We start from the raw sequence: 115,343 nt of genomic DNA, 5'->3' as shown, positions 1-115,343 counted from the left end.
ATGTGCCAAGGATACAGTCAACATTATTATGAGCACAGTGTAAGCAGCGGAAATGTACGTTTGTAAGGGAGATAAGGCTATGAACAAAGTGTTTGTTGCGATTGATTTCCCGCCTGATAAGGGAGGGATACATGATTATGCCTACGGGCTTATTTCACAGATGCCGGCAGAAGAGACAACGGTGCTGACGAATATATCAAGCCATGCTGCGGAGTCAGAGCGATTTGATCAGAGCAATCATTTTGAGATTATTCGCAAACGAATTTTCTGGAACTCGAGCAAAGGGCTGCTGCTGCTCTCGCAGCTTATTCTTGTGATGCAGCTGGTGCGGCTCCGATTGCGCAAAAAGACAGATGAAATTCATTTTTTAAACATATTCCCGGTAGGGCTCGCGGGTCCGCTCATGAAATTGCTTTTTAAGGTAAAATACTTCCCTTATGTTCATGGGCTGGATGTGATGGGTATGGTCAACAGCAGGTTGTTTCCACTTCTGTTGTTTATTCTGAAGCGGGCAGACAAGGTCATTGCCAATAGTCAGTATACGAGGTCAAGGCTGGTGGAGCTGGGTGTTTCGGAGAGCAGAATCGTCATTATTCCACCGGGGCTGAATGTTAGCAAGCTGGGCGGGAATATGGAGACCCATGAGGATATTCGGGATACGTATGATCTGCATGGGAAAAAAGTGATGATCACTGTCTCGCGGCTTGTGGAGCGCAAAGGACATGATGTCACCCTGAAAGCCGTGAGCCAGCTCATTACACAAATCCCTGATCTCAAATACGTAATATGCGGGGATGGGCCGTACAAGCAAGAGCTCGAACGGCTGGTCCAAGCGTATGGACTGGAGTCTGTCGTTGTTTTTACAGGGCGTACAACAGACCATGAGCTGCATCAGTTATATGAATGCTCCGACCTCTTCATCATGCCGAGCCGCGACATCAAAGAGAAGGGGGATGTGGAAGGGTTCGGTATTGTGTTTCTGGAGGCGAACTATTATCGCTTGCCAGTTATTGCAGGCAATAGCGGCGGTATTCCCGATGCGGTCAAGGATCAAATTACCGGCTACCTTGTGGACCCTTTGAATGATCAGGAGATTGCAGCACGGATCGAGGAATTAATGACAGATGAGGGGCTTGCCAGAACGATGGGGAATAACGGATATGACTGGGTGACCAATCATTGTCTGTGGTCGCATCGCGGTCAGCTGCTCAAGCAGCTGGTCTGATGAAGATGGATGATATTCACCATTTTCATGTCCTAATTTGGGAGGATTCGGGATGAAAATATGTATTGTTACCCACAGAGTTGTCAAAGGAGAGGGTCAAGGCAGAGTAAACTATGAGATTGCAATCGAAGCGTTAAGGCAGGGGCATGAAGTGGTGATGATATCCAATGAAGTGGAGCCGGAGCTGCTGGAGTACACGGGAGCCAGCTGGATCAAGGTGTTTCCTTCGCTCAAGCTGCCTCGGCTGCTTCGATATCAGATATTTGCCTTTCAAAGTGCAGCTCACATTCGCAAGCTAAGAAAAACGAAGCAGGTTGATCTTGTCATGGTCAACGGGTTTATCACCTGGGCTAGAGGTGACATCAATGCGGTTCACTTTGTGCACAGTACATGGATAAAATCCCCCGTACATAGCTTCCGTGTACACCGCTCCTGGAAACGCTGGTATTTTGGTCTGTACACGCTGGTGAATGCGTATCTGGAACGTTTCGCCTTTCACAGAAGCGGTAAAATCATTGCAGTTTCCGAGAAAGTGAAGAAGGAATTGATTCAACTAGGCATTGAACCGGCTAAGGTGCAGGTCATTCATAACGGAGTGGATGTACACGAGTTTCATCCCGAGGATGCCGCTCTGAAGACTCGAATGGGAGTTACCTCAGGCCGGGTCGTAGGTTTATTTGCAGGTGATATCAGCAGTCCGAGGAAAAATCTGGATACAGTGCTGAAGTCCATGTGTTCTGTTCCTGAGGTAGAACTGGTTGTGGCAGGTGCTACGGATCGAAGCGCTTATCCTCAGATGGCTAAAGACTTGAACATCGAGGATCGGGTACATTTTCTAGGTTACCGAAAAGGTATGGGCGAGCTGATGCGTAATGTGGATCTCTTTATATTCCCTTCCCGTTATGAAGCTTGCAGCCTGGTTGTTCTGGAGGCACTTGCCTCAGGAATACCTGTTGTTATAACGGAACAATCTGGCGTGACTGAAATGATAGCGGCTGTTCAAGGGGAACATCAGGCTGGATACATTATGCAAAATTCGGATGACGCTGTGGAACTTTCAAATATACTGGCTCGGTTTGTTCAAGCTCCAGATGAATTGAAAAGGATGGGGGAAATAGCCCGTGAAGTAGCTCTGAATAATACTTGGACGACGATGTCTCAGAAGTATCTGCTCTTTTATGAAGAGGTGATTCGTCATGACGGTCGATTAGGAAGAGGGAGGAAGGTAAGCAGTAGTGTTGAAGTGCAGTAATGAGAGGCGGAGTATCAGATGAGCATTGCTATCTCTAAAGGACACAGACCTCAAAGTATGATTAAGACAATCCTCATGACCAGCATCATCAATATTCTGATTATGGGCATTACCACCATTACCTCGATCCTGACAGCTAGGGCATTTGGAGCAGAAGGCAAGGGGGAATTGGCTGCCATATTATTTTGGCCAGGATTTCTTACCAATCTCGCAACACTGGGATTGCCAACGTCATTGATCTATCATATCAAAAAAAATAAAGATCTGACTCCAACGTATACCGGTATTGGTTTTATGATTCAAATTCCAGTCAGCATCATCATTGGTATTATAACCTGGTTCGGGATATCCTCCTGGTTATCCAATTATTCAGCAGATGTGATCTATATTGCGAAAGTGTACATTCTTTCTCTGACACCTGTTTTTCTTTTGGCTGGTGTGCTGGCAGCCACTGCACAAGGAACGGAAAAATTCCATATTTTCAATCTGGCAAGACTGTTTGCTACATTAATTAATTTATGTGGACTGCTTTTGTTATGGCTCAGTGGAACCCTTTCTTTGGAACGGGCGATCCTCGTGAGTTTCATGTCTCATGCTATCGTATTGGTATTTTATTGTTATACGTTACGAATGCACATTTCTACACGCATGAAGCAATTTCAGATCAGATCCAAATTATACTTGTTTTCCTTTGCAGGAAGAGTAAGTGGTGTTGAGCTGTTCAATACGTTATATAACCAATTTGACAAGATCATCATTTTGGCTTTGCTCACGCCGCGTGATTTTGGTTTGTATTCAGTCGTTTATGCCCTATCCCGCATGTTTAACGTTATTCAGACGGCCATTGCCAATGTGATTTTCCCCAAAGCCGCTGGTCTCGAGAAGGAAAAGGTCTTTAGTCTTGTCGGCAGATCATTCCGAAGCAGTATGGTTCTGATGATCATTATTGTTATACCTAGCCTGTTTATTGGTCGGTATTTAATGGGGCTTTTATATGGAAAAGAGTTTTTGGAAGCAAGTCTTGTCTTTTATTTGCTTTCTCTGGAATGCATCGTTGCTGGAGGTGCCGGTATTCTGGCCTCTTCATTTAATGCACTAGGTCGACCGGAAGTAATTCTTGTCGGGCAAGTTACTTCAGTGTCAGTTATGATTTTTTTGTTTTTCTATATTACTCCGACTTTAGGTTTAAACGGGGTAGGGATCACACTGCTCGTTGGTTCCATTATACGTATGTTTGTGTCCATGCTGGCTTTAAAAATGATTTGTAAAATCCCTCTGAAACAGATTATGTATGACAAGGGTGATTTTGAGTTTTTACGAGAGCGTTTGTATGAGAAAAACATATTAAAGAGAAACAGAAACATCAAAAAGGTCATGAAATAGAAAAAGAATGGAGTGAACACATGAGAATCGTACTTCTCTCCGGCGGATCAGGCAAAAGGTTATGGCCGTTGTCCAATGACACGAGGTCCAAACAATTTTTGAAAGTGCTGGATGGTGAGCAAGGACAGACTGAATCGATGGTACAGCGCGTATGGAGGCAGCTGAAGCATACCGGGCTGAGTGAACAAGCAACGATTGCAACGAGTAAACCGCAGGTGGAGATTCTGCGAAGTCAGCTCGGTTATGAAGTTGATCTGGTTGTTGAGCCAGAACGCAGAGATACGTTCCCGGCGATTGCTCTTGCAGCAGTCTATCTGTACTCCGTGCAGGAAGTCAGCCTGAATGAAACCGTGGCGGTGCTGCCTGTAGACCCTTACGTAGAGGAATCCTTTTTTCATAAAGTTACAGAGCTGGAGGACGTGCTGCATGAATCCGGTGCTGAGCTAGCCTTGATTGGTGTGAAGCCAACTTATCCTTCTGAGAAGTATGGATACATCATTCCACAGCAGTCTGAACCGCAACCGAATATACGTTACGCCAAAGTATCCCGTTTTCAAGAGAAACCCCGTGAAGCTGAAGCGGCAGAGATGATTGAACAATCTGCCCTTTGGAATTGCGGGGTTTTTGCCTTCAAGCTGAATTATCTGATCAACCTGCTGATCTCACTGGAGCTGCCCATTCAGTATGAGGAAATGCTGAAGCAGTATGGAAGATTACAGAAGATCAGCTTTGATTATCAGGTGGTAGAGAAGGCGAGACATATCGTGGTTACGCCTTATGAAGGATACTGGAAAGACCTTGGGACATGGAATACGTTGACGGATGAGATGAGCACGACGATTGTCGGTAAAGGGGTCATGACAAACAGTACGGTAAACACACATCTGATCAATGAATTGAACATCCCGGTATGTGTGCTGGGCGTATCCAATCTGATTGTAGCGACAAGCCCCGACGGCATCCTGGTCAGTGAGAAAGAGGCAAGCCCGCAGATCAAAGAGGTGCTGAAGGACAGTACAGAGCGCCCGATGTATGAGGAACGCCGCTGGGGCTGCTACAGGGTGCTTGATTATACACGCAATGATAAAGGCGAAGAGGTGTTGACCAAACGCATCATCATTGAGCCGAATAAAAACTTTTCGTACCAGTATCATCTGAAAAGGAACGAAGTATGGACCGTTGTTTCTGGCCAGGGTGAACTCATTATCAACGGCGAGCTGAGATCGCTGCATCAAGGGGATGTTATCTCCATCCCGGCAGGTGGGAAGCACAGCGTAAAAGCATTGACAGAGCTCGAGATTATCGAGGTGCAGATGGGTAGTGAGCTGGTCGAAGAGGACATCGTGCGCATTGAGATGGCGTGGGAAGATATTTTACAAAACTGCGTGAATTGGGGGAAAACAAGATGAATATTGCGGTGATTGGAACAGGGTACGTTGGTCTTGTCTCAGGAGTATGCTTCTCGGAAATTGGTAATCAGGTCATCTGTGTGGATAATAACGAGTCCAAAGTCGAGATGCTGAATGAGGGCATTGTTCCCATCTATGAGCCTGGTCTTAAAGAGCTGATGTCTTCCAATATGCAAGCAGGTAAATTATCGTTCACATCCAACATCGGCGAGGCGATACACCAGTCGGACATTATCTTCATTGCCGTAGGTACCCCTTCTCTGCCAAACGGCGAGGCCAATCTGAGTTATGTAGAGCAGGTAGCGGTCGAGATCGGAACCCACCTGGAAAGCTACAAAATTATCGTGACCAAAAGCACGGTTCCTGTGGGCACCAATGACCGTATTCGCGATCTGATTCGCAGCATTTCCTCCCAGCCCTTTGATGTGGCCTCGGTTCCCGAATTTCTGCGTGAAGGGTCAGCGATCAAGGATACACTGAACCCCGATCGGATTGTTATCGGCACGAGCAGTGAACGGGCCATCCAAACGTTGAAGAAGCTGCATCGACCGTTAACCAACAATCTGGTTATTACAGACATTCGCTCAGCCGAAATGATCAAGTACGCATCCAACGCATTTCTGGCGACCAAAATATCGTTTATTAATGAAATTTCGAATATTTGTGAAAAGGTTGGAGCAGATGTTACCCGTGTAGCCGAAGGCATGGGGTATGACAAGCGTATCGGTTCTTCCTTCTTGAAGGCAGGCATCGGTTATGGGGGTTCCTGTTTTCCCAAAGATACGCAGGCGTTAATCCAGATAGCAGGTATGGTGGACTATGATTTCAGGCTGTTGAAATCGGTTGTAGAGGTAAATCAGGACCAGCGAATGCAAGTGATCCACAAGCTGGAGGAAGCCGTCGGATCATTGACAGGCAAAACGATTGCGGTCTGGGGACTGGCATTCAAACCGGATACGGATGATGTTCGTGACGCACCGGCCATTGATATTGTGCAGCACCTGGTTGATTCAGGTGCGTATGTCAAGGCATATGATCCGATTGCAACGGAAAATTTCCGTAAGGAGATCGATATGGCTTCCATTTCGTGGCAGGATACCCCGCTTCATGCTGCTCAGGGTGCAGATGCACTCTGCGTGCTGACAGAATGGAAGGAGTTTGCTCAGGTGGATCTCCATGTGTTAGCCCAAATGATGAAGGAGCCTGTGATGATTGACGGTCGTAATGTGTACAGTGCAGAACAGATTCAAATGTCTGCCTTCCAATATTATTCGGTGGGACGTCCGGGGCTGACCAAGCTGGAGGGGAAAGCACAAGCAATCATCTGAGCTGACAGTGAATATAACAAATACGAGCGAGGAAAATCTCATGAAAAAGTGGATGAAATGGACAGTGTGGATCGTATCCCTGTTTATCATCGTGGTATTTGGTTATGCGATGTATCTTTACCAATCGGTCAAATCGACGGCAGATCAGATCTATGAGCCGCGTAATCCGGTGAAACCGGTGTCGGTAACGGATATCACAGGCGGTCAGCAGGTTGATTTTAATCGCAAAGAGCCCTTCAACGCACTGATTCTTGGCGTGGATGAGCGTGCACATGACCGGGGACGTTCGGATACGATGATTGTATTAAGTGTGAATCCGGCGAAAAAGAAAGTGCTTATGTTTAATATTCCGCGAGATACCCGGACAGAAATTGTCGGGCGCAGCACCGAGGACAAAATCAATCACGCTTACGCGTTTGGCGGTGTGGATATGTCGCTGGCAACCGTGGAGCAATTTCTGGGCATACCTATTCATTATTATGTGAAGGCGGATATGGAGGGTTTCTCCAAAATCATCGATCTGGTTGGCGGGGTAAATGTGAATAATCCCTTTGCTTTTGACTATGAAGGGAAGCGATATGAGCAGGGGAATATTCACCTCGACGGTGCAGCCGCGCTCGGATTCTCCAGGATGCGTTACGATGATCCCAAGGGTGACCTGGGAAGGAATGATCGTCAACGTGAGGTATTAAAGCAGATTATGAAAAATACAATGCAGTTCTCGAGCATGATGCAGATTCAGAATATGCTGGATGAATTAGGGACACATGTCAGAACCGACCTGACATTTGACGAGATGAAAGAGCTGATTCTGGATTACCGGAGTGATCTGGAGGAGATTGATACAGTAGAGATTAAAGGCACGGGTAAGAAGATCAACGGGATTTATTATTTTATCGTAGATCAGCAGGAAAAGGAGCGCATCCACGGGATATTGAAGCAGCATATGGAACAGTGAGGATCTAACGTGGTGTCATCCCGGCAGGGGAAGTGATGAAAGTGATGCTGAAGGTGAAGGAGTGGGAAACGAGGAAACAAAAGCATCAACGAAAACGAGGCTTATATAGAAGTGCTTTGCAACTGCTGCTGGTGTTCATCTGGATTGCGATAATCTGGTCTATGTCTGCGCAATCCTATCAGCAGCAGGATATCCAGCCTTGGCTTCAGAAGCTGTCGCAGAAGATGCACATCGGGCTTATACTGCCTGATGTGCAATTTGCATACAGTGGGCATGAGTATTCGTTAAAGCAGAATCCCTATGCTTTTGTGGAGTTTTTCTTTCGCAAAACGGCACATGTATTTGTTTATGCTGTGCTTGCCGCGCTTGTATATGGTGGACTGCGATACAAACGTGTGACTATCAGAACAGGCATCCTGCTGGCATTAATTGTGGTTGCACTTATCGCCTCCATGGATGAGTATATTCAACAGTTCAGTCCCGAGCGGACAAGCTCGATCAGGGATGTCGGTGTAGACTTGATCGGTGGCTGCCTCGGCATTGCGGTCTATGGAGCAATCAGGGCTTTGTTTAGGAGAAAATAAAAAGGATTTCCCAGGAAATGCAGTTTCCAGCTCCGTAATGCTTCTACTTGCTTGTAAACCATCATACATATGGGTTAGCAGGAAGCAGGACAAGGGGGCTGGAACATGCTGCGAAGAAGAAATCGAAATGCGCTGCTTCAAAAAATAGGCTTTTTTCTGTTTGTGCTGCTTTTGTTATGGCTGATTGGCAGAAGCCTGCCGGCATTGTTCCGTGCGGACGCACCAGCAGAGGCCGCAGCGGCAGCAGAGCAGTTTTACAAATACGAGCAAACGGGTGATTTCGGAAGCTCATGGGAGCTGTTTCATCCTTTGATGAAGGAACGATTCCCGAAAAGTGCTTATGTGCAGAACAGAGCACATATCTTTATGCAGCATTTTGGAGTGCAGACGTTCGAATTAGAGATGGAGCCGCCTGAGCGGGAATTTGATGTCGAGATCATTCAGGGCGTAAAGCCGTTTCCTGAAGCCTATCGAATAAAAGTGACCCAGACGTATTCGGGAACATTCGGTCAATTCGATCTGGTGCAAACTTGTTATCTCGTACAGGACGGCAAGGAATGGACACTTCTATGGTATTATCCTGAACAGCAGGGGAAGCAAGATAAAGCTTCGTCTGCATGAGAGAACGTTGTACATATATGAGTTTGTAGGTAATATAACATTTGATGTGATGTATTTAGAGATTTAACGCACCAAATCGTATCATAAGTCCCGAATCAGACGCTATAAATGCGAGACTTTTGTCGCATTTATAGCGTTTTTTTTGAATTTCATCCTGTTTTGGTGCTTAAAAAGCTTGACAATAGTCCCGGTGTCAAGTAAATTACGAATTAGGATACAAAATGTATCAATTTTCAGCGCCTAACGACAAATAACAGGGACCAAAGGCTCTCTGTGAGGGGAAGGTATTCCATTGAATGAAACGGGCCGCTTTTACTGTGTCAGTTGTGGGATGATTGTGCCGATCACCAGTGACTTTACTGGAAAGGAAGAGGGAGATGGAGGCAATCACGTGTTTCGGACCGGATTTTACCGGAGTGAAATGCCGCTTGGATGCTGTGAAGCGTGTGTAGTTGAGTCAAAACGTGAAGGGAAATCCCAGTTTGCAGGACAATATACTAAAGATTATGATACACTATGTTCATATGAGAAACGGGCATAAATCATGTCCGTCCATGAAGGAGAGGATGGAATGCAGCAGGAGCCGGTTGTCCGACTTCAGGGCGTCAGCAAGATCATTTCCTCCCGATCATTGGTCAGCGACCTGACCCTGGATATTTCTCCGGGGCAGGTTTTTGGTTTTTTAGGGCCTAATGGCGCGGGGAAAACAACAACGATTCGCATGATGGTAGGTTTGATGTCCATTAGTAAAGGAGATATTTTCATCTCTGGACACAGTGTGAAGAACGAGTTTGAAAAAGCGATATCTCAGGTAGGGGCAATTGTAGAAAATCCCGAGATGTACAAGTTTCTGACAGGATATCAGAACCTGGTACACTTTGCGCGCATGTCACCAGGGGTAACCAAGGAACGTATTGCAGAGACTATTGAGCGTGTGGGACTCAGTGCTCGGATTCATGATAAGGTGAAAACCTACTCTCTGGGTATGCGTCAGCGCCTTGGTGTTGCTCAGGCTATATTACATAGACCCAAGCTGCTTGTTCTGGACGAGCCTACGAACGGTCTGGACCCTCAAGGGATCAGGGAGCTCAGGGACTATCTGCGGCTTCTCACCCGTGAGGAGGGAATTACTGTTTTTGTCTCAAGCCATCTGTTGTCCGAGATGGAATTGATGTGTGACACGGTTGCTATTATTCAGAACGGTAAACTGATTGATGTCCGTAATCTGCGGGATGAAAAGGCTTCAGATGCTCTAATTGATGTTGCCTTTGAAGTTGATGATGCGGAACGTGCCGCTCAGCTTCTCGGTGGTGAGGCAGCGATCCAGAGCAACGTTATCGTTTTGCCGCTATCGCGTGAACAGATTCCTGCAATGAATGCCAAGCTGGTTCAGGCGGGGGTACAGGTGTTCAGCATCCGCAGTGTGACGCGTACGCTTGAAGATCAATTTTTGCAGGTAACCGGAGGTGGCAGCATTGGGTAATCATTTTGGCAAGCTGTTACTGAATGAAAACATGAAGGTATTTCGTCGGGTACGTACCTGGGTCATGCTGGCTATTCTGGCACTGATCTCGATACTGATGCCTGTGTTAATGCGGGAAGGCTTTGGATCGAGTGAGGTCATATACTGGCAAGCAGCGGTTACAGCGGTTCAGGTTACATTTTTCCTCAACACGATCTTCTGTGTCGTGATCGCAGCGGAGTCGGTTGCAGGGGAATTCACTTGGGGAACGATCAAGCTGTTGCTGATTCGTCCGTGGTCACGCAGCAAAATTCTGGCTTCCAAATATTTGACTGTAGTGGGGTTCAGTATTTTGAGTACACTGCTGGTCATTGGTATGGCCATGCTCACCTCGTATATTCTGTTCTCTCATGATGCGCCGGCGGGAAGTGGTGTAACAGCAGCTAATGCGCTAACGATGTGGGGATATCTGTATATTGATCTGTTCATTACACTTGCGATTGCTTTTATGGTATCTTCGGTATTTCGTTCGGGCGCTCTTGCCATCGGTCTGTCACTGTTTATTATGTTTACGCAAAACATATTCTCATTGATCTTTAATCCCGACCGTTATGCATGGGCCAAATATGTTTTGTTCAACAATATGGATCTGAGCAAATATATGAATTCTTCATCGGATATAGGTTTGCTGAACGGTCCGAGCGACGGCATGACGCTAGGGTTCTCCTTGGCAGTGCTCGCCGTATATTATGTCATCTTTATGGTTATTTCCTGGGTGGTATTCAGCAAGAGAGACGTGGCAGGTTAACACCTGCCTCTTTTTTTTGTTTGCCTGAGGCATAGCTGTTCATTCCGGGTACATACTGGTATTGTAAAGTTAGATAACTTGAACTAAAGATTTTACATAATCCACTCCGATGACAGAATAACCTTCCAATCGCTGTTATCCCCAGATTTTTTCGATTCCCCTTTCCAAAGGGGAAAATCTGGTGATAAAGGCGACCGCTCCGCTTTTTCGGGTTTTTTCTGTCCTCTCCGTTCATATGTAAATGAATAGTTCAACTTATAGATATATATTAAGCTTTCATATGGTAGCGCACGGAGGGATCACACCGCTTGATAAACAATAAATTTTACCGCGTATGCACAGCCATTATTTTGATTCTGCTGATCGTTTATCTGGGAGATAAAGTGAATTTTATTTTCCGCCCGCTGACTTCCCTGATCCATATCATTATTATTCCATTGCTCATTGCAGGATTTTTCTATTACCTGCTGCGCCCGCTTGTGGATTTCATGGAACGGCACAAGATCAAGCGTGCTCTGTCGGTACTGATTATTTATGTAGCCATAGGACTTTTGATTGCGGGTTTCAGTGTTCTGGTGTGGCCATCCCTGCGGGAGCAGCTGTGGAATTTTATTGAAAATACACCCGCACTGATCTCTTCTCTGGTGGAGCAGATTAAGGCGCTGGAGAACAACCGCTTCCTGGCCCGGTACATGCCTGAGAATTCGGATATATTTACGAGATTCTCCCAGTATCTAAGCCAGGGCATTACGCAGGTCACCGATTATGTTTCGGGCTTATTTTCGGTGGTGTCCAATCTGGTCGTTATTTTGGCGACGTTCCCGATCATGCTCTATTACATGCTGAAGGAAGGCAGCAAATTCGGTACGAATCTGACACTGCTGCTGCCAAGACATTACCGAAAAGACGGGGAAGAAACGGTTCATGAGATCGATGAGGCGTTAAGCAATTATATTGTGGGCCGCGTGATTGTTAATGTGGCGCTTGGTATTCTAATGTTTATCGGCTTTGTTATTATTGGCCTGCCCTATGCGCTGTTATTGACGGTGGTTTCAATTATTCTGAACTTTATCCCTTATGTGGGAGCGTTGCTGGCAGCAATTCCTGTTGTGATCGTGGCTTTTATCGATTCCCCTTCGATGGCGTTGTGGTCTCTGATTATTATCGTCATCGCACAGCAGATTCAGGATAATCTGATCTCACCCTATGTATATGGCAAACAGCTCGATATCCATCCGTTGACTACAGTTATTCTGCTGCTTGTGGGGGCTGATCTGGGTAACATTCTCGGCATGATTATCATTATTCCGCTGTATATGATTCTGAAGATCATATTCCGTAAAATACAGAATCGCATCGTTGAGGATAAAGCAGTGGACAAATAAGCTTTAAGCCGAGTGGGTGTGGAGAGGAATGGATGGCGCGGCTGCTTCATGCATCACAATAAAAAGGTCTGTCCTCTTGTCATTGTGACGATAGGACAGACCTTTTCCAATATAAATTATACGTGAGCTTCCTTTTCGTCCTCGTCCGTGTAGTCTGACATGTTCAGCGGTTCTTTAGGCACAATTGCGACCTTGTAGAAACGATTTTTATCTTTTTCCAGCAGGACAAAGGTCAGGTTTTCGTATTCGTACTCTTCCTGTTCATTCATCTCCGGACGGTGGCTGTAAAGCCATCCACCAATCGTATCCCACTCGTACGCATCGAGAGAAGACATAAACATATCATTAACCTTCGACAGCGAGACCTTGCCATCCATAATGACATAGTGCTCATTCACGATCTGGATTTCTTCTTCTTCATCAGCGTCAAACTCGTCCCGAATCTCGCCGACAATCTGCTCCAGCACGTCCTCGATGGTAACAATACCGGAGGTGCCTCCGTATTCATCCACAAGCACAGCGATGTGAACGCCGTCCTTCTGCATTTTTTTGAGCAAGTCCTTGACCGGGGTGGTCTCATGAACAGCCGACACGGGCTGAATCAGGGAAGACAGGTCCACGGGTTCTGTATTGCCATACAGCTCGAGGAAAAATTGCTTCGTATTGATAATGCCGATAATGTCGTCCTTGCTCTCGTTAACTACCGGGAAGCGGGTATACTGTTCCTCTCGAATAATTTCAAGATTTTCCTCATTCGTTTTATTCAGATAAAGGCAGACCATATCGGTCCGGGGAACCATAATCTCTTTGGCCAGCATCTCGTCAAAAGCAAAGATTCGGCTTACATAACCAAATTCAGCCTGATTGATCTTGCCGCTCTCGAAGCTTTCATTGATAATGATCTGAAGCTCTTCTTCGGAGTGAGCATCTTCATGCTCGGAAGCAGGCTTGATGCCGAACAATTTGACCAGTTGGTTCGCAGAGCCGTTTAACAGCCAGATAAAAGGATACATCACTCGGTTGAACAAGATGATAGGTCCAGACGTCAACAGTGCTACAGTTTCGGCCTTGCGGATCGCAATGGTTTTTGGCGCCAGTTCACCTACAACTACATGCAGATAAGTGATCGCTACAAAGGCAATAACAAATGACAAGAAGGAAGCAAGGGCATCCGGGATATTCAAGCTTTCAAATACGGGATGAAGCAGCTTCTCAACCGTTGGCTCACCCAGCCAGCCTAGTCCCAGAGACGTAATGGTAATGCCGAGCTGACAAGCGGACAGATATCCGTCCAGATTAGCCACGGCCTGCTTTACCGCTAGTGCACGTTTGTTCCCTTCTGCAATCATTTGATCGATCCGGCTGGGACGAACCCGCACCAGAGCGAACTCCACTGCCACAAAAAATGCTGATAAACCTATCAAAAATGCAACTAAAACCAAATTTAACGCATACCTCTCACTGTCCATTCACTACTCTTCTCCTTTTAAGTAATAAGTTTTAACGAGTATTATATCTAATTTTACGTAAGAAGACCACCTCTCCCGAAGAAAAGAGGAAGAGTCTGGAAAGGTGAAACAGATAAAACAGCGCATTCACAAGGTTTTATTGCTAATTCACGGAATGAGAAGGGTGGGTATGTAAAATTTTATCTAATCATCCGTTACGAATATGACCTTCATTGGGTATCTATGATTAGCTGTGTGAAATATCGTCAAAGCTGGTTAAGTGAGAGCGCGGCATGATTATAACGAAGTGTATAGCTATGCGGGCTGAAATATTACGTTTTATGGTGAAAAGGCACAGTTTCACAGAGTATGACATAGAGGGGGAGCCGCATGTTTTGGCTGGTCATTATTTTACTTGTGTTTATTTTTCAGGCTGCCACCATTCTTTTGCTGGAATTTCGCAACCCGGCTAAAGCCGTGGCCTGGTTGTTTATATTGTTTTGCGTACCTTTGATTGGATTCGTCGTGTATTATTTTGTAGCTCAGGATTACAGCAAACGAAAAAAGCTTCGCAAGGGCGGCTCGCGGATCTTTCGGGAGATGCGTGAAACCATCTGGAAGCAAGCACGCATTGTCGATGATATTGCCCATATGCCTGGAGACCGTTACAACCACCAGCAGCGGCTGTTTAATTTGCTGTCCCATCTGTCCGAGAGTCCCATTACGGGCTGTAATCGGAGTAAAGTGCTTACGAATGGCGAAGAGGCATTCGCAGCCATGTTAAGGGAGATGGAGAAGGCTAAGCATCATCTGCATGTCGAGTTTTACATTTTTCGCGATGATGTCATTGGTACCCGGTTTCAAGAGTTGATGATCCGCAAAGCGAAGGAGGGAGTTAAGGTACGGTTCATCTGCGACGGGCTAGGGAGTCACAAGATGAGCTGGAGTTTTATCCGCAAGCTCCATGACGCAGGCGTGGAGTTTCATTTTTTCCTGCCGCCGCTGATTGCAACGATTGATCGCCGGGTCAATTACCGCAACCACCGTAAAATTGTCGTAGTGGATGGCAAGGTGGGTTTTGTTGGCGGGATTAACGTGGGGGATGACTATCTGGGACAATACCCGGAGGTGGGCTTCTGGCGGGATACCCATGTGCAGATCGAGGGGGATGCGGTTTATTTTCTGCAGAGTACGTTTCTGAATGACTGGAAGCTGGCCTCGGGCAAACGTATTATGGAGCCGCAGCTCGGGGAATTATTCCCGCCGCATATATGCAGTGGAGATGAACGTATCCAGATTCTCGGGAGCGGACCTGACCAGGATTGGGATGCAATTCAGGAGATGTGTTTTGGAGCGATATCGGTTGCTTGTGAACGAATCTACATTACTACGCCGTACTTTATCCCTGATCCGGCTCTGTACGAGGCTCTCAAAACCGCTGCGGTCAGCGGAGTTGATGTGCGAATTATCATTCCATACCAATCGGATTCAAAGCTGGTGCACCTGGCATCACTTTCCTATCTTGAAGAGCTGCTGCGAGCCGGAGTGAAGTTCTATCAGTACAGGAAAGGCTTTGTTCATGCCAAAGTGATGATTGTGGATGAGCTGCTGGCAACGGTAGGCACAGCGAACATGGATATGCGCAGCTTTTTCTATAACTTTGAACTAACGGCTGTATTGTTCGAACGTTCTTCCATCCATCGTCTGCTTGCGGATTTTGAACGTGATCTCGAGGTGTGCAGTCAGATTGATACACAGCAATTTCAACATCGCTCACGCTGGCAAAAAGGGGCTGAAATGCTTTCTCGCATGCTTTCTCCGCTTCTTTAGCCGATTTAGGGCAAATTTCTGAAGATAAATTCACTTTTTGCGAATTTATCTTCTTTTTGCTAACTATTTTGCTCTAGTTTGATCTTTTATGATATAATAGTTATATAAATCATGTCTTGGCGAAGGAGGGGAGTCTGCGGGAAACAGGCTCCCTTTTGCTCTCTTTTGGAAGTGTGATCCGGCAAGAAGTACATCTTGAATCTATTTTATATCGCCTTTAGATGCCCAGTTTGGCTGTTGGGTCAGAGTACATGCAGAATGAATTCATGCTCGTTTTCTACATGGAGCTTCCCCGTGGAGTCATTTAATGGATATATAAAATGGATTCACATTCTGATTTTACGGGGGGATACCATGTCCAATGTAACGGTGAAAGAATTAACGGCCAAGCAAGCTGACCGCGGCGTCAAAAGCTCGGTGTTCACGCTGAAGTTTCTGCAGCGTATTGTTATGATCCTGATTGGTGCTGTGCTCATGGCTGTATCGCTTGAAGTGTTCCTCGTGCCAAACGGCGTTATCGATGGCGGCATCACGGGCATCTCGATTATGGTGTCAGAGCTTACGCATCTGCCGCTGGGGATATTTCTGACTTTACTCAATCTGCCGTTCCTGATTCTGGGTTACAAGCAGATTGGCAAGACCTTTGCCTTATCCACATTACTCGGGATCGTTGTAATGTCCATCGGAACCTCTTTACTCCATAGTGTACCGGCGCTTACACCGGGCGAACCGCTTCTTGGGGCTGTATTTGGCGGATTGATTCTGGGTGTAGGGGTAGGTCTTGTGATTCGTTCCGGAGGTTCACTTGACGGTACGGAGATTGTGGCGATTCTGTTCAGTGAGAAGTCACCGCTGTCCGTCGGACAGATTGTGCTGATCATTAACGTATTTATCTTTGCCGGGGCCGGATTTGTATTCGGCTGGCCAAATGCCTTGTATTCCATGATAGCCTATTACATCGCGATGAAGATGATTGATATCGTGAATGAGGGTCTGGATCAATCGAAGTCTGTCTGGATTATCAGTGAGAAGTATCGTGATATTGGTTCGGCATTGACGGATCGTCTGGGACGGGGGGTAACGTACCTGGACGGAGAGGGTGGTTTCAGCGGAGATGAGAAGAAAATTATTTTTGTTGTCATTACTCGTCTGGAAGAGGCGAAGCTGAAGTCCATCGTTGAGGATTGGGACCCGCAGGCCTTTGTCGCTATTGGTAACATTCACGATGTGAAGGGCGGACGTTTCAAGAAAAAAGGTATTCACTAGCGATTCTTGCGTAGTCATCATTATTCATGTGGCATACAAATAGCCGATATCCTGAATGACAGGGTATCGGCTATTTTTTCTTCAGATGTTTCAGGATCAGCTCAACCCGCTGCGGAGGAACGGCTGCAACCAGATCGCCAACTTGGTTCAGACGTTCGATGATATTCATCAGATGATAATCCTGAATGGATACATCACGACGTACCTCATCCCAGGTCAGGGGTGTGGAGACGGTTCCGCCTGGCTTGGCGCGAGGTGTGTAGGGTGCCGCGAGCGTTTTGCCGCCATAATGCTGGAGATAATCAAAATAGATGCGATCCCCCCGGTCCTTTTTCAGCCGTTCCAGTGTAAACAATTTCGGATGCTTCTGCGTAACATATTGACCGACAAAATAACCGATCTGCCTCAATTCATCAAATGTCACACCTGGGGTTATAGGCACAATGATCTGAACGCCTGTGGCGCCGGACGTTTTCGGGACAGATTGCAGTCCGAGCGAGGATAATGTTTCGCCTACAATTAACGCGGCCTGCATGATTCGTGGCTCATGCTCCATGGATGGGTCCAGATCAATCATCCATTCACACGGAAGCGTGCTGTTGATGGCATGCAGTGAAGGGTGGAATTCAAGGGCTGCCAGATTTCCTAGCCAGAGCAACGAAGGGAGTTCATTCATGATGATGTAGCGGATGCCTTCATGCTCATGTGTGTGTACAAAATCGGGAATGGGCTCCGGTGCGTTCTTCTGATAAAAGAACGTTCCTCCGGCGCCATGAGGATAGCGGATGGTTGTTAGCAAACGATCTCGCGTATATGTCAGCAGATACGGAGCCAGTGCAGCCAGCTTTTGCAGATAGATGGCTTTGGTGACACCTGCTTCCGGCCATAACAGCTTGTCCGGATTGGTGACGGTGAGCTCCACTCCCTCAATAACAATGGAGCCAGTAACTTTCTGTGGCATAGAAACACCTCCAGTTTATCGAACGATGATGATTGTACAAAGTGAACGTGCAAAGGACAGATATGATGGGGGAACTCCACCCGATAGCTCAATGTTCGAGCTGGCTGATCGGACAATCTTCAGGCGTTACCTCGGCGAAGGTCTGAATGCTGGGATGACGCAGTGTATGATGATGAGTCAGCTCCATGTACTGCACCTTGAGGCCAAGCCGAGGTCTGATCCAGGTTGTCTCTGCACTGCGTTCAGGCGTGTTATAGAACGGCTTGTCATTCGTAATGAGCGGCTGAATCTGTGCTGTAAGCTCGCGCCAACTGGCGGCGCTCAGCTTGCCTGTTCCAACATGACCAATATAGATAAAATGAGGGCCGTCATATACACCAACAGCCACGGCATTGACAATTCCGCTGCGATAAGTGACGCCTCCAATCATGGCATAGAGATCATGCATAATTTTGACCTTCTGCCAGCGTGTATCTTTTCCATGAATTCCATAGGTGCTGGTGAGGTCCTTGCATACGATGCCCTCCATCTGATGTTGTCTCATGACCGTGAGCAGGGCGGCTGCATCCGGTGAGTTCGTCACTTCCTGCACGTGTTGGCCTGTGCAAAGCACTTCATGCAGTAACTTCTGACGTGCCGCCAGTGTTTGATCCGTAATCCATTTCCCTTCATAAAAGAGAATATCAAACACCATATAGGTGATTGGAATCTGATGTACGGCCTGTGCAATTGCATCCGGCTTGCTCATGCGATCCCGGCGAAGCACGTGATAAAAGGAGGGCTTCCCTGTATTCGGATCTAGTGCAATGATCTCGCCGTCAAGAATATAAGATGAGGCAGAGCACAGTTTACGCGGTTGCACCAATTCGGGATATTGAGCGGTACGGTCGTGCAGCCTGCGATTCACCAGACGCAGTTCCTGTCCATCCTCGTAGGCCAGCATACGCACACCATCCCATTTGATCTGGGCAACCCACTGTGAACCTGAAGGCAGTGTGTCTCGGGATACAGGTTCGAACGGAATGACTGGCTTCAACATGGAATACTCCTTTCCTACCCTTTCCTATTCTGTTCTTTCCTCATCTTATCGAATCATAATTTAATACGTGTGAGCGGAGGGGTTACTGTTTTTGCAGACGAAGTTTCATATAATGGAGCAGCAGCAGCAACAGCGGAAGGAAAATTCCGCAGGTCAAATCCCAGTCAATCCAGTACGGAATGACAACTTTCAGATAAAAGGTTTCATTCGGCGCGACCAGCAAAGAGAAGGTTAATATAAGCAGTGAACTTGGCAGAATCAAAATCCGATAGCTGGACAATCGAAATAGATGAGCCAGGCCAAGTGCAAAGCTATAGAAGAAAAGTACCGTTTTGAAAAAAACAGCGATGACCCAGACAGAAGCCATGAAGGCTTCAATCCGCTGCAGGAAATTTCCGATGTTAATCATTCGGGACAGATTAAAGGATGTAAACCAATGATGCTGTGTCAGAAAGGGTCCCAGAACAAGCAAACATATACTTAGTGTTAGCGTTAGCATTAAACCGCCAATCATACCCATGAGTAGAAAATCTCTTTTTAAATGCGTTCTGCGCTCTGTGTAGGGTAAAAGCATCATGAAAATGCACAATTCACAGTACGGATATGTAAGCACGGCAATAAAACCTTGGAAGGGGCTAAGAAGCCCTTGTCCAAGAATGGGCTTTATGTTCTCAAGTTCAGCTTTCGGCAGCAGGCAGAGTGTTAGAATGATCAGAAATAAAATGACCAGAGGCAAAAACATCTCTGCAGTTCTGCCGATATTAGGCAGTCCTGAACGCAGCCCCCATGCAAGTGCAATGATGAAAGTCAGATGTATTGCCCATAACGGCGAATTTTTCAATATTTCTGTGCCCATAAAATCGCCCATCTCACGGATAAAGGTTGATGAGCTGATTAGAAAATAAAAAATATAAAACACACTAACGATTGCACCAATCCATGGTCCCAGAATTCGAAACACATGTTCGATCAGATTCAGACGCGGGTTCATATTATAGACAGCCAGCATAATCAGGAGCACGCCCATTCCTCCTGCTACGCCTACTAAGGAGGAGATCCAGGCATCCTGCTTGGCATAGGATGTAATCATGGAAGGGAAGAAAAGAATCTGCTCCCCGATTGTGCAAAGGAACATAAGCGAAGCAAGCTGCCTGACGGTCAAACGTCCCTTTTCAATCATTCGTTAAATCTCCTTCATCTGTCATGGTCTGGATTAAGTTAGGATGTGCCAATACTTCTGTTTTTATCAACCATATAGAAATAAGCCTGAACCGCTCATTCTCGGCATTAAAGCTTGTGAGAGATGAGGGTCAGGCTTTTTTGGATGTAACCTGTATGGACAGGAAATATTCCAAGAGTAAGAGGAGAAGCAGTGTGAGTAACGAGCAGGCGATTGCGTATACGGCTGTTACGTGCCTGCTGACTATGCTTTTCATGAGAAAAACGTGTACTCGGCACTGTATATAGTGTGAAGTGGCAGGTTAAAGCTTATGCTTCAGCAATCAGGCGGATGCCGATGTTCTGCGGGTCGGTTGCGTACCATACCCCACCATCGTGAGTAACCGTAATGCCGGATTGACTTAAACGCTGTGCCGCCTGTTCTGCTTCATGGGCATGGGTGTATACGATTGTAAAATAGTCGATGCCGGTAGCGTTCGCCGGGTTAACTGGAGCATTAACACCTGCCCAGATGTTCAGCCCGAGGTGGTGATGGTACCCGCCAGCGGATACGAATAATGCAGACATATTGGCGAAGTTGCCTACAATGTCAAATCCCAGAATACCGGAGTAAAAGCTGCGTGCTTCTTCCAGACTGCGAACGTGAAAGTGAACATGACCAATCACCGTGCCAGCAGGCAGACCGCTCCAGACTGCATCGGCAGAAAGGTCAAACAGACTCTGCACATCCACCGGATCGGTAGCCATGATGTAATTATTATCGGCATCACGTCTCCATGTGTCACGTGGTCGGTCAGCGTAGATTTCAATTCCGTTCAGATCAGGGTCGGAAATATAAAAGGCTTCACTCACCAGATGATCGCCTTGACCAATGTCTATTCCGGATGCTACGAGATTACGAACGGCAAGTCCAAGCGACTTGCGGTCAGGCAGGAGAATAGCAAAATGGTACAGTCCGGCATGAGTGCGTTCAGGCAAAGTGATGCTGTTGCTTACTTCTTCAAGGCGTAAAAGAGAATGGAGGCCGTCTGCGGTCAGCGTAGCGACCTGATCTTGCCTTGTCAGCAATTTTAAACCGACAACCTTGGTATAAAACAGGATGGAACGATCCAGATTGCTGATTTTCAGACTGACTTCACCCAAATGGGTCGTTGCTGGAATTTGGTAAGTGGTGCTCATGATAATTTCCTCCTTAAATGTGAGTTGGATTGATACAATCCGAGGTTGAGCTGCTAAGGGAAAAGGTCGAAACACCAATACTGGTGAACCACACTGATTCGAAAATAAAGTTATGGAACCTATGGAGTCTAAGAAATGGAGCCTAAAAGCAGATAAGAAATAGCCGGACCTAGCTATCTAAATATAAATAAGTTACTTTTCATAAGTTAATATAAAATATAAACTTTTGTTCGTCAACGTAATTTTTCAAGGTAACTTAGAATTAACGACTTTATGATGACTATCGGGTGCAGATCATAAACTTAAAAAAGCTTATCAGCTAGAAGGCCGATAAACGTATGGTGTGTCTGAAAACACTGAGGGATGTAAATTTTGCAGAATATTGCTCTAAGCCAGTAACCTCCCGGCGGTGTGCCGGGCATGTCAAAGGAAAGTGACGCAGGATAGGGGCCGAAAGGGGCCAAAGATGAACTTCAGAGCTTGAAGGCACACCCCATGTTGCAGACCACCTTGTCATGAGACAGGGCACCGCGTATTGAGAGCTCTTCCAAGTTGCGAAACATGCAAGCGAATATAAGTATTTCAAGCAGGTACAAGTTGGTGTAAACGCTAACGAATCGAGAATACGCTATTTGGCCTGAGTTAATCCAATTATAAACGTAACGATTCTGAGGAACGCTATATTTACCTTTTGCGCTAATTTTGCATGATTTTTCTTGTTATTGCAGCGAATAGCGTCTATAGGAATCGTTACATTCCTATATCCTCTAAAAAGGGCGGATTAGGGCTTGTGCGATTCGTTAGCGTGTAGATGAGCGTGCAGTGACATTAATAAGATGTTTCTGCAGAGTGTTGTAGCATAAGCAAGATGCTTCGCAAGGTGTTCAAGGTGTTAATGTAATGCAAGCTTCTAAATACCAAAGTCACAGTAAACCCCAAAGCAAAAACTCAAGCGAGTACCGAGGTTCGTATTGAAGCAAATACTATAGCTGGGGGCATGACAAAGTTACATACTAAACCCAAGTAATTGCCGAAGTCAGTACCAAAATCCGTATACTAAGCTGGCTCTCCAAGAGAGGTTATGTTTTTGGCTTGGCGGATGCTTTTTTGCGTTTGGGTGCAGCTGATGCATCGTTTTCTCCTCCGGCAGCCGCTTGAGTGGCTGTTTTGCGCGGAGCACGTTTTTTGGGCTTGGCGGTCGCTGTGCCAGGGTCTGCAGGAATTGGCTTAACCGCTTCGATACTGGCTTGAAGGGCAGCCATCAGATCCATGACGTTTGCTTCAGGTTTTGCAGGTGCAATCTTGATCTCCTCACCAGCGACCTTATGCTGAATGAGATCAAACAGCTTTGCCCGGTAATCATCGGTGTATTTGCCAGGCTCGAAAGGCGTAGATAACTGATCAATTAACAGCTTGGCCATGGTCAGCTCTTTTTCGTTAACATTCTGAACTTCAGGAAGGTTAGGAACCTGGGATACCGGGCGAATCTCGTCCGGGTAGAAAATGGTTTCCATCGACAAACAGTTCTCCAGTACACGAATGGCCGCAAGGCTGCTTTTGGAACGAATCGAGACTTTGGCAATGCCGATTTTTCCTGTATCCCGCATGGCGTTCATCAGCAGTTGATAGGCATTACCGCCCGCCTGATCGGGAGAGAGATAATAGGTTTTCTGAAAATAGATGGGATCAATATCCGTTAAATCTACAAAATCCAGAATGGTTATGGTTTTGCCGCTGGATTCGTTTAATGCTTCCAGTTCTTCTTTTTCGAACAGAACAAATTTCCCCTTTTCATATTCGTAACCTTTGGTAATCTCTTCCCATTGGACATCAACCTCGCAGGAGGGGCACTGGCGAACGTAAGCGAGCGGGCTGCCGCAGACCTTGTGGATATATCGCATGGAGATATCTTTGTCTTCGGTGGCTGAGAACATTTTGACCGGGACATGAACGAGACCGAAACTGATTGCACCTTTCCAGACCGTGTGCATAAAGACGCTCCTTTCTAATTTCTTTTTAATCATAGTATGGTCAGTTGAGATAAGGGATAGTCCTGTGTTTGCGGATTGTACCGAGTTATTCGTTAGAGAAGAAGATTCAGTTCAGAATGACAATGATGTGTGATGTGGGGACTTCTCGTTGCCTGTATGGTTCTGCAAGAGTCGGGGATGATAACAGTAACCAATCTGGGGAGGTGCCATGATGAAGCACAAGCGAGATGAGGAAGAGGCCCACAAGCATGCATTTACTCCTTATCCTCTGGAGGATGCCGAAAGTGCGGAGGAATTTTATACCCCTGCAACGTCTGTGAACTGGGAAGCGGTCACATCGGAGAAGCTGCCGCTGGACCGGGAATCGTTTATGCTCGATATTGATCGAATGGTCAATGAGGGTTTAGGCGGAGGTCAGGTCACGGAGGATAACGGCTATATTGGCGATAGTACGACAGACACGATGGTTCAGGAAACTCATGATGAAGACCCGGAAGGAGACTATGAATAATATGATGGATGCCAAGCGAGCTAAAGCAATTTATGATTCAAAGGACACGATTGCGGTGACCCTTGAGGGAGAGCCTGTCTGGATCGAAAATGTAGATGAAGCCAACGGTATGGCCACCGTGCAGGTAGGCAGCAGACCGGGGAATACGCAAACGGTACGGGTGGATCGTCTGGAGGAATAGGTGACCCTTGGGGCGAAGTTGCTTGATACCAATGTACTTGCTAACTGGAGAGAGGTCTAGTAAAGGGTATCACTATGCCCGTACATCGGGTTGATCCAACTCAGCCTTACTTGAACAACCGGTACCGACGTGGTGCCGGTTCTTTTGTTTCGATTTTTTGATGATAAAGCTAAAGAGATGGTTATGATGTCTAGGGTTTCCAGCAGTTCCCTTTGATGTTGCGGGCGAGGAAAGGGACCGATATAATAAGGGTCAAAGTGAACTCAGGCGGGAAGCCGTCAAAGGTGGGGCATATATTGAATCAGACGCATGAGCAGTGGGTATACCACTCGCATAACCTTGCAGATACAGAAGCGCTTGCGTCCGCACTTGCATTGCAGGCTCACCCTGGAATGGTGATTGCACTGGACGGAGATTTGGGCGCGGGTAAAACAGCATTTTCACAGAAGTTTGCCCGGCATTTGGGCATCAGGGATGTCGTCAGCAGTCCAACGTTCACGCTAATTAAGGAATACGAGGGGCGATTACCGCTGTATCACATGGATGTGTATCGCATTTCCCTGGAAGAAGCGGACGAGCTTGGGCTTGAAGAATATTTTTATGGGGCAGGCGTTAGTCTGGTAGAGTGGTCCAGCATTATTCCCGAGCTGCTGCCACAGGAGCACCTTCATGTGCAGATTGAGACAACGGGGCTGGAGGATCGAACGATTACACTGGATGGGTATGGCGAGGTATATGCCGCGCTGTGTCGACAGTTCAGACAGAATGGAGTTATAGGATGAACGAGGGTGTGGGAAAGAAGAGCGTGAATGAGGGTTTAGGAAAGAAGAGCGTGAATGAGGATGTAGAAAAGAAGATTGTGAATGAAGATGTTGAGAAAAAAAGTGTGACTGAAGATTTGCAAAATAAGCCGCGGCAGCGGTTTTTGGTGCTGGATACATCCACCGCGGTGATGGCCGCAGCGGTGATGGAGGAACGCTCGCTGCTGGAGGAGCGCAATGAACGTGCCGAGCGCAATCACTCGGTACACGTTGTACCCGTGATGGAGCAGCTGCTTGCTGCGAGCAGCACGGAGCCAGGCCAGCTGAGCGGCGTCGCCGTCGGCATTGGCCCGGGCTCGTACACGGGCATCCGCATTGCGGTGACCGCGGCGAAGACGCTGGCCTGGGCATGGGACATCCCCGTCGCCGGGGTGTCCAGCCTGCAGGCCCTCGCCTGGGGCGGCTGGCACAGCGGCCTCGCCGCCAAGGCGCAAGCTGCGGCAGAGCCTGCCGCAGCAGCCGGGGCTGGCGGAACGCCATCCGCGGACCAGGGCGGCACCAGTGCCGCCCCTGTCCACTGGATCGTTCCGCTCGTAGATGCGCGGCGCGGTCAAGCCTATACCGCGCTATTCGCCTCCGCCGGCGGCGATGCACCCCGCCGGCTGGCGCCGGATGCCATCCGCCGAATGGACGGATGGCTGGAGGAGCTCGCCGCCCGCCTGGCGGAGGCGGCGCCGGAAGAGCGGCCCGCTGCCGTCTGGATCGTCGGCGAGACGGGCCCGCATGCAGCAGCGGCAGAGCTGCGCTGCCCTGCTGGAACGGCGCTCCAGCTCGTCCCGTATGAGCTGGAGGGCCGCTGGATTGGGCGCCTTGGCGCCGAAGCGCTGCTTGCAGGTCAGCGTGACGACGTACATGCCTTGGTGCCGAACTACACCCAGCTGTCCGAAGCGGAAGCGAACCTGCTGCGCAAAGGCTGAAGGGAGAGGGAAAACGGATGGGCAACACAGCGATGGAAGGACAGGACGATCTGTTTCAGTTCAGACTCATGACGGTGGAAGACATACCCGATGTGATGGAGATTGAACATGAGGCATTTACCCTCCCTTGGACGGAAGAGGCTTTTCACAATGAACTGAAGCATAATCATTTTGCTAAATATATGGTCATGGAGCACGGCGGCACAGCGATCGGTTATGCAGGCATGTGGACGATTATGGACGAGGCCCACATTACCAATATCGCGGTGAGAAAAGCATATCAGGGTCGCAAGCTGGGCGAGAAGCTGCTGGACGAGTTGATGAAAACAGCAGCGTACCTCGGCATGGAACGAATGACGCTGGAGGTCAGAGTATCCAATATTGTGGCCCAGAACTTGTATCAGAAAAAAGGGTTTGAATCGGCAGGTCTGCGCAAAGGATACTACTCCGATAATGGAGAGGATGCAATGATCATGTGGGCGGCACTGCCGCCTGTCAGCCGGAGCGGCGAAGAGGAAGGAAGCGTACTGGATTCATGAACGATCTTATAGATAAGCAAGGCTCCGCCTCATCCTATATTTTGGCGGTGGAAACCAGCTGTGATGAAACATCGGTAGCGGTGGTCAAGGATGGACATGAAGTGCTGTCCAACCTGATCTCCAGTCAGGTGGAAACACATAAAGCGTTTGGCGGAGTTGTTCCCGAGGTGGCTTCGCGTAAGCACGTTGAAGTCATCACACTGATGCTGGAGCAGGCAATTGAACAGTCCGGCATTCGTGCTCGTGACCTGAGCGCGATAGCAGTTACACAAGGCCCCGGCTTGGTCGGCGCACTGCTTGTGGGAATTGTAGCAGCAAAAACGCTCGCTATGGCCTTGGGCAAACCGCTCATCGGCACACATCACATAGCCGGTCATATTTATGCCAATCGCCTTGTACGTGAACTGCAATATCCGACAATGGCTCTTGTGGTGTCGGGCGGGCATACGGAGCTTGTGCATCTGGAGTCTGAAGGCAAGTTCAAGCTGATTGGCCGTACACGTGACGATGCTGTGGGTGAAGCGTATGACAAAGTGGCTCGTGCCCTCGGCTGTCCTTATCCGGGTGGACCGCACGTGGACCGCATGGCGTCCGAAGCGGATCACGCTGTGCCTTTGCCCAGGGTGTGGCTTGAAGCAGGGTCATATGACTTCAGTCTCAGCGGATTGAAATCGGCGGTGCTCAATGCACTGAATCAGGCCAAAATGCGCGGTGAAACGTTGGAGCCCTCTGCAGTAGCACGCGGGTTTCAGGAAGCGGTCGTTGAGGTTCTGGTGGAAAAAGCGGTGCGTGCCGTGCGTGAATACGGCTCGCGTCAGCTGCTCCTCTGCGGTGGGGTCGCAGCCAATCGAGGCTTGCGCACAGCGCTGCAGGAACGCTGTGTGAAGGAAGGGCTCGAGCTGGTCATTCCGCCAATGGAGTATTGTACGGATAATGCAGCCATGATTGGAGCGGCTGCTCATCTGAAATGGATTCGCGGTGAGGGTACTGATTTTGATGCAAAGGCAGACCCTGGACTTTCGCTGGAAGCATGGTCGGTACAATCCTGAGCGCAAAATAAATAGTTGACAGCGGTTTGAGAAGAATGTATATTAGTTACAAATTTAAGGAGATGTTCTCCTGAACCGTAAACAGATAAACGCAATGAACAGGAACAGTAGGGTTATTCCCGGTCATTAGAGAGCTGCGGGTTGGTGCAACGCAGACGAAGGACACCTGAAACTCACCTGGAAGCGGAACGATGGAACGCAGCTGTGCAGGAAAAGGCCTAAGGCCAAAGCTGGCAGTTGCAGTATATCGTTACGGTTTGCCCCCGTGAACGGGCCATTGAGATTGGTTTTTTTTTACAAACCGGGCTGGAGTTGCTCCATGGTCTGCGTTCAGTTGAAGAAATCAATACACAATACGAGGGGATTTTCAGCCTTTCAATGAACTGTGTATCTTTTATCACATCATGTGCAAGAGATAGCGGAATTGAACAGGGGGAAGTCAACAAGAGTGGTACCGCGAAGGTGAACAGCCTGTCGTCTCTTGCATTATGCAGGAGACGGCAGGCTTTTTTGATTTAGATTACATAAAACAATATCAGCAAAGGTAATGAACGGGAGCAGTAGAACGGTCAAGGCGCTCAGAGAGCTGCGGGTTGGTGCGACGCAGTGGCTGGAATCGTTTGAATCTCGCCCGGGAACAGAGCTTTGGAAATCTGGAATATGCTGAATGCCCTGCCTTACAAGGGAGCGGTATTAGACAGTAGTCCATGAGTACAAAGCAACGGCTAACCCCCGTTACAGGGTGTTTCTCTTGAATTCAATGGACTGGATTCGCAGCCAGTTGCGTAGTCCGCAGTACAATGAATTTGGGAGAACACGAGGTGGATGGTGTCAGCACAAGCTGGGCCATCAAGCGAGAGTGGTACCGCGGAGGGGAGAATAACCCGCCGTCTCTTTGATGAGATGGCGGGTTATTTGTATTTTTTGCTGCCGGCAGCAGGGTGGGCAAAGGTAACAACCATATGGTGCGAGTTGGAGCAGGAGCGAGCAAGACTGATCAGAACATCTGAAGCAGATCAGAGTGTAAGTCGACGTACACTTTGAATCCACATTTAGGACATAAGCTTTGACAGCAAACATATAACGACAGCAGGACGTATTGATCACAACGAAGGAGTGCTTCGTGGATTTCACTTGATGCAGGTCCATTACTGGTCTTGCACAGACAAACAATTTGATGGAGGATGATAAACATGACAACCAATCCGAACAAACGTATGATTGACATTTTTGATACAACGCTGCGCGATGGGGAGCAAGCACCGGGAGCGAGTCTTCAGCCTGAGCAAAAAATTGAACTGGCACACCAGCTGGCTTCGCTTGGCATTGACGTCATTGAGCCTGGATTCCCGATCTCCAGTCCAGGGGAGTTCGCGGCAGTTCAGGCGATTTCGAGACAATTGCAGCAGGTGGAAATTTGCGGGTTTGCGCGCGCAGTCAAAGGAGACATCGATGCTGCAGTGAAAGCTACGGCAGATGCTGCCCGGCGCCGGATTCATCTGTTTATTTCCTCGTCCGACATTCATATCGAGCATCAGCTGCGCCGTCCGCGCAGCGAGGTGGTTGCCACCGCAAGGGAAATGGTCTCGTATGCACGCCAGTTTACCGATATCGTTGAATTCACAGCGATGGATGCTGCGCGTACCAAAATGGATGATCTGATCGAGATGGTTGAAGTAGCCATTGAGGCGGGGGCGAGCATTATCAATCTGCCGGATACCGTTGGTTATGCACTTCCTCATGAGTACGGCGAGATGTTCCGCCGAGTGCGCGAGGGGGCAAGAGGCGGCGATCAGGTTCGATATAGCGCTCACTGTCATAACGATCTGGGGCTTGCTGTAGCGAACAGTCTGGCGGCTATTGCTAACGGGGCATCACAGATCGAAGTAACGATTAACGGAATCGGGGAGCGAACAGGCAACTGTGCATTGGAGGAACTGATTATGGCACTGGAGACCCGTGGAGATGTGATCGGCGCAGCGACCAATATCAAGCTCAATCAGCTGTATGAAACCTCACGTCAGATCAGCCGTGCCATGCATTTTCCGATTGCCTATAACAAGCCGGTTGTTGGACGTAATGCCTTCCAGCATGAATCAGGCATCCATCAGGACGGTTTGCTGAAAAACCGTAATACGTATGAAATTATGGACCCCGAAGCGCTGGGTATTCCGCGCAGCATGATTATTTTGGGCAAACATTCCGGTCGTCATGCCTTGAAGGATCGGGTACGCAAATACGGTTTCGAACCGGATGAGCAGCAGATGGAACAGCTGTACGAGGTGTTTAAAGAAACTGCGGATCAACAGAAGGTGGTAAGTGATGACCAACTGCTGCAAATGGTCAGCCAAACGATGAACATCCCGGCACAGGACTATGAACTGGTTGAATTGCAGGTTACGGCGGGCAGCATGACAGACCGGATGGCGGCGGTACGCATTCGCACAAGTGCAGGTGAACATTCGTATTCGGCGGTTGGCAGCGGTCCGGTTGATGCGACAATTCAGGCGATTGCTCAGTGTATTTCAGATGACATTACGTTTGTAGACATGGAGATGCATGCGCTCAGCGGTGGAGAGGGAGCCAGTGCCGAAGCCGTGATTACGGTCGAACGTGCGGGGCGTGAATTCCGCGGTACTGCTACACATCATGATATCGTGATGGCGGCAGGACTGGCGTATGTTGCGGCATGTAATGCAGCCGGGCTGAAGGCCGAGTCGGCAGAGAGTGAAGAAGTATCTGTTCATTAAAAGTATAAAAGTGTCATTTGATTAAGAAGTGCAAGAGTTTCCGTTTCATTAAAAGTGTAGAAAGTATCCGTTAATTAAGAGGAAAACGCTATAGCTATACGAAGTGCTCCTGTTGTCATGGCTTGACGACAGGAGCCCTTTTGCATCAAGCAATCTGCAATTTGCTTGTGTGTAATTTATTTTTTTCAGAGCTTACTAAGACAGATAAGATGGATGATTATTCCAGATCCAGGCAGGTTAACACACGTGAGAAGTCTCCACGCATCGTATCCCAGATGTTTGCCATAAATACAAACTCCCCGGAATGAAGAAAAGGGGCTTGAACAACAATGGTAAATTCGGGAGTGGTGACTGTGTGCATAAGTTTCCTGTTCTGCCCAGCATATGATAGAGTGTCCATGCGATAATTGAATCTGTCAAGGTGTGATTATAGTTATCCACATATCCAGTGTGATTTGTTGATAACTGAGGTGAAGTCCTGCACTCCATGTTTTCGAAACAAGTCTTGTGTAGGGGATAGAATGCAGCTGTTTTACCCACAAGACTGTGGATAATGTGGATAAAATAGTGGATAAATATGGTTTTTTCATGAAAAGCTTATTCTACCAATGTTTAATTACATGAAAACAAGGCATTGGTTTCTCGCTGGCATGTGGATAAAAGAGGGGCATAGCCCCAGAAATTTATTTTACGAAAATCGAGAGGGTTTGACAAATGTAAAAACATGAGGGGAACTGTTTATTAAAAAAGGCTCAACGTTACTAATGTAACGCTCAGCCTAGTTCGGTTGTTTTTTGTTGGATTCACATCAATCCTGTTATAGATATCAGATTATGACCTGAACTTCTAACTAACCCATAGCGAGCGTTTCCCACTCTTCATATGCTTGTGCAAGCTGGGTTTTGTGCTCCTCGGTGGACTGCTGAAGCTCCTGCAGCTTCATGTAATCCTGATAAACTTCCGGCAGGGCCATCTGTTCTTCCAGGGCAGTAATTTTCGATTCGAGCTCTGCAATCTGCTGCTCCAGTGCTTCCTGTCTGCGTTGTCTGTTTCGCTCCTCGCGTTTGGCTTGCTTGTCCGCTTCGAAGGAGGCTGCGCCAGATTTCTCGGATGCTGCTGAATTGGCATTTGCTGCTGGAGCAGGCGACTTTGAAGCTGCTTGACGAGCCTCCGCTGCTTCGCGTGCAATCTCCTCCAGCTCCTGTTTTTTCTCGACATAATCATCATAGTTGCCCAGATAATGCTCTGTGCCGCCCGGATGAAGTTCAACGATTCTTTCCGCCATTTTGTTCAGGAAGTAACGGTCATGAGAGATAAACAGCAGTGTGCCTTCGTAATCCATCAACGCGGCCTCAAGCACTTCCTTGGCGAAGAGGTCCAGATGGTTCGTCGGCTCATCGAGAATAAGCACATTGGCTTCCTTCAGCATGAGCTTGGAGAGAGAGACACGTGCCTTCTCCCCTCCGCTGAGCGAGGATATTTTTTTGAGTACATCGTCACCGCTGAACAAAAAGTTGCCGAGTACCGTCCGAATGCGGGCTTCCTCCATACCCGGATAAGCACTCCACAGTTCTTCCAGAACGGTGTTGGAAGGATTAAGTCCCGTCTGCTCCTGGTCATAATAACCGATCTGCACTTTGGTACCCCATTGAATCTCACCCTTTACGGGACGAAGACTTCCTGTCAGACACTTCAGCATGGTTGATTTTCCGATTCCGTTTGGTCCGATTAACGCTACCGTTTCCCCGCGGCGCAGATCAAAGGACACATTGCGGAACAGCGGTGATCCCTCGTCATATGCAACGGACAGCTGATCTACACGCAGCACTTCTTTGCCTGACATAACGGCAGTCTGGAACGAAAAGTGGGCTTTTTTGAGATCACCAAGCGGCTTGTCGAGCCGATCCATTTTCTCCAGCGCTTTGCGGCGACTCTGGGCACGCTTCGTGGTTGAAGCGCGTACGATGTTTTTTTGCACAAAGTCTTCCATCTTTGCGATTTCGTCCTGCTGCTTCTCATACTGCTTCATTTGACTTTCGTATTCAGCGGCCTTCAGCTCCATGTAACGGCTGTAATTGCCTGTGTATCGCTTGGAGCGATGACGCTCAATTTCAACGATTGTGGTCACGAGTCTGTCCAGAAAGTACCGGTCATGGGATACAACTAACAGTGCGCCAGAATATCCTCTGAGATAGTCCTCCAGCCACGTAAGTGTAGCAATGTCCAGATAGTTCGTAGGCTCGTCCAGCATAAGCAAATCGGGAGCCTGCAGCAGAATGCGGGCCAGAGCGAGCCGGGTCTTCTGACCACCGCTGAGCGTACCAATCGGGGTATCAGGAGAGAATTCACCAAAGCCCATCCCGTGCAGCACGCTGCGAATGCGCGTTTCCATCTCGTACCCGCCGTGATCCTTGAACCAGTCCGAGCGTCTTGCGTAACGCTCCAGCAGGTCGGCATATTGCTTCTCATCCTGCATCATGGCAGGATCGGCAATATCATGCTCCATCTGTCTGAGCTCTGCTTCGGCCTGGGTCAGATGTGCAAAGACATGCATCATTTCATCCCAGATGCTGCGTTCTGACTGCAAACCGCTGTTTTGCGCGAGGTAACCAAGCGTGGTTTCTTTGGATTTGAAAATTTGTCCCCCATCATAGGACATCTCACCAGCGATAATTTTAAGCAATGTAGATTTGCCTGCACCATTCACACCAACGAGGCCGATACGCTCGCGTTCTAATATTTGTAAGTTTACGCCGTCCAGAATGGGATCGACACCAAAACGTTTAATAATTCCGGATACTTGCAGCAACATAGAATTAAGTTCCTCCATAGGTTGAGTTCTTGATTAGGGCGTGTCTCAAGACACGTCCTGGACACTTACCTCCCAGTTTACATGAAATACAGAGCAAATGCACCGATTGGGAACGAAGCGGGCTTGTAGTCTTTTTGGTCAATCAATGATAAACTGAAAGAAGACATGTTATTACATGAGCATTTTGCAGAAAATGAATCATTTCAAGCTGGTCATCCAGATGACATCTTGTCATAACATATAAACGCAATGAACCGAATGATTTTATTTACCTTCCAGATCAACAGGAGGTTAGTCAGCATTATGCAGGAGCATGCGGAACAGAAGAAGCAGCTCAGGGCCAGGCTGAGACAGCTGCGTGAACGATTGGACGAGCAGATGCGTCAGCAAGCGATCACCCGGATAAATGACGGGTTGAAGCGAAAGCTGGACTGTCTGCGGCTGAACCCGGACAGACAGGTGTCCGGGTCTCTGATGATTTTCAGCTATCTTTCGTATGGAAGTGAGGCATCTACCGCTTTTCTTTTTGAAGAGGCATGGAAAAAGGGGGATGTCATGCTTGCGCCCAAGGTGCTTGCTGATCCGCCGCGTATGGAGCTGCGGCGAGTGAGGGGGCCTCAGGATATCGAACCAGGTATTTGGGGCATACCTGAACCTAAAGCATCCTGCGAAGTATTGCCGCCCGAACACTGGCCGGATATCGATCTGGTGCTGGTACCCGGGCTGGGCTACGACCTTAATGGAGGTCGCATCGGATATGGTGGCGGTTATTATGACCGCTTTGCAGAGCGTCTCGACCAGTACTGTGCCAAACAGGGGAAAAGGCCGCTCATGGCAGCTTTGGTCCTGCCGGGCCAGCTGGAGCCGGACATCCCGATGGACCCGCTTGATCTGCGGCTGGATCTGTTGATAACGCCCGAAGGTATAGTACATATCGAATAAAGGGTTGTGATGTGATTGAACTCAGAAATGAATAATAGTCAGGCCTCAAGCGGGAAGCTGACTCATTTTAATGAGCAGGGACGGGCCAGAATGGTAGACATATCCGGCAAGGATGTGACGGTGCGTACCGCTGTTGCGGTTACGAAAGTCACGATGAACCCGGAGACACTTGAGGCCATTCGCCAAGGACGCATCGGCAAAGGGGATGTTCTGGCGGTAGCTCAGATTGCGGGCATTCAGGGGGCGAAGAAAACGTCTGACTGGATTCCGATGTGTCATCCGCTTGCACTGAATGGTGTGGATATCCGCTTTCATGATAATGGAGCAGACGAGCTTCATATTGAAGTAACAGTCAAAACCGAAGGCAAGACGGGTGTAGAGATGGAGGCACTCACGGCAGCATCGGCGGCAGCACTTACTGTCTATGATATGTGTAAGGCGATGCAAAAGGACATGATTATTGGTCCAACGATGCTGCAATCCAAAAGTGGCGGTAAAAACGGTGATTACAACCGATAAAGAGTATTTATTTTCGTAGAGGAGAAGGGTGATCTTTATGGTGTGGAGAACAGCTATCCTGACAGCCAGTGACAAAGGGGCCCGCGGAGAACGTGAGGATACAAGTGCGCAAGTCATTCGGGAGCTTGTGGAGGAGGAACTCGGCGGTCAGATCGTGGAATATCGGATTGTTCCTGACGAGCCGGATGAGATTATTGCGGCTTTGATTGAGATGACAGATTATTTTCACGCCGATCTCGTACTGACAACGGGTGGCACGGAGCTGGCTATCCGTGATATTACACCGGAGGCGACCAGACGTGTCATTGAGCGCGAGGTTCCCGGAATGGCTGAGGCGATGAGAGCCAGTGTGATGGGCAAAAACCGATCAGCCATGCTGTTCCGCGGTGTATGCGGAATTCGCGGTCGTACATTAATTGTGAATCTGCCAGGGACGCCAAAAGGTGTGCATGAGCATCTGGCGGCCATTATGGATCAGCTTCCTGAAGCGCTGCTGATGGTGACGGGCCAATTTAAACAGTAAACTGTGCCTGAAGGTATCTCTTTTGAAAGAAAAGTTGTGCGGGTTGATCATTTTACGGGTTATGTAAGTGGTTACATCTGTGGTATGATGGGCATAAATTCAAATACAGTTCAGACATCTGATGGACGTGACTTCGAAAGTATGAGCATTTTGAAAGCTTGAAACGAGGAGGAAAATCAATGTTTAGTTCCATTGGACCAACAGGTTTTATTTTGCTGGCCGTGATTGCATTGCTGTTGTTTGGGCCTAACAAGCTGCCGGAGCTGGGACGGGCTGTCGGACGTACATTCCGCGAGTTCAAGGAAGGTGCACGTGATATCATTTCGGATGATGATGCTTCCAGCCGCAAAGAGCAGGAAAAAGCAAAACCACTCGCTGCGGAGACTACAACTGCTGAGAAACCTGTGGATAAACGTCTGCCGGAATGACGTCCTAGGCAATGAAAGAGAGATCCCTTCCTGCCGGAAGGGTTTTGTATTTTAAAGCTGGATTCCAGGGGAGGCAGGCATGACGCAGCAAAATGAAGAAATGACGCTTTCAGACCATCTGAGTGAGCTGCGCAAGCGGCTGATCTATGTCCTGAGCATTTTTATTCTCGGCCTGATCGCAGGCTTTTTCGTGGCAGACCCGGTGTATCGTTATCTCACCAAGGCGGAGACGGCTCAGGGCTTTGTATTACATGCCTTTTCCTTCTGGGACGGGATTGGCATCTACATGAAGATTGCCGGGTTATTTTCCCTTGTCATCACGCTGCCGTTTACGGTTTATCAGATTTGGCGGTTTGTTAGCCCCGGTCTGCGGCCGCAGGAGCGCAAGGCATCTCTGAAGTACGTGCCTTATGTATTCCTGTTGTTTCTGGTCGGTGTTGCTTTCTCATATTATGTTGTTTTTCCGATGGCGCTGGCGTTTACCTCCACCATTACGGAAAAAATGGGACTTGTTGAAACCTATGGCATGAAGCAGTATTTCAGTTTTCTGTTTGGCATTGTGCTGCCGGTGTCTCTGCTGTTTGAGCTGCCGCTGCTTATCATGTTCCTGACAGGACTGCGGATTCTGAATCCGATTCGCCTTCGCAAAATGCGCAGAGTTGCCTATTTTGTACTGATATTTATCGCAGTGGTCGTTACACCGCCGGATTTCATATCCGACCTGCTGGTGATGATTCCGCTGTTGCTGCTTTATGAAATCAGTGTATTTCTATCGGCTGTTGTGTATCGTAAGCAGCTTGCTGCCGATCAGGAGATTGAATCCCGGTATGAGCGTGCAGATGATAAGCAGCATGTGGGGTAGTAAGGGAAGCGACTCCGTCTGCGCCGATAAAAAATATATAGATGCGAGTGAACGTTTGATTCGCTCGTTAAGAGGCCCGGAGCAAAAGGTTGTGCTTGCTGCGGGTCTTTTGTTTCGGTTACATAACGGAAAGCTGAACTGGACATGCAGGCATATTATGGCGGTGAGTGGATACAATGGAGAAGGGGGTTAAGGGACAAGTTTGCATGTGGGCTTGTGAATCTCGTAAAATAGAGAGCGTGAGCATATAACATTCCTCCAGTTGTGCCAGGCTGCAGGTAAAACTCGCAAAAATTCATCAAAAAGACTTGAAATCATGCTTCAAGTTGAGTATCATAAAGTTGGTTGTTAGCACTAAACACTGTCGAGTGCTAATACATATGGCTGCAACCTACAAATGCAAGGCTATATAATTTCAAAAGGAGGCTATTTTTCATGATCAGACCTTTAGGTGAACGCGTATTGGTAGAACCACTGGAGCAAGAGCAAACGACTTCTTTCGGGATCGTACTTCCGGACTCCGCCAAAGAAAAACCGCAAGAGGGTAAAATCATTGCAGTTGGTGCGGGTGTATTGAAAGACGGCGTACGTGTAGCTCTGGAAGTGAAAGAAGGAGACCGCGTTATTTTCTCCAAATATGCCGGTACAGAAATCAAATACGAAGGTAAAGAATATTTGATTATGAAAGAGAGCGACATTCACGCGATTCTCGACTAATTTCAAATTTAAATCGGTTAACCGAACGATATAGCAGTACCATTTTATACAATATACCAGGGAGGTTTTCTTAAATGGCTAAAGACATTAAATTCAGTGAAGACGCTCGTCGCTCCATGCTTCGTGGTGTGGATGCATTGGCTAACGCAGTGAAAGTAACGCTCGGACCAAAAGGCCGCAACGTGGTTCTGGAGAAAAAATTCGGAAGCCCGCTCATCACAAATGACGGTGTAACGATTGCAAAAGAAATCGAACTGGAAGATGCATTCGAAAACATGGGTGCTCAGCTGGTTAAAGAAGTTGCTACCAAAACGAACGATGTTGCCGGTGACGGTACCACAACTGCAACCGTACTTGCTCAAGCCTTGATCACAGAAGGTTTGAAAAACGTAACTGCAGGCGCAAGCCCAATCGGTATCCGTAAAGGGATCGACAAAGCGGTTAAAGCTGCGGTTGCTGAATTGCAATCCATCTCCAAACCGGTTGAAGGCAAACAATCCATCGCACAAGTTGCAGCAATCTCTGCTGCTGACGAAGAAGTAGGCGAACTGATTGCTGAAGCTATGGAAAAAGTAGGTAAAGACGGCGTTATTACTGTTGAAGAATCCAAAGGATTCGCGACTGAGCTTGAAGTGGTTGAAGGTATGCAATTCGACCGTGGATACATCTCTCCATACATGATCACAGATACAGACAAAATGGAAGCTGTTCTGGACAATCCATATATCCTGATCACTGACAAAAAAATCTCCAGCACACAGGACATCCTGCCATTGCTTGAGAAAATCGTTCAACAAGGCAAACCGCTTGTATTGATCGCTGAAGATATCGAAGGCGAAGCACTGGCGATGCTGGTTGTGAACAAACTGCGTGGTACATTCAATGCTGTAGCGGTTAAAGCTCCAGGATTCGGTGACCGTCGTAAAGCAATGCTGCAAGATATCGCTGCCCTGACTGGTGGTCAAGTGATCACAGAAGAACTGGGTCTGGATCTGAAATCCGCAGTTGTAGAACAACTGGGTACAGCTCGTCAAATCCGTGTAACAAAAGAAAACACAATCATCGTTGACGGAGCTGGTAACAAATCCGATATCGATGCACGTGTTAGCCAAATCCGTACGCAATTGGAAGAAACAACTTCCGAGTTCGACAAAGAGAAGCTGCAAGAGCGTCTGGCTAAATTGTCCGGCGGCGTAGCCGTAATCAAAGTCGGTGCGGCAACTGAAACTGAATTGAAAGAACGTAAACTGCGTATCGAAGATGCCCTGAACGCAACTCGCGCTGCGGTTGAAGAAGGTATCGTATCCGGTGGTGGTACTGCGCTTCTGAACGTATATCAAGCTGTTGCTGGTGTAGCATTGTCCGGTGACGAGCAAACAGGCGTGAACATCGTTCTGAAAGCTCTGGAAGCGCCAATCCGCACAATCGCGGCTAACGCTGGTGAAGAAGGTTCCGTTATCGTGGAACGTCTGAAAAAAGAGCAAGTAGGCGTGGGTTACAACGCTGCAACTGGCGAGTGGGTTAACATGATCGAAGCAGGTATCGTTGACCCTGCGAAAGTAACTCGTTCCGCACTGCAAAACGCGGCTTCCGTAGCAGCAATGTTCCTGACTACTGAAGCGGTTATCGCTGACAAGCCAGAACCTGCAGGCGCTGCTGGCGCTCCTGACATGGGCGGCATGGGTGGTATGGGCGGCATGATGTAATTGAGGTCTAAAGCCTCGGTTATGCCGACAGAGGAAAGGCTCCCGATAGGGAGTCTTTTTCTTTTTCTGCGAAACCATTGCGTTTTCTTGTACGTATGTTTGAGGATACATATAGAGTACGATAGAGTGAAATAATTACAATCCAGTGAGGAGGATAATGGTGAGAAAAAGTACAAAATGGGTACTGTGGATTCTGGGTTTGATACTGGCCGCGATCTTTGTGAATTTCTATATGAATCTATTTAGTTTTGCATATGCTTTGATTGCTGTGCTGCTCATGTTCTTTACAGGTTGGGGCTTCTTGGCCAAGCTGAAAAATGACGTGCGCCAGCATGAAGATCACCACAAACGAATGCATGATTCAGCGATGGATGATATAGATCGTTATACTAGATGAGGGAAGCTGCACTCACTGCGAACAAGAGGATCTTCGATTCGAGTACATGCACAGCGCTAACGATTCCTAGAGACGCTATTTGCTGTTTTTTGAGCTGTTTAGAAATGTAACGATTCACAGAAACGCTATTAGCTTCGAATCGGCTAATTTTTGGGCTGAAGGGATGATTTTTCAAGAAATAAGGTTCCTGGAAATCGTTAGAATTTGAAAAGCATGTTTTTGCCCCAAATAAGGCTTCTCAGAATCGTTAGCGTTTGGCCCGTCACGCGGGCTGAAAAAATCCCTGCCAGCATAATGCCAGCAGGGATTTTTACGATGGCTATGGGAGGGCAAACCGCCCCCTTAACCACCCTATAGTATTACATCTCAATGCTCTAAACAGGCTTCACCGTAAACGTGAAGTGATACGGACGATTCGCTTGCAGTGTATACTCTGGATGTGTACGTGCACTCCAACTGTCGTCGCCGCCAACACCCATCTGCATGTAGTTGATACGGGCAATGGTGTGCGAGCTTACCGGCAATTTGTAGACGTGGTCATTCGCTTCCAGCTCTTCTGGTGACCATGGCAGCGCATTGATTTCAAACGGTGCGGTAGCTTCAAAATACAGACCGCTGCTGCCGTGTGCAGCATTCCCGTCATTCCCGTCATGTGCAGCATAACCATTAACTCCAGTATTCCCGTCAAGTGAAGCATTTGCAACATTCTCGCCAATTAGAGCATTCCCGGCAGCTCCATCATTGTCACCAGTACCCCCTACAGCAGAAGTAATCGCAGCAAAACGTACATCCGTTTTGTTGCCGCATTCCTGCGGTTTCAGATATGGCACGAACTGATCTCGAACGGCTCCGGTATAATAGCCGAGACGTGCGCTGGTCAGGCGGTCAATATAGTTGTCATGGGGGCCGCGACCGTACCAGGAGATCGTATCCAGACGATCCTTCAATTCAAACAGCATGCCGAACTCAGGCAGCTCAGGCAGACCTGCACCCGGAACGAGGGTTTGGCTGATTTCCAGCTCGCTATTCGGTTTGATGTGATACGTGATGGACAGTGTAGTTCCGGGGCTGGCATCCCATGTATAATCCGTTGTCACATGACAGCCCTGCTCATCTGTATGATGTTCGAAACGAATAAGCTTGTTTGTCGCATGAGCATCCCGCCAGAAGGCAGCACGTTCATTCAGTTTGTTACCCAGATCGTTGTCAGTCATTGCACGCCAGAAGTTTGCACGAGCCGGTGACAGCAGCAGCTCCTGCTGGTTGATCTGATACGAGGTCAGCGCACCGGTGCCTTTGTTGAAGCGTACTGATACATGTCCTGCAACCACGCTGAGCTCATCTTGAGCATGACCTTCTTGTAGCTCGTTGCTTGCAAGCTCCTGCACCTGAAGCATATCACCTTGCCCCGCAACCACCTGCTGGATTGCACGCAGACGTGGAGATACTACAAATTGCTCCCAGCCAATCTCATGCCCTGCCTCCGCCCAATTCTCGGCCTTTTTCGTTACCAGAGAGACAGTGAGTACGGCTTCCGTAAACAGGTCAGAGGATGATGTATAAGGAATGTGAACCTCAATGGATTCGCCAGGCTGTGCTGCAATATCTAGATGCCCTTTTTCCACAGGCACGCCGTTATGGGATAACGTCCAGGAGAGCGCATATTGGTTCAGATCGGTGAACAGGAAATGATTTGTGATGCGGATCAGCCCGGTTTGCAGATTGAGCGCTGACATGCGAACGTTCTGATAGCATTTTTTGACTTCTTCCAGCTTAGGTGTGATCGTTTTATCCGCCAAAATAAGTCCGTTACCGCAGAAGTTGCCATCATGCGGCGACTCGCCGAAATCCCCACCATAAGCGAGATATTCTACGCCGTCTGCTGTTTTGGTACGAATGGATTGATCCACCCAATCCCAGATAAATGCTCCCTGCAAGATTTCATATTTATCGAACATCTCCCAGTACAGGTGCAGACCACCACAGGAGTTGCCCATCGCATGGCTGTATTCACAGATGATATAAGGTTTTTTGTCACCTTTCATGCGTGCATACTGCTCGATATCATTCGGGCTGATGTACATCGTGGATTCGATATCGCTGGCTGAATCCGTCGGGCGATAGTGATAAGTACCTTCATAATGCACGAGCCTTGTCGGATCGGCCTGTTTCAAATAGTCGTACATGGCGATGAAGTTGTCTCCACCAAACGATTCATTACCGAGCGACCAGATGATGATGGACGGATGGTTTTTATCCCGCTGGAACATCGAATTACAGCGATCAATGACATTGTCGCGCCATTCCGGCTTGCTTGCCGGGATGTTGTCGTCGTTCATTTCCTTTTGCCCGTAGTACCAGGTACCATGTGTCTCCAGATTCGTCTCGTCAATGACATACAGCCCGTATTCATCACACAGCTCGTACCAGAGCGTCTGATTCGGATAGTGCGAAGTACGCACAGCGTTAACATTGTAGGCTTTCATCAGCTCGATGTCACGAATCATATCCTCACGACCAATGGCGCGTCCAGCGTCCGGGGAGAATTCATGCCGGTTTACCCCTTTGAACACAATGCGTTTGCCGTTGATTTTCATCAAGCCATCCTTGATCTCGAACTTGCGGAATCCGACGCGGCTGCGAACAGCTTCTACTGTTTCCCCTGACGCATTCTGAATGGACAGCACCAAAGTGTACAAATTAGGCGTTTCGGCGCTCCACAAGAGCGGGCTGATCACAGTCGCAGAGAGAGAGAACGTCAATTCTTCTTCATTGGCAAAAGAAACCTCGGCCGCCAGCGGCTCATCCCAAACCACCTGCTGCTCTGCATTATAGAGCTGTGCTTGAACCTTCAAGCCGTGCACATGTTGTCCGGCATGATGATGATACAGCTTCACATCAAGCTGAAGCTCTGCATCCTGATAGGCCTCATCCAGTTCCGTACGAACAAAGAAATCAGCGATTTGAACCGGGGATGGCGAATGCAGGTAAACCCCGCGGAAAATACCGCTAAGCCGCCAGAAATCCTGATTCTCCAGCCAGCTGGCATCACACCAGCGATAGACTTCGACTGCCAGCTTGTTCTCGCCTTCCGTCAGGTACGCTGTGATATCAAATTCTGCGGGAGTGAACGTATCCTCACTGTAACCGACAAGCTCTCCGTTCACCCATACATAGAAGGCCGATTCAACACCTTCAAAGTGCAGCAGCACAGGGCGATCTTTCCAGTCCGCAGGGACAGTAAACGTACGAATATATGAACCAACCGGGTTATAGGTTGCTGGTGCGAAAGGCGGTTTTAAATCAGGCTCACGCTCCACCCATGGATACGTCATGTTCGTATAGTGAGGGTAATCATAACCCTGCAGCTGCCAGTTCGAGGGAACACTGATCTCGTCCCAGCTGCTGGCATCATAGCCATTTTCATAAAAGGATGCAATACGCTGCTCTGGCGTTTCCGCAAAGCTGAACCTCCACAAGCCATTCAGAGATTGATACCAGGGAGAAGCGGTAAATTCGCTGGATAATGCTTCTTCTATGGATGGGAACGCTACCATATTGGCATGCGCGGGTAGACGATTCACCTGAAACGTCTCGGGATTGTTGTTCCATTCCGGATATCCGTTAGCCGGAGGGGTGTGCACGAGTTTCTTTCGCATAACAGCAGCTCCTTTGATCATGTTATAATATATTCACATTATAGAATTGATCAGGCGCTTAGAGAATAAAGGATATTGCCCATATATATCACAATATGAAACCAAGTATAGAGAGCGTGGTGTGCGGGATGAATACACGGATTTTTTTTGGCAAAACAGATGAAGCGGCTCGTCTGCCGATCTATATGACTACGGTAGGTTATTGGGAGCATCAATATGAAACCGAACGCCCCGAAGGGTTCCCGGATTACCAGATTCATCAGATTATTCAGGGGCAGGGAAGGCTGATTATACAGGATGAGGAAGAATATATCGTGGGCCCGGGCGAGGTGTTTATTACCTATCCTGACATTCCCCACAGATATGAGCCGATTACAGATCGCTGGGAGCTGGCCTGGGTATCCTTTCAAGGACGTGAAGCGAGTCAATTGCTGGCGTATGCAGGCATCACCGGTTCAGGTGTATATAAGCTCAGAAACGCGGAGTTGCTGCATGCATTGCAGCAGATGCTGATGAGGGGCGAAGGGGTGGAGGATACCTTAGATGCAGATGGAGACCGGGACAGTTCCAAACATCTGTATGCACTGCTGCTGGATTTGAAGCCCTTGCTCATCGCGGGAGGTAGCGATAATGACGAAATGGAACGTCTGAAGCCGGTGCTGCGTTACATTACAGAGCATCTGGATCAGCCTTTGTCACTGAAGGAGCTGGCAGATGTGGCTGTGGTATCCCCGCAGTATCTGTGCCGACTATTTCAGAAAGCATTGCATGTCCGGCCGGTGTTCTATGTCAATCAAGAGCGGATTAATCGCAGCAAACAGCTCATGTTCAGTGAACGTGCGCTGCGAATCTATGAAGTTGCCGACCGGGTGGGATATGAAAATGCCAGCTATTTCTGTTCCATGTTTAAACGACATACAGGCATGAGTCCCGAGCGGTTTCGCAAGCTGCATGGTTTAACCTGATCGGAGCGGGAAAGGGCAAATCTATTTTTTTGATCTGTTCTTCATCTGAATTTCAGCTTCTATTAAGGTAGAAGGGATAAGATAACTCTTGTAAACCCCTTCTCGTGTTAAATAGATGTGTGACTGGCCCTGCTCGGATTGTCCTCCGAACAGGGCACTTTTTTTACATGGGCCTGAGCGCTCATGCTATGATGAGAGAGAAGAAGAACATAATAATACATAAAATGTTAGAGCATACATGAGAACATACGAGCTTTAATTTTAAAAGAGAGAAAGGCAGGGATTTGCATTGCATGTGCGTCTGCACTCGTTGTATCGCCCGGTACAAATCAATGGACTTGATCCTCGTACATACTACATCGAACATGCGCCCTCGCCCTCGCTTGCGGCCTATGTGGCCTGTTATTGGGAGTCAGGCACCCGTGACGCTGTAGAGAATGACCAGCGTTTTGAAGAAGCAGGCATTTCGTTTGCTCATCATCCAAAATCTACCGCTTCTGCCCGGGTACTGCCGGATGGCTGTACCGACATGCTCGTTCACTATGATGCCGAGCAGGCCTGCTTTTCGTACAGTTATTGCGGAAATTACACGCAGCCTTTTGCATTTCCGTTATTGCCCGTGTCTCCTCCGGCAGGAGTGTATACGTTTGGCGTTCGATTTTTCCCCGGGGGAGCGCCTTTTTTGCATGGTCAGCCACTTGATCTGTTCACGGACAGGCGAATCCCGCTGGAGGACTGCTGGCCGTTAAAGTGGGATGAACTGCAGATGAAGATGGAGGAAACAATGAACTTTGCAGCACGTGTAAAGGTAATGGATCAGTATCTCAGCCAGATAACGCTGCGTTATAGCTGCACACAAGCCGATCAGGATCTTCTGCAAAATGTACTCTACCGTATTTTCAAAAATAAAGGACGTACAAGTGTACAGGACATCGCAACGGGGGAAGTTATTAGTGAACGACAGTTGCATCGCAAGGTTACGGAGCAGGTAGGTATCAGCCCTAAACGGCTGAGTGAAATTGTTCGTTTTCATGAGGTGATGCATGGCATTCGCGAGTCACGATTTACCGATGGTGTGACGATTGCTCAGCAGTATGGCTTCTATGATCAGGCGCATCTCATTCGGCAGTTCCGCAAGTTTTATGGAGATACCCCGTTGACGGCCATTCGGGAGCAGCAACAGATGTTGTCCGAAAAATACAATCTTTCGTCAGTCTCTTCCGTTATACTCGAAGTATAGATCCATACCACGACAAAGGAGCAATATATGATGAATGGAACATTGCAAATTCGGGAGCACCTGTTAACCGAGCTGGAAACAGGCGTACGCACAGGAGCTTCATTGATCCGGCTGATTCGTGCAGAGGACTGGGCGTATCGTCCGCAGGACAATATGCGCTCCCTTGTTGAGCTGGTGCATCATTTTATCCAGATTACCGCTTCTGATCTCGCCATTATGCAGGAGAAGGGGGAAGCGGAGGTCGGGCAGGTGGAGAACAGCTTGGCTGGCAATCAGGACGTTGAGCAGCTGGAGAAACAGCTGTGGAGCAATATGGAGGCGTACAAAGCGTATATCACAAGCCTGAGCGAAGAGGATTTTCTGAACCGCTCGACCAAAGCATTCTATGCGGAGCATGGCCATTTGCAAGTCCAGTGGCAGATTGAGACGCTGACCCATGTGTTTCACCATCGCTCCCAGCTCTATAATTATCTCAAGCAGCTGGGCCACGAATTGAACTTTTTTATGCTGTATGCCTAGTTAGAAAAAGCAGATGACCAGCAGCCCCGCCGAATTTCGGCGGGGTTTGTTTTGTATGCTGTCCAGCTGTCTATCAAACTTGCATGTCAGCTATAAATGTACGTTCTACCACGGTCAATTCACCGTGGCTTTACTAGATTCTGAACATAGAATACCGTATCAAAGCAAAAAGGAGGTGATTCTGATGGCCATCCTTTTACCATTACAGTTTTACAACCTTACAGCAGGAGTAGGCAAGTCCTTCTATGAAAACCTGACTGGTGGTGTGAATGCCAGCGTGACGGTGAATAATACTGGACCTGCTGCTGTATCGCTTGTCATCACGCGTGTCAATGCACCAGTGCTCACTTATGTCATTCCTGCGAACAACAGTCTTAGTATCTCGGCAGGCGCGGTTCTGGTTTTTGCTCTGTTAGCAAACCAGGGAGGCGATGCAACAGGGACTATTGAAGTTGCTTTGCAATAATTATGAAGGATTGTGATGATAGGTTGTAAGCTCTGAACCTCTGTCCGGCAGTGCCGGCAGAGGTTATGTTTTATTTTAATTACACTCTGGTATGATCTGGATTGTTCGGAAGGAGCAGGTACGGAAATATGCATGTTATGTTTATTCTGCTCAGGCTGCGATTAATTTAATAGTATGGAAGGATATTGAGATTACTTAGGAGCCGGGGAGGGTGATCAAAGGTGAACCTTAAACGAACAATATTGTTTGAGACGGAACGACTTGTATTTACCACATGGGATGAGGCGGACTGCGCTCTTGCTTTTGCCTTGTGGGGCGATCATGAGGTGACCAGGTGGACTAGTAGCAGTGACGTGTTGAGTGAAGAAGAGGTGGAAGCAAGGCTAACCCGTGAGATTCAGCGTGAGAAACAGGAGGGAGTACAGTATTGGCCCCTTTTCCAGAAAGGGTCAGACGTCTTTGTTGGCTGCTGCGGTCTTGGTCCTTATGCTCCGAAGGAACATATCTATGAGCTCGGTTTTCTGCTGACCCGGGACCATTGGGGTCAAGGATATGCGCAGGAGGCGGCACAGGCGGTGGTTCGTTATGCCTTTGATAAGTTAGGGGCGGTTCAGCTGGTGGCTGGACACCACCCTGACGATGAAGCCGCACATCATATTTTGAGTAAACTCGGTTTTGAGCATACAGAAGATCGCCGGGATGAAGCCACGGGCACGATGAGACCTTTCTATATCCTGAACAAAACCCAGCCTGTCCTCTGAGGAACAGGCTGGGTTAGACTGGGCGAGACATCATTTTCATACAGTTCAGTCATTAGATGCTTCTTTATGTTGCCGTTGTTGTGAGTTCATGTAAAACGATGCGATGAGCGGTGACGAGTTGTCCTGAACTGCTTTTGCCCCATATGGAAATTTCGGTTGAAGCGGCAGCGGCTCCACTGGTTGTAAACACAAATTCATAACCATTCAGGTCCGCGAAGTACGTTTGGGAGAAAAACTGACCAGGAATCAGATTGACGGATTGCAGCACGTATAAATTGCGGGTCCCGTCAAGTACATAGCCTTGAATCAGTACAGTGGATGTGTTGGTCGGATCAGAATTCACTATTTGAATGGTGACTTGCTGGGTGGGTCTGCTCCCGCCGGAGATATTATTTTCGATAGGGCCTGTCACGAGTGTAGCCATAGGGCTACACCTCCTTCCAAAGGGATTGGTTTCTAATTTGTGGCAATAAGAAGAGTGCTAGTTAGTATATGTAAGTTCCGCAGCAGGCGTGTGGACATAGTGTGGGAGCGTTAGTCGGCAGTTTTCATACTTTTTTTATTTCGTTTTCAGCTTCTGTTAAGGTAGAAAGGATAAGATAACTCTTGTAAACCCCTTCTCGTGTTAAATAGATGTGTGACTGACCCTGCCGGGCGACGGCAGGGTATTTTTTTGTGTTTTTGTCTATTCATACATCGCTTACGCTCAATTAAATAAAGAAAAACAAAAATAAATAAACAATAAACAATGTATTATGATGGAAAAAGATTGACAAACAAACATAAACAAAGGTATAATTTATGTGAAAAAAGGAACTTACTTTCTTGCTTTGATCGTGACAGCCCTGTTTTTCAGATGAACATAGGAGAGGATAATGATGAACGTGACCCTTCATACCGAAAGAGAGAGAACGCAGCCTGTCGGCTTTGATATTCCATTTGTACGCGAGATGGCAGAGATTACACAGCATATGTGGAAAAATGGTTGGGATGAGCGCAATGGCGGTAACGTCAGCTATCTGCTGAAGGAGGAGGAGGTTGCACCGTACATCGATATTCATCAGGTGATTCGCACCATTACACCTGCCTTTTCCGTGCAGGAGCTGGCGGGACAATATTTTATCGTTACGGCTTCGGGCAAATATTTTAAAAACGTGCTGGCAGACCCGCAAGGCAATCTGGGCGTGCTGCGTGTATCGGCAGATGGACAGGAGCTTGAGGTATTATGGGGCCTGGAGGGCGGAGTGAATCCGACAAGTGAACTGCCAACCCATTTTATGAGTCATATTGAACGTTTGAAAAGAGATCCGAATCACCGGGTTGTCATGCACAACCACGCGACACATGTTCTTGCCATGACCTTCATCCACGAGCTGCATGAAGCCAAGTTTACCAAAACGCTTTGGCAGATGTGCACCGAATGTGTGGTGGTCTTCCCGGATGGCGTTGGTATCATTCCCTGGATGATGCCCGGATCGAACGAGATTGGCCGTGCAACCGCGGAGAAAATGCAAGAATACCACGCGGTCATCTGGCCGCAGCACGGCATATTCGGAACAGGCACAACGATTGACGAAGCATTTGGTCTGATTGAAACCATCGAGAAGGCAGCCCAGGTATACATGCTTGTTGCAGGTCATGATATTCGCCAGCGAATCACGGATGAGCAGCTGCGAGCACTTGCATTGCAATTCGGCGTAACCCCGCGTCCAGGTGTGATAGATAGTTAATTTTTTATTTTGGAGCTGGGCCTGCCACAAGGTTGGCCTACACATTACTCTGGGTTTACCAATTTAAAAAAGGCTAGACCTCAAGAATGTTATCATTTTTATTTATTAAAAACTATAAATTGACAGGTTGTTATATGCATGTGGATCGACTAGAATTTATTTATCTGGGTTTACGTGTGAAAGCGAATAAATTCTATTTTTAGGAGTTGAAGGGCACTAATGATAGTTCTCCCATTAGCGGATCCCCCCATTCGTAGCTATCAAATACATGCATACCGCTTGTCAATTATTTTAAATTATCCAGAATGTTTACCTTGGTTTTACTCAAACTTTATACAAGTTGTTGGCAAAACTAATTGTGAAGAAGACTTTTTTGATTACTCCGTTGATTTTCATTTAGCGACAGAAGAATTCCACACGGCCTTTCCTTGGTTAGATTTTTGTCCGATGTCCCCCAATATTTTTTTTGAAAAATTATCATGTAATGTTCATGACGTTATACAGTATTCACTTGATGAGGGCCATTACCTGTACACAATTGTAGACGAATATTATATTCCATCGCGTCAAGCCTATCAAATTAAACAGCAACATTTTCATGACATATTAATATATGGCTATGATTCAGTTAACAAATTATATTTGGTTAGCGGATTTGATCAGAACATGCAATATAGAAAAACAAATGTCCCTTATGAGCTAATGGAAAAGGCTATTTTCAGTGCAGGAGCACCAATTACTCAAATTTACAAAAAAAGTATTAAGTACGAGCTCAATATGAATCTTATTGAAGGCTTACTGCAAGACTATTTGTACTCTCATAACTCTTCTAAACGTAATATGATGAATTCTTATTCTTTACCAGATAGTAACTATTATGGAGTAAGTGCTTATGATGGATTTATAGAGCATTTGAAGGCAGTTCAACACGATAGAACGCTCTATGATATTCGAATACCACATTTATTTTATGAGCATAAGGAATGTATGCTGCTTAGACTTAAATACTTAACAGATCAAAATAGGTTAAAAGAATCAAATGAAATTATTACAAAATATAAAATAGTTCTTGAGCATTCTCTGATTTTAAGAAATTTGTATTTAAAACTGATGGTAACTAACAACCTTGGTCTAATTGAAAATTTATATTCAATAGTTGTGAACTTAAAAAAGTTGGACATGGAGATCAGTGATAAAATGCTAAGTTGCTTGGTGATTGATTAGGTCGAACAAAATTCTAGCCATACATATGGTGTTTTTTATTTGAAAATTTTGATTAATTCTATTTCCTATAGAAAAAGTGGTCTTTGGTTCTCATAACCGAAGGCCTTTTTCGTTTTTCAGGCAATCAATCGCCGTTTTAGCTCAAAAACGTTCAAATTACCGAATAAGAATGGCTTTGTTATCAAATATTGAATCGTAGAATGTATTATCACGCGCTGGCGATTTTCGGGTGAAATGACATATTGTCAATGGCTCTGCGATTTTGCATAATAACAATGCTTCACAGATGAGCTGAGGCAAGAAACAAAGGATTACAGGTAAACAGAGACAAGGATTTATAGATATGAGATGGAAGGAAGTTATGATCATGCTTGGCAAAATGAAGAGAATCTTAATCGGCAAGCCAATGAAGTCGGCTGAATTGGATGCAGAAAAATTGGGGAAATGGAAGGCGCTCGCCATCCTCTCTTCCGATGCTTTATCATCCGTGGCCTACGGTACGGAACAGATTTTGCTTGTGCTGGTTGCAGCCGGATTCGCGGCGCTGTGGTATTCGGTTCCGATCTCCATCGCCGTGCTGGGATTACTCGTCATTTTAATTTTTTCGTATCGTCAGACGATATTTGCTTATCCTACAGGGGGCGGCGCATACATCGTAGCCAAGGATAATCTGGGCACTACACCGAGTTTGATTGCCGGAGGTTCGCTGCTGGTCGATTATATTCTGACGGTGGCTGTAAGCTCATCCGCAGGTACGGACGCGATCACATCCGCTTTTCCTGTACTGCATGACTATAGTGTCATTATCGCACTGATCATGATTGTATTTCTGACCGTTATGAACTTGCGTGGGGTTACGGAGTCTGCTTCGGTGCTTGCTATCCCCATTTATCTATTTATTTTTTCAATTGCGATTCTCATTATTTCCGGTGGTATCAAGTTTCTGACTGGCGGAATGCATGCTGCTGCACCGGAATTCGGAGCAAGCCTGTCGCACGTTAGCCTCTTCCTGCTGCTCAAGGCATTCAGCTCCGGCTGTTCCGCCTTGACCGGGGTAGAGGCAGTGAGCAACGCGATTCCGAACTTCAAGCAGCCTGCTGAGAAAAATGCTGCCGGGACGCTGCTGCTGATGGGATGTATCCTGGGTGCGATGTTTATCGGGATTACACTCCTGGCGTATGGTTACGGTATTAAACCGGACCCGAAAGCAACGGTGATTTCCCAGATTGCCGAAGCAACGTTTGGCCGAGGGGGCATGTATTTTATCATTCAAGGGGTAACTGCTTTAATCCTGTTCCTGGCAGCCAATACGGCGTACTCGGCGTTCCCGCTCCTGTCCTTTATGATGGCAAAGGATAAATACATGCCGCATATGTTTATGGTCAGAGGAGACCGATTGGGCTTCTCCAACGGTATTATTTTTCTCAGCGTGATGTCCGCACTGCTTGTGGTAGGATTCAAAGGGGATACGGGCAGCCTGATTCCGCTCTACGCGGTAGGGGTATTCATTCCGTTTACACTGTCGCAGCTCGGCATGATGATACGCTGGATCAAAATCAAACCGTCCGGATGGCAGACAAAACTGCTTGTAAACACAATCGGCATGCTGACCACGCTGTCCATTACGCTGATTTTTATTTTCACCAAGTTTACCCAGACATGGGTTATTTTTATCTTTTTGCCGCTCGTGGTCTATGTGTTCATGCGCATTAAACGTCACTATTGCAATATCGCAGATGAGCTGCGGATTGATATTCAGGTGGATAAACCGGCCAAGAAGGGCAACACCATTGTCATTCCGGTGGCGGGCATTACCCGGGTGGTTATGAATACGATCAGTTATGCCCAGACGATGTCGGATCATGTGGTGGCGCTGTACATTGGCTTCGACGATGAGGCGATTCGCAAGATGGAGCAGAAGTGGGAGGAATGGAATCCGGGTGTGCGTCTGGTCGTGATCAAATCCCGCTATCGCAGCATTATGGGGCCGCTTAAAAAGTTCATTGATACGGTGGAATGGAAAACAGCCGAAACGGATCATATTACTATTCTGATTCCACAATTCATTACCAAGCACTGGTGGCAAAATGTACTGCATAACCAGACCAGCTTCATGATCCGGGCTTATCTGATCAATTATAAAGATGTGATTGTTACAACGGTGCCGTATCATCTTAATCGGTAATTGCGGCCTATGCATGATAGCTTCACTGCTGGATAACCATGAGGTACAGATGGATGTACAGAATATTGTAAAATGACCCGATCGCAGAGGAAAGTGTACATTTAATACATGCTTAACACATTGAATCGTGAGTTCTCTTCAGAAATGTAGAGAACTCGCGATTTTTTTTGGATTGTGTATATTGATGGCTCCTCTTTCGTCTGATGCTGCATTGTGTAAATCCCTTAATCAGGATTAACATTAAATTCATCAAGGGCATATCTATGTTTCACATTGGATTTCTACACTATAACCAGAAGGTAAATTATGTAAACGACGGAGTGGAGGAACAATAAAAGTGATAAAACGACAATCTGCCAACGTATGACGAATGATGGTTGAAAAGGAAGACTAAAAGATTTTCAGATGCGGCGATCCAGCAGATCGTCGTCTTGATGTGCGTTAGGACTGATACCTTTCTTTCTGTGAGTATGCATCAGAAGTAGTATTTGGTATTTAGTGCTAATTACACTTTTCTATATTTCTTTATGACGGATTGTCAAGCCAAGTGCGACAGTACCTCCGAAAAGGATTCGTGAGCGGTTCGCCAACTCAAACATTTACGTGGTCTGTTATTGATCGAGTCCAGAGCGTTTTCCAGCGCTTCAGCCGTGATTTGGGCAAAATCCGTCCCCTTGGGGAAAAACTCTCGCAGGAGGCCATTGGCATTTTCATTCGAGCCGCGTTGCCAGGAGGAATACGGATATGCAAAATACACCTGCACGCCATGAACGGCTTCCAGGCTTTTGTAACAGGCGAACTCCTTGCCATGGTCTGCGGTAGCGGTTTGAAACGCTTGAGAAGGATACTGCGAAGCTGCTACTCCAAAGGCAATCTCCATGGACAACGCGGTACGATCAGGCATACGAATGGCTATACAAGCGGGTCTTTCGCTCGATGAACGTCGCTACGCAGCCCTTGCTTTCCCCATGACCTGAAACCACCGTATCCAGTTCCCAGTGGCCGAAGGTCTCCCGGTGACGAACCTCTTTCGGGCGTTGAGAGATGGGCTTGCCCACAGCAAACTTGCCGCGTGTCTCTGCTGGCTTTTGACGCTTCCCTTTGTGCCTGAGGACGGCAAGCATGCCTTTCACCAGACGGCCGGTATAAAGCTAACGATAGATCGTTTTAAAACATATCATCGCTTGACCCTCCTGACGCAAACGCTCTACGATCTGCTCTGGACACCAGGTTGCCTGAAGCTTTTCTTCGATGCGACTCGCCAGTTCTGGATTCCACTTCCCTGCGGAAACGGAGGCTTTACGGCGCTGGACATAGCCCTCTTGAGCGTTCTCCGCGCCGTAGGGGTGTTCTTACTGTATTTCGGCGGAGTTCCCGGCCAATGGTGGCGTGATGTCTGCCTAGTTCTTTCGCAATCGCTCGGGTACTTTTCCCCTGTTCAAAAAATTAATTTTTTGAAAATAATACCGAAAAAAGATATATAATAGGGAGGGGGAAGTAGAGTTCTCAATAAACAAAGGTTGCTTGAAGCAAAGAGACTACATACGAGAAGGAGAAAAAAGAATGAAAAAAATCAGTGTACTGGTCATGTTTTTTATGTTTTTATTCGGTTCCCATGTGTTTGCAGAGGACTTAAAAGTAAAGGATATTGAACTCGATCCTTCAATTATGGCTTCTGTCGGAGATAAGTTTAATTTGAATATTTATGTTATTTATGATGATGAATCCACATTACACGATGCCAATGATCCATATTATCGAAGAAGTGTAGGTCTTACCAAAACAGACTTTACAATTAGTGATCCACACCTGCTTCAGGTATTAAGTAATGGCATGGTCAAAATGATAGGCGTTGGTTCTTCCAAAATTACAGTTAAGGTTGAAAATATAGAAAAGTCAGTCACCATTTCAGGAAGCTTAGACAATGCAATAGATGGGGGTTATCTCAAAAATGGTGTGACATTTGTTCCTATGAAAGAGGTAGTTCAAGCTATGGGAGGCAGTGTCAATTATTTGGGTCAACAGGGTCTCTTTGAAATTAAAGTTGGTTCCAAGCAAGTGAGTTTACCCAAATCGGGTACAAAGGCTAGTTTAAATGGCAATTCTCTCACGTTAAAATCTCCACTTCTTGTACAAAATGGCGTGACTTTAATGCCTGCTTCCGTACTATCGGATGCTTTTGGTGCAGGATTGAAAAACAATGGCGAAATGATGCAGATATCCATTGGTCAAGGAACAATGGATATTAAGATTGAACAGCCAAAAAAACAAAGCAGTGCCGCAGCGACTACTCCGGCTAAGAAAGGAAAACTTTACGCTGTACCAGCTACAGGAGATATGAAAGGTTGGAGTATTCTCAAAGGTCATCCATACGAGAAGAGTGTTATGGTTTACTTCAAAGTTGAGGGAACGATTGTACAGATTCATACGAAGGATATCAGTAAGGTAGATCTGAACAAAAAGGTTAAGTGGACAGATGTGAACGGTAAAAAACATACCAATACCGTAAAGGAGCTATATCTGTTTTTCGGAAAAACGAGTGGGCTGTATTCCAGTGAGTTACTGTATAAAATATTCGGACAGACCTACGCTGACTGGATTGCCATAGGTTCGATTAACGCAGAAAAGTATGTCGATCAGTATTTGCAACAATAAAAGGACAGAGACGAAGAAGGCATGCAAAGCCACTTCGTCTCTTTGGTTTAATTTAGACTCCCTCCCTTCTCCGTATGTTTAGAGAAGGGGGTTCATTTAAAGAAATAACAATATTAGAACAGATATAATGACGGACAAAATAAAGGCTGTAAAATGGTTCGGACTTAATGATCTTTTAAATCTGCAATGGATTTAACATCCATGTAGGCTGGCACGACCAGACCGGTTTTGACACCTGTCATATTGGCACCAAGATCATCTAACTGATCTTTGTATTTCGCCCAATAATCAGCATGGGTGAGTGGAAGCCAGGCTGCCGGAGAGGCATCAACGTCACCTGAAGCAACGCCAGTCCACATTGGTCCGGCTTCCACTTGCAACGCGGTTACTTTATAACCGAGCTTGTTTTCCATTACATATTTTAGCAGATTGGTGCTTGCAATCTCGGAGTCCCAAGCGACATAACCGAGACGGAACGTCTCACCGTTCACAGGAGTCAGACCTTTGGTCCATTCAGCAATCTGATCCTTATGCTTATCGGCATAGTCTTTGGCGGCCTGCTCAGGGGAAGTTCCTCCCTGGATGGCAATCATGATCTCGCCCATCTCATCGGAGGTCCACTTGAAACGGGACAGGAACTCATAAGCAACAGGCTGATCTTCTTTCAAGCCTTTACGAGCAATCGTATGAATCTCTTCAGCGTCACCATAGACTTTATCAGGATCTTCCAGATATTTGAGATCATATTGATTGAACATCCAGTGCGGTGTCCAGCCAGTAATGATAATCGGGTCTTCGTTCTTGTATGCTTTGTCCAGCGTAGCCGTCATGGCTGCGCCGGACCCTTCTACGAGATTCCAGTTCGTCAGACCATATTTCTCAATCGCAGCTGCAGTGGATTTCATAATGCCTGCGCCTGGATCAATCCCGATGATCTGATGATTTACTTCGTTTCCGATATTAGCACTCGCTGCAGGTGCAGCAGATGAATCGGAAGAAGAAGCACCTTTTTCCAAGTCCTCAATGGAGTTGACGTCTGTCATGTATTTCGGAACAACGAGACCTGTGCGAACACCTGTCATGTTGGCTCCAAGATCCTCGACCTGATCCTTGTAACGTGCCCAATAATCAGCATGCGTCAGCGGCAGCCATGCGGCAGGAGAAGCATCAACATCACCTGAAGCGACACCAGTCCACATCGGTCCTGCTTCGACCTGAAGCGCATTGACTTTGTAGCCAAGCTTGGTTTCCATGACATATTTCAGCAGGTTGGTGCTGGCGATCTCTGAATCCCATGCAACGTAGCTCAGTTTAAACGTATCGCCGTTCACAGGAGTCAGACCTTTGGTCCATTCATTGATCTGATCCGCATGTTTCTCGGCATACTCTTTGGCTGCCTGTTCAGGGGAAGTACCGTCCTGAATCGCAATCATCATCTCACCCATCTCATCAGAGGTCCACTTGAAGCGGGAGAGGAACTCGTAAGCAACAGGGTGATCGGCCTTCAAACCTTTGCGGGCAATCGTATGGATCTCTTCGGCATCCCCGAAGGACTTCTTCGGATCTTCCAGATATTTCAGATCGTACTTGTTGAACATCCAGTGAGGCGTCCAGCCTGTAACGATAATCGGTTCTTTGTTCTTGAGCGCTTTGTCTAGTGTAGCAGTCATCGCTGCGCCAGAACCTTCAATCAGATTCCAATCGGACAATTGATAATCTTCTATCGCTTTAGCTGCAGATTTCATAATGCCAGCACCAGGGTCGATACCGATAATTTGATAGTTGACTTCTTCACCTACAGCGTTCGCTGTTCCATTGTTGCCGCCTGCAGATGTTGTGCTGCCAGTGAAATATTGAGAGAAGCCAGCAACGAGAACGAGCAGTGTTGCTGCAGCAGTAATCCAGACCTTTTGTCGGGTTGAGACACGGGAAGTCTTTTTGCGGCCTGGCATAAACAGGTTTTGAGTAAAGCGGTCAAGCACGATAGCAAGCACCACGACAGCAAGACCGGCTTCAAAGCCTTTACCGATCTGCAGCTGTGTTACGGCACGGTAAACTTCCGCACCGATACCCTGTGCACCGATCATGGATGCAATAACAACCATGGAAAGGGACAGCATGATGGTCTGGTTAATACCGGACATCACGGTTGGCAGCGCGAGTGGAAGCTGAACTTTAAATAATTTTTGAGCTGAGGTTGATCCAAAGGCATCCGCGGCCTCCACCAGCTCACTGGATACCTGTTTGATACCCAGGTGTGTCAGACGAATCGTTGGCGGGATCGCGAAGATTACGGAGGCGATGACGCCCGGAACAACGCCGAGACTAAAGAACGTAACCGCTGGCAGCAGATATACGAATGCTGGCATGGTCTGCATAAAGTCGAGCAGCGGTGTGATAATGCGTGCTGCTGTTTTGCTGTATGCCAGCCAGATGCCGACAGGCACGCCCAACAGGATGGAGATTAATCCTGACGTAATAACGAGACCGAGGGTGTCCATGGATTGGGACCAGTAGCCCAGGTTATCTACGAGCAGGAAACCGATCACGGTAAACAAGGTAAGTGGCAATCTGCCTACCAGAAATGCCAGTACACCTAATATAACAATGAACAGGAGCGGGTGAGGCAGCATAAACAGCCCGGAGAAAAATCCGACCACTTCCTGAATAACGACAGAGATGACTTTAAACAATCCGGAGAGCGAGGAGCTCATCCAGTCAACGATGGATTCAATCCACGATGCTAGTGGTATTTTGGGAATCATTCACAGCTTCCTCCTTTTCTGCAACTTCACCGCTTAGAGCACCCAGCAGGGCACCGCGAACGATAACACCTTGCAGACGACCCGTCTCGCTTACAACGGCGAGTGGCACATGGGCTGAACTTACAATTTCAAACAATTCATGAATCAAGGTCTCAGACGACACCGTCGGCCCATCTGTAATCAGAATGTCGTTTAAAACTTTATTTTCGCGCATCGCACGGGTTGCGTCTTCTGCAGTAATGACACCTAACAGCTTTTTCGAACGGTCAATAACAAACAGGTTCGAGATTCCTCGCTCACGCATCAATTCGAGAGCAACACGAGGGCCACGATCAAGTGTAATCGTTTCTGGTCGGCGCATGACGTGTGATGCTGTAAGGACCTTGGACAAATCCACGTCTTCGACGAAGCGGGCCACATATGAGTTGGCCGGTTGAATCATAATTTCCTCCGGTGTACCGATCTGCACAACGGCGCCGTCTTTCATAAGAGCAATTCGATCGCCGATGCGCAGCGCTTCGTCCAAGTCATGGGTAATGAAAATAATGGTCTTTTTCATTTTATCCTGAAGCTCGATCAACTCGTCCTGCATATCCCGGCGAATCAATGGATCAAGCGCACTGAAGGCTTCATCCATCAGCAGAACTTCCGGGTCATTTGCAAGAGCACGGGCTAGTCCGACACGCTGCTGCATTCCGCCGCTCAGCTCATCCGGCATTTTGTCTTCCCAGCCTTTAAGGCCAACCAGCTCAAGAGAAGCCTTGGCCTTTTCCCGGCGTACTTCCTTATCTACTTTTTGAATTTCCAAGCCATATTCCACATTATCAAGAACGGTTCGGTGCGGGAACAACGCAAATTTCTGGAACACCATGCTGATCGTTTTCCGGCGCACTTCACGCAGCTGCTCTTTGTTCATTTTACGCAGATCTTTACCATGGACCAGAATTTCGCCAGATGTAGGTTCAATCAGACGATTGAACATCCGAACCAGCGTAGACTTACCACTCCCTGACAGGCCCATAATGACGAAAATTTCACCTTCATTGATTTCCATGTTGACCCGGTTGACACCAACCGTTATCTGTTTTTCTTTGGCCAACTTTTCTTTGCCCCAACCTTGCTCCAGTAATTGCAGACCTTGCTCGGTTTGGGGGCCAAACAGTTTACTTACGTTTTTCACTTCAAGTATGGTCATGTTTTCACCCCTTCTGATGTGTTTTGCACTTCGAACGGCGTTCAGCAGTCACAAGCCCATACACTTGTGCGCCCAGCCACGAAATCCGGTATTCATGCTTCGCTTCCCGTCTTTCTGGGTAACGGTTTGTATTCTAACAGTACTTAACCAGTATATCAACTGAATAAACAGTACATAATGTTTGTACAGTAAAAACTGTACAAAGTTTTCCTCTCAAATGCTCCATCTATCTCCTTATTCTGGCTGATTCGGTATCTTTACATTTATTATGGCTTTTCCTACAATAGAAAATGAGCTGAATTAAAGCTTATTTTTTTGGTTAAAAGATCATCGTAGGCAAAATAAAGCATGGTAAAGTTCCCAATATTAGTATCTGGGTACAGAAGATTTCCTGGCATATAGGATGTCCGGCCGGAAGCTTTCTCATGTATATAAGCTAGACTTGAACATGCGGGAATTTTTTTGCCAAGACTGGGAATGTTCAGAATGGAGGTTGCAAGCATGAGCTTGGACCATTTGAAAGAGGATCAGCAGGCTACCGTACTGAAGATCCGTAAACGCGTAATCGAGGCCATTGGACGCAATATGGATCTATACGGCGTAACCTTGTCCACGGGACATTTATATGGATTGCTATTTTTCGCAGACAAACCGATGACCCTTGATGATATGGGCCGGGAAATGGAAATGAGCAAAACAAGTATGAGTACCGGAGTGCGCACGCTGCTGGATCTGAAAATGGTAAATAAGGTGTGGAGCAAAGGCTCCAGAAAAGATCTGTATGAAGTAGAGTATGACTGGCATCAGACCTTTACGGATTATTTCGTGATTAAATGGAGAAAAGCAGTGGAAAGCAACCTTCAGATTCTGCGCAAATCCGTTGACGAAATCAATCGCATTGTGAAAGACCTGGATGAGCAGGACGACGCCGAGCTTTTGCATGTACTGTCGGAGGATAAGCGAAAAGTACTCCAAGCGGAAGCATATTACCGCTGGCTGGACAGGCTTATTGATACAATGGAGGATGAGGAAATCTATAAGCTTGTTCCCAAAGAAGAGATCAGGGAAGAAATGAAAGATGAAGTTAAAGAGCAAATGAAAGAACAACTATAATAGTAGTGGCATAATACAAAGAGACCCTTTCTGCCTGAGAGGGTCTCTTTGTATTATTGTCCGATCACACTAAGGCTGGATTTTTTCACATGTGCAGAAGCTCGGGATGCCGCGGGCTCCACTGTGCTGCCTTTTTGCATCCGACGGGAAGGCATCCATGATTTGCTGCCACTAGTTTGCAATGGGCATGATGCCCCGCGAGTGTTTGCTTGCTCTGCCCAAACGGTGTGTTTCCGCTCCTGATGGGAAGCATGAAATGCTCCAGCCTCCAGCTGTTGGAACTCTACCTGCTTCAGGTACAGTTTGGCTTGCGGCTCGCGGCCAGTGAGCTCAGCCAGGCGTAAGCAGGTCTGCTTCCAGTCTCTTGTCACTTCGATCATGACGGTAGGAGCAATATTTTTCAGATGTTCATAATACGGCTCACAGGAAGCGTCCCCGATAATCAGATCAGGCTTGGCGCGGCGCAGCCGATCGAGCTTGCTCGTTAACGAAGGTGTTTGCGCTGCGGGTTTTGCCGAAGTGGCTGCAATGGCTTGATTGGTGTTTGGATGAAAGCTCAAATTCAGTGATTCAACAGGCTGCAATCCTAACAAGCCTAGCTGTTCGTCCAACCCAGTACTGGACACTGTAGCAACTCTTAAACGGTTTTTCTTCATATATATACTTGGTGCAATACCAAGCAGCTGTTTGAACTTGCGGCTAAAATAATATTCATTGCCATAACCGAGCGATTCGGCTACATCTTTGAGCACGCATTGATCCTCAGTTAATTGTTTCTTCGCTTCTTCAATACGCAGCTGGTTCAAATAATCGGTAGGAGACATGCCCTTGGCTTTTTTGAAACTGCGAGAGTATGAGCTCGGGGTGAGACCCGCAATTTTTGCCAGATGATCCATGCTGATGCCTTCACTCATGAACCGTCGCATATAAGTAATGCTGCGTTCTACCGCAGGATCTACCTTTTCAAGATTAGCTTCCAGACGGTGTTCAGTCAGGAAGTGCAGCAGCTCATGCAGCTGGCTATGTATACTTATAAAGTAATCCGCATGCTCGCCACGATAACAGTCGTACAGCTTGCTCATGCGTAATGCGGCCTGGTGTTCGTTTCGAATTCGAAGTTTACCTGTTTGCCAATCCGAAGGCAGAGAGGGGGCGGGAGTCATTTGCCACTGACCACGTACTCGCTTCATACGCATATGCTCCATACTTAACATTAGAAATTCGGTCATATCTGAATGGCATACTGCTTCGATGGTAGTACCCGGTTTAATCATAAACAATTCTCCGGCTTGTGCTTCATGCACGATATCGTCCAGAGCCAGCAGGCCTTTGCCTTGTAAAATAAGACAAAGTATGGGCCGGGTTACCGTCATGCCTTGTACACGAAAATGTCCTCTGCGGCGTACACGGCACATTGAAGAGAGCAGTGGCAGAGAAGAGGTTTCGGTTAATTGGGGAAACGATTCATTCATTCGGACCATCCTTTTGTCTTATTTTCTTAATGATAACAATTATCATTCTCAAATGGAAGGCGTTTTTAAAAAAATATTTTGACGAAACACGAAACACGAAACATGAAACACGAAACACAAAACACAGATCACAAATCACAAAGCATAAATTGCAAAAAGAAATTAAAAAAGGATGACCTTCAGCACTGTGGCTGAAAAAGTCATCCTTATTCTAGCTATACATTGTCATACATGAAACAACGTTCATGCATGTTTTTAATTTGGTGTAATCAACAGAATGTCATCCAGGAAAATGTCACTCAGCACTTTTTGTCCTTTTCCATTGGCCGCTGAATAATATAAACGGTATTCGTCACTGGCATGAATATAGAAGATGCCCGGAACATCATTACGAAAGTGGAAGGCATCCCATTCCTCGCCAGCGATTTTGCTGACCTTAAGCTCAGTACTGACTGCATAGAGCCCGTTTTTACCAGAGATGTAAGCTACCTCAGCCTTGTCATTCATGTACTGATTCAAAATGTAAGTGACATTGCTCAGATTCAGGTTTGTCGTTTTGCTTACCTTGGCAGCAGTAACCGTTTTGGCATAAGCTTTTTTGTCCGCATCAATAATTACGACCTTGTCGCTTCCCACCGAGCTGACCTCACGCACACTTTTGGAGTGAAGCAGGAACGTTTTTCCCGAGGTTGTCAGGGCATACGCTTTACCTTTGGTATAGTTGTACTCCTTGTCGGTGTCCAGACTGATTCCATTATTGTATACGTACAGATTGCTGCTCCAGCCACCGGAATACACGGCGTTGACATCCAGCTTCGCTTTTGCGTTTACTGCAGTGCCTTTGCCTGTATTGTAATTGGCTTTGTACATGACGATGGCATTGGTGGAGTAATAGCGCTCGTCAGGATTAGTGTTGACCATAAGCTGGATTTCATTCTTCGTAAAGTTTACAAAATGAGGACCCTCTACAGCGCCTTTTGCAAGGCTTTGCACTGACCCTGTGCCGTTAGAGGCTTTGGACGCAACCCAGGTCTTGCCGTTAATCAGAGAGTTGTAGTAGACACGTCCTTTGGTCACGACAAGTAGTGGAAAATCCGTATCTGCCTTCTCTGTGATTTTGGTAGCTGAGGAAGCAGCCTGATCACCATTGGCACGGTAAATGTTACCCTTGGAGTCCAGGTAATAGATGAATCCGTTATCTGCATAATAATTGATTACATCGGTAGCAAAGGTCTCGGCTGCATCACTGGAGCCGTCATTTGGAACGCGAAGCAGGGTGGAGGAGGTGGGAGTCTGTGTGTAATATAGATACGATCCAGCAGCAACCATATCCACGCCTTCAAAATCAAGCAGTACCTCCGTTGTCTGGCTGCCATCACCGGATACTTTGTAGAGTACGCCATCCGAATCATAATAAACGGTAGATTGGCTAAGTGAAGCTGCTTGTGTATTGGTTCCTCCACTTAATGCCCCGACTGCCACGAAACTCAGAAGCAGTAAAGTGCAGAGGGCGCGCTGCAAAAATGCAGGCTTTTTCTTCATTTGAACATCGTCACCTTTCATCGTGTTATGTATGTATACTTTTTTTCTATCGTAGCTTATATCGGTAAACAATGGAAGATTTGTTAGAGGGAAAAGGTGAACATGAGAACATCTTTTGCAGCTTAAATCTGACTTTCCGCGAGCTGCTGGCGGCGATTCCAGACGGTCACCAGACGAAGCAGTATGCAGCTTATAATCAGCATGACGGCTCCGATGCCCAGAAGCATCCACGGCCCAATCATTAACATGCCCGTTGCCTGACCAGCAATTAGACCCAGCAAGGGCAGTACGACAAGTCCGCCGAGCTGATAGGCTTCCTGAAATCCCCGTACTTTAGCGGAGATAAGCACATTGAGCAGAATGACAGCGAGACTGCAGGTCGGCACAACCCAGAGGATCAGAATGATCCAGTTCACGTTAGGGAACATCAACTTGTCGAACAGAGGATACATCAGAATATTGGCCATGATGCCATACAGGATAAATGTAATCCAGGATAATAAAATAGAGGGAATGAGAGCTGCGAGCACTTTGCCTGTGAACAAGGTTTCCATGCTCATAGGGGTAAACAAGAGTCCCTCCAGTGTTTTGCGTTCCTTTTCTCCGGCGAAGCTGTTCGCAGTCAGTATGCTGGAGGCCATCACCGGTATGATGAGAAATAATGGTGCGAACATGTATAAGCCCAGATAATAAACGATCCGTTGATTGTCTGTGGTCATGCCAGCGAGAGAAGGCAGCTGTCCGCCCTGCATCACTTTATTCAATGTTTCCAGAATGACGTTGATATTGTTAATCGAATGCAGATTCATGCTGGATGCTGCCCAGATCAAAGCAGAGGGCACAATGATGCCAATAATCAAGGGTACGATCAGCATAGGCAGCCACAGCTGCACACTGGATGTAACCGAACGGATATCTTTACGAATGATTGCACGCAGTGCTTGACGATTATTCATGAGCATTTGCCTCCCTGATTGCAAAATAGATGCTTTCCAGATCATTGCCTTCAATTCGTGCCTGATACACTTGACCACTTTCGGTTAACTGCCGCAGCAGCTGTGGAATCTGTTCACGAGAGGATAACTGAAACGTAGCTGAATGTGAATTTGCAGCAACAGGCGAGAAGGCTCCAGTTATCCAGCCATTCGGCATATCTGCCTCGACCTCCAGCCGTGGTTCAGATTGATACCGCTGAATGATCTCCTGTTCGGTGCCCTTCTCCACAATGCGACCTTTCTCCATAAAAATATAATCATTACACACAGCGGACAATTGGGTCAGCACATGTGATGAGATCAGAATAGTCATGCCTTGCTCCACATTCAGGCGGCGAAGGATACGCAGAACCATCTGAATTCCATCAGGATCAAGACCGTTGGTCGGCTCATCCAGAAAGAGAATAGATGGACGGTGGAGCAGCACCCGGGCAAGGCCCAGCCTTTTTTTCATACCTGTGCTGTATGTGCCGACCTTGCGATGCTGATAATCCTGAATTTCAAGCAATTCAACCAGCTCGTCAATTCGTTCAGCAGGACATTTTAATGCAAAGGCATCCGCGAAAAAAAGCAGGTTGTCCCGACCGCTCATATTTTCATACAAGCCGCTTTGCTCAGTCAAGGTGCCGCAGATGGACAGTACCTTTTCTGTCTCTTGCGATGTATTCATGCCCTGGATCATCACTTGACCAGCGTTTGCCCCGAGTACGCCGTTCATGATGCGGATCAAGGTCGTTTTACCCGAGCCGTTAGGCCCGATCAGACCCGTCACGCTGCCCTGCTGAATAGTGAAGCTGACATTCAGCAGGGCGGGCAGGGTGCCGAAATGTTTGGTTATGTTACGTGCTTCAATCATGTACAATCACCGTCCAATTCCTGAATTTGAAGATTATACGTGCAGCTGGCTCCAATCGTTCAATGCAAGACTAAAGAAGTGTATCTTCACTTCTATAGTCCCGGGTTTCGAGTGCATAATTCCCCGGGAAATTTCAATAAATCGGGTCTAAGGTTTGTTTTTTTGACAAGCTGGACGAGGTATCCTTGAAAAGAAGAACTTATTTTATCGTTTCATTGCTATCGTAAATGGCGTAATAGAGTATAGGCTCGTAATTTGGACTCTGATCTATAGAGTGTATGCCTCTATTACGATGCTTACATAATGAATTCGTCTAACACATCAGTATGTTCAGTGTGGTTGTCTCGCAGCTGCTTGCCTGCTGTGTCGGACTTGGAAGGAAAGGTGAATAGATTCATGAGTACACCCAACGAATATCGTTTTCAGGTAAACCTGAGCGGTATGATCCAGATTTTATCGAATCATCTATACAGCAGTCCAAAAGTATTTCTGCGCGAGCTTATGCAAAATGCAACAGATGCGATTACTGCTCGTAAGGAAGTGGAGCCTGGTTATCAGGGAGAAGCTCGGATCGAGCTGACAGGAACCGGAGATCAATTAACGATGATGGTGGAGGACAACGGGGTAGGTTTGACCGAAGCGGACATCCATGAGTTTCTGGCGATGATCGGACAATCATCGAAGCGCGGGCAGCAGGCGCTGCTGGATGGCGAGACCTCGTTTATCGGGCGTTTTGGCATCGGGCTGCTGAGCTGCTTCATGGTCAGTCATGAGATCGTCATGCTGACGCAATCGGTCAAGGGCGGTCCATCCATGGAATGGCGCGGCAAGCCGGACGGTACATATACAATCAGACAGCTGGACACACAATTGTCCCCGGGAACCAGAGTATATCTGCGATGCACGCCGGATGCAGCACACTATTTCGAAGCGGATTATGTAAAAGAAGCATTATTCTATTACGGTGCTCTGCTGCCTTATCCAGTCACACTGATTCATGACGGAGTCCAGACGATTGTGAACAACGATTCACCCATCTGGCTTACACGTCCTGAACTGGCACGTTCCTGCCGGGCGGAAGTGCTTGCTTTTGGGGAACGTCTGCTGGGCGAGAAGTTTCAGGATTTTATCCCGCTGACCACCGCTTCCGGACGCACAGGAGGTATCGCGTATGTGCTGCCGCATGCAGTGAATTTGAACGCGAAGCGATCTCACCGGGTGTATCTTAAACGCATGCTGATTTCGGAGAAAGCCGAGAACATTTTGCCGGACTGGGCCTTCTTTGTAAAGTGTCTGATCTGGACGGATGAGCTGCAGCCCACAGCTTCGAGAGAGCATTTTTACGAAAATGAAAAGCTGGAAGAAGTGCGCTCCGAGCTCGGAGACGCCCTGCGGATGGGGCTGGCAGAGATGGCCGAGCAGCAGACCGAACGTCTGCAGAAGCTGATTCGTCTGCATGCCCTTTCGATGAAGGCACTGGCTGTCCAAGACCAGGAATTCTACGCGATGATTCACCGCTGGCTGCCCTTTGAGACAACGCGAGGACATCGGGAGCTTGGTGAGCTGATTGATGAAGGTGAGACGCTTTATTATACAGGCTCCATTGACGAATACCGCCAGATTCACCATGTGGCTTCAGCGCAGTCGATGCTGGTCGTTAACGCTGGGTACATCTACGATAAAGAACTCATGGCGATGCTGCCTCTCATACTGAACAATGTACAGACCGAGCGAATCGAGCCGGATGAAGTATCGATGACATTCACGGATGTTGCACCTGCTGAGCGTAACCAATATTATGATGCATTGCGTCTGGCCGATTCGGCGTTACAACGATTCCGCTGCCGGGCAGAGGTGAAGGGCTTCAAGCCAGCTGACCTGCCGGTGTTGTTCACTCTTTCGCAGGAGTCATCCACGTTGCGTGCGCTGGAAAAAGCGAGCGAAGAGAGCACGGACTTGTTCTCCTCTGTTCTCGGTTCGTTGTCAGCAGGCATTAATTCAGCGGGGTACTCGACCCTGTATCTGAATGTGAACAATCCGATCATTAAACGGGTATTGACATCACCAGATAACCAGATGACACCGATTGCTATAGAAATGTTGTATGTCAACGCACTGATGATGGGGCATTATGCCATGAATAAGCAGGAGCTTGAGGTATTGAACCAGGGAATTGTTCGGTTCATTGATTGGGGTTTACGTGCAAATACGAATCACGAGGGAGATGCCTGATGAAGACAGAGATGGATTTTGAAGATTTGATGGAAGAGGCCTATCAGCTGCCAAATGGTTCGGCGAAGCTCGGTCTGCTGGAGGAAGCAGCGCGGGTAGCTGACGTCAATGGTATGGTTGAGGAAGCATATGAAGCACGCTCAGAGATTGTGGATGTAGCTACCTTCTGCGGGTATCCGATGAAAGCTTTGATCGCTTTTTCCTGGCAGCTTGGCAAGTTTGATCAGCAGCCAGACATGTATGATGAAGAGACGTTATTGTGGTCTTATAAATGGATTCTCGGCAAAATGCCCGATTTCCCGGAAATCTCACGTGAGAAGATTATGGAGCTGCTGGAGGACTTCGGAGCAAGGTTTAAGTCCTATGGGTACAGCGAGCGTTCTTACTGGTACTATCGTTTCCGCATCTTTATGGATTTTGGCGAACTGGAGGAAGCGGGACGCAGCTATGACAAGTTCAGAACGTTGGACCGCGACTTCATGAGTGACTGCGAGGCTTGTGAGCAGGATGAGATTATGCGTTATTTTATGTTAAAAGGAGACGACGAGAAGGTGCTGGAAGTGGCCAAGCCGATTCTCAAAGGACGCATGAGCTGTGCGGAGATCCCACATCTGACCTTGTCCGAAGTTCTGATGCCTCTGTATCGTCTGGGACGGAAGGATGAAGCAGATAAACATCAGGTTAAAGGATATCGTTTGATCAAAGGCGAAAATGATTTCGTGCAGAGTTTTTCAGAGCAGATGGAGTATCTCACACTTACGAATCCGGCTAAAGGGATTGATATCCTCGAAGAAACACTGGTGCTTGCAGCCGATCATGAGGATGCGTATGCCAAAATGATGTATTATGCGAAGGCAGCTTCGTTATTGCGGCGCTGGACTGAAGAAAAAGACGCAGAAGGCTATCGCCTGCGTCTGCCAGCTTCCTTCCCGTATGAAGGAGACCCTGGAGATCTGCTCAAGCTTGCAGACTATTTCGAAGAGCATGCCCGGGCTACTGCAGTCAAGTTTGATCAGCGTAACGGGAACACCCATGTATCCTCGTTAATTGCATAATTTAAAAGGCTTGTTCGTGAAGGGTAATCCCTTTCGAGCAAGCCTTTTTGCTGTTTACTTTTATGGCCTATTTATTGAACCGATGCTGCTGAAGGAGCATTCTCTGTTGTTGGAATCGGTGTAGTCTCTGGCTTGCTCTCCGGCGTTTCAGCTTCCGTAACGGCTTCCTCCGTGGATGGCAGCTGTGGTTGCTCTGGCTGCTGTGCAGCCATCAATTCAGCGACGATGCGATCTGTCGGCTGTGTAATTAACGCATACATGATCGCAGCGTGTTCCTGGCGAATGAGAGGTTTGCGTGACAGGAAGTCCGCTGAACCGTCCTCCAGGACTTTAACCTCAGGGCCGTAGATGCCCAGCTTCACCATCATTTGCACCGCAGGTACAGCCCAAGCATCGGTATAGCCTGCAAGCTTAACGTCCTTGAACAGTTCGCTTGCATACTGCAGCTGCCAAGCTCGCCATAACATCACCGCCGCTTCCTGCCGAACGATAGCTTGATCCGGTTTGAACTGTTTCTCATCTGCGCCTGTAATTAGACCCATTTCATAACCAAGCTGGATATAGCCAGCCGCCGTATGATCTGCCCAGTCCGTATCCGAAGGCGGTGTTGTTTTACTTGGTTTGAGCCCGCTTAAATGCAGAATATCCTTGATAAATTCAGCTCGGGTTACTGCTGTTTTGGGCTTGAAAGACTGGTTAGCTTCATTCTCCAGATATCCAAGAGATTGCAAACCATGGATGGCTTGAGCATAAGGACTGTTGTTCGGAACATCCCGGAAGCCAGCAGCGTTTTGTCCTTTTTTAGCATATCCGAATGGGTTGAGATAAGGCTCTCTCATGTAAGTGGTTCCATCTTCGTATGTTTTGAATGCCGTGAACTGTCCGGTTAATTCATCTTTGAACAGATTGTCTTCCAGTTGAATCAGCTTACGTTCGCCAATGAACGGATCACTAATGCTGAGCGCACTGGACGTTTCGCCGCCAGCTTGCAGCTTGCTAATGATTGTGCTGATCCGAAGGTCAGCATATAATCCGTTAAAACGCTGCAGCTCTTCCACAGATTGCGGTGTGTATTCCTTGAATTGTACAGGTTTGGCGTACTGCGGATAGAAATGCTGAATAAAGGCCGTGTAAAGCATACTGCGAAGAGCCCCGTTCTGATTATACGTCAGGAAGACACCTGTGTTCTGCTCGGGGATAAAGAAGAGATAAGAGCTGTAACCTGTCAGGTCGCCTGCTTTGGTAATCACGCTGGAACTGCTTCCTGCCCCTGGAATCTGGAAGGGAGCCTCAAAACCATATGTTGTGTCGGGCATGAGCGGATGAATGGAGGAACGATACTGCTCCATGCTTTTCACAGTAGCAGGTTTCAAAATCTGTTGATTATCCTTCTTGCCGTCATTCAGAAAGGCGATCATAAACTTGCCGATGTCATCCGCGGTAGACAGCATGCCGCCTTGAGGCAGCGGATTTGGATCAAGGAAGTACAGGTCAACCGGCTTGTGTGCTGCATCATAACCGGTTGCGAGTTGCTTTTGAAATTTATCATTTAGCAGAAAGCTGCTATTGTTCATGCCCAGCGGTTTAAAGATATGCTCTTGCATATACGTTTCAAACGGCTCGCCGCTGACATTTTTCACTATCAACCCAAGCAGCAAAAACGAGAAGTTATCATACATGTAGGCGCTACCAGGCTTTCGTACAATAGGAGGCATGTGCTGCTTGGCATAGTCCTCCATCGTTATGTACTTGTCAGGGTCTGTGTGGATGTCTTCCAGCTGTGGATCACGAATCTCAAATCCGGTCGTATGTGTCAGCAGGTGTTCTACGGTTACAGGAGTGTCAAATGGATTCTCGAATTGCAAACCTTTCACATAGGTCTGAAAATCGGCCTTCAGGTCCACCTTGCCTTGCTCCACAAGCTGCATGACCGCAGCGGCTGTAAAGGTTTTGGAGACAGAGGCGACACGAAAAGCGGTATTCTTCGGATCGACAGGTGTTTTTTGCTCCAGATCGGCATAGCCGTATCCTTTTTCGGTCAGCACTTGACCATCCTTTACCACAACAACTGAAGCACCAACATAGTGTGGCTTGGTTTCAGGCGATGCGAAGAATTCGTCCAGAAAAGCTGTGGCAGACTCCGTGTTAAGTGTTACCGGCTTAGCATTGTCAGATGCTGATGAAGAGGTCTCTGCTTGCACTTGGGGGACCAAGAGGCTTAGGGATAGAACTGCTGCCAACATTGCGCTGGTCAGGGCCGTCCAGGTGGAACGGGTAGTACGATTTCGATAAAATAAATTCACGTCATCACTCCTTTAGTTATTTTTACCAAAGCAGGCTGTTCACTGTGTATTACTGGTTCTGAGCGCGATAGGTTTCACGAAAATAAACGCCGATGTTAATCATCCAGATGACAGCCAGCAGAACGATTGGGAAAGCGGTAAAGGAAAAGAGTACAGAATATAACACCAATGCAGCCATTCCAATACCCAGAAGCAGGTTCATCATCTGAAACGAACGATAGGCTGCGCGATAGACAATCCACTTTTCACCTTCATCCAGCTTTTTAAAATGATTTTTTCTCATATTTAATGAATCCAAATCCAGAGCACGATCAGGGAAATACCGATTATATCGCTTGATTGTGAGACTCTGCAGAACAACGACGACAATAATCGAGATACATGCAGCAACAAGATTGCCTAGAATAAATAGATTTGGAGATTCAGCAGCGTGGCTGTTTGCCTCGTATAAAGACAAAGCCAAGGCAACCCATGCAAATGCTGTAATGACCCCGAAGCTGCTAAGCATTAAGGCTCTTCCCAGCGAACGTTCCGCAGGGTAACTCACGGAGGTGATATCATCTGTAAAATCCGCATCCGGTTCCTCGAGGCGGACGGATGGTGTGCGAGCCAGACTAATGCTGTTCCAGATCACCGTTACGAGGAACATCAGAGCAACAAGCAGGAATAGCAAGTCATAGTCATAATAAATGGACGGAGTCCAGTTCAGGTCGGAAGGCAATTTTCTAAACAAAGCTGCGGTCATAAAACCGACAACGGCACCACCGGCCGCGTATAGCGGTAGGCGCATTCGTCGTTTTTTTGAAGATGTGGCATTAGCTGCTTGATTCATTTGTAATTCCACCTTTCAACTCGAATATTTTTTCAACAGATTCACCGAAAACATGAGCTATTTTCAAAGCAAGAACGACCGAGGGAGAATAATCTCCGCGTTCAATCAAAGCAATGGTTTGACGGGATGCACCGATGAGCTTTGCGAGTTCAGCCTGGGACAGACGGTCTCTCGCCCGGAATTCCCGAACATGATTATGTAATTCTTCCACACACTCACCTCCATAGTTACAATGTATATGATTATTTTTAAAATGTAAACTATAATATACAAAATGATAATGATAATTTACGTGATTTCTGGTTTTGTATAGCTGGATTAAGCATAAAAAAGAAGCCTTAAAAAGGCTCCATTAAACGTGTATTTCCTTGTGTTTCTCGTTTGCTGCACTCCTTGGGCATACCTTGAAAATTACGAAATTCTGGTAAATACAATCGGATTGGCATTGGCTTCAGGCACCAACGGAGCGGATACCGAGGCAGCTGGTACGGGCTGATCCTCGCTTACCTCAAATGTAAAATCCATATCCAAGCCAAACAGGACCAGTGAGACAGAGAACGTATGCTTGCCGACATACTGCATAGGCATGTCAATGTTGTTGAATCTCGTTTGCAGCCCCTGATCTGTCTCATGCACAAGCAGTTCCCCATAACCAGGATGTTTGTAAATTCCAGTATAAGTAGAGGCCGGAGCATCCAGGGGAAGCACAGCAGGGTTCTTCTCAGGTTTTGTTTCTTCCTCTCCCTGTCCCATGAGTTTCAAAAGGGTGGAGGTCCAGTCCTTAGGCTCCAATCCGAGCACACAGTCCATAATATAAAAGGCAACCGTATAAGGGATAACACTTCCATTGGTATTGCATAAAACAACGATCCCGATCTGCTCATCCGGCAAAAAGGCAACTTGTGAAGCGAAACCGTCGATAGCTCCGCCATGGTGAATCATGGCGTGTCCTCGGTAAGGCTCTATCATCCACCCGAGGCCGTATGTGCTGACAGGCAGTTCTTTGCTGTGAAACGGAGAATCAGAAACCATCTGAGGTCGGTGAATTTCGGCCATCTGTTCTGTGGAAACGAGAGCTTTGTCCTGCCATTTGCCACGCTGTACCTGGAGCTGAAGCCATGCAGTCATATCCTTCAGGTTGCTGTTGATTGAGCCGGCAGGGCCGATTGCATCAATGACACGAAAAGGTATGCTCACATTCTGCCCTTCCTGCTCCATGTAAGGCAGTGCGTAGTCCGCCTGCTCCTGCATTTCTTGGACCGTAAAAAGACTGGAGTTCATACCCAGCGGGGTTAACAATTGGTCTCGAACAACCTGCTCCCATGAAGTTCCCTTGAGGTGACCGATGAGATAACCAGCAGTCATGTACATCAGGTTTTGATACTGCCATTTACTGCGGAAGTTCTGGTTCGGTTCAAGGTAGCGCAGGCTGTGCACCAGTTCTTCTCTGGAGCGAGGGGAATTGTACCAGACCATTTCATGCCTTGGCAGACCTGAACGGTGACATAACATATCCCTCATAGTTAGGCGGTCTGTTGCAACTGGATCGAACATCTGGAAATCCTGCAAGTAGCTATTGACTGGTTGATCCCAGTCGAGCAGTCCCTCATCGACAAGCTGTGCCGCTGCTGTTGCGGTGAATGCTTTGGTGCTGGAGCCAATGGCAAACAGGGTATCAGACGTAACCTTCAGTTTTTTTTCCAGATCACGGTAACCATATCCTTTGGACCAGATGACTTGATCCTTGTGAATGACAGCAACTGCTGTGCCAACTCCCTTCCATTGTTCAAGTTGCTTGGTGACAAAGTTGTCTAATCCTTCAAGTTTATTTTGAATTGGTGTGGCTGTGGTTTCAGTCGTAGTTTTGATTGTCATTTCCATCCCTCCATTCTGAGAACCTGTGGCATCGATTATGCCTTTGTTCATTATCCCTGTTTTGGATAAAATTCTCATCCTTCCCGAGACGGATTTGCTTCTCAGACCTGAGTTTTTCACCGTTTCGGGCATTGCTTGTCAAACTAGTCCGCATATATCGAACAAGTCCCTCATAACATGTACTAATCAAGTAGGGGTTCTGCTGTATGCACAATCCTGAAGTGAAAACATGTGCTAAAGGGGATGATGTCATGCGCCGAATATCATGGATGCTTGCCATGGTATTGGTCTTATCGGCCTTACTTGCCGCCTGCGGGAAGAAGGATGCGGCAGCTGTGGTCAAAGATCTGAACGAAGTCGTTGGAGAGATGGAAAGTTATCAGGGAGCAGGTGTCATGACACTGCATACTGGAGAAACACCGCAGCAGTATAAGGTCGAGGTGTGGCATCAGAAGCCTTCCTATTATCGTATTGCACTGACAAATGCCAAGAAGGATGTTACTCAGATTGTGCTTCGCAATGATGAAGGCGTGTTTGTACTGACACCGAGTCAGAACAAAAGCTTCCGCTTCCAAAGCGATTGGCCGGACAATCAGGGTCAGGTTTACTTGTATGAAACGTTGATTCGCAGCATTACCGGAGATAAAACTCGTCAGTTTGCCGATGAAAAAGAGAGCTATGTATTTGATGTCGCCGCCAACTACAATACACATGCACTGGTCAGACAGAAAATCTGGCTGAATAAAAGTGATTACGCTCCGAAACAGGTGGAGGTATCCGACTCCAACGCTAATGTCGTTGTGGACGTGAAGTTTGACAGCTTCAAATTTGGAGCTGATTTTGGCAAAGATGCTTTTGACATGCAGCGGAATATGACGGCTGCAACGGAAGAGGGAAATAAAACAGGAAACGGAACTGGAACAGATGCAGGTGCGGGTGCAGCTCCAGCAGAGAAGACCGATGATGCAGGCGCACAACAGCCTGCGAATCCTCAGACGCCGGATGCCGATGGAGCTGTTACTGACGGACAGTCCGGTGTGAGCGATGGAACGAAGCCGCAAGGAACTGAAAATCATGAAGGATCAGCAGGGGCAACCAGTGAGCAGGGAAGCGAAGAGCCTACCTCAGCTGCACCGAAAGAATCAGACAGCTTTGGTGTCATTCAACCGACATATGCACCCGAAGGAGTCAAGCTGAAGGATGATCAGATTTTGGAGGAAGCCGGGGATTATTCCGTCCTGCTTCGCTACGAGGGCACATATAACTACACGATTTTTGAAGCAAGACCTCAGGATCGTGCCGTGTCTCTTGCTCCTTCACGTCTGGTTGATCTCGGATTCACGGCAGGTATGATTAGCGGAGATGCTTTACAGACGCTGACATGGACCGTTGATGGTGTGGAATACCGGATTACCAGCGCGGACTTGCCTGAGAATGAGATGGTGCGTATCGCGACCTCCATGCAGGAAGAGTCAGGCAAATAAAAAGGACACGCATAGCGGTCTTGTCATAAGGAATGCTATAGAGCATCGGAGACGTCGTTTCTCTGGTGCTCTGTTTCGTTTCTGCAATGCTCTGTTCCGTTTCAATTAAGTACAGAAGATGCTGGCAGTTCAGTCCAAAATAAACAAAATACGCTTCTATGCGGACTGAAGCGGGTAATATGTCGATGTAAGCAGAATATATTTGAGGTGCACCCTTCATGCTGGTAGCCATCAGATTATATTGCTTACTGCTCTTCTTCTGTGCTTGATTAGGGTCACAACCAGGCTGCTGTTGCATAACTTCACAGCTGTGAAATTTCTGTTCATTTGACAGTCACATGCTGTAGCATTACGATGGAGTCTGACGTGAGCCGGATTAAGAAGACTAGAGAAGGTGACTTAACGTGCAAGGACAATATCGGCCGACCCAGGTAGAGATTAATTTGGATCATCTGCGAAGCAATGTAACAGCTTTCCGGGAGGCTTTGCCTCAGAGGACAAAATTTCTCGCCTGTGTTAAAGCCAACGCATATGGGCATGGCGCGGTGGAGATGGCCCGAGAACTGGAACGACTGGGTGTGGATTATTTAAGCGTGGCCTTTCTTGACGAAGCGCTTGAACTGCGTCTGCACGGTATTACAAGTCCGATTCTGGTATTGGGTTATACACCGCCTGAAGGTGTTGCTGCAGCATGGCAGCATGATGTGACCATCACATTGTTTAGCAGAGATGTGCTTGAGGCAATCAGACAACAGGATGCCAGCTGCTTTGCCAATAAGCTGAAAGTGCATATCAAAATTGATAGTGGTATGGGCAGACTGGGGCTGCTGCCTGGACATGAGGCCATTGAATTTATTCAAGAAGTGTCCTCCATGGAGCAGGTTATGCTTGAAGGCATGTTCACGCACTATGCCAAAGCAGATGAACAAGACAAGACCTATACGCTGGAGCAGTATCAACGGTTTCAGAGCGTTGCACAGACGCTCAGGGATCAGGGATGTGTCATCCCGATTATACATACGGCGAACAGTGCCGCTGCCATTGATACACCTGAATTATCGTATGATATGGTGCGTGTAGGCATCAGCCTGTATGGGCTGTACCCTTCCACTGAGGTGAATCATCAGGCAGTGAAGCTGCTCCCGGTATTGACACTGAAGACCAAAGCGGTTCTGGTCAAAACATTGCCCCCTCATTGGGGAATCAGTTATGGGACCCGTTATTTTACGCAGGAAAATGAACGAATAGCGACCTTGCCTATCGGTTATGCAGATGGATTCTCAAGAATGCTGACGGGCAAAGCGCAAGTCCTTGTGCGCGGCCGCCGTGTTCCTGTTGTCGGTACAATCTGCATGGACCAGTGTATGGTGTCGCTGCAATCTTTCGCACAGGAAGCGGAAGAAATTCAAGCCGGCGAAGAGGTTGTTCTCATCGGCCACCAGTTGGACGGAGTCATTACCGCCAGCGAGGTGGCAGACCAGCTAGGTACGATTGACTATGAAGTGATCTGCATGATGGCCCATCGCATTCCACGGGTCTATATCCGTGATGGTGAGGTAGTCGCCAGAATGAATCCGCTTTTGACAATCTGATTCGCTAATTGGACACGATTACCAGCAAACTTTTTTTCAGAACAGAAGGAAAACTGTCGCCGCATCGCGAAATATGTACGATATTCGGAATAAAATCCTGAAATGCGATGTTTGGTCTGTACGAATAATGTTTCCCGTGTTTATAATGGAGTACAGCATACTTGATATACGCGGGGCATATATATTCCTTTGTATAAAAGTTCTGGAAAAGCGTAATACTGGTTCACAATGGCGAAAGGTTTGTGGGGGTGGAAGAAAGGTGGCCAACTTGCAGAACACCAAGCGGATTATGATCAGTTTGCCTGATTATCTTTTGCAGGAAGTGGATGGCATCGTAGCGCTGGAGAATTCCAACCGCAGCGAATTGATTAGGCAAGCGATGAAGCTGTACTTGACGGAGCGGAAGAAACGTTTCATCCGTGAATCAATGCAGCGAGGGTACATGGAGATGGCGAAGATTAATCTGACCATGGCATGCGAAGCCTTTCACGCGGAGGAAGATGCGGACAGCACTCTGGACCGCTTAGTTAGCGGGGTGTAGACAGTGATCGTAAAACGTGGTGACGTTTTTTTTGCGGATCTTTCTCCCGTTGTCGGTTCCGAGCAAGGTGGAGTCAGGCCGGTTCTGGTGATCCAGAACGATATCGGCAACCGGTTCAGTCCAACCTGTATCGTGGCGGCTATTACCGCTCAGATTCAGAAGGCAAAGCTGCCGACGCATGTCGAGATTGATGCGGCTGCTCATGGCTTTGACCGGGACTCGGTGATTTTGCTCGAACAGATTCGGACGATTGATAAGCAGAGGCTGACTGACAAAATTACGCATTTGGATGAAGAGACCATGAAACTGGTCAACGAAGCGTTGCAGATCAGCTTGGGCTTAATTGATTTCTAGGTCGATAACATAGCGCTGTAGGCGTTTTGTCGCCTGTTCGATGACAACGGATGTTCCTGTGAAGGAACACACAATTTCAGAATGTAACCAAGAGAGCGTATGATACCTTAGGAGGTGTTATGCGCTCTTTTGGTTAAGCGTGATGAAATACTTGAAAGCGTAGAACATTGAGAAGCTTTTCGCTATAATGAAACCTGAGAAACCGTTTACCCGAAAGACCTATATAGATAGATGGAGGAGACATATGAGCATTTACATCAATCAAGAGAAACTTCAGTTCCATTTACAGACCCGTGAGGCGAGTTACGTACTTCAAGTGCTGCCTTCGGGATATCTGGTGCATTTGTATTATGGCAAAAAATTGCGTGATACCGACCTGAGCTGGCTTCATGTACGGACCGAAAGAGCGTCCTTCAGCCCGAACCCGGTGCCTGAGGATCGCACAATCTCGTTCGACACCCTGCCAGTGGAGCTGCCCGTGTATGGTACGAGTGATTTCCGCAACCCGGCAGTTCAACTGGAGCTGGAGAATGGCTCATCGGTATCCGAATTTACGTATAAAGGCCACCGAGTGATGAAGGGGAAAGAGGCGTTAGCGGGACTGCCTGCAACGTATGTTGAATCCGAGGATGAAGCAGACACGCTGATTATCGAGATGCAGGACAAGGTTTCAGGCGTTAAAATTGAACTGATGTATACTGCCTTTACTGCTTTTAATGCCATTACACGCTCTATGCGTATCGTAAATGAGAGTGCTCACGTCGTGAATGTGCTTCGGGCTCTCAGCTCTTCAGTAGATCTGCCGCATGCGGATTATGAGCTGCTGCAGCTCTCGGGTGCTTGGACCCGTGAACGTGATATCGTTCGCCGTCCGCTTGCTTCCGGTTTGCAGGGCATTGAGAGCCGTCGCGGCGCCAGCAGCCATCAGCAGAATCCGTTCATTGCCCTGATGACACCGGGAACGGACGAAGATCATGGCGAAGTATACGGCTTCAGTCTGGTATACAGCGGAAGCTTTACCGCACAGGCAGAAGTGGACCAGTTCTTTACAACACGTGTATCCGTTGGTATCAATCCGTTTGAGTTCAGCTGGAAGCTTGAGCCGCAGGAATCGTTCCAGACCCCGGAGACGGTGATGGTTTACTCTGCAGCAGGTCTGGATGGCATGTCCCAATCCTACCACGAGCTGTACCGGGAACGTCTGGCACGCGGTAAATTCCGCAATGCAGAGCGTCCGGTGCTGGTAAACAACTGGGAGGCGACGTATTTTAATTTCAATGCGGACAAAATCGAGCAGATTGCACGTGCGGGTCAACAGCTTGGCATTGAATTGTTCGTGCTGGACGATGGCTGGTTTGGTCACCGGGACAGTGATAACTCGTCGTTAGGGGACTGGATTGTAGACAAGAACAAGCTTCCACAAGGGCTGGATGACCTCGCTAACCGTGTAACAGGTCTTGATATGCAGTTTGGTCTGTGGTTCGAGCCAGAGATGATCTCGCCGGACAGTGAGCTGTATCGTGCACATCCCGACTGGTGTCTGCATGTACCGGATCGCCGCCGCACTGAGGGAAGACAGCAGCTTGTGCTGGACTTCTCCCGTCAGGATGTGCGTGACGAAATTGTGCGCATGCTGTCTGATGTTCTGGGGTCTGCACCCATTACTTATGTGAAATGGGACATGAACCGGAGCATGACAGAGGTGGGCTCTGCTTTGCTCCCGGCTGACAGACAGCGTGAAACGGCTCATCGCTACATGCTCGGACTGTATGAGGTGATGGAGCGTATCGTTACAGCCTTCCCGAATATTTTGTTCGAAAGCTGCTCCGGCGGCGGCGGACGTTTTGACCCGGGTATGCTGTATTACATGCCTCAGGCATGGACGAGCGATAACACGGATGCCATTTCCCGTTTGCGGATTCAATATGGGACAAGTCTGGTATACCCTGTAAGCTCGATGGGATCACATATTTCAGCTGTGCCTAACCATCAGGTAAACCGCATCACGTCTTTGGAGATTCGCGGTCATGTCGCTATGTCGGGCAACTTCGGGTATGAGCTGGATCTGACAAAGTTCACAGAAGAAGAAAATGCTATTGTGAAGGCGCAGGTTGAGCTGTACAAGGAAATTCGCAGCACCGTGCAATATGGTAAATTCCGCCGTCTGCTTAGCCCATTTGAAGGCAACGAGACAGCATGGATGTTCATTGCACCTGATGGCAGTGAAGTAATTGTATTCTACTTCCGTGTTCTCTCTGAACCGAATGCACCGCTTCAGCGACTGAAGTTGAAAGGGCTCGATCCAGATGCGGACTATCGTCTGAAAGGCGGATCAGAGACATTTACTGGTGATGCCTTGATGTATGGCGGTATCGCTGTGGGTAGCGAGTCGGGAGATTATTTGAGCGAAATGTTCCGATTTGAGCGTGTGTAAATAACTTGAACTAGAGATTTTACACAGTCCACTCCGATGACAGAATAACCTGGAGAGTAGCGGTTATCCCCATATTTTTGAATTCCCTTTTCAAAAGGGGAGAATCCGGAGATAAGCATATGCTTCCGATGTAGCTTTCTTGCAGAAAGCTTTCAGGCGAACGCACGCTATTCCAGTTTTTTTTCTAATGAAGAAGACCCGAGGATGTCATTATGGCATTCCCGGTCTTTTTTTCGTTCAACAGGGAAGGATGTTGAGGAGTGTAACAACGCAATAGGATGCATGCCTGCGGAAGGATAGAAAATTCAGCGTGATTTTGTGATAATATAGGGTAGAGTGTGAACTAAGCCGCATGAGCTTGGAGATGTAACTAATACTGTTATTACAGCAGCAGAGCTGCCCTGAAATGAGAAGCATGAAGTATTCGGGAAGGAAAGAGGGATTTATTTGTCTGATCAGGAAACGGTTCTGGAACTCAATGAAGAAGCATTAAAGGCGGAACGCCAAGAACGAATTATCAAACAGGTAGCCAAGGAACTGTCACTGTCTTTGAAGCAGGTTCGTACGACATCCGAGCTGCTGGACGAAGGCAATACCATTCCGTTTATCGCGCGTTACCGTAAAGAAATGACAGGAGAACTGGATGAGAACCAGCTGCGCCAGATCGAAGAGAGACTTGTGTATCTTCGTAATCTGGAGGACCGCAAGCTGGAGGTCATTCGTATCATAGACGAGCAGGGCAAGCTGACGAAAGAACTGGCGAAATCCATTACGCAAGCTGTAAAGCTGCAGGAAGTGGAGGACCTGTACCGTCCGTATCGTCAGAAACGGAAAACTCGTGCCAGTGTGGCCAAAGAAAAAGGTCTGGAGCCGCTTGCGGTGTGGATCTGGGGACAGCCTAAGCAGGGAGATATTCTTCAAGAGGCTGCACGTTACATCAATGCAGAACTGGGTGTTGACGATGCGGAGTCTGCCCTGCAAGGCGCCAAGGACATTCTCGCCGAGAACATTGCCGATGATGCAGCTATTCGTGCCTGGATTCGCAGATATACGCTCGATCATGGTCAGCTTACTTCAGAGGCTAAAGATACCGAGCAGGAGTCGGTATACGAGAATTATTACAGCTATCGGGAATTAGCGAAAAAAATGCCGCCGCACCGAATTCTGGCGATTAACCGCGGAGAACGCGAAGGCATTCTCAAGGTTGGGCTTGATGTTCCGGCCGAGCCGGCTCACCGTCATATGGAAGGTCAGATTATCCGCGGAGCTTCTGCGGTACAGGACATTTTGCGAGCTGTGATTGAGGATGCATACAAACGGTTGATTGCACCGTCCATTGAGCGTGAAGTGCGCGCGGAGCTTACGGAAAAAGGGGAGAACCAGGCGATTTCGGTATTCTCCGCCAATCTGCGTAATCTGCTGTTACAGCCTCCAATTCATGGAAAACGTGTACTCGGTGTCGATCCTGCATATCGTACAGGCTGTAAACTGGCGGTTGTAGACGATACAGGCAAACTGCTGGAAGTAGCGGTAACTTATCCGACACCTCCGCATAACAAGAAACGGGAAGCGGCAGAAGTATTCCACCGAATGATCAAGCAGTACGACATTGGATTGATTGTCATCGGTAACGGTACCGGGTCACGTGAGACCGAGCAGTTTGTAGCCGAGATTATTCAGGAGAATGGTGACGAGAGTCTGGTTTACCTGATTGTAAACGAGGCAGGTGCCAGTGTGTACTCCGCCTCCAAGCTGGCCCAGGAGGAGTTCCCTGATCTGGACGTGGCTGAACGCAGTGCCGCATCTATTGCGCGCCGGGTGCAGGACCCGCTGGCTGAGCTGGTGAAAATTGATCCAAAAGCAATCGGTGTAGGGCAGTATCAGCATGACGTATCCCAGAAGGTTCTGGAAGAGAGCCTGAAGGCCGTTGTGGAATCCGCAGTTAACCATGTCGGCGTGGATGTGAACACGGCTTCACCGTCATTGTTGTCTTATGTAGCCGGAGTCAATGCAACCATTGCCAAAAACATCGTTAAATATCGAGAAGAGAATGGACGCTTCACAAACCGTCGCCAGCTGCAGAAGGTTCCTCGTCTTGGTGCCAAAACGTATGAGCAGTGCGTTGGCTTCATGCGCATCTCGGAAGGAGAAAACCCGCTGGATCGCACGCCAATTCACCCTGAGTCGTATAAGGTCGTAGACCAGCTGTTCAAGGAGCTTCAGATCGAGCTGGACAAGCTTGGAAGCAAAGAGTTATCTGTGCTGCTGTCTGAACAGCAGACAGAGCAGCTGGCTGTGAAGCTCAATGTAGGTGTGCCTACACTACGCGACATTCTGGACAGCTTGCAGCGTCCTGGGCGCGATCCGCGTGAGGAAATGCCGCTGCCAATCTTCCGTACGGACGTGTTGAAAATCGAAGATCTGGTGGAAGGTATGGAATTGCAGGGTACTGTGCGCAACGTAATTGACTTCGGTGCCTTCGTAGACATCGGAATCAAGAGCGACGGACTTGTTCATATATCTCAACTGAGTAACGGATATGTAAAACATCCGATGGATGTCGTATCTGTTGGCGATAATGTAACGGTCTGGGTGATGAATGTAGATACGAAAAAAGGCCGTGTCGGCCTGACCATGAAAAAACCTGCATCTGCCAAGTAATTCTTTAGATGGAAAATAAGGCTTATTGCGATGTTCAAGTGTGAATGAGCGAGCACAAAGCCATGATGGAAGAAGGTATCGCGATGTGTGGGCACGGAGTAGGGGGATATAAGGCCCTATGGGGTGTGCGCATGGTGTAAAGTAAAGATTGTAATATGATGCAACGTGCGGGTACGCAGTAGGGGGATATAAGGCCCTATGGGGTGTGCGCATGATGTAGAGTAAAGATTGTAAGATGATGCAATGTGCGGGCACGGAGTAGGGGGAATGTACGGTCCTATGAGGTGTGTGCGTGTGGCGTTAAGTAAAGATATAATATGATGCGATGTGCGGGCGTGGTGCGGTTGATGTAAAGCGTACTGAGCATGTCTAGCATGTTGTATTGTAGCGTATGAAAGGGCACAGCCTTCCCGATTCGGGAAGGCTGTTTGTACTTAAGTATTCGCGTTTGTCATGCTCGGATAGGAAATGGATGATTATATTGGACAATGGCATGGTATGGAGGAGACGCTCAAGTTTGGAGGTGAGGTGCTCAGTAAGATGGCCCAGGGAATAAGACCGAATTGAATTGAAAAGCCAAGTTAAAGCAGAGATCATCAGAAGGTAGCCAGCTTTTTTAGGTCAGCTTAAATTTCATTCTCCACGCTGCGCTGTGAACCGTTCGCAGGTTTGCTGCGATAGAAATACCAACATTCGTTCAGCAGCTTGATCTGGCGACTGTCCTTTTTGTGAAACGCTCGCATAAGCTGGTTGCAGAGCCATTGAGGCAAAGGAATCTCCTCCTTTTGCATAATTCATATGTACGTTAGCATATGTAGCAATAGCCTGGACTGTGCGAGATTAATCAAGGTCAACTGAAAATGAATAGGTCACATAAGATGGATCATTTGGAAGGGACATTACTTTCAAATTCTAACGATCTCCAGAAACGCTATTTGGCTGATATTAGACGCTTTTATTTTCTAACGATCTCAGGGAAGCTTATTTGGGCAAATTGGTGTAAAAATGGGCATTTATCGTGGGTTTTCAGCAAAATAAGGTTTCTGGGGATCGTTACATTTTTAGAGAACCCTATTTAGCCTAAATAAGCTCATCTGAGATCGTTAAAAAAAGAGGTTGGAATTAAAAATGAGTGGAGATGGGATTAATAAACTCCATGCAGAGCCATAATCCTGAAGAAAACTATGAGCATCTGGATGCAAAAAAAGCGCATCACCCTGATCAGAGGCGGCACGCTTTGCACTTTGACGAACATTATTCCATTTCTTCCTCATACCATTGTTCCAGTTGGGCTTGTAACGCCCGAATCTCGGTTAACAGGGAGATCAGCGGATAATTGCTTTCACGCAGAGCGGCGAAACGCTCTTCAAGAGCATTGATATAATCAAGGCCGCCGATAATGGACAGGTTTTCGTTTAGTAGGTCAAGCTGATCACATTCGGCAATAGCCCAGGGCAGGACGGGTACATCTGCTGCAGTGAGTTTATCAATTTCCTTGTGCAGACGCAGATTAAGTGCACTGAGTTGGTAAGCATAGTCCGCAGGCATTTCAACAAACTGCAATTGCTGCCCCTGCTGCAGGATGACATAGCGCATTGTAGGCATAACGAGTATTAATCTCCCCTCATACATTCTACTTGACAGTGTAGCCTACGAAACGGTTAAAATTCAAGTATTGTGCCAGAAAAACAAACGCGCCGAGGGGGTGCAGGAAGGAACAACGATGGAAAACAAGGAACTGCAGCAATGGATTGAGCAGATTTCACTGGAGCACTTCGGGGTTCCGTTCACCCATGAGGCGATTTTCAACCGTCGTCTGACGACAACAGGCGGGCGTTACATGCTCAAGAGCCATCGAATTGAAATTAATCCGCATCAGCTGGAAGTGTACGGAAAAGACGAGGTAGAAAAAATTATTAAACACGAGCTGTGCCACTATCATCTGCATATACGAGGACGGGGGTATCAGCATCGTGACCCTGAATTCAAGGCGCTTTTGCAGAAAGTTGGCGGCTCAAGGTTCTGTCAATCACTCCCTGGAGATAAGGGCAGAAAACCGCTGCCATATCGATACAAGCTGTTGTGCAAGAGCTGTGGCATGGAATATTTGCGTAAACGTAAGATAGACCCAAAGCGTTATCGCTGCGGTCGATGCTCGGGGAAATTGACACTTCAAAACATCTGATCTGGCACTTTTTAAATCGGTTGTAAAAATTGATGGAAGGCATGTTGACTTGAATTATTAATCATGATAAATTAATGTTATTCAAGTTAATTTTCCCTGATAGCTCAGTTGGTAGAGCACTCGACTGTTAATCGAGTTGTCACAGGTTCGAGTCCTGTTCGGGGAGCCATTTCTTGGAGAGATACCCAAGTGGCTATAAGGGGACCCTCTGCTAAGGGGTTAGACTGCGTAAGCGGTGCGAGGGTTCGAATCCCTCTCTCTCCGTTCTGAGAATACTTCAATGTCAGGGATGAGAACCCTAAAGGTTCGTCGGAGCATAGGCTTCGATAGCGATACATCGCAGTCTCGAACGAAGTGAGAGTATGCCTCTCTCTCCGTTCTGAGAATACTTCAATGCCAGGGATGAGAACCGTAAAGGTTCGTCGGAGCATAGGCTTCGATAGCGATACATCGCAGTCTCGAACGAAGTGAGAGTATGCCTCTCTCCGTTTTCATCAAAAAGTTAAGACCTCTTCAAATGGAATGATTTAATCATTCATTTTGAAGAGGTCTTTTTGGTTTTTTAACGTGTAATTCGTCTACAGGGAAATTTCCAACACCTCGTATAATCCTGACTTTCCAGCCTCGGTTACTTCAATAGAGCGGCTTCCTGGTTTTTGACGAATCCAATTCAGTTCAAGTAACCGGTGAAAAAGCTGTTCACCAAGCAAACCGGATAGGTGATGACGGCGTTCGCTCCAGTCCAGGCATTTACGAGCGATGGCCCGGCGTGATCCTGGCTTTGATTGAAGCTTGATTCCAAAGGAGCTCAACCACTGCGATCCTTTCTCCGTGATTAGATAATCCTTACTTTGCGGCTCATTAGGTTCAACCAGATAACCACTCTCAAGCAAAGCTTCACAGAGTGAAGTCCCGAGTTTCCCGGCCAGATGATCGTAACAGGTGCGTGCATGACTTAACTGCTGCAGTTGACTGGATTGCTTTAAGGAGCGAATCTGTGCCGGTGGAGCGATGCTGGCCATTTTCTCAATCAGATCAGCGATTTCCTGGCTAGCAAGACGATAATACCGATGACGACCTTGCTGTTCTACTTGCAGTAATCCTCCGGCTACCAGTTTAGCGAGATGATTACTTGCTGTCTGTGGACTCACACCTGCCATATAGGCGAGTTCTCCTGCAGGCAACGCCCGTCCATCAAGCAAAGCGGCGAGGAATATAGAGCGACTTGTATCAGCAATAAGTGAGGCAATAACAGTGATATTCGGATATGCATTCATACTTCGATGATAGCTGAACTAATGCTGTATTACAATCAGTTTTGAATTCTAATTATCCGAACAGGAGAGGTGTAAGGTGAGGAACAAGATGCAACAGCGCAACACTACAAAACAAACTAGTGAATGGGATCAGACGGATCGTCATGAGACCATTAACCCAAGTATTTTATACTACGGAACACCTGTCATCATTCTGAGCACATTAAATAAAGACGGATCTACCAATCTTTCTCCACTATCGTCATCTTGGGCACTGGGAGACTGTCTTGTGCTGGGTGTTGGCACGCAGGGCAAAGGTTATGAAAACCTCTGCCGTCATCCCGAGTGTGTCATTAATCTGCCGGATGCCTCCATGTGGCAAAACGTTGAAGCGCTGGGGCGCACAACAGGAAGCTTCCCTGTGCCCGAAGTTAAAAGACAGATGGGATACGCGTTTTGTCAGGATAAATTCACTGCAGCGGGATTGACATCTCAGCATTCAATTCAGGTGGCGCCTGATAAAATAGCAGAATGTCCGCTTCAGATAGAAGCGGTTGTACAACATATACGCCTCCCGGAGCATACGCCGTTTATGGCAATAGTAGAAGTGAAAGCGGTGAAGGTACACGCCCATACTCGTCTGATCTCGGAGATCAACAGGGTTGATCCGGAGCAATGGCATCCATTGATTTATAATTTCCGTCATTATTACGGGCTGGGAGAGAGACAGGGAGAGAATTTTCGGGCAGAGAAATAGCTGGAAAATGAGGGCGATTGAGAGCGAGCGAGAGGGCACTACTTAACATGTGGCTGAATAATAAACAAGCACAGGCTCGGTTAACGAGTCTGTGCTTGTTTCCACTATAAGAACCTTTTACTGGCCTTCGGAAACAATGGTTTCCACAGGAGCAATAGGTTTGCCTTCGAGTAAACTATAAATGGCATGAGCGACGCCATGCTCAACATTGGTGCGTGTGATGGCTTTAGCCATGGCACGAATCTCAGGTTCAGCGTTGCCCATCGCAATGCCGAGTCCTGCCATTTGCAGCATGGAAACATCATTGAAGTTATCGCCGATAGCGGCAGTGTCCTTCATGGAGATATTCAGGTGTTCTGCCAGCTTCGTAAGCGCATTGCCCTTGGACACATCCGGGTGCTGCATCTCGAAGTTATGCTCAAAGGATACAACCATGGCAACATCGGATCTGGACGAGAAGTGCTCGCGTCCGGCTTGGACTTTTTCCGGATTCATGGAGAAGGCCATAATGTTGTAGATACATGCCTCTGCCGGAATTTCGAGATGGTTTTTCACACGGTGATAGTCTTTTTTGTTGTAATGTTTTTTGATGGAATGAATCATGCGCTCGATATCTTCGCCTGGTTTTGAGCCTAAAACACGTTCCAGCTCGGCAAGCATTGCTTCGTGAGTGCTGATAGCGGCATAAATCCCCATCTGAGTCGAAGCTTCATAATAAATGTGCTCATCCTCCAGCCATTGCATGACAGACGCGGCTGTGTCCCGTTCCAGCGGAAGGTGGAATAAGCGTTCTCCGTTCTCGTCATGAATGGTTGCGCCGTTGGAGCCGATAATCGGGGTTTTGATTCCGCCCTGGCGGCTGATCGCAACAACATCTGAATATACACGTCCTGTGGCGATGGTAACTTTCATGCCAGCCTGTTGTGCTTTTTGAACAGCCTCTGCGTTTTCACGGCTAATCTGGCTATCTCGATTCAGCAGCGTTCCATCCAGATCGGTAGCGAATAATTTCATATCTTTACAACTCCTTTTCTTGTGTAGGTTCGGGAATAAGTAGATCAACCTGTTGTTCTGTTAAAAAATCAATCCACTCCTGATTCGGCATTTGATCCGTAATGAATACGTCAACCAGAGTCCAGTCTGCAAAACGGTAGCCATAACGTCTGCCCATTTTGGAATGGTCAGCAAGCACAATGACCTTTTTGGCAGATTTCATCATTTGATGTTTAATCTTGCCCTCTTCTTCGGAAGCACTGAAGCCATCCAGTGTGAGACCGCCAATGCCGATAAAAACTTTATCCACATAGTAGTGGGAAAGAGTTTCGATCACAGGTGTTCCATATACATAACGCTGTTCCTTATCGAGTTTGCCGCCAAGCAGGCGGATTTGAACTGCAGTGTGATTGGATAACAGCTCGGCAGAGTGTAACGAGTTGGTAATCACGGTGCAGGATTTGCCGTTCAAATTCTCTGCGCAGGCCTGCACAGTTGTAGAGGAATCCAGAATAATGGTTTCACCTGAACGAACAAGAGCAGCAGCGAGTTTTCCAATCGCTCTTTTTTCCTCGGAAACATACTTGAGTCTTTCCTGATACGATCTGAATTCCTGTGGAGGAGAGGGGAGAATGGCACCGCCACGTGTGCGGATGATGGCTTCTTGTTCTTCAAGCTTAATCAGATCACGGCGCGCAGTATCTCGGGATACATCAAATAATGTTACGATCTCTTCAGCCGAGATACGATTGTGTTTGCGTAAATGCTCAATGATGAGCTGCATGCGTTCTTCCTGAAACAAACGTAAAGCCTCCTTGATTTAGGGATGACCGTGCGTTGTACTATAGTTAAATTATAAGTAATAATAATGAGATGTGCAATGTTGTAAGTGAAAATAAGTTTTTATAAGTTTTTTTACGTTAATTTACAAACTCAGCGTATAGGCATGACAAGTTTATGATTTTTTGTATTAAACGATTAGGTCTATACTAAGCGTGAAAGAAGGAAAGTGTGAGAGAAGGGAAATAGGTCAATTTGTTAGGTGAAATTTTAGTGAATAAGCCGATTAGAGGGCTAAAATAATAGTAAATAAGGATAATTATTTGTCTTCAAAAAAATATAAAAAAAGTGTTGCACTAATCTATTTTCCTGTGATATACTCATTCTTGTCGCCAAGAAAGACAACTTGTTCATAAGGCCCGTTGGTCAAGGGGTTAAGACACCTCCCTTTCACGGAGGTAACAGGGGTTCGAATCCCCTACGGGTCATAGTAATTTATTACTATATCAAGGGATGAGAATCCCAAGGGTTCGTCGGAGGATTACTTCGTTAGCAACTGCTTCGCAGTCTCGAACGGAGTGAGAGTATCCTCTACGGGTCATAGTAATTTTATTACCTCTTTTCTTCACCGTTTAGAGATTCGCATTCTTGATTAGGATTTCTTTAAAGTTCACTGCTCTGTATCATTCAATGAAGCATGGCATAACCTCAGGTGGAGTTACATCAAGAGCCATTAGCTCAGTTGGTAGAGCACCTGACTTTTAATCAGGGTGTCGAAGGTTCGAGTCCTTCATGGCTCACCATTTACAAAACAATTAAATATGCGGTCGTGGTGGAATGGCAGACACGCTATCTTGAGGGGGTAGTGGGTGTATACCCGTGGAGGTTCGAGTCCTCTCGACCGCATCACAGCAACACATGGGAATGGACTTTCATGATTAATTCATGAGGGTCCATTTTTCTTTATCCTTCCCCACTGCTTCTTATTTATAGTAGGTGTGTAACTAAAATAGCTCTTCCGACGTTACTTCTATATAACGGTTATGAACTGGAGGGGTGGGCATGACACGTTCAAGGTCTTTAAATTGGTCAGGTTATGTACTGGTGTTGATGTTAATGTTTATATTTACAGCTGGGTGTGGAGATGTTACCAATGACAGCTTGGATGATTATCGGGATCAAGGGGCTGTCGATGTGTCGAGGGAGGCGGATTTTGAAGCTGTCGTCACAGAAAAAGGGGAAAAAACAATAACGGTTGTTGGCATAGGGTCAGTTTCTCAAACTTATATACTTACGACAGATGGGGTTGCCTATACTGCGGAGGTCGATGATCGGGTACGTATATGGACAACAGGGCGATACCAGGAGAGTTATCCGGTTCAAGCAACTGCGATCAAGATCGAGCGAGTTGAATGAAAGTGTTAGGATCATGTGATCATGTTACGTTGGTGAAAAACATAAAGAGACTAGGTCTTGGGAAGAGAATTGCGATGAGCTCCCGAGTTCCACGTATGGTGTTAGTAACTTGAATGGATTCTGGATATTATAGGCTGAGCCTTCATAAATATTATGCTATAATTCTATCATGTGACTATGCGTTGATTATTACGGTTGGAAGGCGGTTCTTGCATGCAGTCAATCTATGAGCGAATTGAACACCTGATTGCCGAACGAGGCATGACGAAGAAGGCTTTCTGTCAACAGCTGAAGATTAGCACGGGCAATCTGGGTGACTGGAAGCGTGGCAAATCTATCCCGAGCACCAATAAACTGATTGAAATTGCTTCGTTTTTCGATGTGAGCCTGGACTGGCTTATGGTAGGGCGTTTATCGAAAGAAGCCATTGTTCGGGAAAAGCGGGAGGATTATTTTTTTAACGTGTTGCGGCAATTGGATTGCCAGGAGAGTGAATTGTCGACTGCGGAGCAGTCTTTTATCAGTGAATACATTGAGTTTACCCGCTATCGCAAATTTAAGGAAAGTAAAGAAGGTCGCGGTTATCTCTACCAGGCTGAACAGGATGATGACACGGCGTCGGACCAAGAAGAAAAGTGAAGCTTGGGGTAGTACTGCTGCTGGCAAGGCAGGAACGAATTTGTGGTGATGTGTGTTTAAGGATTGTACATAAAAAGCTCTATCTGCAGTACGTTTCTCCGAAGACAATGCGGAGCTTTTTTTAGTTAAGGCTTGGACTGATCGTGGAAATGGAATGCGAAGTGGTCGAGATGTAATCATTGATATTTGGAAAATGAAGATGCTTCAGAAGTTTTATTGGGCTAACGTTGTGCTATAATTCTATCATATGATATGGGTTGATTATTACGGTTGGAAGGCGGTTCTTGCATGCAGTCGATCTATGAGCGAATTGAACACCTGATTGCCGAACGAGGCATGACGAAGAAGGCTTTCTGTCAACAGCTGAAGATTAGCACAGGCAATCTGGGTGACTGGAAGCGTGGCAAATCTATCCCGAGCACCAATAAACTGATTGAAATCGCGTCGTTTTTCGATGTGAGCCTGGACTGGCTTATGATAGGACGTTTATCGAAAGAAGCCATTGTGCGGGAAAAACGGGAGGATTATTTTTTTAACGTGTTGAGGCAACTGGATTGCCAGGAGAGTGAATTATCGGCTGTGGAGCAGTCTTTTATCAGTGAATATATTGAGTTCACCCGTTATCGCAAATTCAAGGAAAGCAAAGAAGGTGACGGTTATCGTTACCAACCGGAACAGGATGGTGACAAGGAGCCGGAGCGAGACGGGAAGTAGGTGACTCCCTTATCGTTTTGTGCAGCAAGGCGGAGAAACGGTGCAGTACACTTTGTAGTACCTGGTGTGGGAATACAGTATCTGGCCGTGCAAAAAGCGCTATTACAGGTGTAATTTGAATACTTAATGAGCATGCGGATGAAAGCCTCGTCTGTTCCGAACATCTTCGGACACAGTACGGAGGTTTTTTTTTGTTATTGGGAGTGGTGCTGTGAAAGACTGGAAAATCCTTATGCTGAACACTACGGCGGCACAGAATGCTGAATTGAGATCAAATTTCTTATTTGTGTTAAATATAATTACATGAAGTTATCCTGATGTCAATTGATTTAAGATTTTATTAGCAGAATGCATGAAATTCTTATACAAAAAATAAAATTATGTAAGATATATTGACATTAAAAGTTCTGGACTCCATAATTTGGTTCAACGAACGTTTGAGTTATGTTTTGCCTTAATGTTCGTAAGTAGACTAAAAAAAGGGAGTGCAGACTATTGAAAAAGAGGTCGTTCCGATTATGGGGTATTCTGCTTGGTGTAATTCTGGTGGTAACAGGGTGTGTGGAAGGGAGCGCTCCCCCTGAGGTCTCTGGTTCTGAAGGAGCCGGGAATGCAGCTACGACCGGTGACACGATAAAAGTTGGTATTCTTCATTCCTTGAGTGGGACGATGGCCATTAGTGAAGTTTCGGTCAAAGATGCAGAGATGCTTGCCATTGAAGAGATTAACGCAGCAGGCGGTGTTCTGGGCAAACAGATTGAACCTGTCATTGAGGACGGTGCCTCAGATTGGCCTACTTTTGCAGAGAAGGCGGGAAAGCTGCTGCAGCAGGATAAGGTAGCGGCTGTATTCGGGGGATGGACTTCTGCCAGCAGAAAAGCGATGCTTCCGGTGTTTGAGCAAAACAATGGTCTGTTATTTTATCCCGTGCAATATGAAGGTCTGGAATCCTCCCCTAACATTTTCTATACGGGTGCAACAACCAATCAGCAGATTGTTCCGTCGGTAACCTGGCTGCTGGAGAACCGGGGCAAGACGTTTTATTTGCTGGGTTCGGATTATGTTTTTCCACGGACAGCCAATCAGGTGATCAAGGCGCAGCTTGCAGCAGAGGGCGGCGAAGTTGTAGGAGAGGAATACACACCGCTTGGACATACCGACTACAGCACAATCATCAGTAAAATCAAAGCGGCGAAACCGGATATCGTCTATAACACGTTAAACGGAGATAGCAATGTCGCTTTCTTCAAACAGCTGAAGGATGCGGGGATCACTCCAGGTCAGATCACGACGTTGTCCGTCAGTGTGGCTGAAGAGGAGATTCGTGGAATCGGTGCAGATGTGCTCAAGGGGCATCTTGCTTCGTGGAATTATTACCAGACAACAGAAACTCCTGAGAATAAAGACTTTGTGGCGAAATACAAAGAGAAATACGGTGCGGACCGAGTCACGGCAGACCCGATTGAGGCAGGTTATGTGGCTGTTTATCTGTGGAAGGCAGCGGTGGAGAAGGCTGGCTCAACAGAGGTTGAAAAAGTGAAGGAGGCTGCCAAAGGTCTGGAGCTGGATGCGCCTGAGGGCAAAGTCACTGTAGACGGAGAGAATCAGCATATTTACAAGACGGTGCGAATTGGTGAAGTGCAGGAAGATGGTCAATTCAAGGAATTGTGGAATTCGGGCTCTCCTGTGAAGCCTGACCCCTATCTGAAAACATACGAGTGGGGAACTGCTTTAAGCAATAAATAGTGGTGGCGGAAGTGTGCGAATACTCGGTTGATTGACAGAAAGAGAGGTGGGGGTGAAACAACACACCCTTGATCATTATTACGGTAAAGCGTTGTTGTGATAAATAAACGTAAAGGAGGGCCTGCAATGGAGATGTTTGTTTTACAGCTATTCAACGGACTGAGCATTAGCTCGATTCTGCTGTTGATTGCCCTGGGACTCGCAGTCACATTTGGCCTGATGAATGTCATCAATATGGCACATGGCGAATTGATCATGATTGGCGCATATGCGACCTATGTGACGCAAAATTTGTTTATGTCTTATGCGCCCGCGTCCTGGTTCGGCCTGTACTTTGTTGTGGCGCTGCCCATTGCGTTCGCGGTGGCTGCTCTGATCGGGTGGTTGCTTGAAGTGATTCTGATCAGGCATCTGTATGGCAGACCGCTGGATAGTTTGCTCGCCACCTGGGGTGTGGGCATGATGCTGCAGCAACTGGCACGCTCGATATTTGGTGCTCCGAATGTCGGTGTGTCCAGCCCCGCCTGGCTGAATGGAGGGTGGATGATCTCGGAAGGTATTGTTTTTCCGTATAAACGAATGTTTATCCTTGGACTTGTGGCTCTAGTCTTGCTATGCATGTACCTCTACATTTATCGTACGGCTTCAGGCAGACGGATGAGAGCGGTGATGCAGAATCGGAATATGGCCGGCTGTCTGGGCATTTCCACACGACGAGTCGATGGCATGACGTTTGCAATCGGTTCAGGGATTGCTGGTATTGCAGGCTGTGCTTTAACGCTGGTTGGCCCGATTGGCCCTTCTCTTGGCACGTATTATATTGTGGATGCCTTCATGGTCGTTGTGCTCGGGGGTGTGGGGAAATTAATCGGAACAGTGTGTGGTGCGCTTGGCATCGGTATGCTCAACACGTTGTTCGAAACGTATACCTCGGCCTCCATTGGCAAGGTGCTCGTGTTTGTATGCATCGTTGCATTTTTGCAATGGAAGCCTCGTGGTTTGGTTGCGATTCGCACGCGAAGCCTGGATTAACAGGGAGAAGGGGGGGGTGAAGCATGCCGGCATTACTTAAAACAGGGAGTTTGAAAACAAGGATCGTCTGGGCGGTTGTGCTTATTCTGATGTGCCTTGCGCCGCTGGTTTCGACGGAATTTCGTTTGAGTTTGTTAGCCAAGTTTCTGGCGCTTGCCATTCTGGCGATTGGACTGGATCTGATCTGGGGATACGGAGGTGTGCTTAGTCTAGGGCATGGGGTGTTTTTTGGTCTTGGCGGCTATGCCATGGCGATGTATCTGAAGCTTCAGGCCAGTGGCGCAGCTATCCCGGATTTTATGGGCTGGAGTGGTCTCAGCGGATTGCCGTGGTTCTGGGAGCCTTTTCGCTTCTTCCCGGCCGCACTATTTCTTGGCATAGCCATTCCTGCGCTGCTGGCCTTTGTGCTGGGGTGGTTCACGTTTCGCAATCGGATTACCGGGGTCTATTTTACAATTCTGACCCAGGCGCTCGTGCTTATTGCGGTAACGTTATTTGTCGGCAAACAGGAGTGGACGGGGGGAACAAATGGCATAACGGGTTATCAAGCAATCTTTGGGTTTACGCTGCATTCAGCAGGCACTACGATTGTGTTGTACTATATAACACTTGCCATTCTGGTGCTCGCTTATCTGCTCTGCCGCCGCATGGTGAACAGCCGTTTTGGGCAGGTGCTCGAGGCTGCACGTGATGGGGAGAATCGGGTTCGGTTTTTGGGGTATGACCCCGCAGGTTACAAAACACTGGCATTTGCTTTGTCGGGCGCCCTTGCGGGTATGGCGGGCATGCTGTTTGTGCTGCAGGTAGGCATTATCTCGCCATCCATGATGGGTATTGTCCCCTCCATTGAGATGGTGCTGTGGGTTGCCTTGGGAGGACGCGGGACGCTGATCGGGGCAATTATCGGCGCTGTCATGTTAAATGCAGCGAAAACGGGGATAAGCGAGGCTTATCCGGAAGGGTGGCTGTTTGTGGTTGGCGGACTCTTCGTCACGGTTGTTCTGTTCATGCCGAACGGAATTGTAGGTGTGTACCAAAGTATTGCCCGCATATTACAACGGAGAGGGGAGAGTTCACATGTCCAGACTGCTTCAGAAAAACAAAAAGTCTTCGGAGCTTCAGGTGATACTGGCCGCTGAGGATATAACGGTGTCCTTTGGAGGTTTTGTTGCAGTCAAAGGCATGAATCTGAAGCTCCTTAATCGTGATTTGCACTTTTTGATCGGACCGAATGGCGCGGGGAAAACCACAATGCTGGATGTGATCTGCGGCAAAACAAAACCGGCATCCGGATCGGTAAAGCTGATGGACGGTACGGAGCTGACAAGACTCAAGGAGCATCAGATTGTTCGCAAAGGAATAGGGCGCAAATTCCAGGCGCCTTCTATCTTTGCCGGTCTGACGGTGGAGGAGAATTTGGCGCTCGCGGCGGAGACACGGCGTCTTCCCTTTCAAGCCATCAGAATTCGCAGACACGGCGCACGGGGAGAAGCGATGGAGCGTGTTATGCTTCAGACGGGATTGCAAGACCGGATCGGCGAGCGTGCCGGTGCGTTGTCGCACGGGGAGAAGCAGTGGCTCGAGATCGGGATGCTGCTGCTGCAAGAGCCGCAGGTGCTGCTGCTTGACGAACCTGCCGCAGGCATGACGGATGAAGAAACATACCAAACAGGGCGTCTTTTGCAAGAGATCGCTACTGAACGCTCGGTCGTTGTTGTAGAGCATGATATGGAGTTTGTACGGGAATTTGCCGCCAAGGTGACGGTAATGCATGAAGGGAAGCTGCTCAAGGAAGGCACGATGGCTGAAGTTCAGGCAGATCCAAGAATAGCGGAAGTGTACTTGGGGACAAGGGGGCAGGCGAATGTTGAGACTGCAGAACGTTGAGTCTGGGTACGGGGAGAGCCGAGTGCTTCGCGGTGTGAATCTGGAAGTGCTGCCCGGGCAAGTGACATGTCTGATGGGTAGAAATGGCGTGGGGAAAACGACATTGATGAAAACCTTGATGGGATTGCTTCGAACACGAGCGGGAAGCGTTCACTGGAATGGCCGGGAACTGGCTTCACTGGAACCGGCTAAACGGGCAAAAGCGGGAATAGGTTATGTGCCGCAAGGGAGGGAAATCTTTCCGCAGCTTACAGTGAAGGAGAACCTGCTGCTCGGACTGGAAATGAGTATGTCTGGTGTGAGAACGTTCCCTGAGGATGTGCTTGAGATGTTCCCCGTGCTTGCTTCCATGTATGGGCGCCAGGGTGGGGATTTGAGCGGCGGGCAGCAGCAACAGCTTGCGTTTGCGCGAGCGCTGGCCTCCCGCCCTGGCTTGCTGCTGCTGGATGAACCGACGGAAGGCATTCAGCCTTCAATCGTTGAGGATATCAGGAGGGTGATCCTTAAGCTGAAAGCGCAGGGGACAATTTCGATTCTGCTGGTGGAGCAAAGCATTGATTTTGTGCGTAGTGCCGCCGACTACATTTATGTGATGGACAAAGGTGTTATGACGCTGCAGGGAACGCCGCATGACCTGGATATGTCGCAGTTTGAATATCATTTGTCTGTATGATGCGATCCGGTTATCTGATGTCATTGTTCCGAGAGGGTTCAGTGTGTACTTGAATTTGCCCGAACATGATAGAGCTGCGCTGCATGCCTTTAATGACGCTTATCCAAAATGTTGGAATACTTCGGGTACAGCCGACGAATGCATTCTGGGCAGATATCATGGGTGAACTCGGCAGAGGTATGTTTCTCCAGATAACGTTCCACGGAGCTCCATTCGTCGGATTCGTCCTTGATGTGTTTGCAAACGGCGCAAATGGGCAGCAGGCCATGCAATGTGCGTGCTTCAGTCAGGGCTTGTCTTAGCTGCTGCTCGGTCCTTTTTTGTTCGGTGATATCAGTATGAGCAATTAAAGCAAGATTATCGCCGAATAAGGGGCCGTCATGTAATGGGGTTAGCTCTACACGAAACCATTTTTCTTCGTTGTACGGAGTGGTCACAGAGATGTCGTATGTATGAGCATGCTTGAAAGGCACAACGTTATGTCTTAGGTGCTGCGCAAACTTGGCTGGTGGGACACCTCTTTGTGCTGTCCACGCCTCCATCAGGTGAAGATAGTGGTTATGACGGCTGCTGCCTGAGTGTGAAAAGGGTTTATAGAATCCACGCTTCCAGGCTCGGTTGCAGCTTCGGATGATCCAATGCTGATCGATGATGATTAGCTGATGATTGGTGGACTGGAACGACAGGCTTTCGAGGTCCGATGTCATGTGTCTCATGAGTGAAGTCCTCCTTGAATAAAAGATGTTATCGCAGTTCCTCTGGTATGTCCAAAACATCAGCGACCTGATGTCTGAATCTCGTAGCTTTACGTGTGCCGTGAATAAGATTGGACAGGCGGTAGGGCGGGATGCCATGCTGTTCGCAAAAGGTTTTTTGGTCAATCTGCAGTTCGGTTAGTCGCCGTTTGATAGCCCATCCGAACGGAGTGACGGGTTTCTTCTTGTTCAAAAGGGTTCACCCCTGAGTGGAATTATAGTATTCAGCAGGCGTTTCTTCGTGTAGACTGAATGAAATGCGAGCTGTAATCTCCATTATATACGTAAATACGTCATCTAACAATTAAAAAAATACGGAAATAAGTGTATTTTTTGAATTAAAATGACGTATATGCGCTTTTTGTGAGCCTTCAAGCCCATGTCCGCAAGCTGTTATAAACCAAAAAAACACGCCAGCAAGGGGGTTGCGGCGTGTTTTTGAATGGAATCAAGAGAGATTTGTTGGGGAGGTGCTCAAGCTCTGTAAGCGTGAAGCCCGGCTCCGAGCATATGGAAGCTGGGGAATAACGTCTTCATAGACAGTGATGCAGGGTGCATGTGTCCATCTGGAGAAGAAGCACTCACGGTCTTCCATTCGTGCTCAAGGTCTGTGGTCAGGCGACCGAGCAGCTCCTTGGTAACATTCTCACTTAGAGGAATAGCTTTGGAGGCTTCGGATATACAGGCATACATGGCTGAATGAAGATAACCGAGGACCGCCTCTTCGACGGGGATGTCGAGGTGGTGGTTAATCCAGGCGTGAACGGTGGGGAGACAGCCGACAGAACTGTATTTGGTGAAAATCTGTTCAAGCGGTTTGAATTCGATCCAGGGATGCAGGGCGTGAGATAGCTTGATTAAACGCTTGCCGATGGTAGCTGCCTTTTCTCTAAGCTCGGCAGGTGTTCGCTGCACGTGAACAAGCTTGTCGATCAGGGCGATGCGCCAAGTGTCTTTGTGATCGATTGCGGTATATATGCCTTTGATGGCCATACCTTCAAGACGAACCAGACTGGGATGCAGCTGGCAGCGCATGAACGATTCAAGATCCTCCACTGTACGGATGGTGCCTTCCTTGATATGTGTATCCATGCCGAAGAAATGGGAGAACCCTCCAACCTGAACAGAAGGATCAAGCAGCTTCACGTAATCTAGCAGCTTATTGCCACGGTTCACGATCTTTCGCCTCCAGTGCTTATTTGCGTTAATTTATCTTACATTAATTAATCTTTTCTAAATCGTATGTGCTTAAATCCGAATTATATGATATATATATTCACATAATTATCCGTGTTTTGTCAATGGTTTGCATTGAAAAAGCTTAAATTTCATTCTTTATTATTATTTATGTTATATAATATAACAATAAACTGATTCTCCTTTAGAAATAATATTTGAAAATACTAGGCTGCAACAAATTCATTCTGGTTCCGCCGCTGCCCTGACATTTTTTCGGAATCAGATTCAGGATATGCGCACATTCAGGAAGTATGACTGATTTTTGGCGTGTTCAAATAAATGCTTTACATTTAGATAAGATTCCGGTATAATCAATTCTGTTGCCGATAATTTACGACATGCGGTCGTGGTGGAATGGCAGACACGCTATCTTGAGGGGGTAGTGGGCGTATGCCCGTGGAGGTTCGAGTCCTCTCGACCGCATCATATGAAATGTTATTGAAAGGAAGCTTCCCTGTCCGGGAGGCTTCTTTTTTGTCTTTTGGCCTACATAAATAACAGCTGGAAGGCGACAGCGGGCGGAGAAAAGTTTCATTAGCCGCGAAAAAAAGCCACCCTGTAAACCAGAACAGAACCGAGGCTCTGTGGTTTGGAGCAGCTTTTTTCAAAATGTAGAAATGTGTGTTATTTATTTCAATAATTTCTGAATATCCTCTACAATTTTATCAGGTGTAGTCTGGGGGGCATAACGCTTCACAACGTTCCCTTCCTGATCGACAAGGAACTTGGTGAAGTTCCATTTGATGGCCTTGGAGCCGAGTAGACCTGGTGCTTCCTTCGTAATATGCTGGAATAGCGGGTGAGCACTGGCACCGTTAACGTCAATTTTTTCAAACATAGGGAAGCTTACGCCATAGTTCATCTGACAGAACTCAGCGATGTCATCAGAGGAGCCCTTCTCCTGGGCAAACTGGTTGCTGGGAAATCCAAGTACCTCGAAAGGAGCATCCTGGAATTGATCCTGCAGCTCCTGCAAGCCCTTGAATTGAGGAGTAAGGCCGCACTGGCTCGCGGTATTTACAATTAACAACACTTTGCCGCGATATTGGGACATTTCAATCTCTTGTCCGCGAAGGGTGTTTACTTTGTAATCATAGACTGACATGAGGATCGCCTCCATCATATTATATTGATATTTTTATTATATTTTATGCAATTAAATAATGCAAAATTAATTTATAGAGAACGCTATTATCCTCATCGGCTTGACCGTATTCATAAAAGGAATGCAAATCGTTTAATCAATTTTTGTGCGGGTGAGAATTAGACAGCTTGGAAGAGTTGGATAGCGTATAAGCTCATTGTAAGCGTTATTATTGAAGTTTATTGCCGGAATTCTGACGATTCGTGATCTGTCCGGACTTTACATGATCATGGCACGGGTGTATGATTCAAAGCGTAATTTGAATTTTAATAATATTGTACCTGAAAAAACGAAACAACGATGATATCGATCGGTCTTACATGCAAGATTCACGAACGATGTTTCAATCGCTGAGTTTCCATTCATCGTGGGTGGAAAACGGGGGAACCAACAGGATGTGCTGTATTACAGCAGCAGACATCCATGGGGTGAATTTTCCGGTGACAGCCGGAAATAGGGCGACTCTCGCGCCCGAATCCGTCAGCTAACCTCGTAAGCGTTAAAGGGAGAGGCAACAAACCGCACGCTGGTTCATGGCGTTTTCGCCATGGATTATTTAAGAAGCGTTTCGGAGGCCTTGGTCCCCACGCTTCTTTTTTGTTGTCTTTTCACGCCAAGGGAGGAACGAATGATGGATACAGAGATGATTTTAGTAACCGCTCCGAATGAAGCTGGACGTAAATTTGTGAAGCTGCTGATGTACAAAAAGATGCCTTTTGCCGTTCTTACAAACAGTGCGGGTGAGGAGCGCAAGCTCCGCCGGATCGGAGTAGAGCATGTGATTCGTATGAACACAGCAGCGGCTCAAAAATGGTTTTTGCCGCAGACGAGCGTGGGCAACGTATTTATTTTTGAAAACAGTCTGAACCTGACTTGCCGTTACCTGCAGATTGTTCGTTCCTGGACATCCAAGCCTCTGTGTGTGATAACGGAGCAAAGTCATCCAAAAGGCATTTATCGGGGCATGGGTGCGGACAAAATTGTGTATTCGTTAAACGGAGAAGTTGGATTCTTGCTTAATAGTTGCAATAAACTCGAAGCCGAAGCAAGCAGCTTATGATTGATCCTGCGTAAGGTGCCTGCTATAATTGCAGGTAAGGACTAACGGAATTTGAGGAGACTCATGCTTGTCGTGGGTCTTCTTTTTTTATGGATACAGCATGCGCGCCCGGGATCTTCATTGAGCGGCGTACAAGGAGGAATTGGCTTGCCGGATATTGCCGGGTTGAAGTGGTTGTTTTTTGATGTAGGGGACACGCTGGTGGACGAATGGGAGCCTGTTGACGATATTATCGGGCAGTTTGTGCGTGAGGCGAATGCTTACGGCTATCCTGTGAAGATTGAGGATGTACGAGAGCTGTTTGAGCAATGTTACCAGAACTACGAACAATGGCCTATGAAGGTAGCTATGCAGACATATATTCAGGATGAAGGTCACCGCAAGCAGATCCAGGACAAGCTGAAATTCCACAAGGAGCTGGAGCGTCCTTTTCCTTCTGCAGCCAAAGTGCTTAAACAGCTTTCGCAGCATTATCTCATTGGCATTATTGCGAATCAGAGCCCGGGAACTGAAATGCGGCTGGAGAGTTATGGACTTCGAAAATATGTTCATGTACTAGCCTGCTCGGCAGAAGAAGGAGTGTCCAAGCCCGACCCGGAATTGTATGCGGTTGCTCTGAAACAGGCTGGTTGTGCACCTGAGGAAGCGGTGATGATTGGAGATCGGATTGACAATGATATCGTTCCGGCTCGCAGTCTGGGCCTGCATACCATCCGTATTCTCCAGGGATATGGAAGGTTTCAGCCGGTGCAGTCAGAGCATGAGCGTGCAGACTGGACGGTTGAATCATTGGATGAACTGTTGCCGTTGCTCATACCTGATAACGATGCATCTTAGTTCACATGAGCCGTATAACAAATGAAAGACTTAAAAAGGCTGATTCGCGTTTGGTCATCACACCAGACAGCGAGTCAGCCTTTTTTTATATTACGGGATTTTGAAAAGTTGAAGTTATCTCTCATCGGAGTACGTGTGAACGTCCTTAGTTCCAATTTATATACAAGTTAGAACAGCATAATGGTCTGGATAATCAGGTACACGTTCAGCACTACGATGATAGCGGCAATAATCCAGGAAACGATCCTTAGCCAGAGTTTATTAACAAATGGCCCCATGCTTTTTTTGTCACTTGTGAACATCACCAGCGGGATAACGGCAAACGGCAGCTGCAGGGACAATATAACCTGACTCAGAATCAGCAGTTCCTCTGTCCCGTGTTCGCCCGCAATGGCGGTCACAATGACGGCCGGAATGATTGCGATCAGCCGTGTGACGAGACGACGCAGCCAGGCCGGAATACGAATATTCAGAAAACCCTCCATGACGATCTGTCCAGCGAGCGTACCTGTAAGAGTGGAGTTCTGACCTGATGCGAGCAAAGCGACGCCAAACAGGATGCTGGCAATGGTCGTGCCGAGCAGCGGAGTCAGCAGATGATATGCGTCTGAAATCTCGGCAACCTGGGTCATGCCTGCGCTGTGGAATACAGCCGCAGATACAATCAGGATGGCTGCATTAATGAACAGTGCCAGCGTCAGTGCGATGGTTGAATCCATCGTGGTATAACGGATCGCTTCTCTTTTCCCCTGAGCTGTCTGCTCGATCTGACGGGTCTGTACGATGGAAGAATGCAGATACAGGTTATGCGGCATGACCGTCGCACCAATGATGCCGATGGCAATGTAGAGCATAGCCGGGTTCTGCAAAAGCTCACTGCTGGGTACGAATCCGTGCAGTACACCGCCCATGTCCGGTTTCGCCAGAAAGAGGTCAATCCCGAAACAGAGCGCAATGGTGGCCATCAGCACGATGACAAGGGTTTCCAATGCGCGGAAGCCTTTATTTTGCAGGACAAGAATGATCAGCACATCAACAGCGGTAATAATAACTCCATACAGCATGGGAATATTAAACAGCAGCTTCAGGGCGATTGCCGAGCCGATGACCTCGGCCAGATCGGTTGCTGCGATAGCGAGCTCGCACAAAATCCATAACATCATAACTACAGGGAAGCTGAAGCGTTCACGGCAAGCCTGAGCCAGATCCCGTCCTGTAACAATCCCGAGCTTGCCTGCAAGAGATTGCAGGACTACAGCCATCATATTGGATATAAGGATAACAGATAACAAGGTATAACCGAACTGGGAGCCGCCCGCGATGTCCGTAGCCCAGTTGCCCGGGTCCATGTAGCCAACAGCGACGAGATAACCCGGACCGACAAAGGCGAGAAATTTTTTCCACCAGACTGCATTTTTGGGAACTTTCATGGAGCTGTGCGCCTCACCTAGTGACGGAGCCACTGCTGCAGCAGCATATTCACCGGATGGGGCATTAAACGGATTTCGTTGACTCATAGATGGATCACCTGACTTTACATTAAGATGGGGGCCGATTACCGGCCGAATAAATCATGGATCTTATATAACTTGCACTGGATCGAATATATAAATAGTTAAGTTGTGATGAGCACGAATGTGGTTATATCTAAAATTTTATGTTCATATTTACATTGTACACACTCAAGAGTTTTTGTCTAGTGCAACTTTTATGTATTGAGACAAATTGAAGAAAAAGATCCTTCGAAGGATGTATAGAAGGGGCTTCAACAGGAATCATGTGAAGAGTTATAAATGGATGCATGAAATGAAGCAAAATGTAAAAGCTGTTAAAGAATATAGTCTAAAAGCTGTTGAGGAATAGATGTAAAAGCTATCAAAGAACAAGGTCAAGGCGTTTCAAAACGAGCCAGAGGTTTAAAATGAATTGTAGGCAGTTCAAATTTTAACAGCGAAGGAGAGATTCTGATGGAAGCTTTATATACAGCAACAGCAACGGTAAAAGGTGGACGCACAGGTTCGGTAGCTTCTTCGGATGGTGTACTGCAGCATGATCTGAAAATGCCGAAAGAGCTGGGGGGGGCCGGCGGTGAAGGGACAAACCCTGAGCAGCTGTTTGCAGCCGGTTACGGAGCCTGTTATGAAAGTGCTCTGGCAAACGTAGCCCGCAAAGCAGGCGTAAAACTGGAAAATGTCGTTGTAACGAGCAACGTATCCATCGGTAAAGACCCGGCAGATGATGGCTTCAAGCTGGCGGTGCGTCTGGATGTAAGCATGCCGGGAGTAGATCACGGTCAGGCGGAGGAGCTTGCTCGCAAGGCGCATGACTTCTGCCCGTACTCCAAAGCTACACGCGGCAACATCGACGTTGTGCTGAATGTAGTATGATTGCACAAATAAGTTGGCTCTTCTTCAAGAGTCATGCGTAAAATAAAGAGCAGGGTATCTTGCGATACCTCATGTTCAAGCACCAAGCCCTGCTGGCAGCTCAGCAGGGCTTGGTGCTTGGTTACCTGAATATGAAACAAAGGGAAGGAAAATTCCCTGGTTAGCGCGTACTCTTTTACATAACAGAACAGTCAGTATAATTTTTCATGCCACATATTGATCACTTCATGCTACACATTTCCATAAGGGGGGACGGTCATGAGTATTGAAGAGATGATTGAGAGAAGATTTGTATGCACCAAATGCCGGGGTACGGATTGCAGCATCAAGGAGGTTTCGATGTCGGGAGCAGGGCTGAGCAAGGTGTTTGATATTCAGCATAATCATTATTTGTTTGTATCCTGTACGTCCTGCGGGTATGTGGAGGTTTTTAATCCGGATGTGCTCAAAGGAAAGAAGCAGGGACAAGTCGGCACCATTCTGGATATTCTGTTTGGCGGATGAGTGTTCTTGAGTTGACATTGACCTGAAATTTCTTTAATATGACTTAGTACGAAAAGTGTCAGTGTCATTAGCATGAACCAAATTTGAATTCACAGGTGATATCCATGTCTTATAGACCAAGTATTGCACAACTGCAAGTAGCCAGCAAAAATGAAAAAGACGGTTTGTACGAATTTACAATGAAACTGGTAGATGGTACACAGTGCCGTGTATTCTACTCCAAAGCACCGGAATGGAAAATGACTGCAATCAGCCGTCTGCAAAAGACACCTTGTCCTGTATGCCGTAAAGATTTCATCTGCAAATGCATGGATCAATGGTCAGGCGATCTGCATCAGCAAATGATCGAAGACGAATGGATGCAAAAAGCATTGGCTGAGTAATTGGCTGACAAATATGAGCGTGGGCACAGTGCCTGCGCTTTTTTTCTTTTTTTGCAGGAGAAAGGTTGTGCTCCAAAGTGGGTAAGTAATGTAACAGCGCCAGATGAGGAGGCTAACATGATGACAGCAGATCCAAGGGATAAACATCAGGGACACCCGATCGTTCTTGTGGATGGCGTGTGTCACTTCTGCCAGGGATTAACGAAATGGATTATCAAGCGGGACCCGAAAGGGAAATATCATTTTGCATCACTTCAATCCGATGTGGCTAAGGGGTTGCTGGAAAAGGGGGGCCTGAGCACAGACAGTATGGATACGTTTGTGTTGATTGAAGATGGAAAATACTATACACGCTCAACTGCTGCATTAAGATTGGCTAAAGGTTTGAAATTTCCCTACCCGCTGTTCTACGGATTGATCATCGTTCCAAAATTCATTCGGAATGCAGTTTACAACTGGGTTGCGCGTAATCGGTACCGCTGGTTTGGGAAGGATGAAGCATGTATGCTGCCTACTCCTGAGACTAAAGAACGATTTCTATAAGTATATAAGTAGCGGTTTTTCAGGATAATCTTCCATAAGTAAGAAATTGCCTGTAAGATGATTAATATCGGCAATTATTGGGTAATAACGCTGGTCACATTATTTTTACATTATTGGGAGGATAACAACTTGAAGAAGTGGACGACAATGATTATTGGGGCTTTACTAGTAATGAGCTTGGCAGCATGCGGAAACGATAAAGACAACTCCGCAGCGCCGGCGACAGGAAGTGGATCAACAACAACGGAGAGCAACAACACAGAAGGACAGAGTGCGGCTGTTCCTACACTGGACGAATTGCTTGCCAAAACAGGTGAGGCAACTAAAGCGCTGAAAAGCTTCACTACGGAAGCGAATATTGATCAGCAAATCAAGGTGGATGCCGGAGAGCAATCTCAGGACCAGCAGGTGAAAACATCACTCAAGATGGATATCATTAAAGATCCGATGATGATCTATCAAGAGATGGAAATGGATATGTCCGGACAGAAGCAAAATGTGAAACAGTACATTACTTCGGAAAATATTTATTCCCAGGTTGGAGACCAGTGGGTAAGCATCCCTGAGGCCCAATCGAAGGAATTGATTGAGCAGATGAAAGCAAGCATGAATCCGGAAAAAGAACTGGATCAATTCAAGAAAGTGAAAGAAGATATCAAAATTACAGAAGAGGGCGACAGCTATGTCCTCAATGCGGATGTTTCGGGTGACAATGTCAAGGAATTGGCTAAATCCGTGATGGAACAAAACGGCTCAGATGCTCAAATGCAGGCTTTGCTGGATCAAATGAACATCAAGAGCATGAAAATGAAATATTGGATTAACAAAGAGACGTCTCTGCTTGAGAAAATGGATGTAGCGATGGTGATGGAGATGGAGCAAAGCGGTCAGAAAATGACAATGGACATGAAAATGGACACATCGTTCTCCAACCATGACAAGGTAGCAGAAATCAAGGTTCCTCAAGAGGCTTTGGACGCTGCAAAATAAGCCGACGCGGAACTGAATAAGGGAAACGTGGAACTAAATAAGGAATAATGGGAATTCCCCTGACTCTGAGTTCGGATTAACCAGTTGGTAGCCGGATGAGGAGCAGGGGTGTTTTTTTTGGGACTTTGGTGGCACTTCAAAATGGTATAGAATAGACGGGGGGCTTTATGTTTTTTGTTGCAGACACCGGAGAGGGGGCAATTCAGAGATGATTAGATATGCACATATTCATCATGTGAGCTTGGCGGTTCGAGATTTGGAGACAGCAAAAAAGTTTTATTCCGGCTTGTTAGGCATGCAGGAAATTGAACGTCCGCCGTTTCGTTCAACGGGTGCGTGGTATGCGATTGGAAGTCAGCAGCTTCATCTGCTTCAGCATCCAGAAGGGCATACGCTTCGTGAAGCAGGAATTGATACGACCGATGGGCATTTTGCACTGTGGGTGGTCAGCTATTCAGAGACGATTGCCTGGCTGGAGCAGCAGGGCATCGAATATGAGGCGAGACCTGATAGCGTGGCTGGATTCGCCCAGATATTTATTCTTGATCCTGATCGAAATATTATTGAATTTGGCGCACCTTACGGCTCTTAGGTAAAAAGGTTAGAATAAATGTGTTGCTCGTCCAGATTTTGTATGATATAGTATCTATAAATTCATAGCACGTGACGGAAGCACCGTCCATATTCTGCATGTTCATGCGGATAATGGGCGGTGTTTTTTTTGTGCTTTTTGCAGGGAGTGAAGCAGTAAGTGATTGTACTCAAAGTGGTGCTGGTATCGAGGGATAAAGATTATCTTCGTGCCTGGCTCGATTATGTGCAGCGCAGCTCATCTGGCTCTCATATGCGATTCATTGCCTTTTCCGAGTGGGAAGCATTCAGCAGTTACATGCTTGAACAGGATGAACGAGAAATGCCCGAACTGCTCGTTGCTGAGCCCGAGTTTTTGAATCCTTGGCTGTTGAACGGGGGGGAGCATTCGGGGGTCTCATGGCTCCTGCTTAGTGAAGGACAGGATGCAGAACCTGAGACGAAGCGGCTTATGAAATATCAGCCATTACCTGTGCTGCTGGAAGCGGTAAGGAATGCATGTCGGCAGCCGCAAAGCCGGAGAAGTCCGCGTTCAGGTCGGAACACGTTAAGTATCGCTGTAGTGTCTGCGTCCGGAGGGAGCGGTAAAACAACAGTCTCCCTGCATCTGGCCAAGCAGCTCGGGCTTGCTGGTTATTCTGTGCTCTATCTCAATCTGGAGACGATGGACAGCTCATTTCCTTTTCTGGAGAAAGGGTTTCGACAGAGCAATAAACCTCTGGCTGATGCTGAAACGGGATTGTCACGGCTGCTGTACGATCTGAAGGCCCGCCGAAGGGAGGTCAGCGGGGGGAGGCTTCAGGTCCAGCGATCAGAGCAAGGACGAGAGTCGGTGCAAGTCGCGGCACAAGGCGTTAAGGAACAGGGCAACAGAAGCACAGGTGCTTGTTCTGGCTTGCCTGACGATGCGATAACTACGGGGAAAATCAAAGCAGTGGAGGCATATGTCATGCGGCATGAGACATTGAAGTCAGATGTGTTTTGGCCGTTAGCCAATCGGAAGGAAATGCTGCAGATGTCGAAAACGGATACAACTGACTTGATCCGGTTTTTGGTCGGCTGTGGACAGTATGAGGTGTTAATTCTGGATGGGGACTCCGGCTGGGATGAACGAAGTGAAGGTGTACTCGAAAACGCGGATATGTTTATCTGGCTGGTGAAGGATGACCTTGCTGCGATGCACCGATGGGGTCAATGGCTGCAGCATGCCGAGCGAACTCGGCCGGAGATGCTTGGGAGTGTATTGGAGCGTACGTATTTTGTCATAAACGAGTATCGGGAGCAGTTGCTTAATTCGCTGCCTAGAGCTGATCTGCATGTGGATGCGGTCCTGCCCTATATCCCTTCATGGAAGCAGCTGAATCAGGAGGAGGTCATGTTAAGCTCGCCGATCTTCCAGCGTGAAGTGAAGTGGCTGTGTGACCTGCTGCTCCAGTCTGAAGAAGAAGAGCGAAGGCGTACGGGGCAAATTCATTCAGAGGAGCATTGGGCATGATGACAGAGCGGTCATGGAACATACTGGATCAGGAGCAGCAGTTTCAGCGGATGCGCAGAGAGGTTCGTTCATCTCTCGATCTCACTTCTTCTGCAGGAGATGAGGAGCTGTGGCTTGGGATTGAAAGGAAGGTTCTCGGTGATCCGAATCTGGAAGACCTGACTTCAGGCGAACGTCATGCATGGGTACAACGATTGTTTGATTCGTTTCGCGGGTTGGATATTTTGCAGCCCCTGGTGGATCACCCGGACATTACGGAGATTATGATTAACAGTCATCAGGAGATCTTTGTGGAGCAGGAGGGGAATGTGAGGCGTATTCCGCTGCAGTTTGAGTCCAGAGAGCGGCTGGAGGATATTATTCAGATGATTGTTTCGGGAGTAAACCGGATTGTGAATGAATCTTCTCCGATTGTAGATGCTCGTCTCAAGGATGGGTCGCGGGTCAACATTGTGCTGCCTCCTATCGCGCTCAAGGGCCCAACGATGACCATTCGGAAGTTCCCGAGTGAACCGATGACGATGTCTGATCTGATTGAGAAGGGGGCCTTGCATCAGGAGGCAGCGATATTGTTACAGCAGTTAGTACGCAGTAAATACAACATTTTTATCGGTGGAGGAACCGGGTCTGGTAAAACAACTTTTCTGAATGCCTTATCACAGTTCATTCCTTCCGATGAGCGGATTATTACGGTTGAGGATTCTGCAGAATTGCAGATTGTGACGGTGCCCAATCTTGTATCTCTGGAGACGCGTAATGCCAATACCGAAGGAAAAGGCCAAATTTCTATCCGGGACCTGATCAAGTCCTCGCTGCGAATGCGTCCAAATCGCATTGTCATTGGGGAGGTAAGGGGGATGGAGGCGCTCGATATGCTGCAGGCGATGAATACAGGACATGATGGTTCGTTATCCACCGGGCATGCCAATACAGTCTCGGACATGATCAGCAGGCTCGAAACGATGGTGCTCAGCGGTGCAGAGCTTCCCATTGCGGTTGTAAGACAGCAGATTAGTTCGGCCATAGATATTTTTGTCCATCTCTCCCGGATGCGGGATCATTCACGACGGGTGACCGAAATAAGTGAAGTCATCGGGATGGAGGAGGGTGAAGTGCTTCTAAACCCGTTATTTCGTTTCCAGGAACAGGAGGAACGGGAAGGCCGCATTATTGGCGGATTGGTGCAAATAGGAAGACTGTTGAAGGTAGATAAAATCCGGATGGCTGGGCTGGGAGAATGGCTGGATCGATACATAGAGCAAATGGAAGGACAACACACGTGCTCAGGAGGAGGTGATCCAAGGTGACTCAGAGCAGCCAGATGTTAACGGATTACACCGTATATATGCTCACTACAAGACAGCGGCTAATGTGCATAATCGTTAGCGGTTCATTATTTTTCTGTGTGGGCCTGCTGTTCTACCATCACTTGCTTGCAGGAGCTGTATTGGCTGCAGGCTGCATATGGGTGCCCGGGTTTTGGAGAAACGTACTGCTGGAACGCAGAAGAACGACGCTAAGTCTGCATTTCAAGCAAGCTCTTTATGCCTTGTCTTCAGCACTCGCGGCTGGGAAATCAGTCGAGAACGGTTTTAAGGAATCTGTGGAGGATCTGCGTATGTTGAATCCTGAGGCAGATACGGATCTGATCCGGGAGTTCACGATATTAAGAACTCGAATGGAGTACGGGCAGCCCATTGAAGAAGCGCTGCTGGATTTCTCGGATCGGGCACAGATCGAGGACATTACAAATTTTGCAGATGTGTTTATTACATGTAAGCGAACAGGCGGTGATCTGGTGGAAGTGGTTCGTCGTACGTCCGCAGTGATCGGAGAAAAGCTGGATATACAACAGGATATTATGGTTGCTGTCGCGCAGAAAAGATTTGAATCGAAGGTGATGTTTGCAGCGCCTTTCATTTTTCTGCTGTTTCTGAACCTGACAGCCAGCCATTTCATGGAGCCGTTATACAGCGGGATGGGATACCTTATTTCCACCGTGGCACTTGCTGTACTGGTCTGCTGTTATTTATGGATACATCGCATTATGGATATCAAAGTGTAGGGAGTTGAAAAAATGCTGCTTCCCTTTGTCATTGCAGGAAGTTTGGGAGTGAGTTGGATCGTGCTTGATCGCACTCGGGGGCCAACCTACAGACATTTACGGCAGTTTGATATGCAAGGTGTACGTTTCAAAAAGATGCATGGCCCGTTTCTGTTTTTGTTGGACAAGGTCGAGGTGGGACGCAGATTGCCCGTGCTTATGTTTCGTATGCAGCATGCCATTCAGAAGATGTACGGCATTCAGCATAGCGGTGAGAAAACGCTGCTCTATTGTGCCGAAATGTTGACATACACTTGGCTGATGCTGCTGGCTGGCTGTATGCTCTCACTTATTGGTGATACAGGCGCTGGCGGAATTGTCGGAGGGCTGGTGATTGGAATTGCTGTACCGTTTGCCATGGTTAAGGATTTATATGCAAAAGTACAGCGGCGAGATCAGGATATGCTTATAGAGCTGCCTGAGCTGCTCAATCGGATTGTGCTGCTGGTAGGAGCGGGGGAGACGGTGCAGCGGGCCATCATGCACTGTGTGGCAAGTCAAGGTGAGCGGCATCATCCGCTCTACAACGAATTAAGAAAGGCGGCGGTGGATTGGAATAACGGCTACTCGTTCCAGCAAGCCTTTGAGCAGTTCAGCCGCCGCTGTGGTGTGCAGGAGGTGACGATATTTACAACGACGGTGCTGCTTAATTTTCGGCGCGGGGGAGGTGACTTTGTATTGGCGCTGCGGGATCTGTCACATGTGCTGTGGGAGAAACGTAAGGCAGTGAGCCGGGCTAAGGGAGAACAGGCATCTTCCAAGCTTGTGTTTCCCATGGTGCTAATCTTCTTTACGATCGTGGTTATGATCGGGGCGCCTGCTTTTATGATGATGAATATGTAGGTGGAACGGGAAGACGATTGACTATATGGGTATGTGCAAGTGGACAAGCTTGAGAGGACAGGTGAATCAGAATGAAAGAGCAGGTGATTGAGATGAATGCATATGTAACGGAGGTCATGAAGAACAAGGCAGCAGCTCTATGGAAGGAAGAAGAGGGGCTGGGCACGCTGGAGCTGATCCTGATTATTGGGGTTATCATTATTATTGCATTGATATTCAAGAAACAAATAACAGCGTTGATCACAAGTTTGCTTTCAAAAGTGGACACCAAAAGTAATGAATTTTTCCCGAATAGTTAGGCTGAGAAAGGAGGAAGGGAGCTTCACCATTGAAGCTTCCCTGGTCTTCCCGGTTATTCTGTTTATTCTGATACTGCTGCTGTTCTTCACGATGTATATGTATCAAAAGGTATTTCTGAACCAGCATGCTTATGCAGCAGCGGAACGTGCCGCCTTCAGCTGGGACAACAGCCACAAACAAGCAATGACAGGTGAATATACTGCTGGAGAACAGGATTCCCTGTACTGGAGGCTGACGGATGACCGTCTCTTGGGAGCTGTGTTCGGATGGGCGGGTGCAGACAATGAGGTCACTGTGACTATAGTTGCTGGTGAGGGGGCCAGTCTCACAGAGAAGAAGCTGGCTCAGGCATCCGGCGGTATGCCTTTTGCTATGAGGGGCACGATGACGTACCGGAATGCGCTGATTCAGCGGAAAGTAACAACGAGGCTGGAGCAGGTGATTTCACTGCCGCTGCCTTCATTTTTGTTGGATTCAGGCAGTGGTGTAATTACACAGGGCTCGTCTGCTGCTGTAGAACCGGTTGAATTTATTCGAACAGTGGACTTGGCCCGTTACTACGGGGCAAAGTTCAAAGGCAAGGGAGGTAAAGCGGCCGTTTCAGCTGCTCAGGCTGGACAGGTTGTGCAGTATTTTGGCAAAAGTAAAACAAAGTAAAGGGGGAGGGAGGCTCTGTTCAGAAAAAAAGACGGTGAAACCGGGGCCGTAACGCTGTTTCTGATTTTAATTCTGGCGGGAGTGTATATGTTTGTCGCGATCTTCATTGATTATGCACGCATCGCCGCTTTTAGAGTGCAGACGGAGCGTATGACACATGCTGCGATGAGATCGGTTATGTCTGCTTACGATACGTCACTGCGGGAGTATGGTTTGTTTGCGTATGGGGATAGCAGCGGGGAGGCTACTATGGCTAAAGTGTTAAATGATAGCGTGAAGCCTTCAGCTGTAAAGGATCGTTTCCCTGTTCTGGATATGCAGTGGGACACGACTTCACTCGGCATGGAGCGTGAGCTGGGCAGATATGATATTTTCAATCGCCAGATACAGGAGGATATGAAGTACAGGGCCCCGGTTGATTTTGTGCTGGAAGTGATTGATCGATTTAAACCGATGTCGGAGGAGATGAAGGAGGCGGCACATACGGTAGATATATTGAAAAAGTTGCAAAAGCTCTATGACAAACGTGAAAAACTGCTCGATGAAGCGATTGACAGTCAGGTTAAATCTGCGGATCAGGTTACAAGTCTCCCTGACTTGATTATGAAGCCGCCTGCGCAGGCAATCTATGATGAAATGCTTGAAGAAACACCGAAGACAGCTGCGGAAGCAGCTTCCCGATATGGCGATTATTTAAGCAAAAAGCAGGCAGATGAAGGTCTGCCTTTTATCGAGCAGCAGTACATAGTTGAATTGGGGCGTTACCGAACAGGCGTTAACAGCATAGTGACAGGCATAAGCATGATTATCCAGCCAGCGCTGCAGACACATCAGACCAGGCTTGTGGAAGCAGAGGCGAAGATTGAAGAGGCACGTCAAATCAACGAAGAGATGAAACGTGTGATTGCGGAAGGGGAGAACCGGGCAGAAAATGTCAGTTATGACGATGTAGGCAATTCTTCCCTGCCAGGGGCCGCTCTTGAGAAGACTGGTTCGGGTAGTGAAGCTAAAAGCACACGTTCTCTCGCTTCGGAGCTTGTACGAGAGGATGCTTTGTTTGATCGGTTAAAGACTCGCGTGACATCACAGAATACGGAGTTCGCCAACGTTCGTAAAGACTGTATGGAGCTGAATACACAGCTCCGCAGTGTGACGGGAGAATGGGGCGTTCCGATCAAGCCTGCGGTCAGACAAGCCAGTCAAACGACGGAACGTTATATGAATTCTTATGAGCGGACGGGGCCTTCCAATCTCATTACGCAAAGCAAAGAAGAGCTTGAAACTGGCCGCGGTTCCGACGCGCAGCGCAAAGCGAATGACAAGCAGTCCAAAGGCAAGCTGCAAGAAATGAAACGGCTATTAACACGCATTGAGAAAGGAAGCTCTGGTGCACAGCAGGCGTTCAAGCAGCTTGAACAATATTATGATGCCAACATCGCATTGAATGAAAAAAGCTCCGAGCAAGCGGAAAAAGCCGAGATATCAAGTGATCCGTATGATTCAGGAGGAAATGCGATGAAAGGAATGGATCAGCTGTTTGGCGGTATGTCAGGCCTACTAGCCAGCCTGGGCGATGAATTGTTCCAGAATGAGTACGCGCTCGCCTATTTTAATTCTATGGATTTTGGTCAATTGTTTTCCTGGACAGAAGGTGATGGTGAGGCCGGTGATATGTTCAAGCTGGAGAATCAGGAACTGGAATATATCATCTACGGATTTCACAATTCTTCTGGTAACATTGCGGCTGCATATGCAGAGATCTTTGGTTTGCGTCTTGCCATTCGAACGGCTGAAGGGCTGGCTGAGAACAGCAAGCTGGGTAATCCGCTGCTTGTTTTGTCTGCGGCCATTTTATACGGCATTACACATGCCATCGAGGACATGATGAAGCTGGCCAAAGAGGGCAGTGTGGAGCTGTCGAAATATATCAAGGTGAAGCTGACCTACAGAGATCATCTTCGTCTCTTCCTGCTTATGCACAGCAATAATGAACGTAAAATGTCTCGAATGCTGGCATTAATCCGAATGAATACGGGGGTAAACCCGGATGAAAAGTTTACATATGCTTCGGGTCAGATGCGCAGCAGCATCAAGCTGTGGTTTTTGCCTGGAGTCGTGCGAAGTATAGGTGCCGCTATGGGCAGCACAGATCAAGTGCAGGACGGACGTTTTTTTATTGAGCATAAGGCGGATTATTCGTATTGAACGGATGGAGAAATTTTGATGAACAGGTGGAGAAGTTTTGACGGAGGGGCGATGGATACAGATGCCTGAAGCCAAGAAAGAGCAGGGCAGTATGGTACTGGAAGCTTCGCTGGTACTGCCTGTATTTCTGTTTTTTATTTTATTTCTGATCTTCATTGTTCAGATGACATTGATCTCTACTGCTCTGCAAAGCACCGCGGGGGAAGCAGTGAAGCAGCTGTCAACAAAGGTGTACCCTGTATCACTCGTTTATAGTCCGTCGGATTCTGCAGGCGGAGAGGGTGTTAAGGGGGAGTGGAAGTGGCCGGAGCTCGCACTGACGGAATGGGCCGATGATTACGCATCTTCATTACCTGCACCGATAAGTGACTGGGTTCGGGCAGCGGCCAAAAACGGTGAAGAACCGCTGCAAAGGATCAAAACAGCAGCATTCGAGGCGGTGCTCGATCCTGTTATCAAACCACTGCTTCAGCCGTTTGTTGAAACGAGTCTGCTGGATCTGGAGCGGATTCATGTTAATGGAATATCTGTTCCCAATCTGAAGAGTAAAACGAATCCATACTTCAGACTTGAGCTGAGTTATGAGCTGCCTGTGAAAGTTCCCTTTTTGAGTAAACCCCTACGAATTCAAGCTGCCGCAGCTGAACGAATATGGATTGGTGACACAGAGGAGGCGGCAGCCAATGGTGAAGGGAATGACAGCAGTACGGGTGCGGCAGCTATTCTGTCGAAGCCGGAACCGGCATATATAGGCAATCATGCAACGATCAAAGTTCAGGTTGAGCCGGGAGCTTCAGCCAATCTTACGATATTTTACAAGTCAGGTGAGAGTTCTGCGAAGCATTTAGGCTGGGCTGCTGCTGACGAAAACGGGATCATCGAGTGGACCTGGTTTGTCGGCACTCGAACGACGGAAGGAACGTGGAGTTTTGTGGTGGAGACAGCGGAAGGTTCGCAGACGGAAACGACATTTACTGTGGCATCCAGAAAATAAGGAGAGGTGATGTAGGTGGAGTGGTTTTATACGTGCTGCTGTGTTTATCTTCTGGCCGCGTTTGTATCGGATATTCGCTCGATGAAAATTCCGAATCGGCTGACCTTGCCAGTAACCTTAGCTGGTGCGACTGCTCATCTGGCATGGGGCGGGTGGGAAGGTATGGTGTTTTCTGCAGCCGGATTTGCAGCCGGTTTCGGTATGCTTTTTCTGATGTATGTTATCGGTGCGGTCGGTGCGGGGGATGTAAAGCTGTTTGGAGGAATCGGAGCGTGGACCGGGTTTTCTTTTGGTGTGCACGTTGTAATTTATTCCATTTTATATGCTGGTGTCATTGGAATCATTATTCTGCTGTTTCGTAGAGACGGTGCGCAGCGCTTCCGTACTGTGATTTTTAATCTATTTGGTTTCTTTAAGCTGGGCTCTCTCACACTGGTAAGTCAGGAGAAAAGTCTAAAGTTCCCATTTATGCTGGCGGTTCTGCCCGGTTTCATCAGCTCGTGGATCTATATGACAACATAATGAGTGTGTGCATGACACAGAAAAA

Annotated in this window: 104 protein-coding genes, 6 tRNA genes, 1 pseudogene, 1 riboswitch and 1 other annotated feature (1 of these 113 cut by a window edge); of the genes and pseudogenes, 81 read left to right on the top strand and 30 right to left on the bottom strand. The window is 47.5% G+C overall.

Annotated features, from left to right (window positions below):
* From IEW26_RS13290 to IEW26_RS13235, 12 genes are all read left to right on the top strand, one after another.
* A protein-coding gene (locus IEW26_RS13290; protein ID WP_186322984.1) for a glycosyltransferase family 4 protein crosses the window boundary here: on the top strand, positions 1-43 show its 3' end. 1,040 nt of this gene lie to the left of the window's left edge; the window shows 43 of its 1,083 coding nt (coding positions 1,041-1,083); its start codon lies off the left edge, out of view; the stop codon is at positions 41-43.
* Positions 44-79: 36 nt separating this feature from the next.
* Positions 80-1,225 (top strand): glycosyltransferase family 4 protein, encoded by a 1,146-nt coding sequence (locus IEW26_RS13285; protein WP_188592746.1) that lies wholly within the window; start codon positions 80-82, stop codon positions 1,223-1,225.
* Positions 1,226-1,277: 52 nt separating this feature from the next.
* Positions 1,278-2,477 carry a glycosyltransferase family 4 protein gene (locus IEW26_RS13280; RefSeq protein WP_145403455.1) on the top strand — a complete coding sequence of 400 codons (1,200 nt, stop codon included), beginning with the start codon at positions 1,278-1,280 and terminating at the stop codon, positions 2,475-2,477.
* Positions 2,478-2,495: 18 nt separating this feature from the next.
* A complete protein-coding gene (locus IEW26_RS13275; RefSeq protein ID WP_188592745.1) occupies positions 2,496-3,860 on the top strand; it encodes an oligosaccharide flippase family protein in 1,365 nt (454 codons plus the stop codon).
* Positions 3,861-3,880: 20 nt separating this feature from the next.
* Positions 3,881-5,269: a sugar phosphate nucleotidyltransferase gene (locus IEW26_RS13270; protein WP_188592744.1), complete on the top strand. Its 1,389-nt coding sequence runs from the start codon at positions 3,881-3,883 to the stop codon at positions 5,267-5,269.
* Complete coding sequence (locus IEW26_RS13265) at positions 5,266-6,597, top strand: UDP-glucose dehydrogenase family protein (RefSeq protein WP_145403452.1); 1,332 nt, start codon at positions 5,266-5,268, stop codon at positions 6,595-6,597. The genes IEW26_RS13270 and IEW26_RS13265 overlap by 4 nt, the downstream gene beginning before the upstream one ends.
* Before the next feature lie 40 nt (positions 6,598-6,637).
* Positions 6,638-7,555, top strand: a complete 918-nt coding sequence (locus IEW26_RS13260) for an LCP family glycopolymer transferase (protein ID WP_145403451.1) — start codon at positions 6,638-6,640, stop codon at positions 7,553-7,555.
* A gap of 35 nt (positions 7,556-7,590) precedes the next feature.
* Positions 7,591-8,139, top strand: coding sequence for a VanZ family protein (locus IEW26_RS13255; RefSeq protein WP_145403450.1), 549 nt, complete (start codon positions 7,591-7,593; stop codon positions 8,137-8,139).
* 105 nt (positions 8,140-8,244) lie between these two features.
* Positions 8,245-8,760 (top strand): hypothetical protein, encoded by a 516-nt coding sequence (locus tag IEW26_RS13250; RefSeq protein ID WP_188592743.1) that lies wholly within the window; start codon positions 8,245-8,247, stop codon positions 8,758-8,760.
* A gap of 571 nt (positions 8,761-9,331) precedes the next feature.
* Positions 9,332-10,243, top strand: coding sequence for an ABC transporter ATP-binding protein (locus IEW26_RS13245; protein ID WP_145403448.1), 912 nt, complete (start codon positions 9,332-9,334; stop codon positions 10,241-10,243).
* 31 nt (positions 10,244-10,274) lie between these two features.
* The gene (locus IEW26_RS13240) at positions 10,275-11,030 is read left to right on the top strand and encodes an ABC transporter permease (RefSeq protein WP_373288474.1); all 756 of its coding nucleotides are present in this window, start codon (positions 10,275-10,277) and stop codon (positions 11,028-11,030) included.
* Positions 11,031-11,338: 308 nt separating this feature from the next.
* Positions 11,339-12,415: an AI-2E family transporter gene (locus tag IEW26_RS13235; protein ID WP_145403447.1), complete on the top strand. Its 1,077-nt coding sequence runs from the start codon at positions 11,339-11,341 to the stop codon at positions 12,413-12,415.
* Positions 12,416-12,531: 116 nt separating this feature from the next.
* Here IEW26_RS13235 and IEW26_RS13230 read toward each other — a convergent pair whose 3' ends face one another.
* A complete protein-coding gene (locus tag IEW26_RS13230) occupies positions 12,532-13,884 on the bottom strand; it encodes a hemolysin family protein (protein ID WP_188592742.1) in 1,353 nt (450 codons plus the stop codon).
* 369 nt (positions 13,885-14,253) lie between these two features.
* Here IEW26_RS13230 and cls point away from each other — a divergent pair, with 369 nt between their 5' ends.
* The gene (gene cls, locus IEW26_RS13225) at positions 14,254-15,693 is read left to right on the top strand and encodes a cardiolipin synthase (RefSeq protein ID WP_188592741.1); all 1,440 of its coding nucleotides are present in this window, start codon (positions 14,254-14,256) and stop codon (positions 15,691-15,693) included.
* A 354-nt stretch (positions 15,694-16,047) separates the two neighbouring features.
* Positions 16,048-16,959, top strand: a complete 912-nt coding sequence (locus IEW26_RS13220; protein ID WP_145403445.1) for a YitT family protein — start codon at positions 16,048-16,050, stop codon at positions 16,957-16,959.
* Between the two features lie 70 nt (positions 16,960-17,029).
* On the opposite strand, the gene ligD is transcribed toward IEW26_RS13220, so the two are convergent.
* The 5 genes from ligD to ku form a co-directional block, all read right to left on the bottom strand.
* Positions 17,030-17,920: a non-homologous end-joining DNA ligase gene (gene ligD, locus IEW26_RS13215; protein WP_188592740.1), complete on the bottom strand. Its 891-nt coding sequence runs from the start codon at positions 17,918-17,920 to the stop codon at positions 17,030-17,032.
* A gap of 88 nt (positions 17,921-18,008) precedes the next feature.
* Complete coding sequence (locus IEW26_RS13210) at positions 18,009-18,959, bottom strand: ATP-dependent DNA ligase (protein ID WP_188592739.1); 951 nt, start codon at positions 18,957-18,959, stop codon at positions 18,009-18,011.
* Positions 18,960-19,041: 82 nt separating this feature from the next.
* A complete protein-coding gene (locus IEW26_RS13205; protein WP_188592738.1) occupies positions 19,042-20,139 on the bottom strand; it encodes a GerAB/ArcD/ProY family transporter in 1,098 nt (365 codons plus the stop codon).
* Between the two features lie 308 nt (positions 20,140-20,447).
* The gene (locus tag IEW26_RS13200) at positions 20,448-21,317 is read right to left on the bottom strand and encodes a VOC family protein (protein WP_188592737.1); all 870 of its coding nucleotides are present in this window, start codon (positions 21,315-21,317) and stop codon (positions 20,448-20,450) included.
* 1,079 nt (positions 21,318-22,396) lie between these two features.
* The gene (gene ku, locus IEW26_RS13195; protein WP_145403440.1) at positions 22,397-23,308 is read right to left on the bottom strand and encodes a non-homologous end joining protein Ku; all 912 of its coding nucleotides are present in this window, start codon (positions 23,306-23,308) and stop codon (positions 22,397-22,399) included.
* A gap of 211 nt (positions 23,309-23,519) precedes the next feature.
* Here ku and IEW26_RS13190 point away from each other — a divergent pair, with 211 nt between their 5' ends.
* The 7 genes from IEW26_RS13190 to IEW26_RS13155 all read left to right on the top strand — a co-directional run bounded on the left by IEW26_RS13190 (position 23,520) and on the right by IEW26_RS13155 (position 30,076).
* Positions 23,520-23,819 (top strand): hypothetical protein, encoded by a 300-nt coding sequence (locus IEW26_RS13190; RefSeq protein WP_229729841.1) that lies wholly within the window; start codon positions 23,520-23,522, stop codon positions 23,817-23,819.
* Positions 23,820-23,823: 4 nt separating this feature from the next.
* Complete coding sequence (locus IEW26_RS13185; RefSeq protein WP_111270532.1) at positions 23,824-24,000, top strand: H-type small acid-soluble spore protein; 177 nt, start codon at positions 23,824-23,826, stop codon at positions 23,998-24,000.
* Between the two features lie 296 nt (positions 24,001-24,296).
* Entirely contained in the window at positions 24,297-24,782 is a 486-nt protein-coding gene (gene tsaE / locus IEW26_RS13180) for a tRNA (adenosine(37)-N6)-threonylcarbamoyltransferase complex ATPase subunit type 1 TsaE (RefSeq protein WP_188592736.1), read from the top strand.
* 104 nt (positions 24,783-24,886) lie between these two features.
* Positions 24,887-25,738 carry a tRNA (adenosine(37)-N6)-threonylcarbamoyltransferase complex dimerization subunit type 1 TsaB gene (tsaB, locus tag IEW26_RS13175; protein ID WP_188592900.1) on the top strand — a complete coding sequence of 284 codons (852 nt, stop codon included), beginning with the start codon at positions 24,887-24,889 and terminating at the stop codon, positions 25,736-25,738.
* 17 nt (positions 25,739-25,755) lie between these two features.
* Positions 25,756-26,277: a ribosomal protein S18-alanine N-acetyltransferase gene (rimI, locus tag IEW26_RS13170; protein WP_229729840.1), complete on the top strand. Its 522-nt coding sequence runs from the start codon at positions 25,756-25,758 to the stop codon at positions 26,275-26,277.
* The gene (gene tsaD, locus IEW26_RS13165) at positions 26,274-27,326 is read left to right on the top strand and encodes a tRNA (adenosine(37)-N6)-threonylcarbamoyltransferase complex transferase subunit TsaD (protein WP_188592735.1); all 1,053 of its coding nucleotides are present in this window, start codon (positions 26,274-26,276) and stop codon (positions 27,324-27,326) included. Before rimI ends, tsaD begins: the two co-directional genes overlap by 4 nt.
* 538 nt (positions 27,327-27,864) lie before the next feature.
* Positions 27,865-28,224 (top strand) — a binding site (T-box leader).
* A 295-nt stretch (positions 28,225-28,519) separates the two neighbouring features.
* On the top strand, positions 28,520-30,076 hold the full coding sequence (locus tag IEW26_RS13155) for a 2-isopropylmalate synthase (RefSeq protein WP_188592733.1): 1,557 nt from the start codon (positions 28,520-28,522) through the stop codon (positions 30,074-30,076).
* A gap of 850 nt (positions 30,077-30,926) precedes the next feature.
* Here IEW26_RS13155 and IEW26_RS13150 read toward each other — a convergent pair.
* Positions 30,927-32,888: an ABC-F family ATP-binding cassette domain-containing protein gene (locus IEW26_RS13150; RefSeq protein ID WP_188592732.1), complete on the bottom strand. Its 1,962-nt coding sequence runs from the start codon at positions 32,886-32,888 to the stop codon at positions 30,927-30,929.
* A 303-nt stretch (positions 32,889-33,191) separates the two neighbouring features.
* Between IEW26_RS13150 and IEW26_RS13145 the strand changes: the two genes are divergently transcribed.
* The 9 genes from IEW26_RS13145 (at position 33,192) to IEW26_RS13105 (ending at position 38,982) form a co-directional block, all read left to right on the top strand.
* On the top strand, positions 33,192-33,830 hold the full coding sequence (locus IEW26_RS13145; RefSeq protein ID WP_188592731.1) for a 5-formyltetrahydrofolate cyclo-ligase: 639 nt from the start codon (positions 33,192-33,194) through the stop codon (positions 33,828-33,830).
* 27 nt (positions 33,831-33,857) lie between these two features.
* Positions 33,858-34,349 carry a cyclic pyranopterin monophosphate synthase MoaC gene (gene moaC / locus IEW26_RS13140; protein ID WP_188592730.1) on the top strand — a complete coding sequence of 164 codons (492 nt, stop codon included), beginning with the start codon at positions 33,858-33,860 and terminating at the stop codon, positions 34,347-34,349.
* 37 nt (positions 34,350-34,386) lie between these two features.
* Positions 34,387-34,872: a MogA/MoaB family molybdenum cofactor biosynthesis protein gene (locus tag IEW26_RS13135; protein ID WP_111270440.1), complete on the top strand. Its 486-nt coding sequence runs from the start codon at positions 34,387-34,389 to the stop codon at positions 34,870-34,872.
* Positions 34,873-35,051: 179 nt separating this feature from the next.
* The gene (locus tag IEW26_RS13130) at positions 35,052-35,300 is read left to right on the top strand and encodes a twin-arginine translocase TatA/TatE family subunit (RefSeq protein ID WP_145403433.1); all 249 of its coding nucleotides are present in this window, start codon (positions 35,052-35,054) and stop codon (positions 35,298-35,300) included.
* Positions 35,301-35,379: 79 nt separating this feature from the next.
* A complete protein-coding gene (gene tatC, locus IEW26_RS13125) occupies positions 35,380-36,162 on the top strand; it encodes a twin-arginine translocase subunit TatC (protein ID WP_188592729.1) in 783 nt (260 codons plus the stop codon).
* A complete protein-coding gene (locus IEW26_RS13120; protein ID WP_229729839.1) occupies positions 36,128-36,355 on the top strand; it encodes a hypothetical protein in 228 nt (75 codons plus the stop codon). Before tatC ends, IEW26_RS13120 begins: the two co-directional genes overlap by 35 nt.
* 242 nt (positions 36,356-36,597) lie before the next feature.
* Positions 36,598-36,879: a co-chaperone GroES gene (groES, locus tag IEW26_RS13115; RefSeq protein WP_110897098.1), complete on the top strand. Its 282-nt coding sequence runs from the start codon at positions 36,598-36,600 to the stop codon at positions 36,877-36,879.
* 74 nt (positions 36,880-36,953) lie between these two features.
* Positions 36,954-38,585 carry a chaperonin GroEL gene (gene groL / locus IEW26_RS13110; protein WP_188592727.1) on the top strand — a complete coding sequence of 544 codons (1,632 nt, stop codon included), beginning with the start codon at positions 36,954-36,956 and terminating at the stop codon, positions 38,583-38,585.
* 160 nt (positions 38,586-38,745) lie between these two features.
* Entirely contained in the window at positions 38,746-38,982 is a 237-nt protein-coding gene (locus IEW26_RS13105; protein WP_111270444.1) for a hypothetical protein, read from the top strand.
* 374 nt (positions 38,983-39,356) lie between these two features.
* On the opposite strand, the gene lacZ is transcribed toward IEW26_RS13105, so the two are convergent.
* Positions 39,357-42,641: a beta-galactosidase, LacZ type gene (gene lacZ, locus IEW26_RS13100; protein WP_188592726.1), complete on the bottom strand. Its 3,285-nt coding sequence runs from the start codon at positions 42,639-42,641 to the stop codon at positions 39,357-39,359.
* Positions 42,642-42,769: 128 nt separating this feature from the next.
* Here lacZ and IEW26_RS13095 point away from each other — a divergent pair, with 128 nt between their 5' ends.
* The 5 genes from IEW26_RS13095 to IEW26_RS13075 all read left to right on the top strand — a co-directional run bounded on the left by IEW26_RS13095 (position 42,770) and on the right by IEW26_RS13075 (position 46,592).
* A complete protein-coding gene (locus IEW26_RS13095; protein WP_188592899.1) occupies positions 42,770-43,606 on the top strand; it encodes an AraC family transcriptional regulator in 837 nt (278 codons plus the stop codon).
* Between the two features lie 295 nt (positions 43,607-43,901).
* Positions 43,902-44,846, top strand: a complete 945-nt coding sequence (locus IEW26_RS13090; RefSeq protein WP_229729860.1) for a helix-turn-helix domain-containing protein — start codon at positions 43,902-43,904, stop codon at positions 44,844-44,846.
* Positions 44,847-44,876: 30 nt separating this feature from the next.
* Complete coding sequence (locus tag IEW26_RS13085; RefSeq protein WP_188592724.1) at positions 44,877-45,365, top strand: DinB family protein; 489 nt, start codon at positions 44,877-44,879, stop codon at positions 45,363-45,365.
* A gap of 184 nt (positions 45,366-45,549) precedes the next feature.
* Positions 45,550-45,831, top strand: a complete 282-nt coding sequence (locus IEW26_RS13080) for a hypothetical protein (protein ID WP_111270449.1) — start codon at positions 45,550-45,552, stop codon at positions 45,829-45,831.
* Between the two features lie 221 nt (positions 45,832-46,052).
* Positions 46,053-46,592: a GNAT family N-acetyltransferase gene (locus IEW26_RS13075; RefSeq protein WP_188592723.1), complete on the top strand. Its 540-nt coding sequence runs from the start codon at positions 46,053-46,055 to the stop codon at positions 46,590-46,592.
* A gap of 64 nt (positions 46,593-46,656) precedes the next feature.
* Here IEW26_RS13075 and IEW26_RS13070 read toward each other — a convergent pair whose 3' ends face one another.
* Positions 46,657-47,016: a hypothetical protein gene (locus tag IEW26_RS13070; RefSeq protein WP_188592722.1), complete on the bottom strand. Its 360-nt coding sequence runs from the start codon at positions 47,014-47,016 to the stop codon at positions 46,657-46,659.
* 454 nt (positions 47,017-47,470) lie between these two features.
* On the opposite strand from IEW26_RS13070, the gene rhaD reads away from it, so the two are divergent.
* From rhaD to kimA, 3 genes are all read left to right on the top strand, one after another.
* Positions 47,471-48,322, top strand: a complete 852-nt coding sequence (gene rhaD / locus IEW26_RS13065; RefSeq protein WP_188592898.1) for a rhamnulose-1-phosphate aldolase — start codon at positions 47,471-47,473, stop codon at positions 48,320-48,322.
* 219 nt (positions 48,323-48,541) lie between these two features.
* A complete protein-coding gene (locus IEW26_RS13060; protein ID WP_188592721.1) occupies positions 48,542-49,546 on the top strand; it encodes a cysteine peptidase family C39 domain-containing protein in 1,005 nt (334 codons plus the stop codon).
* Between the two features lie 367 nt (positions 49,547-49,913).
* Positions 49,914-51,731: a potassium transporter KimA gene (kimA, locus tag IEW26_RS13055; protein WP_145403823.1), complete on the top strand. Its 1,818-nt coding sequence runs from the start codon at positions 49,914-49,916 to the stop codon at positions 51,729-51,731.
* Between the two features lie 538 nt (positions 51,732-52,269).
* On the opposite strand, the pseudogene IEW26_RS13050 reads toward kimA, so the two are convergent.
* Positions 52,270-53,171, bottom strand: a pseudogene (locus IEW26_RS13050) (IS30 family transposase); the annotation flags it as partial.
* 123 nt (positions 53,172-53,294) lie between these two features.
* Between IEW26_RS13050 and IEW26_RS13045 the strand changes: the two are divergent.
* On the top strand, positions 53,295-54,386 hold the full coding sequence (locus IEW26_RS13045; RefSeq protein ID WP_188592720.1) for a copper amine oxidase N-terminal domain-containing protein: 1,092 nt from the start codon (positions 53,295-53,297) through the stop codon (positions 54,384-54,386).
* 164 nt (positions 54,387-54,550) lie between these two features.
* On the opposite strand, the gene IEW26_RS13040 is transcribed toward IEW26_RS13045, so the two are convergent.
* Both IEW26_RS13040 and IEW26_RS13035 read right to left on the bottom strand, forming a co-directional pair.
* A complete protein-coding gene (locus IEW26_RS13040; RefSeq protein WP_188592719.1) occupies positions 54,551-57,151 on the bottom strand; it encodes a glycine betaine ABC transporter substrate-binding protein in 2,601 nt (866 codons plus the stop codon).
* The gene (locus IEW26_RS13035) at positions 57,117-58,346 is read right to left on the bottom strand and encodes a quaternary amine ABC transporter ATP-binding protein (protein ID WP_145403416.1); all 1,230 of its coding nucleotides are present in this window, start codon (positions 58,344-58,346) and stop codon (positions 57,117-57,119) included. The genes IEW26_RS13040 and IEW26_RS13035 overlap by 35 nt, the downstream gene beginning before the upstream one ends.
* A 501-nt stretch (positions 58,347-58,847) precedes the next feature.
* Here IEW26_RS13035 and IEW26_RS13030 point away from each other — a divergent pair.
* On the top strand, positions 58,848-59,459 hold the full coding sequence (locus IEW26_RS13030) for a GbsR/MarR family transcriptional regulator (RefSeq protein ID WP_188592718.1): 612 nt from the start codon (positions 58,848-58,850) through the stop codon (positions 59,457-59,459).
* Positions 59,460-59,512: 53 nt separating this feature from the next.
* Here IEW26_RS13030 and IEW26_RS13025 read toward each other — a convergent pair whose 3' ends face one another.
* From IEW26_RS13025 to IEW26_RS13010, 4 genes are all read right to left on the bottom strand, one after another.
* The gene (locus IEW26_RS13025) at positions 59,513-60,931 is read right to left on the bottom strand and encodes an AraC family transcriptional regulator (protein ID WP_188592717.1); all 1,419 of its coding nucleotides are present in this window, start codon (positions 60,929-60,931) and stop codon (positions 59,513-59,515) included.
* 255 nt (positions 60,932-61,186) lie between these two features.
* Positions 61,187-62,473 carry a DUF5050 domain-containing protein gene (locus IEW26_RS13020; RefSeq protein ID WP_188592716.1) on the bottom strand — a complete coding sequence of 429 codons (1,287 nt, stop codon included), beginning with the start codon at positions 62,471-62,473 and terminating at the stop codon, positions 61,187-61,189.
* Between the two features lie 122 nt (positions 62,474-62,595).
* Positions 62,596-63,429, bottom strand: coding sequence for an ABC transporter permease subunit (locus IEW26_RS13015; protein ID WP_188592715.1), 834 nt, complete (start codon positions 63,427-63,429; stop codon positions 62,596-62,598).
* Positions 63,422-64,324: an ABC transporter ATP-binding protein gene (locus IEW26_RS13010; RefSeq protein WP_188592714.1), complete on the bottom strand. Its 903-nt coding sequence runs from the start codon at positions 64,322-64,324 to the stop codon at positions 63,422-63,424. Before IEW26_RS13010 ends, IEW26_RS13015 begins: the two co-directional genes overlap by 8 nt.
* 396 nt (positions 64,325-64,720) lie before the next feature.
* Here IEW26_RS13010 and IEW26_RS13005 point away from each other — a divergent pair, with 396 nt between their 5' ends.
* Entirely contained in the window at positions 64,721-66,556 is a 1,836-nt protein-coding gene (locus IEW26_RS13005; RefSeq protein ID WP_188592713.1) for an HSP90 family protein, read from the top strand.
* Positions 66,556-67,611, top strand: coding sequence for a hypothetical protein (locus IEW26_RS13000; RefSeq protein ID WP_188592712.1), 1,056 nt, complete (start codon positions 66,556-66,558; stop codon positions 67,609-67,611). Before IEW26_RS13005 ends, IEW26_RS13000 begins: the two co-directional genes overlap by 1 nt.
* A 71-nt stretch (positions 67,612-67,682) precedes the next feature.
* On the opposite strand, the gene IEW26_RS12995 is transcribed toward IEW26_RS13000, so the two are convergent.
* The 4 genes from IEW26_RS12995 to IEW26_RS12980 form a co-directional block, all read right to left on the bottom strand.
* The gene (locus IEW26_RS12995; RefSeq protein ID WP_229729838.1) at positions 67,683-69,914 is read right to left on the bottom strand and encodes a serine hydrolase domain-containing protein; all 2,232 of its coding nucleotides are present in this window, start codon (positions 69,912-69,914) and stop codon (positions 67,683-67,685) included.
* A 49-nt stretch (positions 69,915-69,963) separates the two neighbouring features.
* Positions 69,964-70,746, bottom strand: a complete 783-nt coding sequence (locus IEW26_RS12990) for a DUF3169 family protein (RefSeq protein ID WP_188592711.1) — start codon at positions 70,744-70,746, stop codon at positions 69,964-69,966.
* Positions 70,730-70,957 carry a helix-turn-helix transcriptional regulator gene (locus tag IEW26_RS12985; RefSeq protein ID WP_188592710.1) on the bottom strand — a complete coding sequence of 76 codons (228 nt, stop codon included), beginning with the start codon at positions 70,955-70,957 and terminating at the stop codon, positions 70,730-70,732. Before IEW26_RS12985 ends, IEW26_RS12990 begins: the two co-directional genes overlap by 17 nt.
* Before the next feature lie 200 nt (positions 70,958-71,157).
* Complete coding sequence (locus IEW26_RS12980; RefSeq protein ID WP_188592709.1) at positions 71,158-72,621, bottom strand: serine hydrolase; 1,464 nt, start codon at positions 72,619-72,621, stop codon at positions 71,158-71,160.
* 251 nt (positions 72,622-72,872) lie between these two features.
* On the opposite strand from IEW26_RS12980, the gene IEW26_RS12975 reads away from it, so the two are divergent.
* From IEW26_RS12975 to IEW26_RS12950, 6 genes are all read left to right on the top strand, one after another.
* Complete coding sequence (locus IEW26_RS12975) at positions 72,873-74,105, top strand: DUF4367 domain-containing protein (RefSeq protein WP_188592896.1); 1,233 nt, start codon at positions 72,873-72,875, stop codon at positions 74,103-74,105.
* A gap of 404 nt (positions 74,106-74,509) precedes the next feature.
* Entirely contained in the window at positions 74,510-75,697 is a 1,188-nt protein-coding gene (alr, locus tag IEW26_RS12970; protein WP_188592708.1) for an alanine racemase, read from the top strand.
* Between the two features lie 259 nt (positions 75,698-75,956).
* Complete coding sequence (locus IEW26_RS12965) at positions 75,957-76,238, top strand: CopG family ribbon-helix-helix protein (RefSeq protein WP_188592707.1); 282 nt, start codon at positions 75,957-75,959, stop codon at positions 76,236-76,238.
* Between the two features lie 3 nt (positions 76,239-76,241).
* Entirely contained in the window at positions 76,242-76,592 is a 351-nt protein-coding gene (locus IEW26_RS12960) for a type II toxin-antitoxin system PemK/MazF family toxin (RefSeq protein WP_024630714.1), read from the top strand.
* 244 nt (positions 76,593-76,836) lie between these two features.
* Positions 76,837-79,026, top strand: coding sequence for an alpha-galactosidase (locus IEW26_RS12955; RefSeq protein ID WP_188592706.1), 2,190 nt, complete (start codon positions 76,837-76,839; stop codon positions 79,024-79,026).
* 447 nt (positions 79,027-79,473) lie between these two features.
* Positions 79,474-81,687, top strand: a complete 2,214-nt coding sequence (locus IEW26_RS12950; protein ID WP_308423466.1) for a Tex family protein — start codon at positions 79,474-79,476, stop codon at positions 81,685-81,687.
* A gap of 626 nt (positions 81,688-82,313) precedes the next feature.
* Here IEW26_RS12950 and cmpA read toward each other — a convergent pair.
* Together cmpA and IEW26_RS12940 are read right to left on the bottom strand one after the other, a co-directional pair.
* The gene (gene cmpA / locus IEW26_RS12945; protein ID WP_111270471.1) at positions 82,314-82,457 is read right to left on the bottom strand and encodes a cortex morphogenetic protein CmpA; all 144 of its coding nucleotides are present in this window, start codon (positions 82,455-82,457) and stop codon (positions 82,314-82,316) included.
* A 484-nt stretch (positions 82,458-82,941) separates the two neighbouring features.
* Positions 82,942-83,292, bottom strand: coding sequence for a hydrolase/acyltransferase (locus IEW26_RS12940; protein WP_145403403.1), 351 nt, complete (start codon positions 83,290-83,292; stop codon positions 82,942-82,944).
* Between the two features lie 118 nt (positions 83,293-83,410).
* Between IEW26_RS12940 and IEW26_RS12935 the strand changes: the two genes are divergently transcribed.
* The 3 genes from IEW26_RS12935 to IEW26_RS12925 all read left to right on the top strand — a co-directional run bounded on the left by IEW26_RS12935 (position 83,411) and on the right by IEW26_RS12925 (position 84,136).
* Positions 83,411-83,872, top strand: coding sequence for a SprT family protein (locus IEW26_RS12935; protein ID WP_188592705.1), 462 nt, complete (start codon positions 83,411-83,413; stop codon positions 83,870-83,872).
* Positions 83,873-83,965: 93 nt separating this feature from the next.
* Positions 83,966-84,041: transfer RNA gene (locus tag IEW26_RS12930), tRNA-Asn, on the top strand.
* A gap of 6 nt (positions 84,042-84,047) precedes the next feature.
* Positions 84,048-84,136 (top strand) — tRNA-Ser (locus IEW26_RS12925).
* A gap of 314 nt (positions 84,137-84,450) precedes the next feature.
* Here the strand turns inward: IEW26_RS12925 and IEW26_RS12920 are convergent.
* Complete coding sequence (locus IEW26_RS12920; RefSeq protein WP_188592704.1) at positions 84,451-85,149, bottom strand: ArsR/SmtB family transcription factor; 699 nt, start codon at positions 85,147-85,149, stop codon at positions 84,451-84,453.
* 88 nt (positions 85,150-85,237) lie between these two features.
* Here IEW26_RS12920 and IEW26_RS12915 point away from each other — a divergent pair, with 88 nt between their 5' ends.
* Complete coding sequence (locus IEW26_RS12915) at positions 85,238-85,885, top strand: flavin reductase family protein (RefSeq protein ID WP_188592894.1); 648 nt, start codon at positions 85,238-85,240, stop codon at positions 85,883-85,885.
* Positions 85,886-86,002: 117 nt separating this feature from the next.
* Here IEW26_RS12915 and IEW26_RS12910 read toward each other — a convergent pair whose 3' ends face one another.
* On the bottom strand, positions 86,003-86,899 hold the full coding sequence (locus tag IEW26_RS12910) for a Cof-type HAD-IIB family hydrolase (protein WP_188592703.1): 897 nt from the start codon (positions 86,897-86,899) through the stop codon (positions 86,003-86,005).
* Between the two features lie 4 nt (positions 86,900-86,903).
* Positions 86,904-87,680, bottom strand: coding sequence for a DeoR/GlpR family DNA-binding transcription regulator (locus tag IEW26_RS12905; RefSeq protein WP_111270476.1), 777 nt, complete (start codon positions 87,678-87,680; stop codon positions 86,904-86,906).
* A 394-nt stretch (positions 87,681-88,074) separates the two neighbouring features.
* Between IEW26_RS12905 and IEW26_RS12900 the strand changes: the two genes are divergently transcribed.
* The 11 genes from IEW26_RS12900 to urtE all read left to right on the top strand — a co-directional run bounded on the left by IEW26_RS12900 (position 88,075) and on the right by urtE (position 95,765).
* Positions 88,075-88,146, top strand: a tRNA-Glu gene (locus tag IEW26_RS12900).
* Positions 88,147-88,385: 239 nt separating this feature from the next.
* Positions 88,386-88,461, top strand: a tRNA-Lys gene (locus IEW26_RS12895).
* Positions 88,462-88,481: 20 nt separating this feature from the next.
* A tRNA-Leu gene (locus IEW26_RS12890) sits at positions 88,482-88,564 on the top strand.
* 156 nt (positions 88,565-88,720) lie between these two features.
* Complete coding sequence (locus IEW26_RS12885; RefSeq protein WP_188592702.1) at positions 88,721-89,074, top strand: DUF3221 domain-containing protein; 354 nt, start codon at positions 88,721-88,723, stop codon at positions 89,072-89,074.
* Between the two features lie 213 nt (positions 89,075-89,287).
* Positions 89,288-89,713, top strand: a complete 426-nt coding sequence (locus IEW26_RS12880) for a helix-turn-helix domain-containing protein (RefSeq protein WP_229729837.1) — start codon at positions 89,288-89,290, stop codon at positions 89,711-89,713.
* Positions 89,714-90,001: 288 nt separating this feature from the next.
* Complete coding sequence (locus IEW26_RS12875) at positions 90,002-90,427, top strand: helix-turn-helix domain-containing protein (protein ID WP_188592701.1); 426 nt, start codon at positions 90,002-90,004, stop codon at positions 90,425-90,427.
* 495 nt (positions 90,428-90,922) lie between these two features.
* Positions 90,923-92,173: an urea ABC transporter substrate-binding protein gene (gene urtA, locus IEW26_RS12870; RefSeq protein WP_145403397.1), complete on the top strand. Its 1,251-nt coding sequence runs from the start codon at positions 90,923-90,925 to the stop codon at positions 92,171-92,173.
* A 126-nt stretch (positions 92,174-92,299) separates the two neighbouring features.
* Entirely contained in the window at positions 92,300-93,205 is a 906-nt protein-coding gene (gene urtB / locus IEW26_RS12865; protein WP_188592700.1) for an urea ABC transporter permease subunit UrtB, read from the top strand.
* 23 nt (positions 93,206-93,228) lie between these two features.
* On the top strand, positions 93,229-94,344 hold the full coding sequence (urtC, locus tag IEW26_RS12860) for an urea ABC transporter permease subunit UrtC (RefSeq protein WP_188592699.1): 1,116 nt from the start codon (positions 93,229-93,231) through the stop codon (positions 94,342-94,344).
* The gene (gene urtD / locus IEW26_RS12855) at positions 94,283-95,092 is read left to right on the top strand and encodes an urea ABC transporter ATP-binding protein UrtD (protein ID WP_188592698.1); all 810 of its coding nucleotides are present in this window, start codon (positions 94,283-94,285) and stop codon (positions 95,090-95,092) included. The genes urtC and urtD overlap by 62 nt, the downstream gene beginning before the upstream one ends.
* A complete protein-coding gene (urtE, locus tag IEW26_RS12850; protein ID WP_188592697.1) occupies positions 95,070-95,765 on the top strand; it encodes an urea ABC transporter ATP-binding subunit UrtE in 696 nt (231 codons plus the stop codon). The genes urtD and urtE overlap by 23 nt, the downstream gene beginning before the upstream one ends.
* Positions 95,766-95,854: 89 nt before the next feature.
* Here the strand turns inward: urtE and IEW26_RS12845 are convergent, their stop codons facing one another.
* The 3 genes from IEW26_RS12845 to IEW26_RS12835 form a co-directional block, all read right to left on the bottom strand.
* Entirely contained in the window at positions 95,855-96,481 is a 627-nt protein-coding gene (locus IEW26_RS12845) for a nitrogen regulation protein NR(II) (RefSeq protein WP_145403392.1), read from the bottom strand.
* 28 nt (positions 96,482-96,509) lie between these two features.
* A complete protein-coding gene (locus IEW26_RS12840; protein ID WP_188592696.1) occupies positions 96,510-96,713 on the bottom strand; it encodes an XRE family transcriptional regulator in 204 nt (67 codons plus the stop codon).
* Positions 96,714-96,994: 281 nt separating this feature from the next.
* Positions 96,995-97,696 carry an urease accessory protein UreF gene (locus IEW26_RS12835; RefSeq protein ID WP_188592695.1) on the bottom strand — a complete coding sequence of 234 codons (702 nt, stop codon included), beginning with the start codon at positions 97,694-97,696 and terminating at the stop codon, positions 96,995-96,997.
* Between the two features lie 403 nt (positions 97,697-98,099).
* Between IEW26_RS12835 and IEW26_RS12830 the strand changes: the two genes are divergently transcribed.
* A tRNA-Leu gene (locus IEW26_RS12830) sits at positions 98,100-98,182 on the top strand.
* A gap of 205 nt (positions 98,183-98,387) precedes the next feature.
* Here the strand turns inward: IEW26_RS12830 and IEW26_RS12825 are convergent.
* Positions 98,388-98,864 (bottom strand): glutathione peroxidase, encoded by a 477-nt coding sequence (locus IEW26_RS12825; protein WP_111270486.1) that lies wholly within the window; start codon positions 98,862-98,864, stop codon positions 98,388-98,390.
* A gap of 377 nt (positions 98,865-99,241) precedes the next feature.
* Positions 99,242-99,417: riboswitch (cyclic di-AMP (ydaO/yuaA leader) on the top strand.
* A gap of 114 nt (positions 99,418-99,531) precedes the next feature.
* Between IEW26_RS12825 and IEW26_RS12820 the strand changes: the two genes are divergently transcribed.
* Positions 99,532-99,963 (top strand): hypothetical protein, encoded by a 432-nt coding sequence (locus IEW26_RS12820; protein WP_229729836.1) that lies wholly within the window; start codon positions 99,532-99,534, stop codon positions 99,961-99,963.
* Positions 99,964-100,110: 147 nt separating this feature from the next.
* Entirely contained in the window at positions 100,111-100,800 is a 690-nt protein-coding gene (locus tag IEW26_RS12815; protein ID WP_229729835.1) for an HAD family hydrolase, read from the top strand.
* Between the two features lie 167 nt (positions 100,801-100,967).
* On the opposite strand, the gene IEW26_RS12810 is transcribed toward IEW26_RS12815, so the two are convergent.
* Complete coding sequence (locus IEW26_RS12810; protein WP_188592694.1) at positions 100,968-102,317, bottom strand: Nramp family divalent metal transporter; 1,350 nt, start codon at positions 102,315-102,317, stop codon at positions 100,968-100,970.
* Positions 102,318-102,767: 450 nt separating this feature from the next.
* On the opposite strand from IEW26_RS12810, the gene IEW26_RS12805 reads away from it, so the two are divergent.
* The 15 genes from IEW26_RS12805 to IEW26_RS12735 all read left to right on the top strand — a co-directional run bounded on the left by IEW26_RS12805 (position 102,768) and on the right by IEW26_RS12735 (position 115,318).
* Entirely contained in the window at positions 102,768-103,187 is a 420-nt protein-coding gene (locus tag IEW26_RS12805; RefSeq protein ID WP_111270490.1) for an organic hydroperoxide resistance protein, read from the top strand.
* A gap of 258 nt (positions 103,188-103,445) precedes the next feature.
* A complete protein-coding gene (locus IEW26_RS12800; RefSeq protein WP_111270491.1) occupies positions 103,446-103,691 on the top strand; it encodes a zinc ribbon domain-containing protein in 246 nt (81 codons plus the stop codon).
* A gap of 104 nt (positions 103,692-103,795) precedes the next feature.
* Positions 103,796-104,074, top strand: coding sequence for a hypothetical protein (locus IEW26_RS12795; protein WP_111270492.1), 279 nt, complete (start codon positions 103,796-103,798; stop codon positions 104,072-104,074).
* A 120-nt stretch (positions 104,075-104,194) separates the two neighbouring features.
* Positions 104,195-104,617 (top strand): thiol-disulfide oxidoreductase DCC family protein, encoded by a 423-nt coding sequence (locus tag IEW26_RS12790; protein ID WP_188592893.1) that lies wholly within the window; start codon positions 104,195-104,197, stop codon positions 104,615-104,617.
* A gap of 129 nt (positions 104,618-104,746) precedes the next feature.
* Positions 104,747-105,607 carry a DUF6612 family protein gene (locus tag IEW26_RS12785; protein ID WP_188592693.1) on the top strand — a complete coding sequence of 287 codons (861 nt, stop codon included), beginning with the start codon at positions 104,747-104,749 and terminating at the stop codon, positions 105,605-105,607.
* Between the two features lie 208 nt (positions 105,608-105,815).
* Positions 105,816-106,199, top strand: a complete 384-nt coding sequence (locus IEW26_RS12780) for a VOC family protein (RefSeq protein ID WP_188592692.1) — start codon at positions 105,816-105,818, stop codon at positions 106,197-106,199.
* Between the two features lie 159 nt (positions 106,200-106,358).
* Positions 106,359-107,693 carry a nucleotide-binding protein gene (locus IEW26_RS12775; RefSeq protein WP_188592691.1) on the top strand — a complete coding sequence of 445 codons (1,335 nt, stop codon included), beginning with the start codon at positions 106,359-106,361 and terminating at the stop codon, positions 107,691-107,693.
* Positions 107,693-109,000, top strand: coding sequence for a TadA family conjugal transfer-associated ATPase (locus IEW26_RS12770; protein ID WP_188592892.1), 1,308 nt, complete (start codon positions 107,693-107,695; stop codon positions 108,998-109,000). The genes IEW26_RS12775 and IEW26_RS12770 overlap by 1 nt, the downstream gene beginning before the upstream one ends.
* A gap of 14 nt (positions 109,001-109,014) precedes the next feature.
* Complete coding sequence (locus tag IEW26_RS12765; protein WP_188592891.1) at positions 109,015-109,758, top strand: type II secretion system F family protein; 744 nt, start codon at positions 109,015-109,017, stop codon at positions 109,756-109,758.
* A 12-nt stretch (positions 109,759-109,770) separates the two neighbouring features.
* Positions 109,771-110,640, top strand: a complete 870-nt coding sequence (locus IEW26_RS12760) for a type II secretion system F family protein (RefSeq protein WP_188592690.1) — start codon at positions 109,771-109,773, stop codon at positions 110,638-110,640.
* A gap of 71 nt (positions 110,641-110,711) precedes the next feature.
* The gene (locus IEW26_RS12755; protein WP_373288467.1) at positions 110,712-110,939 is read left to right on the top strand and encodes a Flp1 family type IVb pilin; all 228 of its coding nucleotides are present in this window, start codon (positions 110,712-110,714) and stop codon (positions 110,937-110,939) included.
* A complete protein-coding gene (locus IEW26_RS12750) occupies positions 110,917-111,597 on the top strand; it encodes a TadE/TadG family type IV pilus assembly protein (RefSeq protein WP_188592689.1) in 681 nt (226 codons plus the stop codon). The genes IEW26_RS12755 and IEW26_RS12750 overlap by 23 nt, the downstream gene beginning before the upstream one ends.
* An 87-nt stretch (positions 111,598-111,684) precedes the next feature.
* Complete coding sequence (locus IEW26_RS12745; RefSeq protein ID WP_188592688.1) at positions 111,685-113,802, top strand: hypothetical protein; 2,118 nt, start codon at positions 111,685-111,687, stop codon at positions 113,800-113,802.
* Positions 113,803-113,839: 37 nt separating this feature from the next.
* Positions 113,840-114,796 (top strand): pilus assembly protein, encoded by a 957-nt coding sequence (locus tag IEW26_RS12740; RefSeq protein WP_229729833.1) that lies wholly within the window; start codon positions 113,840-113,842, stop codon positions 114,794-114,796.
* 15 nt (positions 114,797-114,811) lie between these two features.
* Positions 114,812-115,318, top strand: a complete 507-nt coding sequence (locus IEW26_RS12735) for an A24 family peptidase (RefSeq protein WP_229729832.1) — start codon at positions 114,812-114,814, stop codon at positions 115,316-115,318.
* The last annotated feature ends 25 nt before the right edge of the window (positions 115,319-115,343 follow it).

The organism is Paenibacillus silvae (genome assembly GCF_014639235.1).
Taxonomy (GTDB): Bacteria; Bacillota; Bacilli; order Paenibacillales; family Paenibacillaceae; genus Paenibacillus; species Paenibacillus silvae.
This window is presented reverse-complemented; position numbering and strand designations above follow the sequence as displayed.

Bases quoted from the DNA above. Each gene is read 5' to 3' on its own strand.
- IEW26_RS13285 (WP_188592746.1), top strand. From the start codon at position 80: ATGAACAAAGTGTTTGTTGCGATTGATTTCCCGCCTGATAAGGGAGGG.
- IEW26_RS13280 (WP_145403455.1), top strand. From the start codon at position 1,278: ATGAAAATATGTATTGTTACCCACAGAGTTGTCAAAGGAGAGGGTCAA.
- IEW26_RS13275 (WP_188592745.1), top strand. From the start codon at position 2,496: ATGAGCATTGCTATCTCTAAAGGACACAGACCTCAAAGTATGATTAAG.
- IEW26_RS13270 (WP_188592744.1), top strand. From the start codon at position 3,881: ATGAGAATCGTACTTCTCTCCGGCGGATCAGGCAAAAGGTTATGGCCG.
- IEW26_RS13265 (WP_145403452.1), top strand. From the start codon at position 5,266: ATGAATATTGCGGTGATTGGAACAGGGTACGTTGGTCTTGTCTCAGGA.
- IEW26_RS13260 (WP_145403451.1), top strand. From the start codon at position 6,638: ATGAAAAAGTGGATGAAATGGACAGTGTGGATCGTATCCCTGTTTATC.
- IEW26_RS13255 (WP_145403450.1), top strand. From the start codon at position 7,591: ATGAAAGTGATGCTGAAGGTGAAGGAGTGGGAAACGAGGAAACAAAAG.
- IEW26_RS13250 (WP_188592743.1), top strand. From the start codon at position 8,245: ATGCTGCGAAGAAGAAATCGAAATGCGCTGCTTCAAAAAATAGGCTTT.
- IEW26_RS13245 (WP_145403448.1), top strand. From the start codon at position 9,332: ATGCAGCAGGAGCCGGTTGTCCGACTTCAGGGCGTCAGCAAGATCATT.
- IEW26_RS13240 (WP_373288474.1), top strand. From the start codon at position 10,275: ATGAAGGTATTTCGTCGGGTACGTACCTGGGTCATGCTGGCTATTCTG.
- IEW26_RS13230 (WP_188592742.1), bottom strand. From the start codon at position 13,884: ATGGACAGTGAGAGGTATGCGTTAAATTTGGTTTTAGTTGCATTTTTG.
- cls (WP_188592741.1), top strand. From the start codon at position 14,254: ATGTTTTGGCTGGTCATTATTTTACTTGTGTTTATTTTTCAGGCTGCC.
- IEW26_RS13220 (WP_145403445.1), top strand. From the start codon at position 16,048: ATGTCCAATGTAACGGTGAAAGAATTAACGGCCAAGCAAGCTGACCGC.
- ligD (WP_188592740.1), bottom strand. From the start codon at position 17,920: ATGCCACAGAAAGTTACTGGCTCCATTGTTATTGAGGGAGTGGAGCTC.
- IEW26_RS13210 (WP_188592739.1), bottom strand. From the start codon at position 18,959: ATGTTGAAGCCAGTCATTCCGTTCGAACCTGTATCCCGAGACACACTG.
- IEW26_RS13205 (WP_188592738.1), bottom strand. From the start codon at position 20,139: ATGATTGAAAAGGGACGTTTGACCGTCAGGCAGCTTGCTTCGCTTATG.
- IEW26_RS13200 (WP_188592737.1), bottom strand. From the start codon at position 21,317: ATGAGCACCACTTACCAAATTCCAGCAACGACCCATTTGGGTGAAGTC.
- ku (WP_145403440.1), bottom strand. From the start codon at position 23,308: ATGCACACGGTCTGGAAAGGTGCAATCAGTTTCGGTCTCGTTCATGTC.
- IEW26_RS13190 (WP_229729841.1), top strand. From the start codon at position 23,520: ATGAAGCACAAGCGAGATGAGGAAGAGGCCCACAAGCATGCATTTACT.
- IEW26_RS13185 (WP_111270532.1), top strand. From the start codon at position 23,824: ATGGATGCCAAGCGAGCTAAAGCAATTTATGATTCAAAGGACACGATT.
- rimI (WP_229729840.1), top strand. From the start codon at position 25,756: ATGGGCAACACAGCGATGGAAGGACAGGACGATCTGTTTCAGTTCAGA.
- tsaD (WP_188592735.1), top strand. From the start codon at position 26,274: ATGAACGATCTTATAGATAAGCAAGGCTCCGCCTCATCCTATATTTTG.
- IEW26_RS13155 (WP_188592733.1), top strand. From the start codon at position 28,520: ATGACAACCAATCCGAACAAACGTATGATTGACATTTTTGATACAACG.
- IEW26_RS13150 (WP_188592732.1), bottom strand. From the start codon at position 32,888: ATGTTGCTGCAAGTATCCGGAATTATTAAACGTTTTGGTGTCGATCCC.
- IEW26_RS13145 (WP_188592731.1), top strand. From the start codon at position 33,192: ATGCAGGAGCATGCGGAACAGAAGAAGCAGCTCAGGGCCAGGCTGAGA.
- moaC (WP_188592730.1), top strand. From the start codon at position 33,858: ATGAATAATAGTCAGGCCTCAAGCGGGAAGCTGACTCATTTTAATGAG.
- IEW26_RS13135 (WP_111270440.1), top strand. From the start codon at position 34,387: ATGGTGTGGAGAACAGCTATCCTGACAGCCAGTGACAAAGGGGCCCGC.
- IEW26_RS13130 (WP_145403433.1), top strand. From the start codon at position 35,052: ATGTTTAGTTCCATTGGACCAACAGGTTTTATTTTGCTGGCCGTGATT.
- tatC (WP_188592729.1), top strand. From the start codon at position 35,380: ATGACGCAGCAAAATGAAGAAATGACGCTTTCAGACCATCTGAGTGAG.
- IEW26_RS13120 (WP_229729839.1), top strand. From the start codon at position 36,128: ATGAGCGTGCAGATGATAAGCAGCATGTGGGGTAGTAAGGGAAGCGAC.
- groES (WP_110897098.1), top strand. From the start codon at position 36,598: ATGATCAGACCTTTAGGTGAACGCGTATTGGTAGAACCACTGGAGCAA.
- groL (WP_188592727.1), top strand. From the start codon at position 36,954: ATGGCTAAAGACATTAAATTCAGTGAAGACGCTCGTCGCTCCATGCTT.
- lacZ (WP_188592726.1), bottom strand. From the start codon at position 42,641: ATGCGAAAGAAACTCGTGCACACCCCTCCGGCTAACGGATATCCGGAA.
- IEW26_RS13095 (WP_188592899.1), top strand. From the start codon at position 42,770: ATGAATACACGGATTTTTTTTGGCAAAACAGATGAAGCGGCTCGTCTG.
- IEW26_RS13085 (WP_188592724.1), top strand. From the start codon at position 44,877: ATGAATGGAACATTGCAAATTCGGGAGCACCTGTTAACCGAGCTGGAA.
- IEW26_RS13080 (WP_111270449.1), top strand. From the start codon at position 45,550: ATGGCCATCCTTTTACCATTACAGTTTTACAACCTTACAGCAGGAGTA.
- IEW26_RS13070 (WP_188592722.1), bottom strand. From the start codon at position 47,016: ATGGCTACACTCGTGACAGGCCCTATCGAAAATAATATCTCCGGCGGG.
- rhaD (WP_188592898.1), top strand. From the start codon at position 47,471: ATGAACGTGACCCTTCATACCGAAAGAGAGAGAACGCAGCCTGTCGGC.
- IEW26_RS13060 (WP_188592721.1), top strand. From the start codon at position 48,542: ATGATAGTTCTCCCATTAGCGGATCCCCCCATTCGTAGCTATCAAATA.
- kimA (WP_145403823.1), top strand. From the start codon at position 49,914: ATGCTTGGCAAAATGAAGAGAATCTTAATCGGCAAGCCAATGAAGTCG.
- IEW26_RS13045 (WP_188592720.1), top strand. From the start codon at position 53,295: ATGAAAAAAATCAGTGTACTGGTCATGTTTTTTATGTTTTTATTCGGT.
- IEW26_RS13040 (WP_188592719.1), bottom strand. From the start codon at position 57,151: ATGATTCCCAAAATACCACTAGCATCGTGGATTGAATCCATCGTTGAC.
- IEW26_RS13035 (WP_145403416.1), bottom strand. From the start codon at position 58,346: ATGACCATACTTGAAGTGAAAAACGTAAGTAAACTGTTTGGCCCCCAA.
- IEW26_RS13030 (WP_188592718.1), top strand. From the start codon at position 58,848: ATGAGCTTGGACCATTTGAAAGAGGATCAGCAGGCTACCGTACTGAAG.
- IEW26_RS13025 (WP_188592717.1), bottom strand. From the start codon at position 60,931: ATGAATGAATCGTTTCCCCAATTAACCGAAACCTCTTCTCTGCCACTG.
- IEW26_RS13020 (WP_188592716.1), bottom strand. From the start codon at position 62,473: ATGAAGAAAAAGCCTGCATTTTTGCAGCGCGCCCTCTGCACTTTACTG.
- IEW26_RS13015 (WP_188592715.1), bottom strand. From the start codon at position 63,429: ATGAATAATCGTCAAGCACTGCGTGCAATCATTCGTAAAGATATCCGT.
- IEW26_RS13010 (WP_188592714.1), bottom strand. From the start codon at position 64,324: ATGATTGAAGCACGTAACATAACCAAACATTTCGGCACCCTGCCCGCC.
- IEW26_RS13005 (WP_188592713.1), top strand. From the start codon at position 64,721: ATGAGTACACCCAACGAATATCGTTTTCAGGTAAACCTGAGCGGTATG.
- IEW26_RS13000 (WP_188592712.1), top strand. From the start codon at position 66,556: ATGAAGACAGAGATGGATTTTGAAGATTTGATGGAAGAGGCCTATCAG.
- IEW26_RS12990 (WP_188592711.1), bottom strand. From the start codon at position 70,746: ATGAATCAAGCAGCTAATGCCACATCTTCAAAAAAACGACGAATGCGC.
- IEW26_RS12980 (WP_188592709.1), bottom strand. From the start codon at position 72,621: ATGACAATCAAAACTACGACTGAAACCACAGCCACACCAATTCAAAAT.
- IEW26_RS12975 (WP_188592896.1), top strand. From the start codon at position 72,873: ATGCGCCGAATATCATGGATGCTTGCCATGGTATTGGTCTTATCGGCC.
- IEW26_RS12955 (WP_188592706.1), top strand. From the start codon at position 76,837: ATGAGCATTTACATCAATCAAGAGAAACTTCAGTTCCATTTACAGACC.
- IEW26_RS12940 (WP_145403403.1), bottom strand. From the start codon at position 83,292: ATGCCTACAATGCGCTATGTCATCCTGCAGCAGGGGCAGCAATTGCAG.
- IEW26_RS12935 (WP_188592705.1), top strand. From the start codon at position 83,411: ATGGAAAACAAGGAACTGCAGCAATGGATTGAGCAGATTTCACTGGAG.
- IEW26_RS12920 (WP_188592704.1), bottom strand. From the start codon at position 85,149: ATGAATGCATATCCGAATATCACTGTTATTGCCTCACTTATTGCTGAT.
- IEW26_RS12915 (WP_188592894.1), top strand. From the start codon at position 85,238: ATGCAACAGCGCAACACTACAAAACAAACTAGTGAATGGGATCAGACG.
- IEW26_RS12910 (WP_188592703.1), bottom strand. From the start codon at position 86,899: ATGAAATTATTCGCTACCGATCTGGATGGAACGCTGCTGAATCGAGAT.
- IEW26_RS12885 (WP_188592702.1), top strand. From the start codon at position 88,721: ATGACACGTTCAAGGTCTTTAAATTGGTCAGGTTATGTACTGGTGTTG.
- IEW26_RS12880 (WP_229729837.1), top strand. From the start codon at position 89,288: ATGCAGTCAATCTATGAGCGAATTGAACACCTGATTGCCGAACGAGGC.
- IEW26_RS12875 (WP_188592701.1), top strand. From the start codon at position 90,002: ATGCAGTCGATCTATGAGCGAATTGAACACCTGATTGCCGAACGAGGC.
- urtB (WP_188592700.1), top strand. From the start codon at position 92,300: ATGGAGATGTTTGTTTTACAGCTATTCAACGGACTGAGCATTAGCTCG.
- urtC (WP_188592699.1), top strand. From the start codon at position 93,229: ATGCCGGCATTACTTAAAACAGGGAGTTTGAAAACAAGGATCGTCTGG.
- urtD (WP_188592698.1), top strand. From the start codon at position 94,283: ATGTCCAGACTGCTTCAGAAAAACAAAAAGTCTTCGGAGCTTCAGGTG.
- urtE (WP_188592697.1), top strand. From the start codon at position 95,070: ATGTTGAGACTGCAGAACGTTGAGTCTGGGTACGGGGAGAGCCGAGTG.
- IEW26_RS12845 (WP_145403392.1), bottom strand. From the start codon at position 96,481: ATGAGACACATGACATCGGACCTCGAAAGCCTGTCGTTCCAGTCCACC.
- IEW26_RS12825 (WP_111270486.1), bottom strand. From the start codon at position 98,864: ATGTCAGTCTATGATTACAAAGTAAACACCCTTCGCGGACAAGAGATT.
- IEW26_RS12820 (WP_229729836.1), top strand. From the start codon at position 99,532: ATGATGGATACAGAGATGATTTTAGTAACCGCTCCGAATGAAGCTGGA.
- IEW26_RS12810 (WP_188592694.1), bottom strand. From the start codon at position 102,317: ATGAGTCAACGAAATCCGTTTAATGCCCCATCCGGTGAATATGCTGCT.
- IEW26_RS12805 (WP_111270490.1), top strand. From the start codon at position 102,768: ATGGAAGCTTTATATACAGCAACAGCAACGGTAAAAGGTGGACGCACA.
- IEW26_RS12800 (WP_111270491.1), top strand. From the start codon at position 103,446: ATGAGTATTGAAGAGATGATTGAGAGAAGATTTGTATGCACCAAATGC.
- IEW26_RS12795 (WP_111270492.1), top strand. From the start codon at position 103,796: ATGTCTTATAGACCAAGTATTGCACAACTGCAAGTAGCCAGCAAAAAT.
- IEW26_RS12790 (WP_188592893.1), top strand. From the start codon at position 104,195: ATGACAGCAGATCCAAGGGATAAACATCAGGGACACCCGATCGTTCTT.
- IEW26_RS12780 (WP_188592692.1), top strand. From the start codon at position 105,816: ATGATTAGATATGCACATATTCATCATGTGAGCTTGGCGGTTCGAGAT.
- IEW26_RS12770 (WP_188592892.1), top strand. From the start codon at position 107,693: ATGACAGAGCGGTCATGGAACATACTGGATCAGGAGCAGCAGTTTCAG.
- IEW26_RS12765 (WP_188592891.1), top strand. From the start codon at position 109,015: ATGTTAACGGATTACACCGTATATATGCTCACTACAAGACAGCGGCTA.
- IEW26_RS12760 (WP_188592690.1), top strand. From the start codon at position 109,771: ATGCTGCTTCCCTTTGTCATTGCAGGAAGTTTGGGAGTGAGTTGGATC.
- IEW26_RS12755 (WP_373288467.1), top strand. From the start codon at position 110,712: ATGAAAGAGCAGGTGATTGAGATGAATGCATATGTAACGGAGGTCATG.
- IEW26_RS12750 (WP_188592689.1), top strand. From the start codon at position 110,917: ATGAATTTTTCCCGAATAGTTAGGCTGAGAAAGGAGGAAGGGAGCTTC.
- IEW26_RS12745 (WP_188592688.1), top strand. From the start codon at position 111,685: ATGTTTGTCGCGATCTTCATTGATTATGCACGCATCGCCGCTTTTAGA.